Here is a 115,343-nt window from a genome sequence, read left to right on the forward strand (position 1 = left end):
GATCCAGGTGATACACCGCACAAAAACCTCCAATTTCTGTTGTTCTGTGGCGCAGTGATTCGAGGAGTTCATACCTATGGCTCACTGTTACGAGCGGTTGTGGCAACGGCGAGTAACGATCACCGTCTCGGAGCAAATGAAGCTCCACCTGCCATCATTTCGGTCTATCTCGGCACGCAGCTCGAAGAAGTGTTTGAACAGATCGCCAAAGGTGAAGTCAAAGATTCGACCCACGGCGGAATGATGGATCTAGGAGTCGATACCTTACCGATATTTGCGAAAGATCCGGGCGATCGCAATCGTACGTCTCCCTTTGCTTTTACTGGCAACCGCTTTGAATTCCGTGCGGTTGGCTCGGGTCAATCTGTTTCGGGTCCCTTGGTCGCAATGAATACGATCTTGGCAGATTCGCTGTCCTGGGTATCTGACCAACTGGAAGCTGAACTGGCAAAAGGAACCGAATTGAGTGCAGCAGTGTTCACTGTGCTCAAAGAAGTGATGGACAAACATAGTGCTGTCATCTTTGGAGGAGATGGCTACTCTGAAGAATGGCATCGCATGGCAGTGGAAGAGCGCGGACTGCCGAATCTTCGGACAACTGCCGATGCCTTGCCGGTGTTGAAAGATAAGGCGATCGAAGATCTCTTTGAGAAGGTTGGAGTGCTCACTCCTGTTGAACTTGAAAGCCGCTTTGATGTTTATGCGGAGCAATATATTCAATCGATCGAGGTTGAAGCGAAGCTCGTCGTAACCATGGCGAAAACGATCATTTACCCTGCGGCAGTCAGGTATCTAACAGATTTAGCAACTTCGATCTCAGCAATTAGCGGTATTGGCTTGACGCTTGAGAAAGACACGGCTGAAAAAGTGGCAGCTTTGATTCAATCGATGATGGATAACGTTAGTAAATTGAGCACAGCCATGAGCCAGCATGATTTTGAGAGTGTAGAGGCTCACATGCAGTACTGCTCTCAAACCATTCGTCCTTTAATGGACAAGGTGCGCGAGTATGCAGATGCCCTCGAAGGTGAAGTCGCAGATGATCTGTGGCCGATGCCGACTTATCAAGAGATGCTGTTTGTGAAATAGCTGATCGTTTTACCTAAGAAAAAGCCGCCTTCAATGAAGGCGGCTTTTTTCAACGCAATTGCACGATGGACAATGATACTCTTGGGCGACCTTAATCGACGGGGAGAATCATTCCTTCACGCGCTAACAAGCTATTGGGAAAGACCGATCTCACATCTGCTTCAATCTGATCCAACATGTCATCATCGTGATTCGGATCATGGTGGAACATCACTGCTTTTTTCACGCGTGCCGCATCTACGACTTTCAGTGCTTCTTGCCAGGTGGAATGTCCCCAACCGATTTTCGGAGCTTTGGGATCGTGATATTCCTCATCGGTATAGCAAGCGTCGTAGATCAAAATATCTGCATCACGAGCAAGATAGACCAAATCTTCATCAATGCGATCGGGATAATGTTCGGTATCGGTTGCATAAACAACAGTTTTACCGTTATAGGTGACGCGATAGCCGATCGCACTATTCGGATGATTTAACGGTCCGGTCTCAATGCGAATGCCGTCTAGGTCAATGACATCCCCCACCATCAGATCGGTGAATTTGAGATCGGACTTCATGATCTGCATCGGCACGGGAAAATTGGGGTCGTGCATTTGATCGCTGAGTCGCTTTTGCATCGTTGCGCCATTGGGAGCGATCGCACCATAGATGTGAAAGCAATTGCCAGGAATAAAGGCAGGAACGAAGAAAGGAAAGCCTTGAATATGATCCCAGTGGGAATGGGAGAAAAACATGTGGGCTTCGACGGGCATCTGCTTGAGCATCGACTTGCCAAGAACTCGCAACCCAGTCCCGCCATCAAAAATCAAGCGTTTGCCACCGACTCGCATTTCAATACAGGATGTATTGCCACCATAGCGAACGGTTTCTTTTCCGGGAACGGCGATGCTGCCTCGAACACCCCAAAAGTGAATGAAAAAATCGGAAGACTGGGTCATTGCTGGATTTGCGTTTACTTCAAGCGCTCATGAACTCGACTTCGGCAGATAAAACTATCTTTATTGTGTCGATTGCCACAAGCAGTTTGCGACAGAACCGTATGATTTGACGGTGGGAGGGTTGTCCCTACTTCTAAGCTACCCAACAGGTTTTCACGACTACCAAGTTGACATGAATTATAGACGCAGATATAAAAAAAGGCTGAGGAATTTTCCTGAGCCCTGTAATCTACGTAAATTTACGGAATCTAGATTGCAGCTTTAATGCATTTTTCAACCAGTGGCATCACTTTATCCACATCTTGCCAACCGAGAATTTCGGTGACTTTTTTCTCCAGATTTTTGTAGGTTCTAAAGAATTCTGCCACTTCGTCTAAACGATGAGAGGCAATATCATTGAGTGATTTGACGTTTGCGTACCGAGGATCTTTGTCGGGAACGCAGAGAATCTTTTCATCGCGATCGCCACCATCAATCATCTCTAACATGCCGATCGGACGGGCTGCGATCACGCATCCAGGGAAAGTGGGCTGATCCATAATCACCATGCCGTCGAGCGGATCGCCATCATCCGCGAGGGTATTGGGGACGAAGCCGTAATCGAAGGGGTACATGACCGAGGCATACAGAACGCGATCGAGGGCGAAGGCATTGAGATCTTTGTCAAATTCGTATTTGTTTTTGCTGCCTGCGGGAATTTCGATCAAGACGTTAATTAAGCCCGGTTTGGGTTGGGCGGGAATGCGTGATAAATCCACTGCGTTTCTCCAAGCTAAACAGTTTTACCATTCTGAATTGTAGGGGAGAGCGGTTCACGCCAAGAAGAGTTTGTAGGCGTGATTTTGATTTTCGTCCCAATATCGATAGTGAATCGTATCGAGAAAAGCTTGCCAGTCTTCCATTTCATGCGGTGGGACTTGAATTCCGAGTACAATTCTCCCGTAGTCGGCTCCGTGATTGCGGTAGTGAAAGAGGCTGATGTTCCAGTCTGGACGCATTGAGGTAAGAAATTTGATCAAGGCTCCTGGACGTTCGGGAAATTCAAATCGGTATAAAACCTCGTTCTCTGCCAAAGCAGAGCGACCTCCGACCATGTGCCGCAGATGCAGTTTCGCAAATTCATCATCCGTGAGATCCAGCGTCTTGAATCCATTCGATTCAAAAGTTGTGACCATTTGAGCCGCATCAGAGCGCCCTGAAACCTGCATCCCAACGAAAATGTGAGCGATTTTCTCATCAGCAATTCGGTAATTGAATTCAGTAATACTTCTTCCCCCGAGAAGATCGCAGAATTTTCTTAAACTGCCGCGCTCTTCGGGAATGGTGACGGCAAAAATGGCTTCTCGGCGTTCTCCCAGTTCTGCACGTTCGGCAACAAATCTCAGACGATCGAAGTTCATATTCGCCCCACAAGCGACCGCGACAAGAGTTTGTCCGGTCATTTGTTCGCGTTCGACATAGGCTTTCATTGCCGCGATCGCTAAAGCTCCAGCAGGCTCGAGAATCGATCGGGTGTCTTCAAAGACATCTTTAATCGCCGCACAAGTGTCATCGGTATCGACCAAAATCATGTCATCCACATACTGCTGGCACAGCCGAAACGTTTCGGCTCCCACTTCTCGCACGGCAACCCCATCCGCAAACAGTCCGACATTCGGCAATTTGATCCGATGTCCCGCCTTAAGAGATTGAGTCATCGCATCTGCATCGACTGGTTCAACTCCGATGATTTTTGTCTCTGGACGCAATCGTTTGATATAAGCTGCAATGCCTGAAATCAGCCCGCCCCCACCGATCGCGACAAAGACCGCATGAATTGGTTGCTGATACTGCCGCAGAATTTCCATGCCGATCGTGCCTTGTCCCGCGATCACATCGGGATCGTCGAAAGGATGCACAAACGTCAGTCCTTTTTCGGCTTCTAATTGACGGGCATACGCATACGCATCGTCGTAGGTGTCTCCGTGTAGAACGACTTCTCCACCGCGCGATCGCACAGCATCAATTTTCACTTGCGGTGTGGTGACAGGCATGACAATGATTGCCGTTGTGCCTAAGCGCTTTGCACCCAGAGCAACACCTTGCGCATGATTTCCCGCTGAGGCAGCAATGACACCCTGCGCTAAGATCTCTGGCGAGAGTTGCGCCATTTTGTTGTAAGCTCCGCGCAGTTTGAAAGAAAAAACAGACTGCATGTCTTCGCGTTTGAGCAAGACTCGATTGTTCAACCGAGCAGAGAGATTCGGAGCAAATTCTAACGGCGTTTCTTGTGCAACATCGTATACACGGGCATTGAGAATGCGTTCTAGGTAGTCACCGGACATAAAGATGCGGGGAGGAAAGGGGTTGAATTCTTATTTTACGGGTAGAAGTCAACGAATTTATTTGCCGTTTGAGGGCAACCGAACTTTGAAACTCGGTTTGAAATCACTCAGGGTAGAAGACTGGATCGAAATTGATGATCAGTTTGAGTCGTATTTGCAGCGAAAAGCAAAGTTACTAGAAACGAACTATTCAGAAGTATTCGCGAGTTTAGCAGGGAGCGAGGCTGCACAGCGGGAAGTTCTCGATCGCTTACTCGATCATCTCTTGCATTACTTTCCTGATTTTTATCAGCGAATCGGCGATCGCATTACAATTCGGCTTACGAATCAAACTTGGCAAATCTCTGAATTTGAAAATCCTTTAGATTTAGCCGGTCGCTTAGTTCAAGAAGACCTGTGTGTGATGCAAAAGCATGAGAATCAGTATTTTCTGAGTGCAGCATCACTTTGTTTTCCGTCCCGGTGGCGATTGAGAGACAAACTTGGACGACCTTTAGTCGAGATTCACCAACCTGTGCCGGACTATCCAGAGCAGTTAGAACATCCGGTCGATCGGTTCTTCGATCGCTTAAAGCCTGAATTTCCTGGCGTTCGATTGAATTGGAGCATTGTGGATACGCCAGAGCTATTTTTGGGATATCAAAGCGAGTCACACAATACAGGAGAGCATTTATGGATTCGGGTTGAACGGCAAACTCTGCGAAGATTTGAGCATAGTATTTTGTTTGGGATTCGCACGTATCTTTATCCGATCGAGATTTTGAAAGCGTATCCCGAATTGGCGAAGGGACTCGCTGAGAATGTGCGATCGCTGTCGCCAGAAATGCAGCTTTACAAGAACATTCAGCCAATTCGAGACAGGCTTTTAAGGGAACTTAACTTGGATTAATCATTTGCTCTGGACGCACGAATTGATCGAATTCTTCTCCCGTGAGCAATCCGAGTTCAATACAAGCTTGACGCAAAGTAGAGTTCTCCTTATAAGCTTTGTAAGCAACTTTGGCAGCGTTATCGTATCCAATCTTAGGATTCAAAGCTGTCACGAGCATCAAGGAGTTTTCCAAAAAATGATTGATGCGATCGCGATTCGGCACAATTCCCACAACCATGTGATCGGTAAACGAAGAGCACGCATCAGAAAGAATGCGAATCGAATGAATCAAATTATGAATCAACACAGGCTTGAACACATTTAGCTCAAAGTTACCTTGGCTTGCTGCAATCGCGATCGCACTATCGTTGCCCATAACTTGCACACAGACCATTGTCATTGCCTCGCATTGAGTCGGATTGACCTTACCAGGCATAATCGATGATCCAGGCTCATTCGCAGGTAACACTAATTCTCCTAATCCACAGCGAGGACCTGACCCCATCCAGCGCAGATCATTGGCGATTTTCATCAACGCACAAGCGAGCGTTTTAATCGCTCCGCTCGTAAAGACGATCGCATCATGAGCCGCTAAGGCCGCAAACTTATTCGGGGCACTGACAAAAGGAAGTCCGGTTAATTCTGCAATTTTACTTGCCGATCGCACTGCAAACTCAGGATGGGTATTGATTCCAGTTCCAACTGCAGTTCCACCAATCGCAAGCTCATACAATCCGGGTAGGGTTGCTTCGATTCTGGCGATCGCTTGATCCAACTGTGCCACATAGCCGGAGAACTCTTGACCTAAAGTTAAGGGCACAGCATCCATTAAATGAGTCCGCCCAATTTTAATGATGTCATCAAACTCATTGGACTTATTTTGCAATGCATCGCGCAACTTTTTAATCATCGGCAGCAATCGTTGATGAATTGCTTCTGCTGCTGCAATATGCATTGCAGTTGGGAATGTATCGTTTGAGGATTGAGACATATTGACGTGATCATTCGGGTGAATGGGAGTTTTACTTCCCAGCTCTCCGCCCGCTATCTCGATCGCACGATTCGAGATTACCTCATTCGCATTCATATTCGTTTGCGTTCCACTTCCGGTCTGCCAGACAGACAAGGGAAAATGATCATTGAGCTTGCCAGCAATCACTTCATCAGCGGCTTGAATCATCAATGTTGCTTTTTCCGCAGGGAGCTTGCCTAAGTCTTGATTGACGATCGCGGCAGCTTTTTTCAAAATGCCAAATGCCCGAATCAGTTCTGTCGGCATTTTGTCTTGTCCGATTGCGAAATACGTGAGCGATCGCTGAGTTTGCGCTCCCCAATAGCGATCGCACTCGACCGCGATCGCGCCCATACTATCTGTTTCTGTCCGAGTCGTTAAATCCACACTGAGTTTCTCCGCCGTAATCGTAGGACATTCCACCACCTGTCCAATTTATCATCCCAAAAACGGTTGACCGATTTACGCTAGAAGAAAGACATTTCTAGTGCTCAATCATGCCTCTCAATCCCGTCATTTTCGTTCACGGCATCACCGATACCTTTGCTCTCTTCGACCCGATGACACAGTACCTAGAGCGTTCAGGATGGCAGACTTATGGATTAGACTTGATTCCAGCCAATGGAGATAGCCACCTTGATCTCTTAGCAAAACAACTTGCAGCCTATATCGAAGCCACCATTCCCGCCGATCAACAGATTGATCTCGTTGGCTTTAGCATGGGTGGACTGGTCAGTCGCTATTACGTTCAGCGCTTGGGTGGTATTAGCCGAGTGCAGCGATTTATCACGATTTCTACACCGCACAATGGCACACTTGCAGCCTATCTTTCTCAACGTCCTGGCTGCATACAGATGCGCCCCAACAGCGATTTTTTGCGTGATTTGAATCAAGATGTGCAAATGCTCGATCGCATTAATTTCACTTCGATTTGGACACCTTTGGATGGCATTATCGTTCCAGCAAATAGCTCTGTTCTTCCCGTTGGAGAAGCGATTCAAATCAAAGTTCCGCTTCATGCGTGGATGGTGACTGATCCACGATCGATGACACTGGTTGCCGAAGCCCTGAGAAAGCCACTTGAGAAAGCCAGTTCACCATTGACAACCTATTGATTCAGCCAATGATTTAATTCTCCACTCAGCCACTCACTAAACAAAGTCGAGAGAATCTCTTCGCGAATTTCAGGAGTCAGTTGAGCGGGAATAAACTCTTCGACTAATAAAAGATGAAACCCTTGATCAGTCTGAATGGGACGCACCACTTCTCCTGGGGTCGCACCAAATGCTGCCGCTGCGATTTCTGGTTTCAAATTCCAACGATATACGGCTCCTTCATACCCACACTGATATCGCCGTTTACTATCCATATCGTAAAGGTGAGCCGCTTCATAAAAACTAATTTCTCGTTCCTCGGTTTGATAAAAAACTTCTCGAGCCACATGCTCGTAAGGAACAAGAACTTGATACAGAATTACCCGCTCAAAATTCAGGCGATTCTGGGCGAAAAAACCTTCAACTTGCTGCCCAAATAGCGTCTCTTTTAATTTTTGGGTGAGTAGTCGATCGCGGATGCCCGCTTCCCAATCTTCAACTGTAATTTGCTGCTCTGCCAGCCAAGCTAATGTATCAGTGGCACGCTCTAGCCGTAGGTCACGTCGGATGAGATCGGCCTCTGCTTGGATTTCCTCAGGCGAGACAAAAATCTCACGCTCACGAGCCGTTTGATCAATAATTTTTTGAGTGAAAATCGCCTGACACACTTCTTTGAATTGCAGGTTCTTCTTCAAGTAACCAACAATCTCATCAGGTTGAATCGAAGAGTATGACGAGGAAACCATGCCGTTTTCAATCTGAATAAACATCACTGAACCTGTAGAGTTGAAAGAATAATTGAAGGATCTATCCAGCCTTCTACAGTAGGAATTAATTTTACCGACTGATCGAGGCAGGGCGATTGTGTATTGAGACGGAATTATTCACGATCGCTTTCATGATCGTTTATACAAGAGATGAAATGAGATGATTGAGACTCAAGCAGCCCTGAAGATGTATAAAGCTGAACGATCAAATCAGGCTTTTAGCTAGTGTAAGGATTGAAAAAAATTAGATGTTGCCATTTTGGCTAATTCTGCTAACAAAGCTTTTCCATTCTCTCGATGTGGGCTATTGAGTAGAATGTGCCAAATTGGCAATTTGTTTCAACGAACACCTGCTTAGATTGTAAAAATAGCTTTATCTGTGAGATACATCCTATGCAGATCAACGATTTGAACTATTTAGAACATGTTCTAGACATCAAGACAATTTCAGGAGGAGTTATGGTCGGTGTAACGGCTGACGCATCCGCTACCGGAGATTCAAGCTTCACCCTAACTGATACCAGAACTAAAGTGAAAGAATTGGGAAATGGAGGATCTATCGGAAAAGGCAGTGGGATAGCAGTTGCGACCGGAACCGATTCGCTGGCTGGAGTTGATCTCTTTGGCTCGGGAGACAAGGTGATCGAGAAGACAAAAGTAAAATACTTTTCAAACAAAGACACGATGATTGTTAAGGGTAAAATCCTGGTCATCGATAAACCTTAGCCTCAATCTCCTGATTGACTGACAAATCTTTCTCATCTCGCATGGCTTGCACGCGATCGCATTGCTCCGCACGAGGTTGAAACCCCGTGCTCATCGAACGAAGTCTCTGAAGAGACTGTATTTTTAAGCCATTAGCTGGGTTCAGGAGTCCCTTGAGGGAGTTCGCATGGTTAGCACCGGGTTTTGAATCCGGTGCGGGACAGAAACGCAGCCAAGATGATGTTCAACGTTTTGTCAGTTACCCAGTTCAAGCTCTCAAGCTTTTTGATTTTCTTTAATTTTGATAGGGGCGAGAGTATCTCACCCCTACTTTTTTGCTACTGTTTTGCACAACTGACCTTAATTTTGACGTTGCCCTGATCTTGCAATGCAAGTCGTAGATGATTGCGAACCTCAGCTAAATCTGGTCGTAAAGTAATTGCCTGCCGATAAGATTCGATCGCGCTCTTTAAATCACCCGCTTGCCGCTGAGCATTCCCTAATTCGTAGCTGAGTGCAGCATAACGAGCTTGATCTTCAATCGATAATTTGTTCTGGGCATGAAGCACAGCAGCGATACCCAACTCGGCTTGAAGATGATTAGACTGAAGTGTCTGTACTTTTTGATAAGCCGCGATCGCGTCTTCCCATCTTTTCTGTTTTTGCAAGACAAGCCCCAGAGCAAGGTAAGCTTCTACCAGTTCTGGATTCATCGCGATCGCTTGCTGATAGCATTCAATAGCGCCGGTATCATCCCCCACCTGTTGGCACTCGTCGCCTAACTCATAATTGACTGTTGCATAATGCACCTGCTGGTCTAAAGGGAGCTTTCCCTGAGCATAAAAAGCATTTGCTAGACAAACGGCGATTTCACGCACCTCCGGCTGAAGCGCCTGCGCTCTTTGATAAGCTGAGATCGCGTCTTCCCAGCGCTCTTGTTTTTGTAGAGCACGCCCCAGAGTATAGTAAGCTTCAGCTAACTCTGGGTTCATAGTGATCGCCTGCTGGTAATATGCGATCGCAACCTTTAAGTCGCCTGCTTGTTGGCGTTTGTTGCCCAAAGTAGCATTGATGACAGCATAGTGCTCCTGTTGTTCCGGGGGTAATGTGCCCTGAGCGTAAAGTGCATTCGCCCAAATCACTTCTGCTTCAATCGAATCCGGTTTCAGTTCACGAGCCGTTTGATAACAAGCGATCGCATCGTCCCATTTGTTCTGCTGCTGTAAGGCATAGCCCAGATTGTGATAGAGAGCAAATGCAACATTAGAGGATTGAGGTTGAAGCATTAAAGCTTGCCGATACACCTTTTCTGCTTCTAGTAACTGCTCTTGAATTTGGTACAAGTTTCCTAAACTAAACCAAGCTCTGACATCGTTCGGCTGTAGCTGTAGCAAACTTCTAAAACACTCCTCGGCAGTTGGATAATCTCCCTGGTGATGCATCACCACTCCTAAGTTATACAGAGCTTCCGGATATTGAGGTTGCACCCTTAGAATCTGGCGGTATGCTTGCTCAGCCTGACTCAGTTGATTCGTCTGTTGGTAACTTGCTGCAATTTGAAGTGCTTTAGGAATCAGCCGAATATTTAGCGGCTGAATTGGATTGAGCAAGTGCTTACGCTCGATCGCAACGATCTTAATTCGCCGCTCTTTCGCGCCAAAAGAAAACTTATACGCCTCATTGCCCAGTAGAAAGTCATAGACTTGAAACCCCTTCTGAATCGCATCCCGAATCGCGTCCGCATGGAGAATGATTCCTGGAGCTAGATCTTTCACAGTATCGTCGCGTCCTCCGATCAAAAACAAAACCGTTTTATGGCTCCAATCTAAGAGATTCGCGATCGCGCCGAGTGGCTTTTCTCCCTGCCATAGCGCAGACAAAGACAAGGCTTGATGCTCAAAGCAATGCCGCAATGTATGCCCAATCTTATCCAAAATCTTCTGGCATTGATCCGCCCCTTTTCTGCTTTCCCAGTTTGATCTCCAGAGTTCCAAAAGTACCTCAAGATGATCCTCAAAATTATCTGCGTTGGCATAGGTCAAATGGAATTCAGAAGAATCCTCAATTTTTCTGAAAAAGCGTCTGATTTTGTGCCGAGTATTTGAGCTAACAACGGTCTGAAGATACTGTTCCCAGGTGCCTGGCAAATCAATATATGGAACAATGTTATTGTCGATATGATCTAAGTCACTAACGTAGCATCGTTCCTTCAATTCAAATCCGTCTGTCAGAAACTCCTTCAAAATTAGGCTAATTCTTCCCTCGATCGTCGAAATATTATCTAGCTCAAAAGTCCACCATTCTTCTTGTTGAAGAAATGCAGCAAACGCAGAGCTTACAGCTATTTCATATTCAGGCAAACAGATAAATCCAACATGGTCTGCATCAGCTACTCCTGCCATCACAAGTTCACTATGAAATGATCCATCTGGATTCTCAAGTGCTGTAAGGTATAGCGGAAAAAATGCGACATACTCTGAACCGCGACTCCTTGATTTGGCTGCTAATATAAACCACGATTCATGAAACTGATCATACCGTTTCAGTACTCCAGATAGCCAGATCCAAGATGAGAAGAATCGAGCCTGATGATCAGCATTGTATATGGATTCCCAGGTATTTCTAATCGTCTGAAACATTTCAAAATCATCAATAATGTCAATTTCTATGTCTTCCATATCTGGTTTCTCCTGAAATTGTTTATCAACAATCAATATTTCTGCCGCCGCCAAGAATTTTAGCAATCAAAAAATGTATCGATGTGCCATTCTGGCAGAATTCAATCTCATAAATGTAATGTCGAAAAAAATTACTAAAACACAAACAAAACTGCCAAAATGGCAACCTCTAAAAAACGCATCCTTTATCTTATAAATATCAACTCAAACAACAGAGTTGAAACAACTAAGAAACAAAAATTCCAAGGAGAAATCCAATGATTATTTCTGATCTCAACTACTTAGAAACCGCTCAAACAGAAGTTTTCGGTGGCTTTACTTATCCCTCTGTCTCCTTCAAAGAAACCGTAAAAATCAACAAATACATCAACTCGAAAGTCAATCTGAAAGGTAACGTCGCTACTGCTGAATCTGATGCAGAAGCTTATGGAAAAGACAGTTTGGCTCAGATTTTCACCTACACGAAAACTACGCCTTACTCGTCTTATTCGAGCGGTACTTCTATCTCTGCTTCCAACTAGAACTCAATTAATTATTGAGTGACTAGTTTAAGGTAGGGCAACCATGGAATCTCTCCGTTGTTGCCCTACCTTAATTTGTTTTGTTCTGCCTTAAGCTTTTTGCACGAATGATTAAATTGAAAAATTTAAGGGCGATATTGTCGTACCAAAATTGCTTGTGCAAATTGCATAGTATTGGAGGAAAAAGAATGACTTGTTTGATGATCACTGATCTAGACTATCGCGTAGACTCGACTGTGAAAGAGAGCATTCATGGCGGCGTCAGTGTGAGCGTCAGTACCACAACTTACAGCACGAAGAATTTTACTTATGCCAATGCGAATGCAGGTGCAAGTGGTTCAATGACCTATACTTCCACAAAAACATCCACACGGATTAATAACGTTGGCTATTTATATTCCAGCAATGCAAATGCAGATGCCTATGCGCTAGCCGCAGCGCAATACAATACCGCGATCGCGCGATCAAACAGCACCTCGATCTATGTCAGTGTGTCGAACAAATAGAAATCAAATGCAGGAAAGTTGAGGATACCGAAAGATGAGCCAGCACAAGATCTTGATTCGACGAATTATTTCAGCGGATAGGCGATCGAGAGCCGAAGCTAGAAGTGAGGTGATTCTCTCAGACCCCACAACGGTTTCCCATCAATCTGTCAGCATCAGCGTCTCTTCTACAGAAACGAGCCAAAGCGCAAGTAGTCGCTCTACAAGTTGCTCCAACAGTTCTTCAGTATCGAGCTAGTAAATTCAATCTAATCATACAGAAAACACAACACGGAACTCGTGTTGTGTTTTTACTAGGTCGTAATTAGATTTAGAATGGGAAACTGGCTGTCAAGCTCCGAGCAGAGGCGAAAGAGACAACCGGAGATGTGCCGAAGTTTAGAGCCAAGATTGTTCTAGACTTGCCATCTGCTGTCGCCATTGTTGTGCTAGAGACTGCAAGATTTGGATTACCAGGGAGAGAGAGGCTGATACCCTGAGGTGAATTTGCTAGCTTTGTGCTCCACAACTCTGTACTACCCTGTTTCAGAGAAAGCGTGTTGTCCTCACTCAGTGAAAGGGTCAGGATACCGTCATTCGCTTGTAGAGCACCAAAAATATCTGATGAGTGATCCAGAATTTCAAGATGAGACAAGTCGCAAATCAGCATATAAATACTCCTTATTTGCCAGTATTCTAGTCAGTTGTCAACAGAGAAGCCTGCCATTTTGGCACCTTATTCACGGGCAAGTCGTTGCATTGACCCAACCATTGTTCTAAGGTTGCAAATGTTCCGCCTTTAATTCGAGTTCGAGGCTCACTCACGACTTCCAAGTAATTCAAATCCTTGATCGGATTCGGTTGCTGCGGATTTGAATCAGGAGTTTGAGCTTGCTTTTGCCCTGCTTGATAGTGATCCTTCATAATCCGGTTATAGGTTCTGTAGGGAATGTAGTGGAGCGGATTATAGCCACCAAACTGCAAAATTAAAACACAAGCCCACGAATATTTTCCTGCTAAGATCGCTTCAATCACTTGGTTAAATTGCTCAGTTTCCATGACGCGATCGAGCGATGCGCTCGAATTTCTAAAGCCTTGTTGAGTCATGCTTTTCACCTTTTTTATATCCTAGTCAGATCTTAAAATCACTGGATCACGTTGTTGCTTGCCTGAAGCTTTTTCAGAGGATCAAACAATAAATCGACAATGCGCCGCTGCCGAGTCACAATCTCAGCCGTCGCAGTTTGCCCTGCCTTAAACAAAACTTTCTGTTGATCTTTCGTAATATAGGAGCGTTCTAATTCCACTTCGATTTGGTACACGCGTCCCAAGCGTTCGTCGGGTTGAGCATCGGGAGAAATTTTCGCAACATGTCCAGTAACAATGCCATAGTCCTGGTACGGATAAGCATCAAGCTTCACCTGTACAGGCATCCCTACTTTGACAAACCCTGCTTCTTGGTTTGGAAGGACTGCGGATAAGATCAGTGGCTTTTGGGCTGGAGAAATCTCTGCGATCGCTTGTCCCAGTTGGACGACTTCTCCAGGATGCCGCAGACTCAGTGCAGAAACGATACCACTCGTCGGTGCGTATAAGTAACGTTCCCGGAGTTTAGAATTTGCTGCTGCAATCAAGGTTTGTAGCTCACTAATTCTTGCTTGAATTTGAGAGAGTTTGATTTCGAGTTGGCGCACTTGCTGGTTCGACTGTTGTTGCAGTTCTGCTTGTTCTGCTTGTTTTTGTGCGATTCCTGCATTCAGGCGTTCGATATCTTCCACTGATCGCTGCAAGGTTCCTTGTTGCTCTGTGATCGTTCGTTGGCGATCGCGTAACCCTTGTTGGACTTGAAAAACTTGTTCTTGCGCGATCGCGCCTGCTTCTACTAAAGGTTGGAATCGCTTCAGCCGAGTTTCCTGAGCGATCGCATCTTCATTCAGTTGATCCAGTAATTGTTGAGTGGTCGCAATATTGGTTTTACCTTGGGAAATTTCGACCTGCTGCGCTCTCATTTCAGCGTGCATCGCATCTAAACGGCTCTCTGCCTGAAGCTGAACTTGAGCCAGTAAAGATTGAGTCTGACTCCACTCGATCTGGGCTGCGGTTCTTTCTTTCTCTAACCGTTCTACTTCATGATTGGCTTGTTCATTATCCAGTTCCATCATGACTTGTCCAGCTTTCACAGGCTTCCCTTCCTCAACTAAGATGCGAGAAACCTTGCCTGTCTCAGTCGGATTGACTTTATACACGCTACCTCTGGGAATCAGCCTGCCCTGAGCGCGAGCAACTTCATTGATCTGACCAAACCAAGCCCAAGATGCAAAACAGAGCGAAAATACCGCACCTCCTACCATCAGACGCAGGGGCAATGTAGAAGGAGGTTGATCGAGCACCGCTTCTAAAGGGGCAGACCAGTGAGAATGGGCGGAACCTGAAGGTTTGGGAAAGGAATTCTCCGTCTGTTGATCATGCTGTTGATCATTGACTGGAGAACCTTGGTTGTGAGGGGCAAGCTGAACCATAGAGTATGCCTCGTAGAGTCATAGTATTCAGATAGGACAAATCTTGTGAGAACTAACCCTAAAACGTCGATCATCTTAGTCATTAGGGTGCTGCTTTTCAAGTGTTAGTAAACACACCTTGCGGAAACTTTTCAGACCTTCTTCAGCATTGGAACTATCGATCGAGCCTCAGTTTAGAGATCGAGCTGTTGCTGAGCAAGATGGGCATAAATGCCTTTGAGTTCAATTAATTCTTCAGGAGTTCCTTGCTCTGCTAAAACTCCACGATCGAGGACCCAAATGCGATCGGCATTTCGCACCGTAGATAGACGATGAGCAATCACAAATGTGGTGCGTCCCCGGCTAATTCTGGCTAAATTCTGCTGAAAGCGTCGCTCTGATTCTGTATCGAGAGAACTCGTGGCTTCGTCTAAAATCAAAATTGCGGGTTGCCCTAAAAGCGCACGAGCGATCGCAATTCGCTGCCGCTGTCCACCCGATAGATTTGCACCGCGCTCACCAACTTTGGTGTTGTATCCCAAGGGCAAATCCTGGATAAAAGCATGAGCTTCTGCGAGCTTCGCAACCTCTACCACTTGCTCCAGCGTGTATTCAGGTCGATAAAGCTGAATATTTTCTAGAATCGTGCCTGAAAACAAGAAACATTCTTGCGGCACAACCCCTAATTGGCTCCGTAAGGACTGGGGTGAGACATGCTTAATGTCGTGCCCATCGATCCAAATTCGACCAGTGGTGGGATGATATAGCCCTTGCAGGAGCTTGATCAATGTACTTTTTCCAGACCCGCTTCGCCCCACGATCGCGATCGTTTGACCTGCTTCAACTTTTGCTGAAATGTTTTCCAGCGTGTTGCGTTCTTCGGCTTGCTCATAGCGAAACGTAACTTTCTCGAACTGTACTTCCCCTCGTATCGGAGGGAGCACTAACATCGATTGTCCAGGTGTCTCTTCCGGTTTAACGGAAAATACATCATTCAATCGTTCGACTGAAATCAAAACCTCCTGGAACTCATCCCACAGTCCAACGAGTGCCAGTACAGGTCCAATAACATTACCAATTAACATATTAAAAGCAACGAATTGCCCGATCGTTAACTGATCTTGAATCACCAAACTTGCACCGTACCAAAGTAGCGCAGTACTTCCGATCGAATTGACCAATCCGCCTGTCACTTGCAGCCCATTGGTCAGTTTTTGCGCCTTAAAGTGGATGTTGAGCATTCCAATTAGGCGGTCTTCCCAACGCCAGCGGACTTCTCGCTCTGCTGCCACCGATTTTACGGTTGCGACACCTGTCATCATTTCCACCAGCAGCGAGTTTTGCTCAGCCGTTGCGCTAAAGGCTTCCCGCGAAATTTGCCGCAGAAATGGAGTCGCAACCAGGGTCAAAATTACGATCGGTGGAATCAATGCGATGACGAAGAGAGTCAGATGCCAGTTGTAGTAGAACATCAGCCCGAGATAAACGATCGCCATCGTCGTATCTAGCCAAGTCGCAACCGCCTGCCGCGTTAGAAAAGCTTGAATTTTGCTATTTTCTTGCACCCGCGTCAGAATGTCTCCAACCTGGCGAGATTCAAAGAATTTCAGAGGCAACACTAAAGCATGACCAACAAACCCACTGATCAACGTCAAATCAAATCGATTAGAAAAATAATCTAATAGATACTGCCGTACTCCAACCAGTCCAATCCGCCAAACGCTAAACAGCAGCAACCCAAGGCTGAAAAGATGCAGCATGGGCAAGCTTTTCTGCGTGACGACCTGATCAAGAATAATCTGAGTAAAGAGCGGTGTAACTAGCCCAAACAGTTGCAGTAGCAAAGAAAGTAGAATGATCTGCCACAGCACAGACCGATATGACCACAAGACTTCCCAAAACCGTTTTAAGTTGCGCTCTGTGGTTTGAACCGTTTTGAGTTGCGGGGTCGGATCCAGCATCAAGGCATAGCCCGACCAATGCTTGAGAAAGTCTTGATGAGTGAGATTGCGTTTACCACGGGCAGGATCGGCGACCAGTACCCGCCCCCCTTTGACCCGATAAACGACCACATAGTGATCCCCTTCCCAGTGGGCAATCCAGGGATTTTTTTGCTCCGCCATCCGCCCCAAACTTGCCCGAACCGGGCGCGCCTGAAACCCAACATTCTCTGCTGCGAGTGCTAAGTTCTTGAGTGAAGCCCCAGAACGTCCCACCTTTGCTAGTTCCCGCAGTGTGTTCAGGCTCAGCCGATTTCCCCAGTACTGACCAATCATTGCAATACAGGCAACCCCACAATCTGCTGCGCTCTGCTGCTGAATCAATGGATATCGCTTCAACAGTTTGGGTTGCCAAGGAACATGCCGAGCAGGTTTAGGAAAGTTGACTGCAACCTGATTCGCTGGCGTTGAATGAGTCACATCCTGACTCAGGGCTTTTTGAGTCGTATCTCCCTGAGTCGAAGTTGAGAGTAAAAGTTGCGGTGAGCCGCGCCCCAAGGCGATCGTTTCTTGCTGGTAGCGCCCTAATGTTCCAGAAGTCGTGACTGGCGAGGAAATTGCTTTCCATTGCTCGACCGAGACTTTGTAAATCAGCAATTTTGTCTTCGCAATCCAATCTGGGGGAGTTTTCTGAATCTCTCCCCAACTTTCCCCGACGATCGCGGGTATCACCTCAGAATTTTGATCGTCAATCTCGCCTTGGTATAGCCAGAAGTAACCCGAATCAATGCCTGCTTCCACCAGTTTTGCCCCTGCCGGAACTTCAATCATCTCTAAGAAAAATAACAACTGCTGAGCCTGATGACTCGTCAGCGTTTTCTTCGAGCTAGCACCCTCTATATCCCAAGCGATAGCAGTTCTGAGAAAGATTAAACGGGCGAAGCGAGTCGCTTGCTGGACTAAAAAATTCCGCAGTTGGGGAAGCTTTTTTAACCAACTTTCGAGTTTGGTCACAGAGATACGCGCAAGCGTCACAGGACTCGCCGCGATCGCAGTATAAGGGAGTGAATTCTGGCAAAATATCGACTCTGCCCCAAAGCATTGCCCGGTCTCTAAAAGCATGACTGATAGATCTCGCTGCTGCCGCAGATCAGGGCAGATCAATCTAACTTTCCCCTGACAAATGACATAAAAGTGTGCATCTTGTTCGTCAGAAGCAGCAGGGGATTTGTCTTCTGCGTTATCGTTCAATTCATTCCCAAGCTGAAATTCGCACAGCTGAAAGTCCTGGCTCAAAGCTTGCGCGATCGTTTCATCCATCTGGGCAGCAGCGAGCAGTTTTCGGAGGGCAATTTGGATGTCGATCGCGCCTCCTAAGCGTTGAGGCTGAAGCAGTGCCTGAAGGTTCGAGGCTGAATTCATATCCTAACTTCCTGGCATTTTGAGTATTTTTCTTAAAAGCTGACTATCTCTCCAGCGAGCGTTAAAATGCTTGCTCTCAATGGTGACAATCTCTCCCCAAATTTGTCGCCAATTTGGCAGATTTTTTGAGCGATGGACTCAAGTTTGAGCGTCAGTTTGAATAAATTAATGAACTGGTATTCCCTAGAACTCTCGAAATCGTTGCAATAGAATGGAATATCCCTGCACTGATGCGAGTGTGCATGACAAATTTCCTCATAATGAATTGACATCCTTGGGGCGTTAGGATGACCTCGTACAAATCTCGATTACCAAGCCATAAAACAAAGATCAAGATTCAATGAATCTTGTTATTCTGAGTTATTCCATTATTAGAAGCGACAAACTCAGTGGTGCTGTCTATCCCATCGTCGGTATCGTAAGCCGCGTCTACAAATAATTTTGAATCTCGACATCTTTAGCCTACCTAACATTAGAAAACAACACGTTTCGATCGAATTCAAACTCGCACCAAGCGAAATACGATCAGTTCGCTCAGGCTGTATGAAGCTAATTCCGAGTAATGTAAAGTGAATCGTTGATAACTTCGGAACACAGACTTGCTTTTGCAAAGACTTGCCCAAACCGAAACCAAATAATATTTAGATATATTTAGATTTAGGATTTGAGTGCGAAGGCGTTCTGTAAAAAGCCTAAGAAACGAAATGATTGCTGTCAAGTCAATTACAAAAATTATTTTTATTAACTATATGGGCTATACAAATTACCCAAAGATTGCTACATCACGTCTAGATATCAAGCGTGGAACATATTGTGAAGGATGCACGTTATTATAATCACCAAACTGAGTGCAGCAAGAATAAGAACGAGCGAATCAACTTCTACGATGGATTAGAAATACCAATCCATTAGAACCCTAACAATTAGATAGAACGATTTCAGACTCATCTGAAATTACAAAAGAACTAACCTCATAGAAAGTAGAGCAGATCACTTTTTTTGGACTTAATTTTTAGAGGAAATTCTAATCTCTCACTTTGGTTAGAGGGACGATTTCAACTAATAGTTTAATGCATCATTTTTTACTTCATAAGCAATGCGTAAGCGCGCAATCGATCCGATTTCGGCAAGGATGATCTATGCTGGAGAACGTCAAACTGCTTCTCTGGCTATGATGATTCTTTCTCCCGAACTGCAAACTCGCTTAGCTCAACCTCTGAAGATTGGTGATTTTGAGGTGAAAAGTCGGGTGTTGCAATCGCCACTATCGGGTGTAACAGATCTCGTATTTCGGAGATTAGTGCGTCGTCATGCTCCGGATTCGATGATGTATACCGAGATGGTGAACGCAACCGGATTGCATTATGTCAAAGAGATTCCGATTCTCATGGAAGTCGATCCGAATGAGCGCCCGATTAGTATTCAACTGTTTGATTGTCGCCCTGATTTTCTAGCGGAAGCCGCACAAAAAGCAGTAGACGAGGGAGCAGACACCGTTGATATTAATATGGGTTGCCCCGTGAATAAAATTACGAAAAATGGGGGTGGATCTTCTTTACTCCGGCAGCCAGAACTTGCAGAAGAGATTGTGCGATCGGTGGTGAATGCAGTCGATGTTCCCGTCACGGTTAAAACTCGAATTGGTTGGACGGATAAAGAAATTACGATTCTGGAATTTGCGAAGCGCATGGAAGATGCAGGCGCGAAAATGATCACCGTTCATGGACGTACGCGATCGCAAGGATACAACGGTGCAGCCAAGTGGGAATGGATCGCTAAAGTCAAGGAAATTCTCTCGATTCCAGTGATTGCAAACGGCGATATTTTCTCGGTAGAAGCAGCAGTCAAATGCTTGGAATTTACCAAAGCCGACGGTGTGATGTGTTCGCGCGGGACACTGGGATATCCGTTTTTAGTCGGAGAGATTGATTATTTTCTCAAGACTGGAGAAGAGAAAGCAAAACCGACTCCGATCGAGCGTTTAGAATGTGCGCGCGATCATCTGCAAATGTTGTGGGAGTACAAAGGCGATCGCGGAGTTCGACAAGCGCGCAAGCACATGACTTGGTACTCAAAAGGATTTGCTGGAGCAGCAGAACTCCGAGGGCAGTTAAGTCTGATTGAGAATGTGAATCAGGGATTGGAATTAATCAATAAGGCGATCGATCGCTTGTCAGCAACAGGATGGCAAGAAGAATCGGAAGCCGAATTGCTGGAGATGTCGGTTAGCTGATTTCAGACTGCACAACTCCTGTTTGGTTTGCCGCAGATTTCATTGATCTGAGCATCGGTAAAGTTGCATTGAAAATTTTGTGCGCGTCTTCAGAAAAAGCTGTCTATATTCTGTTAAACATGACATCAGGCGTGACGGCAATCAAATTTGAATGCAAAAACTTTTTCTGCAACCATCGAACCTTCTGACTCTCAGTCTTGTGGCTGTTTTTTCTCTGCTTGCTGGATGTAGTCGATCGCCCAAACCGATCACACTCTCTAGCGGCACCAGCAATGGCTATTACAGCCGCCTCGCCAAGCAGATTACCACTGCCACAAACCGCACCGTCAATGTCCAGATTCAAGATCAAAAATCCGAAGGCTCGATCGAGAATCTCAATCGTCTCCTCGATCGTCAAGTCGATTTTGCGCTGGTGCAGTTGGATGTTGTGAGTGAGGCAATGCAGCAAGGAAAAGTCCAAGCGATCGCCGTGCTTGCCGATGAACCCATTCATATCATTGCCCTTAAAAATTCAAACGTGCGATCGCTGAGCGATTTAGAGAAAAAACGAGTCGGTATCGGCGCTCCAGGCAGCGGAATTTACTACACTTCTGAACTGATCAATACCGCTTTCAACTTAAACATTCAGAAAGACACGTCTGGATTTGACGAAGCGTTTCGCAAACTCAACAACCGCCAAATTGATGCTGCCATTTACGTCGGCTCAATCGGCGCGAGCGATCGTATCCGCCAACAACTCGTCGCACAACCCTCTTTGCAACTTGTTTCAATCCAACCGACATTCATTAACTATTTGATGAATCGCAATCCTGGCGCATATCAAGCCATGGGCATTCCTCAAGGTATTTACAGCGCGCGTCCCACGATTCCCGATCGCGATATTTCCACGCTCGCAACTGCCACCGTTCTCGTGACGCGCCCGGATGTCGATGAAAAAACCGTTGGACTCCTCACCTGGTCAATTCTCTACAACTCGCGCCAGTTCTCTCTCTTTTATCCTGAATTACAAACCGGAGAAGCGCGATCGCTGCTGCAAAAGAACTTGCTTTATGTACATCCGGGCGCACAAAGCGTTTACAGTCAAAACGCCGATCCTCGCGAAGCCTGGCTACGATACTTAGAATCCAATAATGACCTTCAAGCCGGGATTGTGATTCTGGTAGGAACGAGCGGGATTGGTTTGATCATGCGGCGTTGGAACCGCGAGCGCTGCAAAAAGCTCCTCACATCCACCATTACTCGTCTCAACGAACTCAATCAACTGCTGCCTCAAAATGCTCAACAAGCACTTTCGGGTGTTGAAGATCTCAGTCAAGAACATCGTCTGATGTTCATTGATGGACGGATCACCGCTGATACCTATGAGCAAGTTCAGCACAAAACCCAGACCTTCACCGAGGAATGCCGCAAAACCATTAAGCAACAGCATAAAGAATTAGTGCTCGATACCTTGCTGATTCTGGACGACTGGCAAGCTGCGCTGCAAATCGACCCAGAATCCGCGCTGCAAAAACTCACGTCCCTAAAACAGCAATACCGGAAGATGCTGATCCAGGATCAAGTCGAGATTCAGGCATACATTGAGCTGATGGAACTGACGCTCTTATCCGTAATGTCATTGGCTCGGAAAACCGAAGCACACGAGAATCGCTCTCCTGATTCTGAGATCATTTCGTCCCCATATTCTCAGTAGGCGTAATGTTTGATCCTTAACTTGTGGATATAGGAGAAACCAGGAGAATCTACTAACAGATTTCCTCACTAAATTGTGTGATAGCCATTTTGCAAAAAATCTGATTAGATATAATCAGACTTGCTTCGGAGCGTTTTCGGCAGCCTTAATTTTAATTAGGCTGTTTTTTTTATCAGATAGTGTATACAGTGAACACCTAGTTAAGATTACAACTTAGACAGGTTTGACCCTGAGTTTTCACTGTTCCGATCGCTGAAAAAATTCTAAACAAGAGTGTCCTGTGTGTGAGATTGCCCTGTGAGTTCGTCCAGGGAGCACGATCGCGCTTTGCAAAATTATCCTGGAGCAAAATCGTATCGGTTTGCGTCGAACGTTGAGCAGTGGTCGTTAAATTTTGCTACCCTACGAGACTGCGACCCAAATTCTGCGATCGAGCGAATCCCTCATGATTGAAGTCGAACACCTCAGCAAACTTTACGGTTCTACCGCTGCGATCGAAGATGTCACGTTTTCAGTCGAACCTGGCGAAATTCTCGGCTTTCTCGGTCCTAATGGAGCTGGAAAAACCACCACAATGCGAATCCTGTCGGGCTATTTACCAGCTAGTCGAGGAACGGCTAAAGTCGCAGGCTTCGAGGTGCATGAAAATCTCATGGCAGTCCGACAAAAGATTGGCTACTTGCCGGAATCTCCCCCGCTTTATCCTGAAATGACCGTCCAGGGATTCTTGAATTTCGTTGCCCAAATTAAAGGGGTGAATGCAGGCGATCGCCCAAATCGCATTCAAATCGCACTCGAAAAAACAGGACTCGTCGAGAAGCGAAAAACGATCATTCGCAAACTGTCTAAAGGCTATCGGCAACGGGTGGGCATTGCTCAAGCGATCGTGCATGATCCGCCCGTGATTATTTTGGACGAACCGACCGTTGGACTTGACCCGCGCCAAATTATCGAAGTCCGCAATCTGATCAAACAATTAGCAAGCGATCACACGGTCATTCTTTCCACGCATATCTTGCCGGAAGTGAGTATGACCTGCGATCGCGTCACCATTATCAATCGCGGTCGAGTCGTCGCAACCAATACGCCCGATCAATTAATGGCACAACTCAATCGTGGTGCAGGCTATGAACTCGAAGTCGAAGGCGATTGGAACACGATCGATCATTGCTTAAACATGATTGAAGCTGTGCAATCTGTCGAGCAGCAATCGACGGTTCATCAACGGCATCGCGTTCGCGTCTTTTCAGAGGTCGATTTGGGTCGAGAAATCGCGAACGCGCTCGTGAGCCACGGATTAGGACTCTATGAAATGCGGCGAGTACAGGCGAGTTTAGAAGATGTGTTCTTAAAGTTGACGACCGAAGAAAACCCTGTTGAAGAGTCTACCGAGGCGGAAGAATGAAGACTGTATTGTTGAATATTGTGGCGATCTATCGACGGGAGCTTCTGAGCTACTTTACTTCGCCGTTCGCTTATACGATCGCGGCTGTATTTTGGTTAATTTCTGGCTTTCTGTTTACCGCGACTTTAGATGGTGTGATTGCGAATGCAGCACAGTATGACCAAGCTACTGCATCGGGCATTAATACTGCTCCCGTCGATATTCCTTACGAATTTATTCGCTTGCTGCTCGGCGTGATTGGTTCGTTATCTCTCTTTGTATTACCCATGCTGTCTATGGGTCTATATGCCGAAGAACGAAAACGCGGCACATTAGAATTGCTAGCAACATCACCGCTGACGAATTGGTCGGTTGCGGTCGGGAAATTGCTAGGTGTAATGACCTTCTTTTTCACCATGTCGTTGCCGCTGTTGCTCTATGAAGCGATCGCACTTGCGAATATCAATCCACCGATTCAAATCAGTGTGTTACTGCTCGGTCACGCGGGGTTACTGCTTCTCGCGGGTGCAGTACTTTCGCTCGGTATGTTTATGTCGTCACTCACTGATAGCACGATCGTGGCTGCAATTCTGACCTTTGCCTTAGTACTTGCCTTGTGGATTGTGGATCTAGTGGCTCGAAATTTTGGTGGAGTTGTTGGTAGTGCGCTTGGGCATTTATCTTTACTCAAGCACTACACGAATTTAATTCAAGGCATTGTTGATACCAGTAGCTTAGTGGTCTTTGCAAGCTACATTCTGCTGGGAATTTTCCTCACTGCTCAATCGATCGATACATTCCGCTTCCAACGCTCATGAAAAGACGACTTAATTTTGTAAAATTCCTGATCCTGCCAGGATTCATGCTGATTTTGGCGGGCATCTCCGCAGGGATTGTTTCAGGCACTTGGGGATCGATTCCGCTGGGACTGATCATTGCTGGAATTGTCGTGATTGGGCTGTGGATGCTGCTGATTGGGCAATTTGACGATCCGTTAGAGCCGAGCTTTTGGCGAAGACGATCGACACAGGCGAGTACGAATGCGTTAGTGAGTACGATCGCGGTTTTAGCAATTCTCGGATTGATCAATTTTCTCGCGGTGCGATCGGTACAGCGATTTGACCTGACCGAATCAGGACTGTTCACGCTGTCGCCAGAATCTCAGCAAGTCTTGCGCGAAATGCAGCAAGGCGTAAAGCTCTGGATTTTCACAAATGATCAAAATCCTCAAGATCGAGCGTTGCTCGAAAACTATCAGCGGATCACGCCTAAATTCTCATTTGAGTATCTAGACCCCAACTCTAATCCTGGCGTGGCTCAAGCCTTTGGCATCAAGAACGCAGGCGACAACCGCGACGTATTTATCGAACTGCAATCGAGTAAACGGCGGCAGTTTCTCCAGAGTATTTCACCTGAAATCCGTCTCTCCGAAAATCGCATTACGAATGGAATCTTGCAGATTAGCAGCGATCGCCGCTCCAAAGCCTACTTTGTTCAAGGTCATGGAGAAAAATCGCTCACAGCAGGAGACAACTCGATTTCAGAATCGGTGAAAGCTTTAGAAGATAAGAATTTTATCAATGAACCTCTGAATCTTGCCCAACTGGGTTCTGTTCCCGAAGATGCTTCTATCGTGCTGGTCATTGGCTCAACTCGTCCTTTAGCAGAAGGGGAAGCCAAAGCCCTCGAAGCCTATGCGAACCGAGGCGGAAATCTCCTGATCGCAGTCGATCCAAATACGAAATCTGGACTTGATCCGTTTCTCAATTCATGGGGTGTGAAACTCGACGATCGCGTTGCGATTAATGCGCCAAACCAGCGATTGAGCAACGCAGGCCCAGCTGTAGCGATCGTCACTCAATACGGAAATCATCCGATTACTGCCCCCTTCGGCAAGGGCATTTCGTTCTATCCGGTTGCTCGCCCGATCGACATCACACCGACTCCAGGCATTCAAGCCACTCCGCTCTTACTGACTGACCCCAATAGTTGGGCAGAAAGCAATCTCAAATCACAACCTTTAAAGCTAGATGGTGGCGATCGACCTGGGCCTTTAGCGCTTGCAGTAGCACTTGAACGCACGGTTACTCCAACCGCTTCTCCAAGCCCCACTGCGACTCCATCTCCAAGTCCAGTTCCAAGCCCTACTGCGACTTCATCTCCAAGTCCAGCTCCGACCGCCTCCGCTTCTCCAAATCCAGTTGCAAGTCCGACCTCTGCACCTGCCAAACCTTCACGCATGGTTGTGTTTGGCAATTCAACCTTTATAGTGAACGGATTTTTTGCTCAGCAGTTGAATGCGGATGTTTTTCTCAATTCTGTGAATTGGTTAACTCCAGATCAACAGCAACCTCTCTCCATTCGACCCAAAGATGTAAAAAATCGCCGCATTGCTCTCACCAGTGAGCAAGCCTTACTGCTCGGATTCCTCGCTTTAGCGATCGTGCCGCTTTTCGGCTTCATCACCGCAGGCGCGCTCTGGTGGAAACGACGCTAAAAAACCTGGGGACAGAACATCCCCAGGCACAGTAACGATAAAAACTAGCCGTGAAAAATTACATCAAACCCAACTGAGCCAAAATCCCTTTTCCAGTCATCAACTCAGTTGCAAGTCCGATCGCAAGACCTAACATCGCCAAGCGACCATTCCAGTTCTCAGCAAAATCGGTAAATCCAAAAGTGCTTTTCTTCTCCATCTTTCGTGACCTCTTTCTCAAGATAGATTACTCTCCATAACGTAACATTTCTTAAACTTCTTGACAATCGATCAAACTAGATCATTGAGACAGGTAGATAGGGGGTATAGAGAAATCTGGTTGTTGAGTGCATTGCAATTCCTAACATTCATGAATCGGATTTGAGTCCATATGCTAGATTTCTACGTATGACAAGGGGAAGAAAAATTCAAACTACCGCAGAACTCGAAGTCCGGTTACTGCGCGAAGGGATCACCGAATCCGTACATCATGCTCAAGCGGTCATTTGTGACGATCGCGGTCGATTGCTCCTATGCGCGGGCAATCCTGAAACCGCCACATTTGCTCGATCCGCACTCAAACCGTTTCAAGCCATTGCTGTGACTGCATCTGGCACATTGGAGCGGTTTAACTTGACCGATCGCGATTTAGCCATTATTTGTAGCTCGCACAAAGGCTCGATCGAACAAGTTCGCCAAGCTTTTAACATTCTCTGGCGTGCCGATATCGATCCGAGCGCACTGCAATGTCCTATTCCTGCTGGCAAGAAAAGCCCCCTAGAATACAACTGCTCAGGCAAACATGCGGGAATGTTGGCAGTCTCTCAACAACTAGGCTTTCCGTTTACCGATTATTTGAACTACCATCATCCGGTGCAGCAATTGATTCTGAGTAAGCTCGCAGAATTTCTCAAAAATCCTGCCGAAGAATTCATTCCTGCCCGTGACGACTGTGGCGCACCGACTTATTTTATGCAGCTTCGCCAACTGGCTTGGCTCTATGGTCAGCTTGCTTCTGGCGGAAATCTCGACATGGAACGCATTGTCAGAGCCATGACCCATCACCCAACCTTGGTGGCGGGAGAAGGCGAGTTTGACACCGAATTAATGCGGCTGAGTGAAGGCGAACTCGTCAGCAAATCGGGTGCAGAAGGCATTCAGTGTATTGGACGAGTCGGGGAAGGCATGGGACTGGCGATTAAGGTGATGGACGGTGCAAAACGCGCCAAATACGCGATCGCCATTCACGTTTTGCGCCAAATGGGGTGGATTACCCCTGCCATTGCGGAAAATCTCTCGGAGAAGTACATCACGATCGGACAATATAAGCGGCTCGATGTCGCGGGCGAACTTTCCATGCTTTAGTTGCACTTGGAACCTTCCAAACGGCGATCGCGTTGTTAAAATCACATCATTATCTTCTCTAGAGTGCACCGATTCTCATGAGCGACACTATCCTGAATGTCCGCAACTTGCAGGTTCAATTCAAAACCGATGAAAGAATCATCAAAGCTGTTGATAGTATTTCATTTCAGGTCAGACGTGGACGCACTTTAGGAATTGTCGGCGAATCAGGCTCAGGGAAATCGGTGACTTCTCTTGCAGTGATGCAATTAATTCCCAATCCCCCTGGACGGATTACAAGCGGCGAAATTTGGTTTCAGGCGAGAGATGCCCAAGAGCCAATTGATTTACTCACGGTTCCCGAAAAACAAATCCAGAAGTATCGGGGTGAGCAGATCTCGATGATCTTCCAAGAACCGATGACTTCGCTGAATCCGGTTTACACATGCGGCTTCCAACTCGTCGAAGCTATTCAGCAGCATGAAGATATTTCTCAATCCGAAGCCCGTCGCCGTGCGGCAGCGCTGTTGCAAGAAGTCCGCGTCTTGCCGCCTGACGACGAAATGAAGCGGCGCATTTTAGAAGAGCAATCGATCGCTGAATCCGAAATCGATGCCGAATTGAATCGCCAAAAAACCTCGATGCTCGATCGCTATCCGCACGAACTTTCCGGCGGACAGTTGCAGCGGATCATGATTGCAATGGCGATCGCGTGTAACCCAACCCTGCTGATTGCAGATGAACCGACAACTGCATTGGATGTAACGGTGCAGGCAACGATTTTGGATCTGCTGCGAGAACTGCGCGATCGTCGCGGAATGGCAATGATGTTCATCACGCATGATTTAGGCTTGATTGCAGAAATCGCGGATGACGTGGCGGTGATGTACGAAGGCAAAATCGTCGAATATGGTTCGGTTCTAGAAATTTTCTCCAATCCCAAACATCCTTACACGCGCGGATTGTTGACTTGCCGCCCACAGCCTCATCGACGGTTGAGATTCCTGCCCACAGTTTCAGATTTCATGGAAGTCTCCATGTTGCCAACGGGTGAAAAATTGATTCAGGCGAAAAAACAGGATGTTCATGCAGTTCTAGCAGAAGCTCAAGAAGTCAGCGAAGCAGAACTCGATCAAAGACTGCAAGACCTCCAGAAACATGCTCCACTCGTTTCCGTACAAAATTTGCAAGTCGCCTTTCCAGTGCGTGGCGTGTTTGGACAGACCAAGCGATATCTCATGGCAGTGAATGATGTTTCATTCGATGTCTATCCTGGGGAAACCCTGGGATTAGTGGGTGAATCGGGTTGTGGCAAGTCCACCTTGGCACGAACGCTGCTGAGATTGATCGAACCAAAGCAAGGCAAGATCTTTTTTGAGGATCAAGACATTCTCAAACTGTCAAAATCCCAATTGCGTCAACTGCGTCGAGAAGCCCAAATTATTTTCCAAAATCCATTTAGCTCCCTCGATCCGCGGATGAACATTGGGGATGCGGTGATGGAGCCTTTGGTGATTTATGGTCGAGGCAACCGCAAGCAGTATCGAGAGCGAGCCGAATATCTCTTGCAGCGAGTTGGACTCGACCCAAAATGGATGCGACGCTATCCGCATGAATTCTCAGGCGGTCAGCGGCAGCGGATTTGTATTGCGCGATCGCTTGCCCTAAATCCTAAATTCATTATTTGCGATGAGTCTGTCTCTGCGCTCGATGTTTCTGTGCAGGCACAAGTGCTCAACCTATTAAAGGAATTGCAGGCAGAATTCGGCTTGACTTACATTTTCATTTCACACGACTTGAGTGTGGTCAAGTTCATGAGCGATCGCATTATCGTGATGAATCGCGGCAAGATCGAAGAAATTGGTACAGCCGATACAATCTACTCCAAGCCGCAAACGCCTTATACACGGCAATTAATTTCTGCAATTCCAGTCGGTTCAATCGATCGCATTCAACAGCGTCAACAATCTCGATCGGCATAATCCTCAATTTAAAACGAAAGCGGCAAACTGAATCATTTGCCGCTTTTGTGTTGAATGCAATTATTTGCCTAACAGTTTCACCAAGCCAATCCCACCAAAATACAAGCCCAAAACCGCTCCACCTAACAAACTCTGCGTCAATGGATCAGTTGAAGGCGTAATCACTGCACCCAAAATCGCTGAACCTAACAGCACATATTTCCATCCTGACAGCATCGTTTGAGAAGAAACAATTCCCAAAAATCCCAACAATGCCTGCACGACTGGAATTTGAAACGCCAATCCAGTACTAAACATCAAAAGCAACACAAACTCAAAATAGCGATCGATCGACCAAGCCTGCTCAACAACTTCCGCACCGTAAGAGATAAAGAAATTCAACGCTGCCGGAATCAGCAACGCATAAGCAAATGCCAATCCTGCCAGAAATAAAATACTTGACCCAAAGATCACGGGCGCTAAAAACCGTTTCTCTCGGCGTGTCAGCCCCGGCAGCACAAACGCGACAATCTGATACAAAATCATCGGTGCAGCCAGCACCAGACCGCTATATCCTGCCACCTTCATCGAAACAAAGAAATATTCTCCTGGCGCAAGCTGGAGGAATTTCACCCCAACGGCTGGCACTTCCAAGAATTGCACCAGCGGTCTGACATAGACAAAACACCCAATAATGGAAACGACGATCGCGATTAACGAATAAAAAATTCGCTGCCGCAATTCTTCTAAATGATCAAACAGCGACATCTCAACATCATCGAGAATGTCTCCATCATCTGCTAGGGTCGGTGGATCAGCAGGCGCGAGATCCTTCGCCGTATCTGAAGTGATATCGGTGGATTGAGTCGTTTCGAGTTCCGAGGGAGCAGTCATGGATTCTATCTTTCTGTCCGATGGGTTGTACTCATTGTATCGAGGAGAGGCATAGAGACAAACTGGCTTCTGTTGATATAGTTGGGAAAATGTCTCCACATCAGGGTCTAGGTTCTTCAACTCCCTTAAAAACTTGACAATGCTGCTTGCGAATCGATATCAGATCTTACGAACGTTAGGCGAAGGAGGATTTGGTCAGACCTTCTTAGCAGAAGACACCCAAATGCCCTCTAGACGGATTTGTGTGATTAAACAACTCAAGCCTGTCACGACTGAAGCAGGCGTTTATCAAGTGATTCAAGACCGATTTCAGCGAGAAGCTGCGATTTTAGAAAAACTAGGCGAAAATCATCTCCAAATTCCTAGACTCTACGCCTATTTCAATGATGCGGGGCAGTTTTATCTCGTACAAGAATGGATTGAAGGCGAAACGTTAGAACAACTCGTCGATCGCAAAGCACTGTTCACCGAAAATTCTGTCCGTAAGATCTTGCTCGATCTTTTACCTGTGCTGGAATTTATCCACGCTCAGGGCATGATTCACCGCGATATCAAACCTGAAAATATCATCCTGCGAAATTCTAATCAGGAGCCAGTGCTGATCGACTATGGAGCGGTTCGCGAAACAATGGGAACGGTGTTTAATTCGAGAGGAAATCCTACCAGTTCGATCGTGATTGGCACACCAGGCTACATGCCCTCTGAACAAGCCGCAGGTAGACCCATTCCCTCAAGTGATCTTTACAGTTTAGGATTGACTGCAATCTATCTGCTCACAGGTCGATCGCCTCAACTGTTAGAAACCGATCCGCAAACTGGAGAAATTTTATGGCAGCAGAACGCACCTCAGTTAAGCCCTGAATTTGCGGCAATTTTAACCAAAATGGTGCACTCGCATCCACGCGATCGATATGCGAGTGCGACTCAACTTCGAGCCGTCCTAGAATCTCCAACGTCTACCGTCCCTTCGACTCAGATTCATCAAGCTAGTACTGAGGTCGGCACTGTCATGCTCGCCTCGAATTCATCGAGTGTGGTGTCTGCTTCATCGACTCAACCCGATCGCTCAAAACTGATCACGGCTGGAATTGTTGGCGGTGGATTACTTGCAGCCGTTGGAACAGTGAGCTTTTTCCTTAGTCGTGATCCTCATGTTCTCACTCTGCCGCCCATTGTTCGATCTACGATTGCGAGTCCTAACCCAACCGGGAAGTCCTTCACGGAAACAAGCCCATCCCCATCGCCGGTTGAAAGTCCTCGGGTTCGCACTGCTTCTCCTGAGCCGAGTCCTATTACTTCTAACAATCCTAAACCCTCTCCAACGAACAATAATCCACCCGGGGAAGTGATTTCTGTGCCGCTTGTTCTTAAAGGAATTGCTGGAGGACAGGTAAAAGTTTATGCTCAGCCTTCTACGCGATCGAATTCCCCCCATTACGGTCTGACAGGTGATCAAGTAATTGCTACCCGACTGACAGAAAATGATACTCAAGAGCTTTGGTACTATGTGAAGTTTCCGTCAGGTGCGGAGGGCTGGATTCAAGCAGAACAAACCGATTCCATCAATGATCCATCTGAAATTTCCCAATTTCCTCGTGAGGGACGATTGCTGGGCGAAACGATTGGAAGTCGTGTGAATATCCGTTCTGCACCTTCGACTACTGCGAGTGCGCCAAGCTATGGATTAGTTGGGGATCGAGTCGTTGTCTTGGAGCAAACGCTGGGCGAGGATAATAGAACCTGGTATTTCGTTGAATTTCCAGCTTCTAAGGCAAGAGGTTGGGTGCGGGAGGATTTTGTGGGGATGTGAATCTGATAAACTGATCGTCGAAAAAGTGCATGGGTACAGATATGATTCGAGCCGTTGTTGTTGACCCAGATGTACCTGGACGCTTAGCGATCGCATTAGTTGATCCCCCTTCAGCCTTGCCGAATCAAGCAATTGTTGAAGTTGCTGCCATTTCGCTGAATCGCGGTGAAGTTCGACGATCGCTGAGTGCCGCAGCGGGTTGGCGACCCGGTTGGGACTTTGCCGGAACGATTTCAGTCGCTGCCGCTGATGGATCTGGATTTCCGGTTGGAACTCGGGTTGTAGGATTTTTGAGCGGGGGAGCTTGGGCAGAAGAAGTTGCCGTTTCAACCGATGCGATCGTAGCTTTACCAGATTCGGTTGATTTTAAAACTGCTGCGACACTCCCTGTAGCTGGATTGACCGCATTGTTAGCGTTAGAGAAAGGTGGAAATTTACTCGATCGTTCGGTTCTAATTACGGGTGCATCGGGTGGAGTCGGATATTTTGCCTGTCAACTTGCGGAAGCAGCAGGCGCGATCGTCACGGCTCAAGTGCGTCGCTCTGAGTTAGTAGAATTTGTCAAAACCGCCAAAGCGCATCAAGTGATTGTCGGCAATCGATTTGATCAGTTTGCGCCTTATGATCTTGCACTCGATTCTGTGGGCGGAGACGTATTACCAGGTGTGCTAGAAAACCTTGCACTCGATGGAACCTGCGTAACCTTCGGAGCGACAGCAGGTTCAGAAGTAACTTTCAACGTCTCCAAATTCTATGGCAAGGGTGGCTTAAATTTCTATGGCTTTATCCTATTTCATGAACTGACCAAGCAAACTGCTGCTGCTGGACTGACGCGCTTAGTTAAGCTTGTTGAGCAAGACTTACTGAAGCCTCACATCGATTTAGAAGCTTCATGGCAAGAGGTTGCTCAAGTCGCGCAGCAACTAACTGATCGGCGATTTCTAGGTAAGGCTGTTCTTCAGCTTCGGACATAGAACTCTCTCGATCGGATAATATCCCAGTGAGGAAGTCATTGTTAATTCGTCGCTCTAAAGTGTAGCTATTCTAAGCATTAGGGGCGAACCTTATGTTAACTGGACTCTTATTAATCGTGGGTTATGGCGCAATCAGTAGTGCTTTTCTAGCACGCTTATTAGAAAACAATCAATTCTAAGTGAGAGAACCATGCCTTCTTGGTTCATTGCAGGCTTATGGGGCTTACTTGGCGGTTCAGCGCTTGTTTTAGGAGCGGCAGTAGGTTATTTTGCCCGATTACCCCAACGCCTCATCGCTGCAATTATGGCGTTTGGTGCTGGAGTACTAATTTCAGCGTTGTCTTTTGAATTGATGGACGAAGCCTTTCAGCGCGGTGGATTTGATTCAACTGCGATCGGCTTTATCAGCGGAGCTACCGTTTACACCTTAGCCAATTGGTTTCTCTCGACTCAAGGTGCAAAACATCGCAAGCGGTCTGGGCAAAAGCAACCCAGTGAAGCGGATAATTCGGGCAGCGGAGCCGCGATCGCAGTCGGCGCGCTACTCGACGGTATTCCTGAATCGATCGTGATTGGTGTGAGTATGCTCGGTGGGGGTGTGGTGAGTTGGGTGACGGTAGCAGCCGTGTTTTTATCGAATGTTCCTGAAGGATTGTCCAGCGCTGCGGGCATGAAGCAAGCGGGTCGATCGCTCAAATATATTTTCGGAATTTGGAGCTTGATTGCGATCTCATCGGGCATTGCTGCATTATTTGGCTATGTTGTGTTTAGCCACGTTTCCACGGAGATTATCGCAGCGACGGATGCAATTGCAGCAGGAGCCATTCTCGCCATGATTGCAGATACGATGATTCCTGAGGCGTTTGAATACACACACGATTTCGCAGGACTAATCACAGTGTGCGGATTTCTCGCTGCATTCGTTCTAAGTAAGCTTAGCGGTTAATGCTGTGCAAGCACCTGTGAAACCAACATGGTTCACCTGCAACTTAGGAGCACAAGTTATACCCAATCAATGTTTGATCGCGACACTTGATGTCCTGGCGATTAGAAATCGCGGCTCAGCAGACAAAACCCGACTGCGCGGGTTAAAGAAATGGCTGTTAGTCCGTGCAGGCGGACTTCGTTTGTGAAGCCGCGAATTCCATTCGCAAGGCATTTGTCGTAAACATTTTTCAATTTGGTATTACACCAGTTTGAGCGCTAGTTTGAGTGATCGTTGCGAACTTCAGCGGGGATATCGAACTTCCCGTAATTGTAGTCATCCCAAACTTGAAAGAATCGCTTGCGCCGTTCTCCACCTGCTGCAACATAGGCATCTAAATCAGCCTGGAGCAGTTTTTTCATCAATGGCTGCTTTGCTAGAGCTAAGAGTTCCTTGAGTTCCGGTGCTGAAAAATTTGCTTCTAACTGAGTCACGTAGGTTGTTTCAGCAAATTTCCATCCTGCTTCTTTGGCGACGAGTGATTTGAGCCATGCCATCAGTTTTAAGTTTCTGGGCTCTGGTGAAAACATTGCCATATCAATACTGTTGCCGAGATATAGATCATATCTTTGATCAATTCCAGCTTCAGCCAGCACCGCTTTTGCAAGTTCTCGTTGAGTTTGGATTGGAGGCTCTGCGATATTCTGAGAATTTGCCGCGCAACTGATAAATAAGACACAACTCACAAAAAGAGCCGCTAGCCATCGGAAGTTGAGCTTGAGCATACTTATTCCTGAAAAGACATCATCTTCCGCCAAGATAACAGTTCAAACTCGATTTACATCTAATCCCGCATATTCCGGTCAGAAAATGAGGAATTCTATTGCGATCGCGCTCATTCCCCGATAGGATAGGGATCGCCTAATTACGGTAACACCTGTGATCAACCGTAAAAGGCAGGGAGAGCACGATGCAGTTTCGACGACTTGGAATCAAATCAATCGCCCTATTTTTGCTAGGCGTGACATTGAGTATGACGGTTGCTGCCTGTAGTGGTGGCAATGCTGGCTCGAATGTGGCACTGACACTGGTTGGCTATGCAGTTCCCAAAGCGGCGCATGATGCCATTATTCCAAGATTCATCGAACAGTGGAAAAAAGAAAAGGGTCAAGATGTGATCTTCAGCTATAGCTATGGCGCATCAGGCTCTCAAACTCGGGCTGTGATTGATGGACTCGATGCTGATATTACACATTTAGCAGTGGCAGCCGACACGGAGAGAATTGTCAAAGAGGGATTGATTCGTCAAGACTGGGCAGCGAGAGTTCCAAATCAAGGCATTGTTGCTAGAACGGTTGTCGCGATCGTGGTGCGACCTGGAAATCCTAAAAATATTCAGTCCTTTCAAGATCTGACACGCGATGATGTGAAGTGGGTAACGCCTGATCCCAAAACATCAGGAGGCGCACGTTGGAATTTTATGGCGCTGTGGAATGATGCCTTGAAACGCAGTAACAATGATGAAGCGAAAGCGAAAATCTTAGTTGCGAAGGAGTTTAAGAATGTTGCAGTCCTCGCTCGAGATGCGCGGGAAGCAACCGATGCTTTCGCAAAACAGGGACAGGGCGATGCGCTGATCAACTATGAAAATGAGGTAATCCTCGCGCAGCAGAAAGGAATTCCACTCGAATACATTGTTCCAGACGTGAATATTTCGATCGATACACCTCTAGCAGTGGTCGATAAGAATGTCGATCGCAATAAAACTCGCGACGCCGCAGAAGCGTATGCAAAGTTCTTATTTACGCCCGCAGCGCAAGCAGAGTTTGTCAAATTAGGATTTCGTCCCTTTAGCAAAGATGCTGGACAATTCCAGCCTGTCAAGGATTTAGCAACGATTCAGGACTTTGGCGGCTGGGGCAAAGTTCAGAAAAAATTCTTTGAAGACGGCGGCATTTTTGATCAAACGATTACTGCATCAAAACAGTCATAAGAGGAAATTGATGGTTACTTCTAGCTCTGAGAAAGTCCCATTTTGGAAGGTCGCATTCCGATCGATTGTTCAGGCTCCTTGGACATGGCGGATCATGATTGGCTATCTCACTGTGATGCTAATCATTCCAACAGTTGCAATGTTCTTGAAAGCATCAACCGTCGGAGTAGAGAAGTTTTGGAGTATTGCTACTAGCCCGATCGCTTTGTCAACGTATGACATCACGTTTACGACTGCTTTAATCGCAGCTTTAATTAATGGCGTGTTTGGCACATTGATTGCTTGGGTTTTAGTCCGATACGATTTTCCTTTCAAAAAGTTCATCGATGCTTCAGTCGATTTGCCGTTTGCTTTGCCAACAGCCGTTGCAGGTTTAACGTTGGCAACAGTGTATAGCGAGGAAGGATGGATTGGCTCGCTGTTGGCTCCTTTTGGCATTAAGATTGCGTTCACTCGATTGGGTGTTGGGATTGCGATGGTGTTTATTTCCCTGCCATTTGTGATTCGCACCGTGCAACCAGTCCTCGCTGAGATGGAAAAAGAAACTGAGGAAGCTGCTTGGAGTTTGGGTGCTTCTGAATGGGAGACGTTTCGACATGTGATTTTGCCGCCTCTGTTACCTGCAATCTTAACCGGGGTTGCTTTGGGATTCTCGCGTGCAGTGGGTGAATATGGTTCGACGGTGATTGTTGCCTCGAATACGCCATTCAGGGATTTGATTGCACCTGTGTTGATTTTTCAACGATTGGAACAGTATGACTATGCGGGTGCAACTGTGATCGGAATTGTGCTACTCGCAATTTCGCTGTTGATGCTGTTGGGACTCAATCTACTGCAAGCGTGGGGTAGACGTTACGATTCGGGTTCTTCGAGTAAACGAGTAGGACATTAAGGAGTGAATGAGATGAGTACGATCGTGAGTTCAACTCGTTCAAGGAAGAAAGTCGCATGGGTTCCAGCCGTTTTAATTACGATCGCGATCGCATTTCTCGCGCTGATCATTTACATTCCCGCGATCAATGTTTTCTATCAGGCTTTTAAGAATGGGGTTGCTCCATTTCTCGCGAATTTACGACAGCCGAACTTTATGGCAGCCGTGAGATTGACGATCGCATTAGCCGCTATTTCTGTACCGCTGAACATCATTTTTGGATTGTGTACAGCTTGGGCACTCGCACGAAAGCAGTTTCGAGGTCGTGCTTTATTGTTGAGCATTATTGACCTGCCGTTTGCGATTTCGCCTGTAGTTGCAGGTTTGATGTTGGTCTTGCTGTATGGACGGAATGGCTGGTTTGGACCAATGCTGAATGCTGCTGATATTAAAATTATTTTTGCGTTTCCGGGCATGGTACTGGCAACGATGTTTGTGAGCTTGCCGTTTGTAGCACGAGAAGTGATTCCAGTCTTAGATGAGATTGGCCCAGAGCAGGAAGAAGCAGCAAGTACTTTAGGTGCTAGTCACTGGCAAACGTTTTGGCGAGTCACGTTACCGAGTATTCGTTGGGGCTTGCTTTATGGGGTCATTTTGACGAATGCAAGAGCGATGGGTGAGTTCGGGGCTGTGTCAGTTGTGTCAGGAAATTTGGCAGGTAAGACGCAAAGTTTGCCACTGTTTATCGAGGAAGAGTATAAGCAGTATGCAACCGAGTCAGCTTATTCAGCAGCAGTGTTGCTCGCGTTGCTTGCAGTCGTCACGCTCATCGTGAAAGAAATTATGCAACGGAAGTCGCGAATTTCAGAGGAAGAATAAGCGATGATAGATTGATTTTGCTCGTCATCAATCTGATAGGGAGATAGGGGAAAGATATGCAATCTATAATTACGGCTCCCCACTCCTCCACAATCAAGACATTTACCTCCTAACAAATCCCTTCCAAGGCAAGATAAGCCGTCCCATATGCCGCTTCTGTCTGGACTGCCTCGCGCACAGACACACCAAGCTGTCTGTGTCGAATTGCTGTCCAAGCCGAATTTTTTGCTCCGCCTCCTGCGGTGAAAACCTGCTTTAACGGCGTTGCACCTAACGATTCAAGCAATCGATATCCCTGAGCTTCAATCCTTGCCATACTTTCGAGTAAGCCATGTAGAAACTCAACACGATCGAGCGGCTGCGGCTCTAATCTCGGCATTAATTCAGGATCATTGATTGGAAATCGATCTCCCGGTTTTAACAACGGATAGTAATCTAACGGACTTTCTTGACTAGCAGAAATACGATCGCTCAATTCAATCAATTCTTCCGTCGTGAAGAACTGCTTTAACACTGCTCCACCTGTATTTGAAGCTCCACCGACGAGCCAGCGCTTGCCAAATCGATGGCTATAGATCCCGTAACGAGTATCATCAATCCGAGTATCACTGAGGAGTTTCAGAACAAGCGTTGAGCCTAATGAAGTCACAGCTTCTCCAGAGGTACTCGCTCGACTAGCAATAAAAGCTGCAATGCTATCGGTTGTACCTGCATAAATTTGACAGTCAGCAGGAATGTTAAATGCTTGAGCGATCGAGGATTGAATCGGTGCGATCGCGCTTCCTGGCTCTTGGACGATTGGTAATAATTCTTGAAGTGGAAGCCAACTGGGATAGTTGAAGTGCTCGACATCGTATCCAAGCTTCAAACTATTGTGATAGTCACTAATTCCACATTGACCGTGCAGTTGAAATGCTAACCAGTCAGCTTGATGCAATAGATATCTCGCTTGGGAAAAATCCTCGCAGTTCTCTTGCCACCACAGCAATTTAGCCAGTGTAGACGTTGAACTCACAACCGGATGATCAGCAGGTGCGATCGCTCGAATTCTCTCTAAAACACTCACTCCACGTGCATCGTTGTACAGCAGAGGTTCGGTAATCGGGCAACCTGAACGATCGCACAGTAGTACGGTTGAAGATGTCCCATTAATTGCGATGCGATCGAGATGATTTCTCACTGCTTCGGGTAGATTTCGTAGCAATTGCCACAGTGTTTCAAGCCAAGTCTGGGCAAGATTAGAAGTATAAGAGACTGCGGCTTGAGCCTCGATTTTGCCATCGGGGCGAATCGCGATCGCGCGTGCGCCAGAAGTGCCGAAATCAATACCTAGAGATAGATGCATGGGTGACGAATCAACATTAAATTTGTGATACAAATCTATTCAAATCTATTTAGAACTACTTAAACTATTCTCATAAAAAGATTGTTCGCAATTTTGAGGAGAAAAAGTATAGATGTATACGTTTAACATTGTTGGAGTCTCTCCAATTTTGTCTTTCTTCAATCAACAACAAGACCTTCTTCAAAAAGATTTAGAAACAGGAGTTGAATACTTATCGAGCTTTGAGTGTACTTTAGAGGATGTTTTAAAAGACAATTGAGGCTGTAAAAAAGCTCTCCGGTCATAAGCTGTAAATACGTAAAAGCACAGCACCGAGAGAGCTACATGAGTAAATCGTATCCCAGTAACCTCACTCCTGCCCAATATGAATTGTTGAGCGACCTGCTACCTGATGCAAAACCAGGGGGACGACCGCGAGAAGTAGACTTATGGGACATTCTCAATGCAATTTTTTATGTTTTAGTCGAAGGAGTGCGGTGGCGAGCGTTACCTGGAGATTTTCCAGCTTGGCAAACGGTCTACACTTACTTTCGTAATTGGCGTAAGGATGGAACCTGGTTGAGCATTCACGACCGTCTCTATCGCTGCATCCGCATCGAAGTCGGGCGCTCTCCGAGCCCATCTGAAGCAATTGTCGATAGCCAAAGCGTGAAAAGTGCGGCAGGAGTGCATGCAGCAATCGGATTTGATGCAGGTAAGGTGATCAAAGGGCGCAAGCGATTCATCACGGTCGATACGCTGGGATTGATCTTACGGGTCTTTGTCACTGCTGCCAGCACCCCAGAACGCGCCGGCGGCAAAACTGTTCTCCAGCGGGTGCGACAACGCGGGAAAGCCGTGTCTCGTCTACACACGATTTGGGTGGATGGCGGCTTCGATGGCTTTCCCTTTATGCACTGGGTGGTCACCATCTGTCGTTGGATTGTCCAAGTGGTCTTACGCCCGGAACAAACCAAAGGCTTTGTCCTGCTCAAAAAGCGATGGGTGGTGGAACGAACTCTGGGCTGGCTGATGCACTGTCGTCGCTTAGTTCGGGATTATGAGTTACTTCCAGAAACTTCAGAGACTTGGATTTACTTAGCAATGATTCGGATCATGGTTAGGAGATTGGCATAAAATTTGACCGACTCCGACTTTTAAAACACCCTCTTAGATGCACTGATTTATTCTGTGGAAACGGTCAGCCCTCACCATCCGTGGAATCTAGATGAAGTGGTTGATACTGTTGTGAGCTTTTGGGTGAAAAATTCAGATGCGATTTCTCACTGGAAGGACCGACTTCAAGATGCAGGAAAAGACAGTCTTTTAGTCAGCCGTGTCGCAGATATTGATGCGCTCAAAACCGAATTTGAATTGCTATTTGAAAATTAATAGAGTAGCAATTTCGAAACAGGAGCGTGTTACTTTAATCTGCTAGAAAAGTCCATTAAACGCTTCAGAATATTCAGACAAAAACCACTTGCTGATAGCAATCGCTGATTCATGCTAGATGGAGAGGCGCGATCGCTTCTTTAATCCAGAAACAATCACGCCTCTACTTTAAGATTGACAGAACTACAGCATAGAGTCTGCGGAAGACTGAGTTGAACTGCGTGAAAAGCTTGCGTCAATAATAGAATCTCGCTGCTTTGGAATTAATCGCTTGCCAAACTTCGCATAGATGGCAGGAATGACGAGTAGCGTCAGCGCCGTAGACGTAAACAAGCCCCCCAAGACCACAATAGCTAACGGTTGCAGGATTTCGTTTCCGGCTCCGCTCGAAAGTACCAGCGGCAAGGTTCCTAATGCTGAAGTTAAAGCCGTCATCAAAATGGCATCAATCCGCTCAAGCGAGCCTTTGACGATAACATCTTTCAGCGGCATTCCTTGCGCAAATTTGTTGTTGTAGTTATCAACCAGCAACAACCCATTGCGAACTGCAACCCCAAACAATGTGATGAAGCCTACTAAAGAAGCAACAGACATCACACCACCACTTAACAGAATTGAGACAATACCACCCACAAGTGCTAAGGGAAGGTTGATCATGATAGCGATCGTGGCAGGCAGCGATCGAACTGAGAAGAACATCAGCACCGCAATCATAACGGCTGCCAAAATACTAAACACCAGTAGATTATTAGTTGCCCGCTGCTCAGACTCGAACTGTCCGCCGTACTGGATAAAGTAGCCATTCGGCAGTTTCACCTTTTGCTGAATCTGCGATTGAATGTCACCGACCACGCTCCCGAGATCGCGTTCTGCAACGTTCGCAGAAACCACAATCAAGCGAGAAACATCTTCCCGATTCACAATATTCGCGCCCATGCCGTAGTCTACTTTGGCGACAGTACCAAGCGAAATCGTTTGTCCAGTTGGAGCAACGATCGGAATCGCCCGAATCGCGTCTAGGTTGTTACGGGCGGGTTCTGTCAGCGAAACCGCAATATCAATTAACTGTTGATTTTCTGCAACTTGAGAAACCACACGACCATTGAGCGCCGTTTCAACAGTGTTCGAGATCTGCTCCATACTCAAGCCATAAGTCGCAGCGGCAGCCCGATCGTATTGAATTTGTACTTGTCGAATTGGCAACTGAGGTTCAAGCTGCAAGTCTACAACACCCTGAATCGGCTGAATCACATCGCGAACTTGTTCCCCGATCTTTCTCAGTTCAGCGAGATCAGGGCCGAAGATTTTCACCGCGATCGCACTTCTTACTCCAGAGAGCACTTCATCCATCCGGTGAGAAATAAACCCACCAATGTTAGAAGCCACACCAGGCAACTTCGTGAAAGCTTCGCGCAGTTGTTTGATGCTCGCTTCTCGGTTTTGCATTGCGCGATCGCTGAGTTCAACATCAACGTGAGCAATGTTTACCCCTGCGCCATCTGCATCACCCGGAGCACGTCCAGATCGCACCTGCACCCACTCAAACAGCGGATTATCTTTGAGCGAGTTATTCAGCGCGATGCCTGCTCGATTGGTCATGTCGAGCGAAACACCGGGAAAGAGCACCATCGAGTTCACCATTGATTTTTCTTGGAACTCTGGTAGAAAGACTCGACCCAAAGAAGGCACGATCGCAACCGCAGCAATCAGTGAAGCAAGAGCGACTCCTAAAATCACCTGCGGCGATCGTAAAGAGATATTCAGGAGTGGACGATAAAGCCGCTGTGCGAGGCGAGAAACAAAGGTGTTTTCTTGCGGCAAGGTTTGGTTGGCTAACAAAATCGCGCAGAGTGCTGGCGTGAGAGTCATTGCGACGATCAACGAAGCTGCGATCGACAACAAATAAGCCAAGCCCATCGGAGCAAAAATCCGCCCTTCTACGCCAGTCAAGCTAAAAATCGGAGCAAATACCACAATGATAATCACCGTCGAGAAAATCACGGCTAATCGCACTTCGACAAATGAATCCAGCACAACCTTAAACGGATGTTTTGGATGACCTTCAGCTTGATTATTTCTCAGTCCGCGATAGCAATTCTCCATATAGACGATCGAATCATCCACAAAGCCTCCGAGTGCAACCACTAAGCCTCCGATCGTCATCGTATTGATGCCTAGACCCATCCACTTCATCAATAGCAATCCGATCAGCAACGATAACGGAATTGCGGTTAAGGTGATCAATGCTGTTCTCCAGTTCATTAAGAACAGCAGCATAATCACCGAAACAATCACAATGCCTTCGAGCAGTGAACTCCCGACATTCCTGATCGCCACATCAATAAAGTTCGCTTGCCGAAACGTTTGCGCGGCTTGCACATCGGCGGGTAAGGTGGCTTGCAACGATTTCATCATCGTTTCAACCGATTGCGTCACCGTTGGCGTATCGATATCCGGTTGCTTGTTGACCATCAAGACGATCGCGGGCTGCCCCCTAAAACTGGCATCTCCGCGTTTGGGAGCCGCACCCGTTTTGACTTCTGCCACATCTTTGAGCAGGACAGGTTTACCGTCTTGAACTTTCACCACAGACTGCTGTAAGTCCTCGATCGATTTCACTTGTCCGATTCCGCGCACGAGTAGCTCTTGACCACCGCCAGTCAGGAAGCCTCCTGGAGCATTAGAGTTTGCGCCTTGAGCCGCTGCGGTCACTTCAGACAAGGAGATTTTGCGCGATCGTAGCTTGTCTGGATCAACCAAGACCTGCTCTTGGCGCTCGTCTCCACCATACAGCGTCACCTGAGTGACTCCTGGAACGGAGAGGATTTGGCTGCTGAGTGTCGTATCGACCAACCGCCGCAAATCCATCAGTGTCGTCTTACCCTGTCCGTTCACCGTGAAGGCATATTGTAAAATCGTGCCGAGTGGTGAAGCTAATGGCGAAATCTCCGGAGGATGAATACCTTCAGGAAGTTGGTTCGTCACTTGCTGCAAGCTTTCTGTCACCGCTTGGCGGGCTTTATAGATGTCCGCGTTTTGATCGAAGACGATCTGTACCATTGAGAGTCCCACTTTCGAGGACGATCGCACCGTGGTCACACCGGGAAGTCCATTTACCGCACTCTCGATCGGGACAGTAATTTGTGATTCGATTTCTTCTGGAGCAAGTCCAGACGCTTCGGTGTGAATATCAACTTGCGGCGGTGCAAATTCGGGAAAGACATCGAGCGGCATCTGTGTGACACTAAAAATCCCCCAGAGTGTCACCAGAATTGAGCCAATCACAATCAGCCAGCGCTGAACGATCGAGCCTTTTAAAATCTGGTCAAGTAGAGAATTCAGCATACATTACAGATCTCCCTTGTCCGAGAAAACGCTCTTTTTCTTGCGGGTTGCCAGAAATGCACCGACCCCACCGAGTAAGACCACACCACCCCCGATCGCGGCGGCTGTTTTGATCGGCATTCCGCTCGGCTGATCGGGACTTTGTGCGGTTCCTTGAGACTGTGCTTGCTCGGATTTGGATGCGATCGGGGATGCGGCAGGACTGGGAGAAGCCGCAGTCGATTGCGTTTTGCGCGATTCTGCAAACAGCGATAAGCTACCTTGTGTTACCAACTTTTCGCCAACAGATAAGCCTTCTGTCACTTCAATCTGATCGCCCTTGGTTGCGCCCGTCTTGACAGGAACAGGCTCATAAAAATTTTCGTACTGCACAAAAGCCAGCTTTTTCCCATCTGCATCCACTAAAGCAGTCGCAGGAATCATCACCCCAGTCGCACTTTTTTGCGTGATCGGAGCCACTGAAATCCCCAAGAGCGAATCCGTTTCAGCATTCACCTTCACCCGCTGAATCCCGCCTTGTGCTTGGAATTCGTCGCCGTGCCCCGCATGAGCAAACACGATCGTAGGCGCGCTGAGCGTCAAACTGATAGTAAGAATCGAACTGATGAATCGAAAGGGTTTCATGGGAAGTCCTCACGCTAACTTGAGCCGAATAAAATCTCCATCAGTCTGCCAGCAGCGAGATGAAATTCGGGTGAAATAAAGAACGTTTCGGTAAAATCAAGCTCAGAGCAATGATCTGAAGCGATGCGAATTCTACTGGTAGAAGATGAAACAGATTTGGGGCGGGCGATTAAGCAAGTTCTAGTTAGCGAGAAATATATCGTCGATTGGGTGCAAGATGGAATGCAGGCTTGGCACTATCTAGAAAACCAATGGACAGACTACACTGTTGCGATCGTCGATTGGCTCATCCCTGAAATATCGGGTATCGAACTCTGTCAGCGACTCAGAGCGCAGAACAATCCTTTACCGATCTTGATGCTGACGGCACTCGGTCAGCCAGAGAACCGAGTGGCAGGGTTAGATGCAGGAGCCGATGACTACTTAGTGAAGCCATTTGTCATGGAAGAACTTCTAGCACGATTAAGAGCGTTACAACGGCGATCGCCGAGTCTCCAACCTCAAACCCTCACAATTGGAAGCTTGACGCTCGACTATGCGAACAACACACTGTTCAGCGAACACATGCAACCGATTCCGTTGACAGTGAAAGAGTTCCAAATCCTAGCGTATTTGATGCAAAATCCCGATCGCATTCTTTCGAGTAGCAAAATCCGTCATCAGCTTTGGGATCTCGATGCTGAACCTGTCAGTAACGTTGTTGCTGCCCAAATGCGATTACTGCGGCGTAAGCTTGCGAGCTATGGATGCAATTGTCCGATCGAGACGATTCCGGGTCAAGGCTACCGATTCAACACGTCCAATCATGAATAGTCATCAGCTTTTTCGGCGCAGTCGGATTCAGTTAGCACTTTGGTATGCCGGGGTGATGGGAGTGATCTTGAGCTTGTCAGGATTCGGTCTCTATCGCTCGATCGCGCAAGCAAATTGGGCGGCAATGGAGCGAGAAGTTGAATCGATCGCGGGAACTCTGCATGACAGTTTAGAACCGATGCTACCTGCTTCAGAAACGCCCACAACCGCACTGCGGCAAATTTTGCCAGAGCTTTGTTTAGTCGGACAACCTTGTAATGCAAATCCGACTCTCATTCAGCGGCACACGATTGGAATTAGCGATCGCAGCACTTACTACATTCGACTGTTCAATCACCGAGGTAGGCTGCTTGCCTTTTCTCCGAATCCCCCAACTGAACTGCCTCAAACGCTCAATCCGACTCCGTGGCAAACGTTTCAAACCGCATCAGGAACGCGCTATCGCCAATTTACAATCATCTTGCATGGAAATCACAATCCTTCAGAACCTCATGGATCATGGGGCTATCTCCAACTTGGACGAAACTTAGAGGTGTTTGATACCGAAATTCTGCAAATGCGATGGATCTTACTGGTTGGATTTCCGATCGCGTTAGGTTTAGTCGCGGTTTCAAGCTGGTGGCTTTCCGGTTTAGCGATGCAACCGATTTATCAGTCTTACCAACAGCAGCAGCAGTTTACCGCAAATGCTGCACACGAACTGCGATCGCCCCTAGCTAGTCTCTTAGCAACCGTAGAGGCAATCTTGCGAGTCCCTCAGTCTGATCCCCAAGAGATGCAAACCATGCTGCACACGGTTGAACGGCAGGGCAGACGATTGAGCCATTTGATTGCAGACCTGCTCTTTCTGACGAGTCTTGAGCACCATTCGTCACTTAAGCCCTCGCAGCGCTGTTGCTTAAATGATCTAATTAGTGACTTAACTGAAGAATTTTTAGAGTTAGCAACCCTGGCGAAACTTGATCTTATCCATCAGGTTCCCGATCGTGATGTTTACGTTTTAGGGAATGAGTCTCAACTTTACCGTTTAGTTTCAAACCTAATTGCAAATTCGATTCAGTACACAGCCAGTAATGGAAAGATTATTATCAGCTTAATCGCTCGCGATCGCACAGCATTCATCACGGTGAAAGATACTGGAATTGGCATTGCCCCCAAGGATCAGGATCGAATCTTTGATCGCTTCTATCGAGTCGATAGAGATCGCTCTCGCAAAACAGGTGGAACAGGGCTAGGACTCGCCATTGCACAGGCGATCGCTCACCATCATCAAGCGACACTCAAGGTTGAAAGTCAAGTTGGGCAAGGGAGTATTTTTATAGTAGAGATTCCATTAGCTCATTAGGGTCAGCGATCGTAAACTCGCTTCTACTGTGCTGTTACAATCCCAATTCCTGTATCTTGCACTTGAATCACTTCAAAACTCTTTCTAGAGTGTGACGTGAGATCATAACAATATCGATTTTACTGAAAAACAGTATATCGAGGTAGTGTCATGGCAACTCAGGATAAAGTTGCAGAACTTGCACATCTTAGAGAGTTAGGAAACACTCGGGAAATGGTCTTTCCGATCGGGCTAGGTGGAATGCCAATGTCAATCCGCGATCGCTCGTCGGAATCTCAAGCGATCGCTACAATTCATCGAGCTTTAGAACTGGGTGTCACATTGATTGATACCGCCGATGCTTATTGCATCGATGAATCCGATAAGCATCACAACGAAAAACTCATTTACAAGGCATTACAGCAATATTCGGGTGACAAAAGCCAAGTCATGGTTGCAACCAAAGGTGGTTTGATGCGTCCAGACGGAGCTTGGACACAGAATGGGAATCCAGATCATCTGCGACAGACCATTCGAGAAAGTTTTGAAGCCCTCGGTGGAGATCAACCGCTCGATATTTGGCAGTATCATTCACCCGATCCAAATTATTCGATCGCTCAAGCGCTCACGCCTGCGAAAGAAGCGGTTCACCAAGGGATTGTTCGCTATGTAGGCGTATCGAACTTTAGCGTCGAACAAATCAAGCAAGCGCGCGATGTCGTTGAAATCGTCTCTGTGCAAAATCAATACAATCCTTGGCATCGCAATCCTGAATATGATGGCGTTCTGGAATATTGTGAAGCGGAAGGAATCACTTTTCTGCCTTGGAGTCCGTTAGGTGGCAGCCAGCGTGTGTCTCAGTTAAAAGAGATTCATGGAATTTCCGACTTGGCAAACGAGAAAAATATCTCGATTTATAGCTTAATTTTGGCGTGGATGTTGTCAAAATCGCCTTGTATTGTGCCGATTCCAGGTGCAAGCAAGCCTGAGAGTATTGCGGATTCTGTCAAAGCCGCAGAAGTTCGACTCGATCCCCAAGAGATCGCGATCGTTGAAGATGCGATCGCTCAGGTTTAACAAACATCTCCAAGCCGTAGTTTGACTCTGCTCACCGCTCTAAACCTGATACCAAATTGATCTTTAATTGCGCTTTCCCGCCCGTGATTGGAAATCACGGTCTAACCGTTGCGAACTCCCTAAAGGGACTAACAGAATACAGCGATCCAGTCCCTTCAGTGGACTTCGCACAGTTAGCACGGGGTTTAAAACCTCGTGCGGGAGAGCGCGATCGACAAATCAACCCGAAGTTTATAGGTGGAATTAATTTGATATGAAATCTTCGCGGCTCAATCCGCGAGGTTAACCAGCTTCAGGATCGACCTCTGATAAAGCCCGATCCTGAATTTCTCAATTTATAAGGACTTCAGCCCTTGAATCGCAACGCAACCCCGGCTCAATTCACATCATTTTAAGTTTTGTTTACAAATCTCAATACTTAATGTTACGCTTTGTAAAGAACAACGTAAAACATCCATTGAGATCAAAATTATGAGAAGCGGTTCAATCATCGACGATCAAGGCAAACTGAACAATTTTGCGATCGAGCCTCAAATGTACGTCACCGATCAGCCCCAATTCGGCTTCAACATTAATGCAGAACGCTTGAATGGTCGTCTCGCAATGATTGGATTCGTTTCCCTCTTGGCACTAGAAGTCTTCACCGGACACGGAATCATTGGATTTTTCACATCTCTCTAGAATCAGCGCTCAGTTCACACAAACGCTGAACCATTAAAAAGATGCGTATACTGCGGTTTGCCAAAAGCTTTCATCGAGCTTAGTGGAGCGATTCAACAGCACTCAAACACAGTTGAATCAGAGATAGATAAAACTCCATCCTCCAATCCGCAGTAGAGTCATCCATTGAGTGAGTTCGGGAGTGGGGAGATACGTACAGAAAATTGCACATCATTCTGGGGCGAGATAGGATAGCCTATCTAATGGAAGTAGATTTGTGCTAGTCGTCCTATGGCTGTCGATTTTTTGAGTCATCTGAATCCGTCCCAAAAACAAGCCGTTCAGCATTTTTGTGGTCCTCTGCTCGTGATTGCAGGTGCAGGCTCAGGAAAGACGCGCGCATTGACTTATCGGATTGCCAACTTGGTGCTGACTCATCGAGTTGATCCTGAAAATATTCTGGCTGTAACCTTTACGAACAAAGCAGCACGGGAGATGAAGGATCGCATCGAACGACTGTTTGCAGAACAGCGGGCACTGACTGAGCATGGGCAATCGCTGCAATCGCTTCCGGGACATGTGCAGACGAAATTGCGATCGCAAGTCTACAAATCGATCACGAAAGATCTCTGGATCGGAACCTTCCACGCACTCTGCTGCCGGATTCTACGCTTCGATATTGAGAAATTCCAAGATGAGAAAGGGCGGAAATGGACAAAATCTTTCTCGATTTTTGATGAATCCGATGCCCAGAGCTTAGTCAAAGACATCATCATCAATCAACTGAATATTGACGATAAGAAATTTGATCCACGCAGCGTTCGGTATGCAATCAGCAACGCTAAGAATAAGGGGTTAACCCCGCGAGATTACGAGCGAGAGCAATCTAACTTCAAAGGAAAAGTGATTGCAAATATCTACAGCGTTTATCAAGATAAACTCGCTGAAAACAATGCGGTTGACTTTGATGATCTGATTTGGATTCCGGTGCAACTCTTCCGTCAGAATGAACAGATTCGCGCATACTGGCACAAACGCTTTCGTCACATTCTAGTAGATGAGTATCAAGATACAAATCGCACACAGTACGAATTGCTGCAACTTCTGACAACGAATGGAGAATCTGCCCGCAGCTTTAAAGAGTGGGATTATCGATCGATCTTCGTTGTCGGCGACGCAGATCAATCGATTTACTCGTTCCGCATGGCAGATTTCACGATTCTGATGGGCTTCCAGCAAGACTTTGGCGATGGACTGCCCGATGATGATACGCGAACGATGGTGAAATTAGAAGAGAACTATCGATCGACAGAGAACATTCTCCAACTTGCAAACGACCTGATCGAGAACAACACAGAACGGATTGATAAAGTTCTCAAACCAACTCGCGGACAAGGCGAACCGACTTTCTGCTATCGCGCTCAAGATGAGATCGATGAAGCCGAATTCGTGATTCAACAAATGCGGAGATTAGAAGCGGTAAATTCTGATCTGCATTGGGGTAAGTTTGCTATTCTCTATCGCACCAACGCTCAATCCCGAGCCTTTGAAGAAATTTTGGTGCGGTGGGGTGTCCCTTACAAGATTGTCGGCGGGCTGCGATTCTACGATCGTAAAGAAATCAAAGACGTTCTAGCTTACTTGAGAGCGATCGCAAATCCATCGGATTCATTAAGTTTGCTGCGTGTGATTAATACTCCGCGTCGGGGCGTTGGCAAAACCACGATCGAAGCCCTGCAAAAAGCAGCGATCGAACTTGAGACTCCACTGTGGGAGATTCTTAGCGATGAAACCTCGATCAAAACTCTGGCAGGACGATCCTCGAAAGGCGTGATTCAATTTGTCGAAATCATTCAGCGATGGCGATCGCAGATTGACACTGTAAGCGCTTCCGAACTCGTTCAAGGAGTTTTAGAAGATTCAGGCTATGTCAGAGATTTAAAATCTCAAGGCACAGACGAAGCAGAAGATCGCTTACAGAACGTGCAGGAGTTATATAACGCCGTTCTGCAATACGAAGAAGAAAACGAAGACGACAAGAGTTTGATCGGCTTCTTAGCAAGCGCCTCTTTAGCCTCCGATTTGGATGACACCGAGGAAGAATCGACGAAAGTCTCGCTGATGACCTTGCACTCGTCGAAAGGGTTGGAATTTCCGATCGTATTTCTCGTCGGTTTAGAGCAAGGGTTATTTCCCAGTTATCGATCGCTCGATGATCCAGCCGCGATCGAAGAAGAACGTCGCCTTTGCTATGTGGGCATTACCCGTGCTCAAGAGCGGTTATTTATCTCTCATGCTCGCGAACGTCGATTGTATGGAAACCGCGAACCTGCGAGTCCTTCGCTTTTCCTGGGAGAACTCCCGCGTGAATTGATGGATAGCAATACAAAAGCTGCTATTCCTAAAAAGTTCACAGAAAAGAAACCTCAATCTAAGCCTGCACCCATTTTACAGAGCGATGTTGAATGGAGTGTGGGAGATCGCGTTATGCACAGTCAGTTTGGCATCGGCGAAGTGACAAACGTGTTTGGCAGTGGGAGCAAAGCCACATTAGCCATTCGATTTGACAATTTAACCGGGATGAAACGGAAGATCTTGCCGATTGGCGATCGCGGTTTAACTGCGATCGATTAAAGAATATCAGTCGTATTCAATCTGAGTTGAGCCACCTAGCCGACTAATCCCGCTCTCAGTGCTCGCACTGCTGCTTGAGTCCGATCGTCGGCACAGAGCTTATTGAGAATATTGCGGACATGTGTTTTGACTGTACCTACTGTGATGTAGAGCTTTTCTGCAATCACAGCATTACTACAGCCATCGACAATCAGTTGCAGCACTTCTAACTCACGCTCAGTCAGCGGATAGGCTTCAATAATTTGGTTGTATTCCGGTTCGGCAGCGGTAATCGCAACCTGCTGTAGTTCGTCTGTAATCGGGGTAGGCGGGGTCTGCGTCTGAGTTTGACGGAGCACGACTCTCGCAATTGCAGGATCAATCCAAGAATTTCCTTCATTCGTCACCCGCAATGCATCGACCAACTGATCGAGACTGACATCTTTCATGCAGTAAGAATCTGCACCTGCCGCGAATGCTGCTAAAACCGTATCTTCTTGATCTTGTAGGGTAAGAATTAAGACTCTCGTATCGGATTGCTCCTCCGAGGCAGCTTGAGCTTGGCGGAAGCGGCGCGTCAACTCGATGCCGTCGATATCCGGTAAACCAATATCGACGATCGCAACATCGGGTTTATGCTGGAGCAGCAATTTTAGCCCATCTGTGCCATTTGCAGCCTCGCCAACCACTTGAAAGCCGGGTCTTTGCTGTAAAGCCGTTTTCATACCGACTCGCGTTAGATCATGATCTTCAATCAGCGTAATGCGAATATCATTCATATACGAAGACTCCCACAATGTTTAGAAAATATCAAATTTGCATAGAAAAATAACGATTCTTTGTACAGTTGTTCAGCCGACCACTAACCGGATGTGCGGCTACTAATGTTCAACTTTAAACACTTTAAACATAGTCACAAATATAGAGTTTTGTTGTGCATCCCTGGTATATAGCTCAAGAATGATTTGTGCATCCTGCCGTCATTTCGCTGGAATGCGGCAACGATCAAGTGATTTCATTCGTATAACAAATTGTAATAATTAGGATGATAATCTCAGCTTTGTTGATTGGGAGTCCCGATCGCAGAACATCAAGATTAAGCAGAAGCAGAAGGAATAGGTGGGGTAATTCGGGTTAGGCGTGAACTCGATCTTTCAAGTGAAAATGCCTCGACGGCTTGCGGCCAAACAATGGGTCAAGCCGTGCAAATCATTTCTTTCTGCATGAGTGCCTCTGCGAATTAACTTCGGAGGGATTCATGCAGAAAGTTGAATCTCTTCTGCGTCTAAGCTTGCAATTGCTTCCAACGTTTTTGGAGATCTTCGATCGTATAAACCGCTCGGAATTTTAACCCTTGCTGCTGGTAAAACTCTGCACCCCCCTGTTGGCGATCGACGAGCGAGATCACTTCATCGACTTGATATCCGGCATCGCGCAATCGCTCAACCGCCTTCATCGCGGATTGCCCCGTTGTCACGACATCTTCTAAAACAACAACTCGGCTTCCCTCCGGTAACGTCAACCCCTCAATATATGCCTGCGTTCCATGCCCTTTCGCCTCTTTACGGACAATCAACGCGGAGATCGATTTTCCTTCATAAGCCCCGACCACACTCGTCGCCGTTACAATCGGATCAGCCCCTAACGTTAAACCCGCCACAGCAACGGTATCCGGCTCCAATAACGCTAACAACACTCGCCCGACTGCCAAAGCACCTTGGGGATGCAAGGTCACCTGCTTCCCATTGATGTAATACGAACTGCGCTGACCCGAAGACAAGAGAAAATCTCCCTCCCGATAAGCACCCAAACAGAACAGATCCAAAAGGCGATCGCGCACTTCCTCAATCTCAGCCGTTGACCAAGGAAATGTTTTTGCGTCGAACTTAGTCACATTTGTCATATGCGGGCAAACTAATGAATATTACGTGTCAAAAAGCATGGATTTGGTTAAATTTCATACATGAATGCGGTAAAAACACGCAGTTAATTGTGAAACCACCCAATCTTTTCTACCTTTTAGCCAATCATTGAGGATAAAGAACTATGGGCGTGAGGATCAAGAGCCTATTTAGCGCAATTGCGCTCAGTGCCTCTTCTAGTTTGATGGCGATCGCAGCCAGCGCGCAAGAGGCACCCGTATTTCGTCCGAACGAAACCATTCCGAATGCGATCGATCGTGCCTATTTCGGAGCACTCGGCGAATTCTCCGATCGCAATCCCCTACGGTATACCCAAACCATCATCGGAACGCCTTATGGGTATCCGGAAAATCAAATTTCTCGCGATGGGGAGCGGATTCATCGCATTTACTTAGACTTGATGAATCAGCAAAATTCAAGCGATCCGTTGATTCGGACAGCCGATTTGCCCAACCCATTTAATCTGTCGGTGCAAACGCTGCCAACTTCTGGCAATCGCGTTGTGGGAAGTGAATTTGCGATCGAACAGCCACTCGATCCACAATTTCCAGTCCAGCCGATGACCCCGCCGAATTCACTATTGCCGCAGCGATACTAGGAATTTGGAGTTTGGATTCAGTTCTTGAATTGACTGAATCCAAAATTAACTGAATCCAGGGTGCAGGAGTTGAACCCGCCTGAGGCGAATTATGAGTTCGCTGCCTAAACCGCTCGGCCAACCCTGGGAATTAGCCGTATTTTAACTCGACTTTTTCGGTTTTAACGCCTCGCTTAGAAAAATCGATCGATTCAATTTTTGCGATTGATAACGCCGCGCTTCACCTATCTCTCGCTCTGTCCAGCCTCAAAAATTCAAATTGTCCAAGAATGAGAATTGCAGCATACAATTGCTGATATAAATTTCCAGTTCCCATTGCGTTGGATCGCCCATGAAAGTTAATTCCACCGTTGCCCTAACCTTTACGTTACTTGCCCTGATGTTAGGAGCAGGAGTTTTTACCGCGACTTGGGGATACGCGATCGGACGAGAAGCACTCAAAGGCATTACCCAACCCGACTCTCGCCCCACGAATAAGGGCACTGCCAAAAATTCGAGTGGACGAGAAGAATTGGTGATCTTGAAAGAAGAAGACATCATCAAATCGGTCAAAGAAAAAATCAATGCGACGGGTCGGGCAGGTTCAGCGAGTACAAGCTCGAATACAAGCGCAGCACCTCCAGCAAAATCCGAGAAATCTGTGGCGACTGTGACAACGGCAAAGCTGCCCATTCTTACACGATCGAATGATGTTGCGATGGAAGTAACGGGGATTCGCAAACAGGGTGATTCGATGCTGCTCGACGTAGCGATGAAAAATGATGGCAGTCAACCCGTGAAATTTCTCTATAGTTTCCTGAATGTCACGGATGATAAAGGTCGCCTGATCGTTGCAGAAACAACCGGATTGCCATCGGAATTGCCTGCCAAGAGCGATCGCCTGAGTGGGACGATTAGTATTCCAACTTCGATGCTAGATGATGCTCAGAAGCTCTCAATTCAACTGAGTGATTATCCTGACCAAAAACTGCAACTGAAGATGGCAGACATTCCCATTAAATAACGCTAAACTCAACTTCTCAGCCCGAATTTTCTTACTCTGATTGCCCAATGACTGCCCCCATTCCGCTTGCTCTAGCGGTAGTGCTTCAGCCTCTAAATTTTACCGATGTCAGTTTGCGATTTCTCTCGGTGCTGCTCTTGATCGCGATTAATGCGTTCTTCGTGACGGCTGAGTTCTCGATCGTGTCAGTGCGTCGCTCTCGAATTAATCAATTGGTCGATGCAGGGGATATTCAAGCTCGCACCGTACAGTCTTTACAACAAAGTATCGATCGCTTACTGTCTACCACTCAGCTTGGCATTACGTTATCGAGTCTAGCGCTGGGCTGGATTGGTGAATCATCGATGGCGGTGATCGTGTCCATGTGGATTACGCAGCTTCCTTTGCCGCAAACCTGGATACAGCCTTTGTCACACTCGGCTTCGATTCCGATCTCGTTTTTGCTGATTGCTTATCTGCAAATTGTGCTCGGTGAACTGTGCCCAAAGTCTCTGGCGATGCGGTACTCCGAGGAAATTGCGCGGTTTTTGGGTCCGTTTAGTTTGGCGATCGCGCGATTTTTCAATCCTTTTATCTGGATTTTGAATCAATCGACTCAGTTCTTATTGCGCTTGATTGGGGTGCAGTATACCGGGCAAGGGTGGTATAACCAGGTCACTCCAGAAGAATTACAGCTGATTATTGCGACTTCCAGCGAGTCGAGCGGGTTGGAGCAGGAAGAACGCGAATTGCTCAGCAATGTGTTTGAATTTGCGGAAGTTTCGGCGGAAGAAGTGATGGTGCGGCGACCGAGCATGATTACTTTACCGATCGAGGCAACAGTGCGCGACTTGTTGGTCGAAGTTGCTGAAAGCGGACATTCGCGATTTCCCATTACGGGAGAATCGCTGGATGATATTTGTGGGTTTGTGCATTTGAAAGAGCTGGCTGAACCTTTGGTGCAAGGGACGTTAAACATGGATAGTCCCTTGAAGTCTTGGATTCAGCCAGCGCGATTTGTCCCGGAGTATACGAGTTTGGGAGAGTTACTGACGCTGATGCAGCGCGATCGACAACATATGGTTTTAGTGGTCGATGAGTTTGGCGGCACAGCGGGATTGGTCACGATTCAAGATCTCGTGACTCAAATTATTGGGGAGACAGAAGAAAGCGATGAGGAGCAGCCGATTCAAACGATCGATGAAAACACTTTTATGATTCAGGCACAGATGAATCTAGAAGAAATTAACGATCGATTAGATCTGAATCTACCTGTGATCGAGGAGTATCAGACTTTAGGCGGCTTTCTGTTTTATCAATGGCAAAAAATTCCGCAGCCTGGAGAAACGCTGCAATATGCCAATTATGAATTAACCGTGGTTTCGGTGGAGGGGCCACGCTTGCATCAGATCCGTGTCCATCGCATTGAGACCCCGGCAATGCTCGACAAAACTAAGCCGGATTGACGCGCATCAAGGGCTGTCCGTATTCCACAGGCTGTCCATTCTGCACGAGGACTTCGACGATTTCGCCGGAGACTTCGGCTTCGATTTCGTTCATCACTTTCATCGCTTCGATAATGCACACGACTTGTCCTTTCTGAATACGATTGCCGAGATCGACAAACGGAGGTTCATCGGGTGCAGGAGAGCGATAAAACGTACCGACGATCGGCGAGACGACATCGACCAACTTACGATCGTTCTTGGGTGCCACTGGCGTTTCTGCTTTCGCGGGTTCTGGGGAAAGCACAACAGGGGTAGGTGCAGTGGTAGTTGTAATCGCGGCGACAGGTGCGACTTCAACTCGCGTTCCTCGGCGCACGACTAATTCAAAATCGTCTGCTTTTAACGTTAATTCCGAAATATCAGTTTGATTTAACGTGGTTAATAATTCGCGTAGCTCAGTCAGATCAAGTGGCACAGTTCTTATACTCCTCAAAAATTAGATGGGAGATCAGAAAGATATGTAGAGGATCTTTCTGATCTCAGATCGGGGGTTCGCTATTCTTTCTCGCGACCTAAATATGTATCGTTGCGAGTGTCAATTTTGATCTTTTCACCGATGGTGATGAATAACGGAACCATGACCTGTGCGCCCGTTTCGACGATCGCGGGCTTTGTGCCACCCGTTGCGGTATCGCCTTTGACACCGGGATCAGTTTGAGTCACTTCCAGCACGACGGAGTTTGGAAGTTCAACTTCCAAAACTTGTTCGTTCCAGCGGACGACGTTCACTTCCATGCCTTCTTTGAGGTATTTGACGCGATCGCCGATTTGAGCCGCGCTGAGCCGACCTTCATCGTAAGTTTCCATGTCCATAAACACGAACTCATCACCTTCTTTGTAGGTGTGTTGCATCGTGCTTTTTTCGAGCGTTGCTTGCGGTACGGTCTCCCCGGCTCGGAATGTGCGCTCGACCACGTTGCCATTTTGGGCGTTCTTGAGCTTGGTACGAACAAATGCAGAACCCTTACCCGGCTTGACGTGTAAAAATTCCACTACACGCCAGACTGAGCCGTCTAGCTCAATACTGACACCGGGACGAAAATCGTTACTGGAAATCATGACTTTAACTTACTAATTGGGGGAGAACATTCGGCACTTCATTTTACCGTCCCCCGACCGCTTTTTATCGCGACTCGACATGGGACAATCGGAGTGGCTGACTGATCTCTAGGGTTGAAGCTGTATGTCTTTTTGTAATGATTCATGGAAACGCGCGATCGTGCGCTTGAGCCAATGTGGGGTTGCTTTGCTCTGCGTGGTAGTGATTTTGGTGGGATTTGAGCCGCCAGTATTGGCACTGCCGCAGGGGAATGCGATTAAAGATCCGAAAGCGTTGTTGCGCTATGCGTTACCGATCGAGAATCCTGAAGTGCGTCAACTTCAGGACAGTTTGGAGGATGTCGCGGCTCAGTTGCGGGCAAATCGACGCTGGGGTGCGGTGAATTCGGATTTGAGTCGTGCGAATAACATTTTGACGAAAAAAAGTGACAAATTATTGGCAAGCGTGGTGGACGATCGCAAGTCTGAAGCGGAGCAGTTGATCGAGCAACTGAAAGCTGGGGTTGCGGAGATGACCGAAATTGCTACTGCAAAAGATAAAACCAAAACGCTAGAGAAGCGAGCAGAACTATTAGATAAAATAGGCGACTTGGAAGCAGCAATGGTTTCTAAGTTCCCGTATGAAGTGCCGCAAGAGTATAGCAATTTGCCGCAGTTAAAGGGACGCGCAACGATCGCGGCGAAGACCTCGAAAGGGGATTTAACGATCGTCGTAGATGGGTTTAGTGCGCCTGTAACGGCAGGGAATTTTGTTGATTTGGTGCAGCGTGGTTTTTATAACGGGTTGCCGTTTACTCGTGCAGAAGAGTCTTATGTGTTGCAAGTCGGTGATCCACCTGGAGATGAGGTTGGATTTGTCGATCCGAAAACCAAGAAGTATCGGGCGATTCCTTTGGAAGTATTAGTCAAAGGCGATAAGGTTCCGACGTATGGCATCACGTTAGAGGATGCGGGACGCTATCTCGATCCGCCTGTGCTGCCGTTTTCTGCTTATGGTGCGATGGCTTTGGCGCGTCCTGATTTTGATGCGAATGGGGGATCGTCTCAGTTTTTCTTCTTCTTGTTTGAGCCGGAGTTAACGCCTGCGGGTGCGAATCTGCTGGATGGTCGCTATTCGATTTTCGGATTTGTGACGGAAGGCGCAGATGTTTTAAGAGAGCTGCGGGCGGGGGATAAGATTGAGTCGATGAAAGTGGTTGATGGGTTGGAGAATTTGGTGGAGCCGAAGAACGCTTAGAGCATGTTTGAGAAGTATCAATTGTTTCCTCGCTCCGTTCTATCTCGCCCCGGAATAAATTCGGGGCTAACAGTGCGAAGTCCTTTTCAAAGGACTGAAGACCTGATTCTAATTGGCTTTTAGTCCCTTTAGTAGACTTCGTTCAACTAGCCCCGACATCCAATCCGGGAGCGGGTGAATACGATAAACGATACTTTTCAAGCTGATTTGATCTTGGATGTGGTTTATCAATTGGGTTTATAAGAAAAAGCACTGCTGAGATCAAACTCTCGCAGTGCTTTTTCTTGGGTTTGATGGGTTGGACTATTGAAGCTCGGATAGGGTAGGTTTGTAACCGTTGCCGTTGGTTGAAGTGGGTGCTTCTTCGGTTTTGAGGGCAGAGATTAGCATTTGCAGAGAGTCGCTCTCTTTGACGGGGGATTCTTCGACTGAGGCAAGGATAGGCGTTTTCTTTTTGGTTGAGCGGCGGCGTTCGCTTTTGAGTGTGCCGCCTGCTTTGCCGTATTCGTTGCTATTTTTACCGTATTTGGCAGCGACTCCTGCGAGCATTCGTTCGGAACGATCGCGTAAGAGGGTTTCGGTGGCTTTGATGTCGCGGGTGAGTTCGTCGAGAGTGGAAAGGGTGGCGTTGTAGGTGTCGATTTGAGTCCGCAGTTTTTGGATCAGCTTTGAATAGTTGGAGAGGGTTAATTCGTCGCTGAGGGTTAGGTTGGGATCGATGGTGGTTAAGCCTGCGGCGCGCTGTTCGGCTTGGACGAGAATTTGTGAGCCTCGTTTTTGTCTTGCCATGAGTTACTCCTCAAGAAATTTAATGTTTTCTGCACTCCACTGTTTGTCGCTTTTGAGGAGGCTGAGTAGAAATGTCTAAGGCAAGTGGGGAGTAGCCGACCGCGAGAGAAAATTTAGTTGTTTTGCTCTATGCGATCGCGTTCTGAATTGTTTTATTGGGCTGTTACTTAGAAGGCGTATTAAGGCTAAGTCAGGGGGAAACGAAAGAGCCGAATGCGAAGGAACCACTATGCTGCTCAAATTCAGCTAGCACGCACACTTGCGCTAATTTCGTTCACAATCTCTTGGAAAGTTACGGATTCCAAAACAGAGAGAAGGTTCACCGCTTTTGCTAATAAATAGGGTCTGTCTTCATACTCATCCTTGCTCGGTAGCACAATCTGAATGGGCTTACCTTGGTCGTCAACTCCCTTTTCAAAGACAAGCAATCGGGGATTGGGATGACTGATTGCAGTCCAATGATGTTGCTGGAGATACTCCGCTACTTCAGCTACGTGAAGCTCTTGGATGTGAGGGTCATTGGACAGAACTTCAGGGGTCATCACCATTCTCCTGTTTTGACGTTCTCCATTAAGGTTAGCAAAGATTCTGGAGTCAGCCGCTGCGATCGCGGAATGCGAACTCTTACCCGTCGATTTTGACGTACAACAACTTCATCAAAACTCCCATCTACCCCATAGTCATATTCCCGAATTGCTAAGTTAAGTCCAGCACGTCCAGCAATTGCACGGATATAGGCGCGGCTTATTGCCTCAGCAATGTGTTGGTCAGTTAACACGGTCGATCAAGGTCAATGAAATGGGAAGCTGCATCGTAGCACAAGATTCATAGAAAACGCCTTCTTCAGTGGGTTTCAACCCAGTTCGCAGCGTTAGCCCTGGAATTCCATTCCGGGGCGGGACGCAAACAAGAGCGATGATCTCTCAATGAATTTCACCTCCCTACTTACTTGCTTAGTAAGATTGTGCACTCTGCATGATCGATTAGATTCTGAGCAATCGATCATGATTTGACGGGATCTCGATCTAACTCAATACGATCGGCAGAGTTCAGTTGTGTTTCGCCCGTCAAAACACTTAGCACCCAATTCATTAATTAAATACGAAGGCTTTATAGTCTAAAAAGCTGAGAAATCAGAAATTATCAGGGGCAAAATGCGTGACGTTTTCATCTCCTACTCCCGGAAGGATAAGTCATTTGTAGAACAGTTACATCAGGCACTCGAAGCGCAGAATCGGGATGCGTGGGTCGATTGGGAAGATATTCCCCTCAGTGCAGAATGGTGGCATGAAATTCAGCGTGGCATCGAAAGTGCAAATACATTTGTGTTTGTGATCAGCCGCGATTCGATCGAGTCGAAGGTTTGTCGAGACGAAATTGAGCACGCCGTTCAGCATAATAAGCGACTGGTTCCAATCGTGCGCCGAGATGATTTTGAGATGGCAAAGGTACATCCCAACCTCTCGATGCATAATTGGCTGTTTTTTCGCGAAACAGATGAGTTTGAGTCAGGAATGCGGGTTTTGTTGAAGGCGATCGATACCGATTTGGAGTATGTCAGAGCACACACTCGGATTTTGGAAAAAGCGATCGAGTGGCAAGAACAAAAGCGGAATGAGAGTTTTGGGCTGAAGGGCGATGATTTGCGATCGGCGGAGGCATGGCTGAGTCAGGGGGAAACGAAAGAGCCGAAGCCGACTGAGTTACAGCAGAACTATATTCGGGCAAGTCGATCGACGGAGGATGCGAACGAAGAAGCGCGGCAGATTTTGGTACGAGCGGAACAACAAGCAAAAGAGCAGTTGGCGAAGGCAGAAAGTGATCTCGCCGTTGTGACACGGAAGGCGAATCGGCGGAATTTGATCAGTGTGTTGGGAATTGGGGCGGCGGTAGCAGTGAGCGCGATCGCAGTTCCTAGTTCGTTCCGTGCAGAGAGCGCTCGCAAGACTGCCGAAACGGAAGTTCAGAAAGCCAAAGAGCAGAAGGATAGTTTGCAGATCCAGAGTGATCAACTAACGGCTCGATTGAATCAAACACAAAAGAAGGAAAAGGAAGCACAACAAAAAGCACAATTGGCACAGAAACAATATCAGCAGGCACAACAGAAGGAGAAGGAAGCGAGATCGCAAGCGGAACAAGCCGCCCAACAAGCTCAAGCCGCGCAACAACGATTTGCCAGCGCCCAGCAGCAGGCAGCAGCAGCTCAGGTAAGCCTAAACCAAGTCAACCAGGAAAAAGTCCAAGCGGAAGCCGCAAAACAACAAGCCGAAGCCAAGAGTCAGCAGGCCCAGCAACAGGCAGAACAAGCACGGCAACAGGCGGAGCAGGCAAAGGTCGCGCAAGCTGAGGCACACAACGCGCAGCAAATTGCGATCGCAGGCACCGAACTAGAGCGCAAAGGCGTTGTCATGCTGCGACTGCCATTTGAGCAATATCGCAATGTCGAAACCCTGATCGCCGCAATGAGGCTAGGACGAAATACCCAAGCCCTGCTGAAACATGGGAATCCGCCCAAGAGCATCAATAACTACCCTGCCGTTAGCCCCTTGCTAGTATTACGAATAGCAGTCAATTCCGTAATGCAACAGGCAGAATTCCAGGGAGACGCTGCACAGTTTAGTCCCGATGGTCAGCATATCGCTACGGTAGATGGCATGACGGTTCGGCTGTATGACTTAACGGGGAAGCAACTCGGACAATACCAAGGCAGTTTTATTCCCATCCCCGAACTATCAGACCGTGCGATGCCCCCCATCTTCAGTGGCGATAGTAAACAACTCCTCGATGGGTCACCGTTGAGTCCCACGAGCCGGCTGTTTGACATCGCCGGACATCTCCAGGCAGAACTTCAGGGCAGGGAACCCAGCTTCAGTCCCGATGGCAAATTCATCCTCACCACCACCGACAATACAACAAGATTGTATGACCACAGGGGAAACTTCCTTGCCCAATTTCGGGGAAAAGATGTGCGCTTCAGCCGCGATCATCAGCAAATTCTGACGGTTGATAACAACCTGGTGCGACGGTATGACCTGAGCGGGAAACAACTCGAACAATTCCAGGGAACCGATCCCAGCATCAGTCCTGATAGCAACTATGTGGCAACGATTGGGACTGATGCCCCTAGTATATGGCTGTACAAGTTGACAGGGACTCCCCCGCTTCAACTCAAAGGATTTGAATCCCTGTATATGCTCCAACCCAATTTCAGTCCGAATGGTCAGCACCTTGTTGCTGGGACTGGTAGTCAGAGCCAGCTTTATGACTTGACAAATCAGCAACTCACCTTTCTCCAGGGCGGCGATCCCCAATTCAGTCCTGATGGTAAACATGTTGTCACAACAGAGTACAACCAACCGATCCGACTGTACGACTTAACAGGTCAACAACTCGCCCAATTCCAGGGTAAATTCCCCCGCTTCAGCGCCAATAGCCAGATAATTCTTGCCGAGGGAGATCTCCCAACGTTGTATGACTTGAAGGGGCAACCAATCGCTCAATTGAAGAGCGGCAACACCCAATTCAGTCCTGATGGTAACCATATCGTTGTTGAGACTAGTAGTATCAGTTGGCTCTATGACTTGACGGGTAAGCTCTTGGCCCAATTCCAGGGCGGGTCGCTCCGGCTCAGTACGGATGGCAAGAAAGTGCTAACTGGAGTGAAAAATCGAAGTCGGCTGTTTACTTTAACAAGCAAGCCATTGCTGACCCCGCTCGCTCCGCGAGCCGAGCCACAGGAGTTACCATCTGCACTCAAGGATAATCAATTCACAGTGGGTAGGGTGGGATCAGATGAACTGACACATACAACGACGATCATGCAGGATGCCTCAGGTAAGCAACTCGCCCAATTCCAGGGTAGTATTCTCCATTTCAGCCACGACGGTCGGTTCGTCTTATCTGGAGAGAATCAAATGGTTTGGCTATATGACTCGATGGGCAAACAGATTGCCCAATTCCAGGGAAGTTCTGCGCAGTTCAATGCAGATGGTCAGCAGATGGTGATTGGCAATGACCAGACAAGTCGGCTGTACGACCTGACGGGCAAACAACTGCTCGAAGTTCCAGGACGCAATCCCCGATTCAGTGTGGATCAGAGATCGCTCCTCACCACCTTCCCCGACGAAAATATGTCGCGTCTCTATGATTTGAAAGGCAATTTGCTGGCGGAGTATCTGGGAGCTACAGTTTCAGACAAACCGCTTGGATTTACCCAGGATGGCAAACAACTGCTGACCCAGATGAGCGACGGCAAACAGGTGGTGTGGGATATAGATCACGGACTCGACGATCTCCTCCAGAGAGGCTGTGAGCAGTTAAAGAACTTTAGGCAGCGCGAAGATGTACGGAAGGTTTGTCCAGGAGAATAGGAAAAGTTGATTACTTACTATAGCCCCGCCTTTGTTGGACTGAAAGTAGCGAGTCTGCTGTCTACCTGTCGAGTATCTCGGAAAATAGGCTCTTATACCAAATCTCCAAAATATGACTACAGATGATATAACTCAGATGTAGCATTCCGTCAGCGACGATGGCAGGCGTTTACAAGCTAGAGATTCAAGAAAGCGCTGAAGAACTGAAACAACTACTCAGGGCACAAACCACGGCGACAGGTAAAGAACGGCTCCAGGTGCTGTATCTGTTGCAAACGAAGCAAGCGAAGACCGTACAAGCAGCGGCTGAATTGATTGGGCGCAATCGTGTGACGGTTCAAGGCTGGTTGCAGCACTATCGGAGTGGCGGCATTGCGGCGCTGTTGATGAGCAGAAAGCAAACCGGGCGACCGCGCAACCTACCGCAATGGGCAGAACAAGCGCTCTTCAAGCGGTTACAAGAGCCAGAGGGATTTGAGAGCTATCAAGCCATCTGCGACTGGCTAGAGACCACGCTGGGTCTGAGTGTTCCCTACAAGACCGTGCATAAACTGGTCTATCAACGACTAGGAGGATTGCCTAAAGTTCCTCGCCCCCAGAGCATCAAGCAATCCAAAGAGCAGCTAGAGGCATATAAAAAAACTTAGGCGCAAACTTGGCAATGTTGGTGTGGTTCAGCCTCAATGTCCTCGGTATCAAACGCCGAGTGCGCTTCTTCTGCCAAGATGAAACGCGCTTTGGACTCAAAACGGTGAGTGGGCGAAAGATCACTGCCAAAGGAGTCAAACCAATCGGCAAGGTGCAATGGCAGTTCAAGGCAACCTATCTCTATGGCATCGTCGAACCGCAAACCGGAGCCTCCTTTTTCTATGAGTTCTCCCATCTCAATACTGATTGCTTCCAAATCTTTCTTAACTTGGTCGCTGCACAATTCCCAGAAGACTGGCTGATTGTGCAACTCGATAATGGCGCGTTTCATAAAGCCAAACGCCTGCAAGTGCCTGACAACATTGTGTTGCTGTTTCAACCGCCGCATTGTCCTGAGTTAAACCCGATTGAGCAGGTTTGGCAATATCTCAAGCGGCGGTTTCGCTGGCATCTGCCCAAGACTTTAGAGGAGTTGCGACAGTGGATGACTCAGAAAATTCAGGCATTGTCTCCGGAGACGATCGCATCAATCACAGGGCGAGCATCCATTCTAGAGGCACTATCTGTAGCCGGAATTTAGAGATTTGGTATTACGCCGCCAAATATCGCTAAGCTCAAGCTATCTATGAAAGCTTAAAGTTTGATCCAGAGATGCGAGCAAAAGAGAAAGCTCTATAGCAGAATGGATCTCTCAACTAAAACCCTAATCACCCAATAGGATGAAAAAGCCCGATAGACTCATCCGTGATCACTGCCGAGATTCATAAGCCGCGATCGTCCTCCAGCCCCATCTACATCAACACACTCTCACCTCACCTATGCAAACCTACGATTGGATCGTCATCGGCGCAGGCATCACAGGCGCATCCCTCAGCTACGAACTCACCCAACAAGGCTACTCCGTCCTTTTACTCGATGTCGATCGCAATCCCCCCTCTGCAACCCGCTTTAGCTATGGCGGCATCGCTTACTGGTCAGGCACAACCGACCTCACTCGTCAACTCTGCACCGAAGCAAAAGCCATTCATCAAAATCTCTCTGCCGAACTCGATGCCGACACCGAATTTCGCGAGATCGATCTGCTGTTAACGATCGCCCCCGAATCCAACCCCGAAACCCTGACTGCCGCCTATGCCAACTTTGCAACACCTCCGCAATTTCTCACGATCGAATCCGCCTGTGAGCTAGAACCCTTACTCGACCCAAACGGCATCGCTGGAGCCTTAACCGTCAAACACGGACACATCAATGCTGAAAAAACAGCACAGGCATACATTCAAGCCATGCAGCGATCGACCGGAACCTATACGATCGCAACCGTCACCCAACTCCTCAAAACCAGCGTTCTCACCACCGAAGGCGAATTTTTTGCAGCCAATATCGTCCTCTGCATGGGAGGCTTAACGCGCCAATTCTTGAAAAACTCAGGCATCTCGATCGCTCAGTACTTCACCCACGCCGAAATTATCGAAATCCCTTCTAGTTCCGTGCAGCTTAGTACGTTGGTCATGCCAGCAGAAGCCGAGCGATTCACCCTAGAAGCAAATGCCAGCCGTGATGATGCAATCTGGGATCAACCCGGACACGAACCAACCCCTGCCATTCTCGATGCTGGAGCCGTTCAGTTCCGAGATAGTCGCATTTTAATTGGACAAGTCAGCCGAACTTTAACTGATCCTAATGCCGCGATCAATGCTCGCCAAAGTGAAGCCGATCTCCGAAAAAAAATTAGCCGCGTCTTACCCAAAGTCAGCGAACTAGCCGGAACCTGGCAACATTGCCTCGTCGCATTCAGCGGCGATCGCTTACCCCTAGTCGGCAAAATCCCAGGACATGAAACCTTGCACGTCTTCTCAGGATTTGGCAACCCTTTAGCGATCGTTCCTCCTTTAGCCCGAAGATTTGCTATTCAGTCAAAAGGAACCCCAGACGCATTGTTGCAACAAGTCTCGCTAGAACGATTCACCAAAAACGGATAGGGAGATAGAAGCCTTACAGTTTAATAAAGTCCCTAAGCTCCGATTCTGCCTCGCCCGTGATTGAAAATCCGGGCTAATAAAATGAAGTCCACTAAAGGGACTAAAACAGCCAGTATGAGAGCCTTTCAGTCCCTTCAGTGGACTTTTCTCTGTTAGCCCGGATTTTCAATCACGGGCGGAATCGCAACGCAGCGAAACAATCGCCCCACTCCCAACCCACAAAATTCATGCAATTGCTAACTAATTTCCCCCCACTCCCTACAAAATCTTCCGCACAAACTCATAAACTTCATTCAAAACTAACGGCGAAATCTCATGCCCGATATCAAATTCCCGATACTCGATCGCAATCCCCAATCCCTCTAAATTCTTCTTCGCAAGCTGCGCCGCCGCCAGAGGAACCACCATATCTTGCCGACCATGCACCATCAAAATCGGCGGAACCGTCGCCCCAGGATGCAGCGTGGAATGTTGATACCCACTCAAAATCATCAACCCCGCTAACGGCAAAGACAATCCCACATCCAACGTCATCGCCCCACCTTGAGAAAAGCCCCCTAAAATCGTGCGCGATAAAGGAATTCCGGTTGTTGCCTCTAAAGAATTGAGCCAATCCCTTAACTGCTGGCGACTGCTGATTAAATCTGATCGCTGACCAAAATCACTCGAAAAATTTGACTCGCTCAAGTCGTACCACATCCGACCTTCAGGACTATAAGGAAACGGAAACGGCGCATCAGGCAGAATAAACTGCACCTGATCCAATTTCAGCAAAGAACAGAGAAACGCCACATCCTGAGCATTTGCACCCCAGCCATGCAATATGACGATCGCAGCAGTTGCAGTGCCAGACTTGGCGGGAATTGTCATCGTATTCAGCATAAAATTCCTATCTCATCCAGTCGATTGTATGCTTAGAGATCTCTTTTTACTTGGGAACTAAATCGATGGCACGTTTGGCACTATTAAGCGTCTCCAACAAAACAGGATTAGTCGAATTTGCAAAACAATTAGTCGAAGAATTTGGCTTCGATATTATCAGCAGCGGTGGAACGGCTCAAGCCTTGAAAGCAGCAGGCTTACCCGTGACGAAAGTCTCCGACTACACCGGATCGCCCGAAATTTTAGGCGGACGCGTCAAAACCCTACATCCTCGAATTCACGGCGGAATTTTAGCAAGACGCGATTTGCCAGAGCATGTGGCAGATTTGGAAGCTCAGAACATTCGCCCGATCGATTTAGTCGTCGTCAATCTCTACCCATTTGAACAAACGATCGCAAAACCCGATGTCACATTAGAAGACGCGATCGAACAAATTGACATCGGCGGGCCTGCAATGGTTCGAGCTTCTGCAAAAAACTTCGCCAACCTGACTATCCTCTGCAATCCCAACCAGTACGATACTTACTTAGAAGAACTCCGCAAAAACGGAGAAGCCTCGATCGCATTCCGGCAAGCCTGCTCACTTCAAGCTTTCAAACACACAGCCAGCTATGACGCAGCGATCTCAGCCTATCTCGAACAGCAACTCGAACAGAAATCGGAAGCCTTTACCCTCACCGGAACCCAAATCCAAGAACTACGTTATGGGGAAAATCCGCATCAACCCGCTTCCTGGTATCAAACTGGAGCAACCCCGACAGGTTGGGCAGCCGCAACAAAATTGCAGGGTAAAGAACTCAGCTACAACAACTTGGTTGATTTAGAAGCAGCCCGATCGATCATTGCAGAATTTGCCAATGATGATCCAGCAGCAACGATCATTAAACATAACAACCCTTGTGGATCAGCGATGGGATCATCGATCGCTGAAGCCTACGAAAAAGCATTTAATGCAGATTCGACTTCTGCATTCGGTGGAATTGTTGCCCTGAATCGAGCGATCGACGCTGCAACCGCAACTGCTCTCACCAAGACCTTTTTAGAATGCGTAGTTGCACCTGGAATTGATTCCGAAGCTCAAACCATTCTGCAAGCAAAGCAAAATCTTCGAGTTCTGATCCTTCCAGATTTGACTGATGGCGCTAAGAACAATGTCAAACAGATTGCAGGCGGATTCTTAGTTCAAGCCGCGGATGACATTGTGGCTGATCCGAATGCTTGGCAATTTGTCACTGAGAAACAGCCCACCCCTGAAGAACTTGCAGAACTCTTATTTGCCTGGAAGATCTGTAAGCATGTGAAATCGAATGCAATTGTTGTGAGCAACGATCGCACAACTTTAGGAGTCGGGGCTGGACAAATGAATCGAGTCGGCTCTGCCAAAATCGCCCTCGAACAAGCAGGCGAGAAAGCCCAAGGCGCAATTCTCGCATCGGACGGATTTTTTCCATTTGATGACTCCGTGAAAACGGCAGCAGCAGCGGGAATTAAAGCGATCGTTCAACCTGGTGGAAGTATGCGCGATGCAGACTCGATCAAAGCTGCCAACGAACTCGGAATTGTTATGGTTCTTACAGGAATTCGGCACTTCTTACATTAGATTGTGTTAAGTTCTATTACATTCCTCACAAGAACACGTTCCTATGCCTGCCGATATCTTTCAAACCCTTAAGGTTTACAGTCAGTTTGTCCATCCTGTTTTGATGTGGGTTTTGCTAGCGCTGACCAGTTACGCAATGTATACCGGGCTGCAATGGCGACGCACTCGATCGGCTCAAGGTGATTTGAAGAAAGAGCTCGTCAAGCAAAGATTCAACATCAAGCATCACCAAATCGGTGCGATCGTACTCACGTTGATGGTGGTTGGTTCAGTCGGGGCAATGGGTGCGACTTATATCAATAGCGGTAAACTTTTTGTCAATCCGCACTTGATAACAGGATTAGGAATGACCTGTCTGATTGCAATGTCAGCTTCGCTTACACCATTCATGCAGAAAGGACAAGAATGGGCGCGACTCAGCCACATCGTTATCAACGTAGTGATTACTGGACTGTTTGGCTGGCAGGCTGTCACAGGCGTGGGAATCGTGCAGAACATTATTAACCGGATGTAGTTCTTTGTGTTTCCCAGAATGGGAGATTGAGCAGCCTAAACTCGCCTACATCCAAATTCATACCGCTTTTAGAGGCAGTGAGAAAATCGCTGCCTCTAGTTTTTGGCAGTCCACCTGCGGCTCTGGCGCCTCAAATCATTTTGATCCCCAATTTTGCAACTTGATCCCCGATCTAAAAATCTGCTCCCCATTTAACAAAACTTAGTCTCAATTTTGCCGTACAATTTTGGCAACGATCCCGCCCACTTACCCCAGCGTCTTTATGAGTATTGGATATGTTGCCCTCGTTCTGCACGCTCACTTGCCCTTCGTCCGTCATCCGGAGAGTGACTTTGTATTAGAAGAGGAATGGCTGTATGAAGCAATTACTGAAACCTATATTCCCTTAATTCAAGTTTTTGAAGGCTTAAAACGCGACGGCGTAGACTTCAAAATCACCATGAGCATGACCCCGCCGCTCTGCTCGATGTTGGCAGATCCACTGCTCCAAGAACGCTATGACGAGCACTTGTCCAAGCTCGAAGAATTAGCAGAACTGGAAGTCGAGCGTCACGCTCATTCTGGGCACATGAAATATCTGGCGGAATACAACGCCAAAGAATTCAACGGGGTTCGCAATACTTGGGAGAAGTACGATCGTAATTTAATCAACGCCTTCAAACAGTTTCTCGACTCCAACAACCTTGAAATCATCACCTGCGGCGCAACCCACGGATATCTGCCGCTGATGAAAATGTATCCGCAAGCCGTCTGGGCACAGATCCAGGTCGCTTGTGAACATTACGAAAAAACCTTTGGTCGTCCTGCGAAAGGCATTTGGCTCCCTGAATGTGCCTATTACGAAGGGGTCGAGCGGATGCTCGCCGATGCAGGTCTGCGCTATTTCCTCACGGATGGACATGGAATTCTCTATGCCCGTCCTCGTCCGCGTTATGGCAGCTACGCACCGATTTTCACAGAGCCAGGAGTCGCAGCATTTGGACGTGATCACGAATCCTCGCAGCAAGTTTGGTCTTCAGAAGTCGGCTATCCGGGCGCGGTTGAATATCGAGAGTTCTATCGCGATTTAGGTTGGGATGCGGACTATGAATACATCAAACCGTACGTTATGCCCAACGGTCAGCGTAAAAATGTCGGCATCAAGTACCACAAAATTACCGGAAAAGGCTTAGGTCTGGGCGATAAGCAGCTTTACGATCCTTACTGGGCACGTGAGAAAACCACAGAACATGCCGCGAATTTTGTCTACAACCGCGAACGCCAAGTCGAGCATTTATTTGGCATCATGCACCGTCCGCCGATCATTGTCTCGCCCTATGATGCAGAGCTTTTCGGGCACTGGTGGTATGAAGGTCCGATGTTCATCGATTACCTCTTCCGCAAATCGTGGTTCGATCAAAGTACCTTTGAGATGACTCACCTCGCTGACTATTTGAGAACGCATCCGACTCAGCAAGTGTGTCGCCCGTCTCAATCGAGTTGGGGATACAAGGGCTTCCACGAATACTGGTTAAATGAGACGAATGCTTGGATCTATCCGCATTTGCACAAAGCCGCAGAACGCATGATCGAACTTGCAAAACGTGAGCCTGCGGATGAACTAGAGTGGAAAGCGCTGAATCAAGCTGCCCGCGAATTGTTGCTTGCACAGTCTTCGGACTGGGCGTTTATTATGCGAACGGGCACAATGGTTCCTTATGCTGTCAGAAGAACACGATCGCATTTAATGCGCTTCAACAAGCTCTATGAAGATATCAACCATGGCAAGGTTGATTCAGGTTGGGTTGAGAAAGTAGAAGCGATCGACAATATCTTCCCCGATATTAACTATCGCGTTTATCGCCCGCTCTAACCTGTGGAAGCGCAGCTTAGGCTCTAGGCTGCGCTTCTCCATAAGTAAATTCAAGCCAATGCCAACGACTAAAAGTTATCATGCGTTCTTAGTTAGTTCGCTGCAAGATCCAGAAGCCGCCGCAGCATATCTGGATTCTGTTCTAGAAGATGGCGATCCGCAGCATATTCGCCTAGCCCTGAAGAACGTTGCTGAGGCACGTGCGAGTTTGACTGAGCTATCAAATGCTGTCAAATGGCGAGAATGCTATGAATTATTAGAACAAGGAGAGATGCCGAATCTCCTACTGCTTGTTGATCTTTTGAATGAGTTGAATCTGCGTTTGTCGATCGCTCAAAAAACTTGAACGATCGCTCAAAAACTGATTGTCCATACACTCAAAATTCTCTAAGCTAAATTGCTTCCGTCTCAAGAACCCGAGCTATTTTGATGTGCGATCGACTTCACCTTAGAGATAGTATTCCGATCCATGCAAGTTCTCCATTTCAACCAAACGGATGTAGCAGGAGGTGCAGCACTGGCAGGCTATCGACTGCATCAAGGACTATTAGATCAAAAGATTGATTCTCGATTCCTCGTTGCTCGTAAGGTCACTCAAAGCGATCGCGTTACTCAACTTCCTGCTCCTACTCGGACAGAGAGACGAATTCAAAGCATGACTGATCCATTGGGATTTGCTCAGATTCATTTACTTTCGACGTTCAATCTTAAAAAACATCCGAGCTATCAAAGTGCTGATTTGCTCAATTTTCATAACTTACATGATGGCTACTTTAACTATTTAGCGATCGCACATCTTACCCAACCCAAGCCTGCGGTTCTCACTCTGCATGATATGTGGTCGATGACCGGGCATTGTTCATTTAGCTATGACTGTGATCGCTGGAAAATCGGCTGTGGCAACTGTCCCGATCTCACCATTTTTCCACCGATGCGGCGCGATAGTAGCCATTGGGAATGGAAGCTGAAAAAATGGGCGTATCACAAAGCTCGATTAACGATCGTTGCTCCGAGTCTTTGGCTGGCAACCGTTGCCAGAGAAAGCCCACTATTTAGACGATTTGCCGTGCATCATATTCCTTACGGAATAGATGTGGATGTCTATAAACCGCTTGATCCAGAGTACTGTCGATCGCGATTAAACCTGCCAAACGGCAAAAGAGTTTTACTCTTTGTCGCGACTCACCTTCAGGAACGCCGCAAAGGAGGTGATTTAGTTTTAGCCGCATTGCAACAGTTACCAGACGCGATTAAATCTCAACTCGTACTTGTCACATTCGGCAGTGGCGACACCGAGCAGACTGGAATTCAAACTGTCTCACTTGGCTATATCCAAGATGACGCAGAAAAAGCGATCGTATATTCCGCCGCAGATCTGCTCGTATTTCCGACCCGCGCCGATAACTTACCGCTCGTTCTCCAAGAAAGTCTTGCCTGTGGTACGCCGATGATTTCTTGCCGTGTCGGAGGGGTGCCTGATTTAGTTCGCCCCAACGTCACAGGCTACTTGGCAAACTCAGAAGACGTTCAGGATCTCAAAACTGGAATTTTAGTCCTGCTCGAAAACGACCGATTGCGTCAACAGATGCGCGAGAATTGCCGAACGATCGCAGTGTCAGAATATCGGCTAGAACTTCAAGCACAGCGCTATATTGAGCTATATCAAACCCTAGTCAATTCTATCGATCGGTAGACTCTAAGCCACAGTGCTCTATCTTATGATAGATTTGCGATTCTCGTCTCCGCGATTCATGACCCAGCCTCGCCAGTCTTTGAGTGAATTTCAGCAATTTCCAAACTCATCAGCAGATTCTCGGTACTACAAGCAGTATCTAGAAACGGTCTGCAACAATGCAACCCTAGCGCTGTTTGTGATGGATGAACATCAGCAGTGCGTTTATATGAATCCTGCGGCTGAAAAGCTCACTGGATATGCGCTGCATGAGCTTCAGGGGCGGGCTTTACATGATGCGATTCACCATACTCGCCCGGATGGTAGCCCTTACCCATTATGTGAATGCCCGATCGATCAAGTCTTTCCGCAAAACAACCAAGAGCAAGGCGAAGAAGTCTTTGTTCATCGGGATGGACATTTTTATCCGGTTGCTTATACAGCCAGTCCCATTCGAGAAGCCGGTCAAACGATCGGAACCGTGATCGAAGTTCGAGACATTACCCAAGAGAAAATTAATGCAAAAATGCAGCAGGAAGTCGCTGAGCGAGAACGCCTCCTGCGCGAAGCAGCAGAAGCCGAAAAAACACGAGCTGAAACAGTTTTGCAAAGCATCACCGATGCGTTTATTGTGCTCGATCGAGAATGGAACTATGTTTATGTCAATGCTGCGGCAACTCGATTGTTTCTCAAGTCTGAAGCGGAATTAGTGGGTCATTGCATTTGGGAGGTCTTTCCCGAAGCGATTCACACCCCGATTTATACCGAATATTGTCGGAGTCTGGCTGAGCAAAAAACGATCGAGTTTGAATGCTTCTACTCCACCTGGAATCGTTGGTTTCTGAATCGGGTTTCCCCTTCAGCCACGGGCATATCTGTGTTTGTGTCGGATATTACCGAGCGCAAACAAACGCAGCAAGCCCTACTTGAAAGCGAAGTCCGATTTCGCAGCTTGTTTGAGTGCAATATCATTCCGATCGGCATCTGGACAAAAGACGGGGGCTTAACCGATGGGAATGATGCACTGCTGGATCTCATTGGCTATACCCGCGCCGAACTTGAAGCCGGACTCCTGACTTGGAAATCGCTGACCCCACCTGAATGGGAAAAGCGAGATGCCGAAGCCGTTGAAGAAATTATGACGCGAGGTTATTGCACAGCATTTGAGAAAGAATACATTCACAAAAATGGGCATCGGGTTCCAATTTTGCTAGGGGGCGGCAAATTTGATCAAGCGTCTCAAAGTGGGTTTTTCTTTGCGATCGATCTGTCTCAACTCAAGCAAACCGAAGCCGAATTAAGAGAAGCAGACTCGCTTCTGTCTTCAGCGCTCGCTGCCGGATCGATTTATACCTGGCGCTGGCGAATGCAGGAAAATGTCATCTCAGTGGACGCTGCATTGGCGCAGTTATTGGGGGTTAACCCTGAAACTGCAATGCGAGGATTACCGCTCGAAATTTTCTTAAATGCCATACACCCAGACGATCACGAGTCGGTTGCAACCGCGATTCAGACTGCGATCGAGACCCGAGAAGACTATCTCACAGAATATCGAGTGCGCTCAGCCGATGGGTCAGAGCGTTGGGTCACAGCACGAGGACGGGTCGAATATGACGCAGACGGAACGCCCATTTCGTTTCCAGGCGCGCTCTCTGACATTACCGAACGCAAACAAATCGAAGCGACATTACAAGAGACGGAAGAGCGATTACGACTGGCGATCGAGTCGGCAGAACTCGGTACTTGGGATTTTAATCTCGTGACCGGACGGATCATTTGGAATGACGGCTGTAAGGCAATGTTCGCAACAACCGGCGAGGACGAAATTACCTTCGACACGGTGCAAGCTGGAATGCATCCCGATGATCGCGATCGCGTCAATCAATTTGTCCAAGCCGTACTTGATCGACAAAGCTCAGGCGATGAGGTGATCGAGTACCGAGTCATTGGGTTCTCGGATGGGATCGAGCGGTGGGTTGCTTGTCGCGGTAAAGTTTTTACGGATTCCGTCGGCAATCCGATCCGGTGGGTTGGCACATTGCTCAATGTCACCGAAGTCAAACGCCGTGAAGCGGAACGACAAGAACTGCTCGATCGAGAAAAGCTGCTGCGCGAACAAGCCGAACAAGCGAATCGGATCAAAGATGAATTTCTCGCGGTTCTCTCGCACGAGTTGAGAACGCCCCTCAATCCGATCCTCGGCTGGGTGAAAATGCTCAAAGGCGGGAAATGTCCCCCAGAACGAGTGCCCCAAGCGCTCGACACGATCGAGCGCAACGCAGTGTTGCAAGCTCAATTGATCGAAGATTTGCTGGATGTCTCTCGGATTTTGCAAGGAAAGGTTGTCCTCAACGGCGATTGGATCAATCTCGCCGAAACGGTGACAGCCGCAGTCGAAACGGTTCGCTTAGCCGCAGAATCGAAGGCGATCGAGCTTTTGCTCACGGTTGATCCACTGCTTGGCTCAGTTCGGGGGGATGCCAACCGATTGCAGCAGGTCTTTTGGAACTTGCTATCGAATGCTGTGAAATTTACGCCGGTTTCAGGACGCGTTGAAGTCACGCTCTCGCAGGCTGAGACGGAAGCTCAGATTCAGATTCGCGATTCGGGCAAAGGCATTCGGGCTGAAGTGTTACCGTATATTTTCGAGCGCTTCCGTCAAGCCGATTCTTCGACAACTCGGCAGTTTGGGGGGTTAGGGTTGGGACTTGCGATCGCACGTCATCTCGTCGAACTGCATGGGGGAACGATCTCTGCGGAAAGTTTAGGAGAAAATCAAGGTGCAACCTTCACCGTCAGATTGCCGATTGCCATGATTCAAACTCAACTTGATCAACCTGAGCGCGGATCTGAAGTATCCCAGGATCTTCTAGGGGTGAAGATTTTAGCGATCGATGACGAGCCAGATAATCTGGATTTCTTAGTCTTTGTGCTCGAAGCCGCAGGCGCAATTGTACAAGGGGTTCAATGTGCAAAACTTGCGCTAGAAAAGTTGTCTGAATTCTCGCCAGATTTAGTCATCAGCGATATTGCTATGCCGGATCTCGATGGGTATGAGTTGATCCAGCGAGTTCGGCAGCAGAGTGATGTGCCTGCGATCGCGTTAACGGCTTATGCAGGAGAAACTAATCAGCATCAAATCTTAGCCGCCGGATTTCAGCGTCACTTAGCTAAACCCATTGAACCGAGTCAGGTGATTCATGAGATCATCACTCTGCTCAAATAGATTCGCGCTGATATGCTTAAACTCCGAGCGGTTTAAGACTCGGAGTTTTTACTTGGTTATCTATCTTAATGCGGTATTCGCAAAGCCTAGAGTTAGGAGAAAGCCCAAAATATGCCCGAAACTCATACAAGCGAGAAAACCAGCAACACTAATGTTATTGAATAAAGATTTAGAAAATGGCAGCGGCATCTTTGCACCCGTATGAGGGTGTTTGATAGTCCGCGAACCGATTAATAGAACGAGCAAACAAGCACCGACAATAAACGGCGTACCTTGCCAGTTCCACAGTTCACCAGAAGGAGGCAATTCAAACATAGACAGTAACTCCATAGATGGGATGCACCTATGATGAGTGCGCTCTCCCAAGCGAACCTCTTTCTGAATGCGGGGTCTGAGTTCTGCACAAAGACGGATAATTTTAAGGCAATGATTCAATCGACTCGATATGCAAGCTTGGAATCTAGGGCGATCGACTTTTAATTGGGGACAGAAAACCTACATCATGGGGATTTTGAACGTCACGCCCGATAGTTTTAGTGATGGCGGACAGTTCAACACGTTGGAAAGCGCGATCGCTCAAGCCGATCACATGATTCAAAACGGTGCAGATATTCTCGATATCGGTGGACAGTCTACTCGCCCGAATGCCGAAGAAATTTCACTTCAAGCCGAACTCGATCGCGTCATTCCGATCATCGAGGCAATTCGGCAGAATTTTGAAATCCCGATTTCAGTCGATACGACTCGTGCTGTCGTCGCGAAACATGCGATCGCGGCAGGAGCCGACTTGATCAATGATATTTCTGGAGCCGTGTTCGATTCAGAAATGCTCTCAACTGTCGGCAAATTAGGCGTTCCGATCGTTTTGATGCATATGCGAGGAACTCCCAAAACCATGCAATCGCTGACCGAGTATCAAGATCTGATGCCAGAGATTTATGAATTCCTGAACACGCGAATTGAAAGCGCGATCGCCCATGGCATCACCCAGATCATCATTGATCCAGGCATTGGATTTGCCAAGCAGTTCGATCAAAACTTAGACATCATCCGCAATCTCAAAGCGTTGCAATCCTTGAATTGCCCGATTCTCTTCGGCGCATCGCGAAAAAGCTTCATTGGTCATATTCTTGACCAACCTGATCCTCAGAAACGAGTGTGGGGAACTGCCGCCGCTTGTGTCAGCGCGATCGCCAATGGAGCCGATATGGTTCGCATTCACGATGTCGCCGAACTCAGAGATGCCTGCCGCGTTGCAGATGCCATCTGGCGCTAAAGAGTCGCTAAAAAAGGGAGGCAATTGCCTCCCTCCAAATTCCAAATCTCGTCTTCACACCATTAAGTATCAATATCCCCATCAATATTCCCGCGATTGCGCGCGTCAATTACGCCAGTATTTCCCATTAAATCTGTCACTGCTTCATTGAGTGCTCGGGGGTCAAGGAAGACAATCTTGGAATTCTCACTTTTACTAATTTCGCGATTTGCATCGACGTAATCCTTCGCAACTAGGTAGCGCAACACATCCGCATTCTGTCCTTCCAAGGCTGCTGAAAGTTGCTGAATCGACTTCACCGTTCCTTCCGTTCGAGTCAGTTCTGCCTGCTTCTCACTTCGCGCTGCCCGCTCTTTCTCAAGTGAATCTCGCAGCGCCTGAGAAATCATAAACTCTTGCACCTCCACGCGAATCACCTTTACGCCCCAGTTAGCCGTGGACTTATCGAGTTGACGTAACAAAGCCTGATTAATCTTGCTCGCCGATGAGAAAGACTCCTCTAAAGTCAATTGCCCCACTTCATTTCTCAACGTCGAAATCACAATCTGTTTCAGCGACTCTTCGAGATCTTCGACAGCGTAATAAGCCTTTCTCAAATCGAGAATCTGCCAAGACACGATCGCATCGACTTCGATCGGCACATTATCTTTCGTAAAAGCCCGTTGCGGTTCAATATCTAACAACTGCTCCCGAATCGTCTCGACTAACACCGTATCCAACAACGGGATCACGAAATTGAGTCCTGGATTGAGGATGCGCTTATATTGCCCGAGACGTTGCACGATCGCTTGATCGCCTTGTTCAACGATGCGGATAGAACCTATGATGTAACCCAAAACAATAAGACACAATGCACCAGTAATCTCAATCATATGTTGTGCTCCCGCCGAGCCAAATTATCGATGACTTTTTCAAAATAGAGGTTGCAAGTTTAGTCTAATCTCTCTACCTGAAAATGTTGCAGATTCGGGGCTGAAATTCAAGACCTTTGGCAGGTTTAACAGATATTATTGTGCCTGTTGGTCGTTGCGTTTGCTAGCCACGAACTGATTTACCAATCCCTTTGAGGATTCCCCGACCAATTAGCCCAATCCCACGTCCAATCACTTCGGTTAAAACATAGACAATTCCACTGCCTAAAAATGCAATTACACTCCTCAATCGGGGCGAAATCGCATCTCGCGTTTCTAGGGCGAGAGTGACTGCAAGTTGTAGACCAGAAAGCTCTGCTAATTCTTCAGTTCTAGGCGAATAAATCACGATTCGATTAATTCCATACTCTTCTAAGACAAACAGCCGATATCGACTTTCAAAAATGGCTTTTGGCTCAGAAAATAATCGTTCTGATCGCACTCGCCAGGATAAATCATTTCTAAATCGCTCGATTTCACGAGTGGATAAAAGTCGGCGATCGTAGAAGCCTTGTTTAATTGCTTCTAAGGTAGCAAACCGATTCAATAAAGGCTGAATCGTCGCATTTGCAAGCTGAATGATCAGATTTTCTAGAAGATCAAGGGCGCGATCGCGCGCTTCGATCGTGCCGATTTCATGTTGCATTTGATCGACAATCAGCGGCGTTTCAAACAATAAATGCTCAAAAATCTCCTGAACCAAGGGAATTTTATCCAGAATTTCAGTTTGAACCGTATTGCCTTCTTCAAGTAAAGTCGCAACAATTTCAAAGTCGCGATTCTTCACTCGAATTGTGGAATAACGCCCGAAGAATTGCATCACAACGGCTTGCCACAAATCGCGCAAAATATGCGATTGCTTTGCCGCAAATTGGTCGGGCAAAAGTTGCGAAAATCTCAATTCGTCCAGCAAATCTTCAAATTGCCGCAGAATGATAAAAAATAATTCCCGTTTCTTTTCTAATTTGAGAATGTCAATTTCTAGGGGTGTATCGGTTAAATTTTCTAAATTTGATTGAAGTTTTGCTGCAATGCGATCGCACAATTCCCCCTGCCATGCCTTCGGGCGCGGCATTTCTAGAACAGTTTCGATCTCCTGTGCAGACACGGTGAGCGATGACTCGACCGGCACAATCGTGCGTGGGATCGGTGCAATCTCCTCAGCCGGAAGTGTTTTCTGAATTAACCACTGTGCCGCTTTTAACTCTCGTCTTCGTCCAGCTAAAAAAGCGCGATCGAGGTTAGACAGGGAGGTCGATTTGAGCTGAGCGTTAATCTCATTCAAGGCAGCTTCAATCTGCCCTAACCCTGACAATCGCCAATTTTGCCGAATCACTTTCAAAATACTGACTGACTGCGACCGTGAACTGACAAGTCGAATCTGATCTAAGACCTGCGATCGCCAATAATTTTGCCCCGTTGTGATCTGTCGAACGGCAGCAACAAATTCAGAAATTGAGCTTCCCTTGGGACAATACCCTTCAATGCCTGCCTGAAACGCCGCGAGTAGCTCCCGTTCGGCTAACGGCTCAATCACTAAAACAGGCAAATCCGGATACTGGGCTTTCACCTGTTGAGCAAATTCGCCCCCAATTCCAATTAAAACGGCATCTAATTCGTCTCGTGCCAGTTCCGTCAGGTTGCGCCATGCCGTTGGAATGGTTTCTGCTTCTGCAACGACTCGAAATTCTGCAAACCGACTCAAACAGTTGAGCAACCCCGATCGAAACACCGGATCTTGCTCCACAAGCATTAGTCGCGCTATTCCACTTAAACTACTCATCCATTTGCCAGCGCATTTCTATCGATTAAACATCCTAAAAACTTCAAATACAAGATTTGCAATATAGAATTAGGCGAATGGTTGGGTGAAATATGTTGAATAGGTTCGCATCCCAACAAACTCCCACTCCCAAAGCGCAAGAACACCTAGGTCAGGAATGCCTAACCAGCAGTCAAAGTTCTTTAAAGACTCTGACTGCTCGCTTCATATAAAGCTCTTTTTAAGAGAGAACTCTAATCTACCGCAGTTTTAGGGCGGAGTCGGTTCTGAAGCAGGTGGGGTCGGGTCAGGTATCGGCGACTCAAACCCTGAACTCTGCTCTGGATCTTCATCACTGGGAACAGATTGAGACTCTTCCTCTCGTTGTCGCCAAATCGCTGCCCGTTCTGCTGCCCATTGCACGATCGCACCTCGTGCCTCACCAAATAAGGGGCGACCCGATCCAATTCCTGAAGCCACATCGATCGCGCGTGTCAGATACCCCTGGCTTGCCAAGCGACTTGCTTGAGCCAGAATTGATCGATCTTCTGCAATCTGAATCTGATAAACCCACTCGCCAATCAACCCTTGTGCTTCCGCGTATAGTGCCCGTCCCGGTCGAATACTACCTGCAACCTCGATGGCGCGCCCAAGCTGTCCAGCACTCGCGATCGCTCTTGCATTGTTCAAGATCGGACGATCTTCGATGATTTGAATTTGATTGCTCCAATTGGCGATATCAGTTTGTGCCTCAATCCGCAAACTCCGCTTCGGCTTCACCAACGTTGCCATTGCCACGGCAGATTTCAAATTGCCAAGATTCCCCGATTTTGCCACTTGTTTTGCGCGGTCGAGCAAAGGACGATCCTGCATGGATTCCAACTCTTTTTGCCACTGTGCGACCAGGGTTTGAGCATGGAGCCGTCCGGGACGTTTCGGCGAAATGGTACTCGCTTGAGCGATCGCAAAATGCAGCATGGGAATCTGTTGTAAGTTTGCAACCGAACTCGCCAGATTCAACTGCGTCAGGTCTTGTACTTTTTGCTCCAACCTGGGAATCAAAGTTTTAGCGCGATTGGCAAACGGACTTTGAGCGTCAATCTGTTTGACCATCTGAGTTGCCATGATCAGCGGCACAATTCGCTCTAATCCAGGCGCTCTATAGTTATCAACCGTTTCGATTTCTCTGGCGCGGACTAATCGAATCAAATCCTGGTTTGCAGTCGTCAACTGAACGCTAGTCGGAATCGAATTGACCAGCGCGACAGCAGCGGGAATATTTTGCTGATCAAACTGCGCGATCGCTAATCCAATGATCGTATTCCGCCAGCGCAGAACTTCCTGATTCGCCTGCAAAGTCCAAATAAAAGTGTTGCGATCGATCCCATCCGTCATCGCGATCGCTTGTCCTAATTGAGCAGGCGGATTCGCTTTCGCAAAATTCCGCGCATCTTGCAGGAATTTCCAGGCTTTTTTCTCTTGATTCGATCGTTCTCGAACTTCGCCTAAGCGCTCTTGCCAACCGGGATCATTGACCAGTGCCAACTGCGCCATTTGTTGTGAGGCGCTCTCCCAAGCTTGTTTCTTCAGGGCTTCCAGGATCTTGGCGTAAATGGCTTCGCCGCGACGATATTCTGCTTGCCAACGATCGATCGCGGCTTGAGCATCTTTATAAACAGGACTGCTTTGAGGAATCTGACTGGCAAGATTCACCGCCCCTTTGATGTCTCGCTGAGCAACGCGATCGCGAGCCAAAATCAACACCGCATTCGACCAATCTTGCAGCAGCGGTCGAGATTGCCCATACAAAGGATGTTCTGTCGTCCAACCCTTGACCAAATTGATCGACGCAAGAATCTGATCCGCATTTCCAGTCTGAGCGGCTTGCTGAGCGCAAAATAGCTGCTCCGCTTCTAGAGATTGCGCTGTGACTTGCTGACAGTCCACCGCAGGCGGAGCGCTCGATAGCCAATGAAGCGCGATCGCACCAGTCCCACCAAACACCCCAAAAATCCCTAACCAGATCAGTTGCCATCTCCAAGCTTTCGCAAACTTGCCCAAGCGACGTGCAGTGACCTGAGTTGCGGAGGACGCAGTGCTAGCGGCGCGATGTCCTAACTTGGCAACCCGATGCTGAACCGGACGAGACGACTTCTCGGTTTCCGGCTCAGGCAACGCTTCGGCATCAAGATCATCTTCGAGCAAGACTGGAGAATGGTCACTGTAAGGCTGGTGCTGGTAATTCTCGATCGGGGCAGGTGGATGCTCAATGTCAGCTTTCGGCTTCTGGAATGCCCGAAGCCATTGGGTTGGGAGTTTTCTAGCCATTTATCGCTGCGAAACCGTATATCAAGCGGAAGTTCAGAGTCTCGGCTATTTTACAAGCGATTTTGCCGATGGAACCCTCGACATTAAATGCTTTTACGTGATCCGCAGGGGGATCACGGTTTCCGGGAATAATCTCGCAAAACAGTACTCACAAAACATCAAGTTTTGTAAGCATTGATGCGGATACTTTGAGAAAGCCGAGTTTTGCTTCATTGAAACACGAATCTCTCGATCTGCACTCCGAAAGACGCAACAGGTTACGTATAAAAGATCGCTCTATTGCGATACAGCTTAATTCGCTCGATAACCATAGAAATCGATGTGATATTCCGTGATTCTCACACCCGTCTGCGCTTCGACTTGTTGAATAATTTCTTCTGGAAGCTGGATGTGAACGTCGAGAATTTGCTGAGTGTCAATACAGTTCACATGACTGTGAGCATCGCTAATATTTCCGTAGAGTCTGCCATCAGAGCGCTCAATACATTCGATGATGCCTTGCTCAGAGAGAGCTTCTAGGTTCTGATACACCGAGGTATGCCCAATGTCTTTGCCTTGCCGATTTAAACGATCGTAAATCTCGCGTGCTGACAAATGTTCTTGGTCGTGCCACAGCAATTCCAGAATGAAGCGGCGCTGGCGGCTCAGACGCATTCCCAAGACTTGACAGCGTTCGATCGCGTCATCTAGGCAACGAATCGGTTTGAGGTCTGACGAGGTTTCAGTGTTCATCGGTGAGCAATACGGATTTGAAGTGGGTTGTTTATCGATCGATTGAAAATTTTGAAACAGTGTAGAGTCAAATTATTTTGTAACTCTTAAAGTAAGAGTCTACCAATTGCGTGATGATCAATTATCTGTCCTATTTCTATCACATGCTAAAGCGAAATCGCTACAACTTTGCTTTTTATGATTCCTTTCATGAAGAGAGTTCGTTACACTGAAATATCTCAATTCTTGCGGATTTTTTGTGGCTTACTCTTCTAATCCTCCAAAACGAGCGAGACTCGTCTCTGCTAGCTGGGCGATCGTGCAACTACCGGGACTTGCTGCTGACGATGCAACTCGATTAATGGATCATGAAATTCGGACGACGCTAGAGTTACTCAAGCTCGGTCAAACTCAAGACAAAAGAAATCTGCTGGCAACCCATCTTCAAGTGCCAATTCGTCAATTAAATAAGTGGGTTGCGCTGGCTGATCTGGCTCGAATTCCCAGTGTAGGATGCGAATATTCAGGCTTACTGCTGCATGCCGGGATCGCCTCTCCCGCTCAATTGGCTCAAACCTCGATCGCAGCGCTACACCGCCAACTACTCCGTCTCCATGTTTCTACGATGCAGCGCCGTGATCTCTGCCCCAGCGCCGACTCCATTGGACTATGGATTCATCAAGCCAAACACCTTTGTGCAAATCGAGAGACTTAGCAGGAAGTGGGCACTCTTATTGAAGTGGAATCGCGGATATAACCTTAATCCGGATACCAAAACATCCCTTTGATTCCTTCTGGATCTTGCATGAAGCCCAAATTTCGGTAGAAATTGACAACATGGGGATCAGCGAACAAAGTGATATTACTGATATCCTCACTGCGAAGCTTCTTAATCATGAACTTCATCAGAGCCTTACCCAGCCCCTTGCCCTGGAAGTCCGGATGCACGACCACATCCCAAATCGTCGCGTTAAACGCATGGTCAGAAGTGGCGCGCGCAAATCCGACCAACCGTCGTTGGACTCCTCGCTGCTCCCACATCGAAGCCACCAAAAAACTATGCTGAATTGCCTTTTTTACTTTCCTCAGCGGACGGCGCGACCAGCCGACTGCATCGCACAATTCCTCAAGCTCATACAAATCGATCTCTCGCTCTGTTGAGAAGAAAATCCGAGGAGTGGCGCGATCGCTCGCTCCCTCACCGGAGCCGGGGACAACATAGCTCTCCGTCGAAGTCGGTTTCTCGATCGAAGCATCCGTACTACTAAATAAGCTTTTCCAAAAACCCATGCAAGCGTGGTGATAACAGTGAAGCAGTAATAGTTAGTATATCTCTCGGATTTAGGTTGCATTCTGCCGATTTTATGGAAATATTGGCAATTCGTATCTTGGGGTTGCGCTTTCCAATATCGTCTCCATTCTAAATTCCACCCCAAATTTCTATCCGCGTGTCGTCTAAGGTCAGTCTCCACCACTATGGCTCTGGGTCTAAAATCGTCCACACTAGAACTGTTAAAGCGTTTCAACCGAGCGTTTCCGCAGTTTTATGAGCAATTTGTCAGCAGCGAAATCCAACTGCAAAATCTACGACTGGCTTATCAACTTTATAAGTCGAAGCAGGCGGTGATTGAACTGAAATCTGAGGGCACAAAAAGCGCGCTCCATTTTGCCTACCGAAATCAGTCGTTCTTGCTCAGCGATATTTTTGGGGTTTTAGCAGCATATGGATTGACGATTCACAGCCTCAGCCTGTACGGGCAGATTTATCCCCCGATGCTGGTGTTTATCAAACTGATCGTGTCTCGCAGTGGAAAAGCTCTCACCGACAAAACCTCTGAAAACGTCTGTCGGGCAATTCGAGAAGCGCTCGCGGGGCGGTTTGAAGTCGAAGAAATGCTGGCGGTTGAGTTCAATCTAGATGCAGGTCTAGAACAGGTAGAGACAGAGTTCTATGTCGATCCAGTTTTCCATTTGCCTGCTTTGCTGATCGAAGCCGACAACCAGCCGGGACTCTTCTACAAGGTGATGTATGCGATTTGGCAAGAAGATTTGCTGGTTGTCAATGCCAATTTGCTAGTCTGGCGGGGACGAACGCGGCTGATTTTATATCTGTTAGGACCAAACGAAAGCTTGATTCCAGAATATCTGGGTCAGAAGATTGCCGAAGGCGTGAAGCAGCGACTTTTAGGGCGACGCTTTTAATTTCTGGGAATCCGCCCCGCTATCATGGATGATAGCCATTTTTTAGCGTGCTCTATGTCATCAATCACCCTTCCAGCTTTACGGGTTTTGATTGTAGAAGATGACCCTATGATGCAATTGGGGTTGGAGCAGTCCTTAGAGGACTATCCAGAATTAACAATCGTCGATCAAGCCAATGATGGCTATTTGGGAGTTGAAGCGGCGCTCAAACATCGCCCCGATCTGGTTGTTATGGACATTGGCTTGCCTCGATTGGATGGCATTGCTGCAACACAGCAGATCAAAGCTGCACTCCCGAATGTTCGGATCGTCATGCTGACTTCGCATACGTCTGAGAACGAAATTATTGCAGCGCTATCAAGTGGAGCGGATGCTTACTGTATTAAGGGCGCAGATGTGACGCGTTTAATTGCTGCGATCGCAGCAGCTTGTGAGGGCGCGACTTATCTTGATCCCCAAATTGCCCGTCGCGTGATCGAACATCTCAAACCCCCCGCAGCGGACAATACGATCGGGCAATTATCCCAACGTGAACATCAAGTCCTCAAATTAATGGTTGATGGCTTGAGCAATCCAGAAATTGCCGCAAAGCTTTATCTCAGTCCCAACACCGTGAAGACTCATGTACGAGGCATCATGAATAAACTCGCAGTAGACGATCGAGTTCAAGCTGCGGTTGTTGCTTTGAGAACAGGATTAGTCTGAAAATTTTAGCTTTAGAGAAAATAAAATTTCTTCGATTGTTTCGGGTATGAAGCTTAAACCGAATTGCGCAAATTGTTGAAGCTATTCTTTAAAGTTTGTTCCCGATCTGTGGCGCATTTGCCAAAAATTCATCATTTTTCTCGGTAGAAAGACCGCTGATGAGCAGGCGCGATTCTGGAATTTCTGAAATGTCGATCCGAAGTCCCAAAACGGCAGAAGATAAGCTTAGCTCGACCATAAACATCCTGAATCGACCGTAAGGATCATGAAAAAGATTCACCAGAATTGCAATAATTCTTCAAATAGCATCAAATCCCTAACCCAACATCGATTACAGTACAAACTAATTTACTTCAAGACCCACAAATTAACGATCCAAGTTTAGAATCAAGATGTACAATTTGTAGTCAGTTAAGCCAGTTAAAGAAATTACTGCTTAAGAAGACGATTTGAGATGCGCAGCTTGATCTACGGATAGACAAGTTCAGAAAGGCACATTGCTTTCCTGCTTCTTAACCACTGATTTCTCATTTTGGCTCGTTCAAAGCAACGGTGCTGCGATGATAACCCCCAACTTCGCGAATCATTAACTTGATCCTGCGATGTGGGTACTCCGCGAATTGTAGAGTTTCCCAAACTCGCCTACATATCTCGGCAATTCGCGTTAATTTAATATTTCACGCAGGAGGATTAATCCTTTGGGAGGACGGCAAACCCTATCGCGTGATTGTTAATGTAGGGTTATGACCCTACTCATTGTGATTTCGATTGATTGAATTGATTTAGTCGATCGCTTTCTCAAACAAGTCGTTTCTCACATGCCTGGAATCAGACAGATGAAATTTGAGGATATCTATCAATTTTTCAAAGATCCGCCCCCTTTCTATCTCAATAAAGAACTGGCGGTCTGTTATGTGTTAGCGGTTCTCTTACGCGGAGACTCCTACGGAACCGAGCTAATCCAATTGCTCGAAACCGAATATCCGCTGTACCGCTTATCGGATACGGTTCTCTATAGTGCCCTAAAGTTTCTTGAAGACGAAGAAATGGTCACCGGCTACTGGAAAAAAGTCGAAGGTCGGGGTCGTCCTCGCCGCATGTATCAGATTAAGTCTGAGGCAATGCAGCAGGCGCAAGATCTGGCTCGGCTTTGGCGAGAGTATGCCGTTAAACGCGAAAATGCACGAGAAAATTCGGGCGTGCCCGCAGTCAGTGGGGCTGAGAAATAACAGTGGAGATCTGAGAATGATCCCCATTGTTGTCTAAACTTGTGGTGTAACTGGGATTTTGTCTTCTTGCGCCATGAATCAGCCTATAATTGCCTCGACGTTTCTCCTCACGGTTCTATTAATGATTGGGCTGTTTTTCTTCATTCGCGCCTCAGTCAAAGATAGAACCCAGGAGGTGCGATTGCTCTCTGAGCAGCCTGAAGATTCTCTGATGGCGCAACTGCGCCAATATTTTGGACAGCGCTCTTACCGAGTAGCTGCGATCGATGCCGATTTAAATCAGGTGACGTTTGAAGGAGTTGTCCGTCCAAGCGTTTTCCTGGCGGTATTTTTGTCGCTGCTTGCTTCGGTGGGAGCGCTGTGTTTTGCGTTAGTCCTGACGATGGTGCTACCCGATGGGTCGAATTTCTGGTGGGGCTTGTTGCTCGTGTCGCCTCTAGCTGGTGTTTTTTATTGGAAAGGGGCAGAGCGAGTGGAGCAGGTTTCGCTGAAATTGGAAGGGGGCACAGATGCGCGCAGTGTGATTACTGTCAGAGCACATCGTGATGAATTGGCAGAATTGCAGCGATCGTTGGAACTGCAAGCGGAATAGAAAATTTTTAGACGGGAATTTCTAGACAAAAGCTCTCCTCGTTGCGTTGAGGAGAGCTTTGATGAAGTGAATGCTGGGTAACTGAGTTTAGCTTGCCCAACTAGGTCAGTAGCGACTGGCACTACCACCAAATCTGCATTCAGGGCAAGCAAAATTTGGAAAACTCGAACTTGATCCGGATCGAGATCTGAACGCTTAGCGGCTCCGTGAAGGAACAGCAACCGCATCGATTTCATCCTCAGATGTTCTCAGACTTGGGAATAAGAAGTGATTTTCTTCGACGTATTGTGCGCCAAACAAACCTTTCTCTGCCCAAAAATAGCGATCTGTAGTATGCTCGTTTCTCTTAACCAGTAACAGCGCAGGCGGCAGAATGCCTTCAGCGTGGATAAACTTGCGGGCAGCGGTAACGGGCTTATCTTCGCCACACTCAATGCTAAACTGAGGAACGCTTTCTAAGATCCGTCTTCCTTCCTGCCGACGACGACTTTTCCGCTTACGTCTCCTTGCCAAACCCCGTACCTCCTTAAGTTCCAAACTGCCTAAAAGTTGTAATGATCGTTACAAAATCCGTCGAAAATATATCAGCTTCAGCCCTGGATTTCAACTTCTCTTAACGCATCTACATAATTTCTTAAGGTTGTTTTCCGAGTTCTTTTGCTATGTAACGACTAAAATGAGCGCTTACGTCAGCAAAAGTTGCGGAAAGTCGGGCAAAAGTTAAGAAAAACTGGTGCGAAAGAGTTGGGGATCAGGACTATCTATTAAATTAATAAGAAAAATTACTCAACGTCAATCCTATTTCTTAGATTCATCCGGCAGAAAAGTCGATGCTAATGCCTACAAGTTCCGAATTCATTGAGTTGTGTCGATCACAAATTGCATTGCTGACTCAGGCGTTAGGCGCTTCACTAAGCGTAATCTATCTAACGGAAGAATTAGTTGAAAGTTCTCAAGCCCGTTTGATCCCAGTTGCAGCGTATCCGGATAATTCTGTGGCATTGGAGCGATCGAACCGTTTGGCTCTTCCTTCCTCGGACATTCCAGAACTGGATCTAGTGACAACAGGACTGGTTCAACCCCGGCAACTCGTCTTGCCGTTGATTCATGAAGAATTAGTCTTTGGGTTGTTAGTGACAGAGCGCGAAGATCGACCTTGGACAACTTGGGAGCGATCGCAAGTTGAACGAGTTGCGAGTACGTTAGCCCTCGCTTGTGTGATGGATCAACGGGCGCAGTGGTTGGATCAGGCTCAGCGACAACATCGCTCGATGCAAACGCAGCAGCATGACGTTTTAGATAATTTGCTACATCAGTTGAAAAGTCCCGTCACAGCATTGCGAACGTTTGGCAAATTGTTAGTGAAGCGGTTACAGCCGGAAGATCCGAATCGCAATATTGCAGGCAGTATCTTGCGGGAGAGCGATCGCGTGCAGGAACTCTTACAGCAATTTGACCAAGCGATCGATTTAAATCCCGTGGATGCTTTATCAGAAAATCCAATCCGCCCGATCCCCTTGCTTCCGGCTGGAGTGCTGACGGCATCAAGTTTAGAATTAGCGCCTTGTTCGATTCACGAGATTTTGCTGCCCTTAGTGGAAACGGCTCGTGCGATCGCGCAAGATCGCAATCTTCTCCTGCGAACAGAAATACCACAATTTCTGCCCCTTGTTTCCGCCAATTCTGGGGCTTTAAGAGAGGTATTGAGTAATCTTATCGATAATGCATTGAAATATACGCCTAGCGGCGGAGAAGTGCATATTAGGGCATATTCTCATTACGATCGCATCTGTATTTGGGTCAGTGATACCGGATTGGGAATTCCACCGGAAGATTTAGAGCACTTGTTTGAGCGGCATTATCGGGGAGTGCAGGCAAAGGGAGATATTCCAGGCACGGGGTTGGGGTTAGCGATCGCGCGTCGATTGGTGGAACAGATGAATGGCTCGATTCAGGGGTTCAGCCCATTGAAAAAAGAGGGCTGGATTCCTCAAGGCATCCAGCCCCCTAAACAGGGGACAAGTTTTTTAGTGATACTTCAGACTCATCGCGAGCGTGAGTCTTGAGATCTAAGTTTTGGGTCTTCTGAAACTCAGAAGATTGAGACCGATGGCAGTCCTGAGCTGTGAAGTGGGGAGGAGGAATCGTTCTTTGAGTGGCTCCCCACTCCCGATCTTTTTGAGTATTCACAGCTCAAGATCGCCCTAGATCTTGGTCAGCAGAGTCGCTACGCAATTATGAGCGAGGCAAGATCAATTCGCTGGTGAGACGGAGATTGAGATCTGCGTTGGGGCGAATTGAAATCAGGTCAATGCGATCGCCGCCAAAGATCAGGCCAGCTAATGCACCGACTCCTGTGCCGATAAGAACTTCACCTGCTCTGACGTTGCGATCGCCTGTAACAGCTGCGATACCCGCAGCAGCAGCGCTACCTAATGCAGCATCTTTGAGGATTGTGCCTGTGTTTGCGCCACGGCGGATCGATTCAGTTGTGGTGATCGGATCAGAAGTCGCTGCGATCGCAACCTTCTGACCATTGGTCAACGTCAGTTCAGACGCAGTAAACTGTGCTGCACCTTGAGACACGGTTAATTGACCAGAGACTTGGCTACCTGATGGGATCAAGACCGTACCATCAGCAGTGACAATGTTTTGAGCAACTGTAAGCGTGATCGGAGTGGGTTGCGGTTCATTTTGTGCCAGCAAGATCCGTTCAGCATTTGCATAGCGCAGAGGAATGGCAGTTCCGGCAGGAATGTTGATCGCTTGCGGTTGAGGTGCAACTTGACCAACGATGTAAGGAGATTGAATCGCAGCTAATTGTCCAGTACTAACAAGGGCTTGGTAGATAAACGCAGCAACATCTGCACGCGTTGCAGTTTGGTTCGGGTTGAGGAAACGAACATCCGGGTAGTTAACGACGATGCGGCGTTCAGTTGCAGCCGCGATACTGTTGCGCGCAAAACCAGGAATGCTGGAAGCATCAGAATAAGCTTGGTCAAGCAAGCTGTCAGCCGGTTGAGTGCTGGCATATCGCAAACCGTTCGCGAGGGATACTAGGACTTGAGCGCGAGGAATGTTGTCATTGGGTCGGAAAGTGCCACCGGGGAAGCCTGCTAAGAAGCCAGTTGCATACGCAGTTTGAATGGCTTGAAGACCCCAATAATTGCTAGGAACATCTGCGAAATTGATCGGAGTATTCACTCGCTGAGCATTGGGAAATGCTTTGAGAAGCAAGGCTGCAAATTGAGCGCGAGTGACCGGATCATTCGGTCGGAAAGTGCCATCAGGAAATCCAGCAATAATGTTACGAGAAGCGAGTTCTTGAATGAAAGGAGAAGCCCAGTTATCAGACGCGACATCAGAGAAGGCAGCTTGTGCTGAAGCAGGTGCGGTCATTACCATTGGAGCCGCTGCGCCTGCGATTGTGCCGAGTGCTAAAGTTAGAGCCAAACCAGATTTTACAGAGCTATACATAGGTAGCGGTTCCCCAAGCGAGAGAGTGTTTTTTCTTGTTAACTAAGTAGATGTTTGATTGAGTTGAAAAGTTCCTGCATCTTGCGGTAGAAATAATCAATTTGATCTCTATTTCTTTAGTAGGAGATGCGGTTTCTTCGCTCAGTTATCTACTCTTTATATTCACCTATGACCGCTCGATTCCTTAAGAAGTTTCTAAACTTAGGACACTTTCCAAAGTGGTTGAAGAAACTCGATGTTTTGCAGTTTCTTCGTTTCATTTTCCGATACGATCGAGCATGTTTTCAAAAGGAGAAATCGGTGTCTGAATTGCCTCGCTATGAGTCGAAATCTGTCCGGGAAGCGGGGAAGCAGTTTTATGTGAATTCTCAAGGCTTGCGGATTCCCAGTGTGACGACGATTTTGAATGCAACGAAGTCCCGTGAGGATCGCGATCGATTATTCAGTTGGCAGCAACGGATTGGAGTAGAACAGGCGGCAGAAATTACCAAATCAGCGAGTCGGCGCGGTACGGGAACGCATCGCTATATTCAAAAATTTCTGCAAGGTCAGGAGGTGGAGTGTCCTGAGTCGATTCGCCCGTATTGGGAAAGTGTGGAGCCGATTGTCCAAGCGGTAGAAGCAGTGCGGCTGGTCGAAGGTGTCGTGATTCATGATCAACTGGGTTACGCAGGTGTCGTCGATTGCGTTGCCAGCTATGAGGGTGTGCCTTGTATTTGTGAATGGAAGACCAGCGATCGACCCAAAAAAACAGTCGATCGCTTGTTTGACTACCCGCTGCAGATTGTGGCGTATTGTGGCGCAGTGAACCAGCTTTACCGCGACTATGACCTGAATATTCGCCATGCTTTGCTCGTCGTTGCGATTCCAGAGATGCCTGCGGAGGTGTTTTGGTTCGAGCCAAGTGCGATCGAAGAGTATTGGCAGCAGTGGGAAGCGCGGGTTCATCAGTATTGGAGACGACAGGGCTATTTTCGTTGAAAAGATCCTCGATCGCAGCGAACTACTGAAGGGCGATCAGTTAAAGTCAAGATGAATTTTAACGATTGTATAGAGAATTCGTTTCTGAAATTGCCAACTCTGAGAGCAAGCGTTTCAGGAGCAGAGCCGATGAATCGGTTGGAAAAAGCCTGTCTGACTGGGTTGGTGAGTTTGCCATTGGGCATTGGTACGATCGCATTCGGATTTCTTAATACTCCGGTTTCCATCTCATGTGATTCTCTCTCTGAAAACACAGAGATTTCGACTCGGCTGCATTGTGCTCAACAACGCGCTCAGCGCCAAACTCCCGAAAGTCTAGCTGCCGCGATCGAGCTTTTAGACAATGTTGCAACTGACGATCCGTATTACGAGCAAAGTCAACGCTTGATCGAACGCTGGTCACTGGAATTGATCACTCAGGCAGAATCTGAATTTCAAGCCGGAAACTTGGATAAAGCAATTTCAATGCTGAGAGTGCTGCCGCAAGATCCAAAAATCAAAGCTTGGAAATCTGTTTGGGAAAAGGGCGAATCTCTGATGAGAACTGCCCAATCTCAGGTTGAAAAACGCGAATGGCAACAGGCTTTTCAAACTGCAAGGCAATTACGGCAATTAGACAATGAGTATTGGGCGAACCAGCAGTACGATTCGCTGAGCCAGCAGATTCAGCGCGATCGCGAACTGCGCGATGAAACATTTAAAAATCCAGTTGAACCTAAGAAGCCCCTCAAAGAAATAGAGCAGAATTTGCCAGAATTGCCGAAGATTGCGCGATCGCAACGTCCAATCTGGACACCGAAAGAGGATGCGCCCATCGTTCGCCACTCTGGAAATGAAGAGACTCAACCTGCATCTCCAATCGAGCCAGAAGTTCCTCCAGTTCAGCCTGCTCCTCAAGTCGAAATCGAACCCGAACCCCCGCTCGAAACTTTAGATCCGATCGAACCCGTCGAACCCGTGATTCCAGTGCGCGACGTGTCAACTGATCGGACTTAATTCTGCCTGAATTCGCTCCGGTGGAAAGGCTCCGAATTCGGTCACGATCGCCGTAATTAATTCGGCTGGAGTCACATCAAACGCTGGATTGTAATACTCGACTCCAGGGGGACAGAGCATTGTTTCGCCGACTTGATACACCTCAGACGCATCGCGTTCCTCGATCGGAATGTCTTTTCCGCTGGCAATATTGAAATCGATCGTTGAAACGGGAGCCGCTACAAAGAACGGAATATTGTGTGCTTTCGCAATCAGTGCGACGCTGTAAGTTCCGATTTTGTTCGCTGCATCTCCATTTGCGGCAATGCGATCGGCTCCCACAACTACTGCATCAATCATGCCTCGCTGCATACAGTGAGCCGCCATGCTATCGGTAATCACTGTGACTGGAATTCCTTCTTGAGCACACTCCCAAGCTGTGAGTCTTGCACCTTGCAAGCGGGGGCGAGTTTCATCGGCATAAAGTCGTTCCAAACGACCTGCGTTCCAAGTCGATCGCACAACGCCCAATGCTGTTCCATATCCCGCCGTTGCCAGAGCACCCGCATTGCAATGGGTTAGAAGTCTCAACTTTCCGGGGGGCAATGCTGCGAGTCCGTGATCGCCAATCGATCGACAAGTTTCTAAATCCGCCTGTTGAATTCGTTGTGCTGCATCGAGTAAAGCTTGCTTCAGATGATCGAGCGATCCGATCGTGTGCCGTGCTGTTTTCAGCATTTGCTCGATCGCCCAAAATAGATTTACTGCTGTTGGACGAGTCGATCGCAATTGTTCTGCAACTCGCTCTAATTTTGCTAAAAATTGGTCTCGATTTGTCGCTTCAATTTCTCTTGCACCCAGATACATACCATAAGCGGCAGCAACGCCGATCGCGGGTGCACCCCGAACAATCATCGTTTTAATCGCATGTGCCATGTCATCGCAGCGGCTAATTTCAACCAAGGTGTACTCGCTCGGCAAACGATTCTGGTCGATCAGCAACACGCGATCGTGATTCCAAACAACGGGATAAACCTGATTCGGCAGCATAGATTCGCTTTACTCTGAAGTATTGATTATCTTACGGCGATTTGGGGTTGATGCTGATGCTATCAGTTCAGGAAGCAGAAAAGCTTATTTTTGATGCGGTTCAAGTGATTCAGGATGTGGAGGTCGTGAAATTAGAGGACGGTGGCGATAGCTTTGCTGTACGGATACGCGATCGCATTCTGGCAGCGTCGATCAGCAGTCAGCTCGACTTTCCCCACTGGGACAACTCCGCAATGGATGGCTATGCTGTGCGATTCGAGGATGTGAAAACGCCTGTAACGCTCGACATCATTGAAGAAATTCCGGCAGGCTCTCCCCCTCAAAAAACGATTCAATCGGGACAAGCTGCAAGAATTCTCACTGGATCGATGCTTCCTCAAGGCGCAGATACGATCGTTATGCAAGAAAATACAACTCGACAAGGCGATCGAGTTTCGATTTTGACGCCACCCCGCGATCGCGGGGCTTTCGTTCGCTATCAAGGAACATATTGCAAAGCGGGAGATCCATTACTGTCGCCTGGACTGGTTCTCAAAGCACCTGAAATCGCGATTCTTGCTGCGGCTCAATGTCTTGAGGTTCCGGTATTTCGCCGTCCCCGCGTGGCAATTCTTTCGACGGGGAGCGAATTAGTTTTGCCGAATCAACCGCTGCAACCTGGGCAAATTGTTGACTCGAATCAATACGGATTAGAAGCGCTGGTGGCTGAACTGGGCGCGCAAGTGATTTCGCTTGGGATTGTTCAAGACGATCCCAAAGTCTTAGAAGATGCGATCGCACAGGCAGTCGAGTCAGCTGATGTCGTGATCTCTTCAGGCGGGGTTTCCGTTGGAGATTACGATTATGTCGATCGCATTTTAGAAAAATTGGGTGCAACAATTCAGGTCAGAGCGATCGCAATCAAGCCGGGTAAACCGCTGACTTTTGCAACATTTCCGAATGCGGCTCTCTACTTTGGACTTCCGGGTAATCCGGCTTCCGCATTCGTCACGTTTTGGCGATTTGCAAAACCTGCAATTCAAAAATTATCAGGATTGGCGCAGGGATGGGAGCCGAAATTTCTCACGGCAACGACAACTCATGATTTGAAATCCGATGGTAAGCGAGAACTGTATTTGTGGGGATCTGTATCGATCGAACAAGGTGGATTTCAATTCACACCTGCTGGAGGCAGCCGATTATCCGGGAATCTGATTCATTTAGCAGGAACGAATGCGCTAGGTGTGATGGCAATTGGGGAAACTGCGATCAATGCTGGCGAAGCGGTCAAATTTCTTTTGATTTGAACATCTGATTTGATTACCAAACAGCAAAGAAGCCGGAGTTTTACTAAAACCCCGACTTCTGACTCTGCAAAATATGGAATTATTGCGGTTTTCTTCTAGAACGTAGAAACTCAGGAATATCTAAACCACCACTTCCAGGCTTTTGGGGTTCAGCCGCAGGCTGTACAGGATTCGGGCTGACCGCAGGCGCACTAATCGATCGCGGTTTTGCGGGAGCTGCTGCCCCTTTACCCACAGCTTGAGGCTGTGCTTCTTGCGTAAATCCGGTGGCAATCACGGTAATTCTCACTTCGCCTTGTAAGCGATCGTCGATCACCGCTCCAAAAATAATGTTCGCATTCGGATCAACTGCCTCATAAATAATGTCGGCTGCGGCACTCACTTCATGCAAGGTCAAGTCAGAACCGCCTGTAATGTTGAAGACGACTCCTCTTGCACCATCGATCGACGCTTCTAACAGCGGTGAAGAAATCGCCGCCACTGCTGCTTCTCTCGCTCTCGATTTGCCAGATCCGATCCCGATGCCCATCAAAGCTGATCCTGCATCTGCCATCACGGCGCGCACATCTGCAAAGTCAACGTTGACCAAGCCAGGGATCGTAATGATGTCGGAAATGCCTTGAACCCCTTGCCGCAAAATATCATCCGCAGTTCGGAATGCTTCTTGTACAGGCGTTTGCTCGGAAATTACTGTCAATAGCTTGTCGTTTGGAATGATAATCAGCGTATCGACTCGGCTTGCAAGCGCTGAAACCCCGTCTTCTGCTTGCCCGGTTCGGCGACGACCTTCAAACGTAAACGGACGAGTCACGACTCCAACGGTCAAAGCTCCTAATTCTTTTGCAACTTCAGCCACGATCGGCGCTGCCCCTGTGCCTGTACCGCCGCCCATGCCTGCAGTGATAAAGACGAGATCCGCATTTTCTAGTGCTGCTGCAATCTCATCACGGGATTCTTCGGCTGCTTTTTGACCGATCGCAGGATTACCCCCTGCACCTAAGCCACGGGTCAACTTTTGACCCACTTGCAACCGTTTCAAGGCGGTTGATTGAGCAAGAGCTTGAGCATCGGTATTAATTGACCAGAATTCAACGCCCGAGACATTGCTGGCAATCATTCGATTGACCGCGTTACTGCCACCGCCACCAACGCCAATTACCTTAATCTTTGCAACACTTCCTGGCACGATATCCCCACTCCTTCCATCTTCAGGAACCGCCTTTAAACCGGCATTATTTTGGGCATGGTACAGACCCGAATTAAAAGGATTCGAGCTATCTGGACTCGAAAAATTATTCGGCTGACCTTCCACATTCGAGCTTACGTAGCCTTGCTCTTGCGGGTGATTCAGCGTCATTGGGTTGGAATTCGACTCATTATGATTAAGCGTCATTGGGATTACAAGCGGTGGAGATGAACAGAGAGAAGTCTAAAAAACGACTGAACTCGATTAGCACATTAGCTTAGCAGGACTCGCGGCAACTGGAATGGAAATTTTTCCACACTTTTTGCTCTATGGAGTACTTAATTTTACCGGAGTTTTCGTCGCATTCATTTGCACAGTGGGAGAATTCGGGTTTCTTAGGTCGATCGACAGAATTTGACCCGAACTGACGCGGTTGGGCAGTCGCCGCATCTGATCCAATACTTTTAACTGCGTCGGAAATTTAGAGCCATAGACACCAAACTGTACCGCACCCAGTTCTGTTTTGAGAATTAAATTTGTCGGATCTTCCCAGTTTGCTTCAAGCACTTTTACAGGACTCTGGCGCAGAGTGCGATAAAACTCTGCCCAGTCTGATCGATATTGCTCTGGATCACCCACGATTTTCAGAGGTGGAAGTTGCAGATTGGGATTTAAGGCTTTGTAATTGTCTTGCGAAATCCATATGCCTGTTTCGTCTAACAATCCAGGCTGAGCGGTTTTGGAGATCGTTTGGGCGATCGGAATGCGCTCTTGCACTCGGACGGTCAAACTTGGTGGCATCAATTGTCGATCGACAGTCGCTTCAGCGATGGGAGCTTTTTCTTTTAAAGCATCTGAAATCGCTTGTGGCTGAACCTTTAAGAGCGATTGCGGGTAGGCGATCGGTAGCAGATTACGAATTGTCTGCTCAGAGATAAATCGATTGCCTTTGATTGTAACCTGCTCTGGTTTGCGAATCACCCATTCTGGTAAAGTTGCAACCCAAACTGCGCCAATGGCAAGCGATGCGATCGCAATATTGCGCCAACTGGTTTGAAAAAATCGAGTCCGACGTTGACGACGCAAGGTTTTGCGACGCTGGGAAAGTTCGATGCGAGACACGGGGGCGATGCTTGTCATGGAGTGCGTGAGGCAACAAGAGCGGACTGAAACTGAATGAAGCCATTCTGACAGGACTGGGGATGGAACTCAAGGTTTAAATGGTCAAACCTGGTGTCCTTTCCGGTCTTGGGTTTCAGAGGTTTACTTTAATCGATTTCCTTGAAAGTGCAAGGTTTTTTAGTGAAGAGAGTGGGGAGTGGGGAGTAGGGAGTGGGGACTGGGTTAGCTTGGGGTTTCTTGTAGTAGGGTGGCGACTCTTTCTCCGAAATCTGGATCGACGTTGGCGAGGCTTAAAAGTTGCAAATACTCTTGACGGGTTAGTCCGGCTTTTTCAATGATGGCGATCGCGTCGGCTTCGATGTCTTGCTGGATTCTGACGGATTCTGAATCGGTTTCTGCGGCTTGTAGTTCTCCTTCTCGGCGCTCAATTAAGGCAACGACTTGTAGACACGCTTGCACGAACTGATTTAACTTCTCGGATGGGATCGTATCTGCATTGATCCCCGGACTGGCAACTGCATCGGATACGATCGAGATTTCCGCAGGATCTGGGTCTGCCCAAAGTGCGCTAGGGTTAGCTAGAACGCAGAAACATACGACTGCGATCGCTAACATCACTCTAATTATTCGGATCATTTTTGAGATGTCAGATTTGAAAGACGAACTAAAAGACGCGATCGATGAAGCTCAATGGGAATGGTTGATCCCGCACGCCGATCGCGGTGCTGTCATTATTGTCTCGAAATCGCTCGATTTGGTAGAAGTCGGCTACGCGATCGCCAATGATCAAGCGAGTTCTGTCAATCAATGGATTCAAGATAGCTTGCTCTACAAGCCGTCGATCGAGCAAAAAATCGTTTGGGATAGCGATCAAACGAAACGATTCAAAGCCCTTATTCTTCAGCCTTATGTTCTGGTTCAGGAACTAGCTGCTTAATCTCTGTAGGAAGTTCAAACTTCGGCATCGAAAACCCTGCTCCGGTTTTTCCAGTTGCAACCCATAACACGGCTCGCCCCCCGTCTCGAACTGCTTTACTCATCGGTTCTTCTGTCTGAGTAGACGGGATCGAGATGGGCTGAATATTGATCCCACGGCTGCCTAACACGATTTCTCCAATCACCTGTGCTCGTCGCATATGGTAATCGGATGTAATCAGATAGACACTGCGAACATTTTGTTGGCGTAGACGATCGACGACCGACGTGAAGTTTGTAACCGTATCGACCGCTTGATAATCTAAATTTAAACGCTCTAAATCAACTCCCGCTTTGCGAAAAACGCGTTCCGCATAATCGCGAGGCGCACCAGATGAAATCCAAACTGGTAAATCGGGATGCGATTTCGCAAATTGGGCACTAAAAAGCTCTCGATCCTCTGAGCCACCTAGCACCAGAATTGCGTCGGGCTTCTCAAAGTGTAATCTCAGCGATCGCACTCCCATCCACAGAAAAAAAGGTGTAAGCAGGAGCAACAAAGGAAACGAGCGCTTTCGTCTTCGAGCGGACTGATGAAATTGATTCGGCGAAACGGCTCTCAAGCGCACGATGCCACCCCTACGGATTGAAAAAACTCAAGCTTAACCTATCAGAGAGTTTGGCTTTTCTCAAGCGATTACTGACCGCGCGGACGTTCTTGAGCAGCTTGTTCGGACTGAGCTTGAGCGATCGCGGCTTGAATCCGAGGCAACGCAAAGAATTTCTGCGTATCTGCTAATAACTTTTCACCCCAAAGATTATCCTTGAGAAATTTCATCTCGCCGTATCTTGCATCGGTTTTCAGCGCGGCTTCAGCTAGGGTCGTTGCTTCGGTTTGATTGCCTTTGCGGAAAAGCGCAACTGCGATCGCTAATTGCGGCTCGGTGGTCGTTTTGGGATCTAGCGCGACCGATTGCCGCCACAGCTTGATTGCCTCGTCGATTTTGCCTTCTTCGTACCGAATCAAACCAATATTGTTGATCGCTGGCCAAAACTGCTTCTCTTGTGCGATCGCTTTTTCGTAACTCGCGATCGCCTCTCGATTTTTCTTCAACATCAGATAGGCATTGCCCATATCGAAGTAAGCCCCTGGCACATTCGGCTTAAGTTTCAGCCCTGCCTGAATATGCTTGATCGACTCTTCGTATTGCTGCTTCTGAAAATATGCAGTTCCCAACGCAAATGGGATCGCGGCATTGCGGGGATCGAGCGCTGCCGCCTGATTCAAGGCGGGGATCGCTTGCTCTGCTTGGTTTGTCTCTAAATACAATCCACCCAAAACCGCCCAAGCTTCGGGTCGCTTCGGAGCCAATTGAACTGCTAATCTCGCTCGTGCTAGCGCCAGTTGATTCTGATTGAACTGCGCCAACTGCGACGCTTCCTGAACTAAGCCAAGACCTTGCTGTTCAAGTTTTTCAAAATCAACTTGAGGAGCATGGGGGATCAGAGCTTGAGCGAAAGCGGGTTGGGCTGTCCACAACCCTAAGATCAAGCAGGCTGAGAAGAGAGAGACACGTTTGGGCACAACAAAGCCTTTGAAAAACGACGAGAGATGAAACTTTCCGTTAGCTTAATCGATCTTACTGAGTTTGGGACGCTGGAATCGAGAAAGAAGTTCGTTTTCAAGGGGCTAGCGCTCAGGGAATATCGGCGCGATTATTAAATTTGAACTCTACATCTTGAACTTTTCCGAAAGTAAGGGTAAATTACACGCTACATCTAGCGTCACTAAATTCTCCATCGTTTGAGGAATCCTTTCATGGTTCAATCGATTACCCTTCCTAAAATGAATGATTCAATTTCTACGGTTCCTGAGATTGATCCGCTCAACGATGGCAAAAGCCGGATTGCGCTCTTGTCACATATGGGCAGCGATCTCGATGTGGTCAATGATGCGAGAGCGAGTTTTGACAAACTCTCAACCGAACTCGATGAAAAAGATATCAAACTGATTCGCTACTTGATTCAGCATCATCACACGTCTCCTTTCCGAGGCGTTGTGTTCAAATTCAAAGTCAAAGCCCCGCTGTTTGTTGCGCGCCAATGGTGGAAGCATGTGATTGCGAGCAGCCATAACGATGAGCAAGTCGGCTGGAATGAAAAGAGTTTTCGCTATGTCGCGATCGAGGATTCTGAAGATTTCTACATTCCGCAATCGTTTCGCCAACAGTCAAAGAGCAACCGCCAAGCGACCTTTGGCGAAATTCCTGAAGATAATAACGAAAAGGCGTTGGCAATCTATCAGGCACAATGCGAAGCCAGCTACAAAGCTTACAAAGACCTGCTTGAGTTAGGAGTCGGACGAGAACAGGCAAGAGGTGTATTGGTTCCAAGCGTTTATACGTCTTGGGTTTGGACAGCTTCTTTGCAAACTGTCTTGCACTTTATTGGATTACGCAAAGGCGAAGGTGCACAGCAAGAAATCCATGCTTACGCCAGCGCGATCGAGCAGTTAATCCAGCCGATCGTTCCGCAAACGATCGCAGCTTGGGAGGAATTAAATCGATCGTTTTAACGGGTTTTTGGGATTGAAAAAGAACTTCTAAGCTGGAATTTCTAGCTTGAAGTTCTTTTTTCTTTGAGAAATCGACGGAAATCGCTTCGATCGCGCAGTAAGATTTTATGGACTCTTTTTAAAATCACTCAGATCAAAGAGGGACGTGCAGGAAGGCGGAACATGAACATCATCGAATTATTTCAGAAAGGCGGCGTGACGATGCTCCCGCTGTTTGTTCTTTCAATCTTGTCCCTAGGAGCCATTATTGAGCGATCGTGGTTTTGGTTTAACGTCCTCAATAAAGAGAAAGAAGTTGCGGGAAGAATTCTCGAAACCTCCCGGCGAGATTGGGAATCTGCAGTTGAAATTGCACGTCAATCTTATGATCAACCGATCGGACGGTTCTTATATGCCCCGATGCGGCTGAAAAATCCAGATCCTGAACTCTTCCGTCTCGCCCTAGAATCCTCTGCGGATGAAGAAATCGCCTCTATGCGTCGTGGCGACAAAATTTTAGAAGCCGTGATCGCGCTTTCTCCGTTGCTGGGTCTACTTGGGACAGTTATCGGTCTAATTTTGTCACTGCGATCGATCCGGATTGGTGATATTGGAACCGCTTCAACGGCTGGCGTAACAACTGGGATTGGTGAAGCGCTCATCAGTACTGCAACCGGGCTAGTTGTCGCAATTTTTAGCCTTGCGTTCTATCGCATTTTTCAGGGTCTTATTTTCAACCAAGCAAAGATTTTCCGCCGGACAGGCAACGATTTAGAATTGCTGTACCGTCAGAAATGGCAGATTACTCACGATCAAGCTTTGCCTCCCAACGATTTATAGACCCTTCTTGTCAGCGTTATGAAAATCAATCTTGACTCTCCCGCCGATGAAGCTCAGATCCAGATCATTCCGCTGATCGACGTGATCTTTTGTATTTTGACGTTCTTTATTCTTGCTGCATTGCAATTAACTCGTCAGCAAGGCATCGGATTAGAACTTCCGAAAGCTGAGACGAGCAGTGTTTTGATGAGTGAAATGTTGATCATTGGCATCGATTCTAATGGTCAAACCTATCTGTCAAATCAAGGGCAGAGACAACTCATCGATCGCACTCAACTCTTTCAACTCGTGCAGTCTTATCACCAACAACAGCCCGAAGGTCTACTGGTTCTCGAAGCCTCTCAAACGGCTTTTTATAACGATGTGATTCAAGTCTTAGATGTGATGCGCTCAGTCGCTGCTGATCGTGTTGCCCTCTCCACTGCACCTAACAATCAGCCTGGACAACAGCCGCAACCGGGTCAATCTCCTTTCCCGGGTTCTTCTCCCCAACTGACCCCTGCTCCCCAACTGATTCCAAATCCAACAGATTCTCTTCCTACCTCTCCCGGTACAAATCCAACGCTGACTCCTGGAGCACCTGTACAACCTGCACCCGGAAATACGATTCCTCAGCCGACCGTTCCCGGAAGTTCCTTATCCCCAAATAGTACTGCTCCTCAAACTGCTCCAGGGACTGTCGCGCCTCAAACGCCCTAATCAATCCTGAGTGAGAATCTTGGCTTGTGCTTCAGCACTGCGCTAAAATCAGCTTCTCGTCATTCTGGCTTAGATATGTCTGATACGCTCAACGCCGAACAGCATCGCCTCAAGATGCAGCGCCGCAAGGAAGTTCAAGACCAGCGCATAGCAGATCGCACGCGTGAAAAAGGACTGATTATCGTCAACACAGGCAACGGCAAAGGTAAAACAACAGCGGCTTTGGGCATGGTTTTACGATCGCTGGGGCATGGCTATAAAGTCGCGATCATACAATTCATCAAAGGAGCCTGGGAACCTGCTGAAAAAGCAGCCTTTGCACCTTGGGGCGATCAAATCGAATTTCACGCAATGGGAGAAGGGTTTACTTGGGAAACTCAAGATCGCGATCGTGATATTCTCCACGCGACAGCCGCTTGGGAAAAAGCACGTTCATTTATCCAAAACCCTGAGTTTCGCTTAGTTCTACTTGATGAAGTGAATATCGCTCTCAAGCTTGGCTATCTAGAAGTTGAAACAGTCCTCGCAGGATTAGATCAAAAGCCAGAAGATTCCCATGTCATTTTGACCGGACGAGGTGCTCCAAATGCGTTGCTCGATCGAGCGGATCTCGTCACTGAAATGACTCTCGTAAAACATCCCTTCCGAGAACAAGGGATTAAAGCACAGCCCGGCATCGAATTCTAAATTGCAATTTACTGCACTTAGACTCGCACCGCAGATTGGTTGAAAGACTGCGATGCGATTTTTTATGAAAATCCGTCAGTATTTATTCTGTAGCTATTCCGGTTCTATATGTATAAATTCTTCTAAGCAATTGTTTTGCTCTGTTGAGTTCGGCTGAGTTGATCGCGTCCATATCAAAAGCTTCTGCCTTTCCCAAACCAGGGAACACTATAGCAGAAGTCAGTAACAATTCAGCCTAAAACCAACCCACTATGTCTTCTCCACAACTGATTCAAAATCCTCTGATTCCTTCGGCACTGGACGGTTCTCTCAGCCCTGGCAACAGAACAGATACCTTTCAGATTGATCTACGTTCTTTTAGCAGCAGTTCGGCTCGCCTCTCCCTAACCAACCTGTCTGATGATGTCAATCTCAAAGTGCTCCGAAACAGCACGGTTCTTGCATCTTCTGAAAACACTGGTAAGCTGTCCGAATCGATTCTGCTGGGTTCCCAGCAAAATCTCCTTGCGCCTGATCTTTATACGATCGAAGTCACCTTGGCTGAAGGAACGAGCAACGCGACCTACACCCTGAATGTTCTTGCCAAAGCTGAAGCAGACCTCAGTAACATCTGGTGGCGCAATTCTGCTGCTGCCCAAGCCGCAATTTGGCGTATGAACGGCATCAATATTGCTGGCACAGAGCTTTACAGTCAGCTTCCAGCAGAATGGGAAATCCAAGGCGTTGAAGACTTGGATGGAGATGGAGAAGATGATTTGCTTTGGCGCAACATGAAATCTGGTGATGTTGCGTACTGGTTGTTTAAGGATGGGCAACGCGTTTCGACGGGAATCTCTTTTGGTGCGCCGATTCCCCTAGATTGGAAAATTGTTGCTGTAAAAGATCTAGATGGTGACCTTAATGCGGATTTAGTTTGGCATAATCCTCAAGCTGGACTGATTGGGCTATGGACGCTCAAAGCTGGGGCATTAATCAGCTCGAGTACGATTAATGTGGGTGCAAGTTGGCAGCCTCTTGCACCTGCTTATCTGGATGCGGACACCAAAGCTGACTTTGTTCTGCGCAATTCAGTGGGAGGGCAGATTGCGTTCTGGAAGCTGAATGGAACTGTGATTGAAGAAGGCACGATCGTCAACACAGGCCCGACTTGGATTCCTCAGTTCTATGGGGATTTCAACGGAGATCTGCAGGACGATATTCTACTGCGCGACACGAACAGTGGCGCGATCGCGTTCTGGCAAATGGATGGTGTCACCATCAAAAATTCTTGGCTGACCGGTGCGATCAGCCAGGAATGGCAAATTGAATCGATTGGCAATTTTGATGGAACTGCCAACGGAGGTAATGCAGATCTGCTCTGGCGCAATCGGAGAACCGGCGAAATGGGCATCTGGTTGTTTAACTCACAAGGGACTGGGTTTACCAAGCAAGCAGGAATTACCTTAAATAGTGCTGCCTACAACAAAGGTGCAGACTGGACGATCGCAGGCGTGGGCGATTTTAACAACGATGGCAAAGCAGACATTCTTTATCGCAATGAGCAGCAAGGACTCGTCGAAGTGCTGCTGATGGATGGAACCACTATCACTGACATCCAATCCTATAGTGGAATTGGTGTGGGTTGGAAAGTGCGCGGAATTATGGAGCGCAATGTCTCCTCGGAACCATTCGACATTAGCGATCGCACTTCAGTCGGTGGATTTGCCAGTGCGCTTGCTTTTGATATGGGAACGCTTGAAGGGCGCGGCACATACAAAAATGATGTGCGATCGGGCTTTGATGACTACTTCAAATTCACAACCCCTGTGAAATCGAATATTCGATTGGAGTTGTTCAACAGTCCGTCCGTACAGTTTGCACTCTTCCCGATTCTGTCAGACGGCTCCTTAGGATCTGCACTGACCTATAGCCAGGACATGGCGCTTGAGCTTGGTTCCTATGCGGTTCGCGTGTTCACGACCACAGGTACACCAACCAATTACGAATTGAGAGTGTTTGGGCAGCCCGAGTCTACTGATATTGCGACCGCAGGCTTGACGACAACGGTGACCACAGTCAATCTCAATCCGTCTGGACAAAACCAAACGCCGAACGTGATTACCGCAACGTTCAAGGTGAAGAACAATAGCTCAACGGCAATCAGCGACATTGAAGTGGGCTTTGTCATCTCGCGTGATGGTGTGATTGATCTGGATACGGGCACAACGGATACTCGTCTGGAATTTTTGGGTTCAACGGCTCCAGATAAGACAATTCTCAAGATCGCAACTCCGTTAGACCCAGGCGAAGAACGAGAATTTCAGGATATTCAACTGCTGCTGCCGAATACTGACGCTTCTTTCTGGTTTGTGGATGGTGAATATACGATCGGTTTAGTTGTCGATCCAAACAATCGTCTGACCGAGGATGATGAAACCAATAACTTTAATGGTGCTTTGGGAACCGATCGAGTGACACTTGAGATTCTTGACACAGACACAATTGCTATCGTCGGTTCACAAATGACTCTGATCTCAAATCCATCGACCTTCGCACCCGATGGAATTGTGACAGTGGAATTCACGCTCCAAAATCAGGGCAACCGATCATCCCCCAACGGTGTCGGTATCCCAATCCAGTTTCTCTTGTCAACTGATACTGTAATTACTCAACAGGGTGCAGAGGGTGGCGATCGCACTGCAATGGTGGTGGAGGATTCAGATCTGTTCTCCTCCTACATAGTGAGCCGTCCTCTCGATCCGAATAATCCGGTTCCGGTGCCTGCTTTGGGTGGCAAGAATGGTGCAGGTGGAGTCTCGAATACCTTCACCTTTATGGTTGACCTGAAACTGCCGTCCGCAGACTGGAGTGGATGGACTGATGGATCGACGACCTTCTACCTTGCGTCTTGGATTGATCCGCTGAACAACAGCGTTCCATTAGACGATCCTCTCGACAACAAACTCAATCCTGAAACGGCGGAAGACACCCTAGGTAAGAACTACCTCAAGTTCACGCTCTCCTAGTCTGCGCAAGAACTGAGTTAAGACAGGAATGCTGCAAAGGCATTCCTGTTTTTTTATTCTTCTTGGGCGATCGCTGGGGTCGTACACTGCATCGAAATATCGTTTGTTTTGGGGAACGACTCTAAGAGTTGAGCAAATAACTTAGTGTCAAAGCTGCGCGGGTCGAGACGTTGGCGCGATCGATCCACCAATCGATGCGTCGTAATCCGGTTATTCGGAACCCCTGTTTTTGCAACTAGCCATGCCAATGATTGATACTGAGCACGCGTATATCCGCTATGGCGTGATCCATTTCCCCGACCATCAGGTGGTGTGACTAACGAAATGTGATAGGCGAAGTTATTGACTGAAGGGGGAAATACCGGATTTGTTTTAACCGCTTCATCGCCTTTTGTACCGTTGAAAATCGAGTTGCCAGCCCCAAAAGCGCGTCGCTCAGGCGGAACTAAATAGACAACATTGCCATTTTCCCGAATCAGGGCGTGATAGCTGACTTGGTCATCATCTCTCGGATGCGGGGTTTGAAAATAATTAATCGCAGAACTGCCTGAACCCACTGTTTCGTGCAGAACCACGATCGGTTCATTGTCTACAGGGCGACCGAATAAATCTTGGGTGAATCGTCGTCCAAAGTTAGAAGGATGGGCGAGTGCAACTTCTTCTCTGGGACGATAAGTAGAATCAGCGTCTGGAGACTCTTGTCGGAAACGAGTCAAAGGGACTGTGCCTCGAATGGCAGGCAGATTTCTCAGTTTATTTTTGTTCGGGTTTGGTTTAACTGCGCAAGCACTGGATAAGAGGTCAGTTGTATCGGCAATGGGTTGACGCTGTGCGATCAATTGTAATGGCGAATTCCGGATTTGAATGCCGTCTAGCCAGGATGCTTGACCGGCTTGCATCGCAATTAAGAAACCGGATAGTCCAATAATCGCGATCGCAAATGCTTGAAAGAACCTCTTCATGCCTAAAAAATTACTGTATGTAAGAAATACTGCGTGCTGTTGAACAAGATAGAGTTTTTCTGAATTTAGTTCCAGAGAAAAGTCTATTGTGGTAAGCGCAATTTAATATACCTTGCCGTCTTGCACTTGCGGAGAAAAATTAGCGACCTTCGAGTTGGGCGACTTTTGCTTCGAGTGCTTCGATGCGATCGCGCGATTCAATCACCAAGGTGGCAAGCCGATCAAATTGAGCATCTGTAAACTTCGTTGGGCGTTGCGGGGGCAGGGCGTTTCTCGGAGCAGGCACTGAAACTCCTGGACTCGCACGAAGGGCAGAGAGTTGGCTTAATTGCGAGCGAATGCCCGCTAATTCTGATTCAACTCGGGCAAGTCGTGATTCGACGAGTCCAACTTGTGCCTGAGCGGGGAAAAAAGTTTGAAGGGTAAGCAGCATTAGCGCAATGCTGCTAAGGATTACGAGCAGCCTTTTCATTCTGAATCAATGCTCAATCTTTAACTTGATTAAACGTGGATCAGCAAGAGCCTGTCATCACGCTTGTGGTAGAACGCGATTGCAGCAAGGCTTGAAATCTCAAATCTTTCTGCAGTCTCGCAAAGACGCGATCGTTGGCGGCAATTTCTCGATAACCCGGAGCGAGCGCTATCGCCCGTCTTAAGTGCTCTAGTGCCCATTCTGAATTGTTTTGCATCGCATAGCAGCACGCTTCGTGGTAAAAAGCTTCTGCATCATCGGGTTCAATGCCGAGCGCTTTGTCATAGCTGGCGATGGCTTCTTCGTATCGTCCAGCACTTTGTAGGGCTGAGCCAAGTGAGATCCAGCCTTGAGAATCGTAAGGCTCGATCATCAGGGCGCGAATGTAACTGCCGATCGCTTCATCATGCCGGTGAATGCTATCGAGAATCGTGCCGCGATATTGCCACACCTTAGGATGATTCAGATGCAGCATCAAAGCATGGTCGAGGCTCTGGATCGCTTCTTCGGGTTGCTTGAGTTCCCAGAAAATCAAAGCGCGGAGCACCCAGAGTTTGAAGTTTTGCGGATCGATCGATAACGCCTGCTCGATAAAGCTGAGTGCGGTTGTCAATTGTCCCAATTTGCGCAGCACGATCGCTTGATTGAATAAAGCTGACATTTCACCCGGCTGAATCTGAAGGGCTGCGTCAAAGCTCGATCGAGCTTGCTTGAATTCGCCCATTGAGCCAAGAATCATGCCCCGCATACACCAAGGCTGGAAACGGTCTGGTGTCAACGAGATCGCTGTATTGATGCTGGTGAGCGCTTGAGGGTAAAGATCGAGTTTCCACAATCCATAGGCGCGGAAATTCCATAACTGCACATCGTTCGGCTCGAATTTGATGGCTTGATCGACGCGGTTGATTGCATCTTCGTAATTGCCCAATTTGCCGAGAATCTGCGCCTGGTAGCCCCATGCCTTGTAGTAATCGGGCTGGAGATTGACCGTTTTCTCTAAGCTGCGGAGTGCTTCTGCATACCGACCTAAATACGCTAAGGCTTTGCCTTTTTGATACCAGGACTTGAGGTGGGTCGGATCAAGCTCAATCGCTCGATCATAATAAGCAATCGCTCGATCGTAGTGCTTCAGTTTTGCCAGTGCTCGTCCGCAGTTGTACCAGACTTTCGGATCAGCTGGATTGAGTTGCAGGGCAGTCTCGTAATTCGTAATGGCAGCTTCGTAGCGCTTCAATTTGCCCAGAATATAGCCGCGATAGTGTAGAGTATCAGGATCGTTTGAATTCGCCTGATCCAGGCAGGCGATCGCGGCTTCGTGCCAGCCGTTTTGGCTCAGCGCGATCGCACGTCCCAACCAACCTTGAGACGGATTGAATGTTGTATCACAGCTAATACTTGTCATAGCACCTCCAGATTTCACTGCATTCCCGGTTCAGTGAGTTCGTTGTCGTTTGATTACGTTGAAGGTGATGCAACCCAATTGTGGGGAGATTCAACCGAACCCTGCAAGATTCAGACAAACCTAAGCGTGATCGCTGATTTGTTGCTCGAATTCTCGACGAGGTGACACGTAATGTATCACCTACTTCCGTAATTTCGCTTAGATATCCGGGTAGCGTCAATTAAGTTCACAGAGTTTTCATGCAGGCGAGGGGAACACGAATTCCTGACTAACGATTGATTTGGATCATTGAAGGGTTTCATCATGTCTCCCAATGACTCTTGATTGCTAGTCTTAATATTGTGTTACATAATGGGTAAAGGAAGAAATAAAAAGTGCTTATGTTTGGCGGATTTACTGGCTTTAAGCCCCCTTCCAATCAAACCGATTTTGGAGAGCAGATGCTCAATTCAGTGCTGAGTCAGTCCATTCGTCATCTATTTACAGAGAGCGAGAATGTGGATGTCTCGCTCAAATGTTTTCCATCGAGTAAGTTGCTGCAAGGGAGCATTGACAGCTTCAAAATGAGCGGTCGCGGGCTTTTGATCCGTCGCGAATTTTGGGTCGAGGAGATGTGGTTTGAAACAGATGCAGTTTCGATCGATTTTGGCTCGGTATTGTCTGGGAAAATTCGGTTGAAGCAGGCAGCGCAGGCTGTGGCGAAGGTAATATTGACTGAAGCTGGAATCAACAAAGCATTTCAATCCGAATTGGTGAAACCCCGGATGGAAAATATTACAGAGTCTTCTCTGATGGATTTATCGGGTGGGGAACCTGTTGCTTTTTCTGATGTTGAGCTGAAATTATTGCCGGAGAATCAGATTCGGATTTTAGCAAAGGCGAGTTTGCCGAATGGTATTGTGCCAATTTCTTTGACAGCGACGATTGGAATCGAACGTCGTCGTCGCATTTTGTTTCAAAATCCGCAATTTTCGGCAGAGGGAATTCCTGAAGCCCAGCGTGGAGTTTCAGAGTTATTGACGAATGCGTTTGCTCAGATTTTGAACAATATGGTGGATCTCGATCGATTTAATTTGGATGGGGTAACGATGCGGTTGAATCGACTCGATACAGAGGGCGATAAGCTGATTTTTAGTGGATATGCGGAAGTGACGCATTTTCCACGGCAGGGGTAAGTTTTTCGAGTAGGCGATTGATTCATTTCGCCTCAAGCCTGACGGGTTAAATTTGTATGTAAACGCGAACTGCAATAAAGGCGGATGATCCTCGGATCATCCGCCTTTAATCGGTGTATCTATTTTTCCTAACTGCTGACGTTCGCGGTGGGGATAGATTGGCGGTATTCTTCAACAATCTTGCGGAATTGGTCGCCTTCGATCGTTTCTTGCTCTAACAAGACATCGACTAAGCGATCGACTAAAGGACGATTTTCACTCACTAAGCGCCGCGCTTCCGCATAGCAGAACTTCGCGATTTCACGGACTTTGGTATCAATTTGGCTTGCCAATTCTTCGGAGTATTCTGATCGAGGCATCAAATTCCGTCCTAAGAACACCTCATCGCCCATGCTTTCAAAGGCAACTGAACCGAGATCAGACATTCCGAAAATTGTCACCATTTGGCGGGCAATTTGTGTGACTTTGCCGATATCGCTTGCGGCTCCCGTATCGATCGCATCTTCGCCATATACTTCTGCTTCAACGGCGCGACCGCCTAAGATTACCTTAATGCGATCAAGCATCCAGGCACGCGTATAAAGCCCACTATCGATCGTTTCTTCGTTTGGAATAGTCTGAGAGAACCCTTCAATTCCGCCTGCGCGTGGAATGATCGTGACTTTGTTCAAGGGGTCAGCATTCTCTAAAATCGTGGTCAGCAGGGCATGACCGATTTCGTGATATGCCGTCATGCGCTTGCGGTTCGAGTCGAGTAAGGGATTTTTGGACAGCCCAATCGACACTCGGTCAATCGCGTCGTCAATCTCTAGCATCGTCACCGCGTCTTTGCGCCGACGTGCCGTGAGAATCGCAGCCTCATTCAACAGGTTCGCCAATTCTGCGCCGGAGAATCCAGGCGTTTGCCGAGCAATTTTTTCGAGATCCACTTCGTCGGCTAATTTCTTATTGCGGGCGTGAACTTCAAGAATTTTCAGGCGACCTTTACGATCAGGTAAATCGACGCTAATTTGTCGATCGAATCGTCCCGGACGAAGTAATGCAGAATCCAAAACATCTGGACGGTTTGTTGCCGCAATAATAATGATACCTGCGTTGCCTTCAAACCCGTCCATTTCAGTCAGCAACTGATTCAAGGTTTGCTCGCGCTCATCATTGCCGCCGCCAATTCCAGCTCCGCGTTGTCGTCCAACTGCATCAATTTCATCGATAAAGACGATGCAAGGAGCATTCTCTTTTGCTTTTTTGAACAGGTCACGAACCCGGGAAGCGCCGACACCGACAAACATTTCGACGAATTCTGAACCCGAGATCGAGAAGAATGGCACTCCGGCTTCTCCTGCGATCGCTTTTGCCAGTAAGGTTTTGCCAGTTCCAGGTGATCCCACTAGGAGAACGCCTTTGGGAATTCGTGCGCCTACTGCGGTAAAGCGTTCTGGCTTCTTCAGAAATGTCACGACTTCTTGAAGTTCTTCTTTGGCTTCTTCAATGCCCGCCACATCATCGAACATCACACCAGTTTTGGCTTCCATCTGGAACCTGGCACGAGACTTACCAAAATTCATGGCTTGTCCGGGACCGCCGGGTGAGTTGCTTGATCGTCGTAAAATTAGCAGCAACCCAGCAATGAGCAGCATAAATAGCAGCAGGTTCGCAATCAAACCCACCAAAATACTATTGTCTGTGGTGGGTTTCGATTCAAACGTAACTTTGTTTTTGCGGAGGCGATCGATCAATTCTGGATTTCGTTCGAGCAGTTGCACTTCGATATCGGGTTCACTCTGCTTTTTGCCTTGGAGCCGAACTCTTGCAACATGCTGCGTTTCGTCGATTTCGACTCGCTCTACTTCTCCGGCATCAATTTTTTTCAGCAATCCAGTGTAGCTGAGAGATTCGCGGGCTTGAGCCATTGCGGGGACACTCATCAGGACACTTTGCAGGAGCATCCAGCCAACGATCGCGGATTTAGCCGCTTTCGATTTGGCTTTTGTCAGACGGAGTGAGAGCGCGAATTGACGAGAACCTTTGATCATGGGATTGCCTTATGCCTGGTGGAACGCGAAAGGGGCAGATCGCCCGTAAAGGGACGGTAACAATAATCTGTCCCTAGTCTAGCCTTCTCAATAGAGTTTGGACACTTGCGCGGCTCGAGTTTCTGAAGGACGGGTTTCGGGTGTATATTTGACAATTTTTAGGCAGTTGCGCTGACCTTGGCGATTGTAGCTGACTTCATCGGCGAGTCGGCGTAATAAAAACCAGCCGTATCCTCCTTCTTGAAGAGTTCCAGGCTGGGGTTCACGGATATTATTGGGATCAAAAGGTTGTCCCCAGTCCCAGATTTCAATCTCCATGCGATCGTCATGCAGCGCAACCTGAATATCAATTTGGGTTTCGTTGGATAAACCGGAATGAGCGTGCCGAACGGCGTTGGTAAAGCCTTCTGCAAGAGCGAGATTGAGACGGTGAAGCTGATTTTCCCGTCGTGGAAAGTGAGGATCGTGTTGAAACCAGAATCTCTCGAACCATTTCTGGACGTGGTTCAACACTGTAAGGTTACTACTAACCGACAGATGATCTTGCTGAAACATGCTCCGATTCGTCCACTCGATCGCGCGTCTGGGTGTGTAATGTTCAGTTCCTAACTTTAACTATGATACGTGTCTTTTCTCTGTCAATTCGTTGGATTTTCTACGAATGAGCCAGTGAGATTGCACACTTTTTGATACATAGAACAGGCGATGTCTATAGAGCTTTATCAACAAATCTTATTGAATTCAAGTGATTCGCGCTGCAATTGTAGCAGTTCTTTGATCCCCTTCTCGGCAAGGTTAACAATCTGATCCAATTGTTGTCGGGTGAAACTGCCTTGCTCTGCGGTTCCTTGAATTTCGATGATTTCCAGCGCATCATTCATCACCACATTACAATCCACATCTGCGCTTACGTCCTCCGGATAGTTGAGGTCAAGTAAGGCTTCGCCTTCGAGTAAGCCGACGGAAACGGCTGCGACTTGATGGCGAATGGGAGACTGGTCGAGTTCTCCGCATTGGATTAATGTGGCAATTGCGTCATGCAGTGCGACAAATGCGCCTGTAATAGAAGCAGTGCGAGTTCCAGCATCGGCTTGCAGGACATCGGCATCGATCGTCAGGGTGCGTTCTCCTAAGGCTTGCATGTCGAGAACCGAGCGCAAGCTGCGTCCGATCAGGCGTTGAATTTCTTGGGTGCGACCAGAGAGTTTGAGAAATTCGCGATCTTGGCGATCGGGGGTGGCTCCAGGTAACATGCGATATTCTGCGGTGAGCCAGCCTTGTCCTTTGCCTTCGAGGAAGCGGGGGACTTTGGGTTTGATGCTGACGGTGCAGAGAACTTGGGTGTCGCCACAGTGGGTGAGAACGGAGCCTGCCGAAAATTTGGTGAATCGGCGATCGAATCGGGTGGGACGGAGTTGATCGGGTTGCCGACCATCTGGACGCTGCCAGGACATGAAAATTCCTCAAATCTGTGATTTAGCATACCGTCTGGGGCGGGATTTGTTGGATTTCCCGGATTGTTTTCAGATTTGGAATTGCTAGGTGTCAAATTTCAACGCAACATCTAATACCACAGACTTTATAGAAAAAAACGGGCAATATCGCAGTGAAACTCAGGTAGGAGAGGGGATGTGAGTTGATCACCAACAACTAATGTGGCAACCAAAGTGAGTTGGGCATTGTTGCGGCGATAGATTTCTAAGCGTTGAGAGATGCGATCGACAATCCAATATTCCAGAACGCCTTGAGTGGAATAGAGCTTGAGTTTGGCAGAGCGATCGCGATCTTCATTCACTCTCCCAGAAGATAAGACTTCGACAACTAACTCTGGTGCGCCTTGGTAATGTCCAGCATCGTCAACGATTTGCGCATATCGTTGCTGACTTGTCCAGGTGACATCTGGAGAAACATTGTCGGAATCTGAAAAGATCAGCCCTGGCATGATTGAAGCTTGTCCAAGCCCAGTTTCAACTGACCATTGATCGAGAACAGCAAAAATGCGTCCGGTTACTTGCTGGTGTTTATGGTGAGGAGATCTCGTCACAAACAATTCTCCATCAATGATTTCATAGCGAATCCACTCGTTGTCAGGCAAAGCTTCAATATCGCGAATTGTCCAACGCAAATTGTTTGTCGTCTGACTCATGAGTGAATTCCTCAAGGGCTGATCTCAATCCTAAACTAATGAGGAAACATGCGCTCTGAAGCCTGCTTTTTCTAAAGCATCGACGGTTGCAGCTTCGTCTTGGACGCGGAATTGGGAGCCGAAACGGACGATTTGATTTTTTACAGGTGTACCTACGATCGCAATCACTGGAATTTTGGCTTTGTCTCGATCGCCTTGCTGCTGCAAAACAGTCTTTAAGCGATGACGTTCCATTGCATCGTCTGCAACTTTTGCATCGAGTTCGACCATCACCATGCGAACATCTTGAATCGGCTCTGCATCGTCAACAATGAATTGATATTGATCTTCGTCGCGCTTGTCGATTTTGCCCCAAACCATTAAGCGTGCATCGGGTTCGATCAAGCTACCAATTCGCTCAAAAGCTTTCGGGAAGACAACCGCTTCCGATCGACCTGTGAGGTCTTCGATTTGAATTACTGCCATTGCATCACCTTTTTTGGTAGTGACTCGTTTGACAGCCGTGATCATAATGATGGCGCTGACCGTTGAACCTTCTCGACAGGTTTGAATGTTGCCGAGACTGATTGGGGCGAGGACTTTTGCTGCGTCTTGCAATTGTTTGAGCGGATGATCGGAGATGTAGAAGCCGAGGACTTCTTTTTCGAGTCGGAGCTTTTCTTGAGAGGGGTAGTCTTCAACTGTTGGAGCTTTTGGAGCCGTTTCAAAGCTGCCTTGCTGAGTGGTTGCACCTAAGAGATCGAAGAGGCTGCCTTGTCCGCTGGCGCGATCGCGTGCTCTCGACTGTGCCCAATCCATCACGAGTTCCAGATCGCTTGCGAGTTGATGGCGATTGGGATTGATTGAATCGAGTGCGCCGCAGTGGATTA

105 protein-coding genes and 1 tRNA gene (2 of these 106 cut by a window edge) are annotated in these 115,343 nt (G+C 47.6%); 58 read left to right on the forward strand and 48 right to left on the reverse strand.

Annotated elements, in window-relative coordinates; all coding sequences use genetic code 11:
* Window positions 1-1,089, forward strand: partial view of a glutamine synthetase III gene (locus tag ACMUEV_RS18390; RefSeq protein ID WP_190652193.1) — the 3' portion only. Its footprint begins 1,083 nt before the window's first position; the window shows 1,089 of its 2,172 coding nt (coding positions 1,084-2,172); its start codon lies off the left edge, out of view; its stop codon occupies window positions 1,087-1,089.
* Window positions 1,090-1,180: 91 nt separating this feature from the next.
* On the opposite strand, the gene ACMUEV_RS18395 is transcribed toward ACMUEV_RS18390, so the two are convergent.
* The 3 genes from ACMUEV_RS18395 to ilvA form a co-directional block, all read right to left on the reverse strand.
* Complete coding sequence (locus ACMUEV_RS18395) at window positions 1,181-2,026, reverse strand: MBL fold metallo-hydrolase (protein ID WP_017287621.1); 846 nt, start codon at window positions 2,024-2,026, stop codon at window positions 1,181-1,183.
* A gap of 248 nt (window positions 2,027-2,274) precedes the next feature.
* The gene (locus tag ACMUEV_RS18400; protein WP_017287620.1) at window positions 2,275-2,784 is read right to left on the reverse strand and encodes an inorganic diphosphatase; all 510 of its coding nucleotides are present in this window, start codon (window positions 2,782-2,784) and stop codon (window positions 2,275-2,277) included.
* A 54-nt stretch (window positions 2,785-2,838) separates the two neighbouring features.
* Window positions 2,839-4,350 (reverse strand): threonine ammonia-lyase, biosynthetic, encoded by a 1,512-nt coding sequence (ilvA, locus tag ACMUEV_RS18405; RefSeq protein ID WP_190652192.1) that lies wholly within the window; start codon window positions 4,348-4,350, stop codon window positions 2,839-2,841.
* Window positions 4,351-4,372: 22 nt separating this feature from the next.
* On the opposite strand from ilvA, the gene ACMUEV_RS18410 reads away from it, so the two are divergent.
* Window positions 4,373-5,239 carry a heme-dependent oxidative N-demethylase family protein gene (locus ACMUEV_RS18410; protein WP_242044570.1) on the forward strand — a complete coding sequence of 289 codons (867 nt, stop codon included), beginning with the start codon at window positions 4,373-4,375 and terminating at the stop codon, window positions 5,237-5,239.
* On the opposite strand, the gene fumC is transcribed toward ACMUEV_RS18410, so the two are convergent.
* The gene (fumC, locus tag ACMUEV_RS18415) at window positions 5,226-6,656 is read right to left on the reverse strand and encodes a class II fumarate hydratase (protein WP_347277617.1); all 1,431 of its coding nucleotides are present in this window, start codon (window positions 6,654-6,656) and stop codon (window positions 5,226-5,228) included. The genes ACMUEV_RS18410 and fumC overlap by 14 nt on opposite strands.
* Before the next feature lie 74 nt (window positions 6,657-6,730).
* On the opposite strand from fumC, the gene ACMUEV_RS18420 reads away from it, so the two are divergent.
* Window positions 6,731-7,348, forward strand: a complete 618-nt coding sequence (locus tag ACMUEV_RS18420) for an esterase/lipase family protein (RefSeq protein ID WP_190652189.1) — start codon at window positions 6,731-6,733, stop codon at window positions 7,346-7,348.
* On the opposite strand, the gene ACMUEV_RS18425 is transcribed toward ACMUEV_RS18420, so the two are convergent.
* Window positions 7,342-8,097, reverse strand: a complete 756-nt coding sequence (locus ACMUEV_RS18425) for a peptidylprolyl isomerase (protein WP_017287615.1) — start codon at window positions 8,095-8,097, stop codon at window positions 7,342-7,344. The two genes, ACMUEV_RS18420 and ACMUEV_RS18425, sit on opposite strands and share 7 nt — an antisense overlap.
* A 390-nt stretch (window positions 8,098-8,487) precedes the next feature.
* Between ACMUEV_RS18425 and ACMUEV_RS18430 the strand changes: the two genes are divergently transcribed.
* A complete protein-coding gene (locus ACMUEV_RS18430; protein ID WP_190652188.1) occupies window positions 8,488-8,820 on the forward strand; it encodes a hypothetical protein in 333 nt (110 codons plus the stop codon).
* Window positions 8,821-9,137: 317 nt separating this feature from the next.
* Here the strand turns inward: ACMUEV_RS18430 and ACMUEV_RS18435 are convergent, their stop codons facing one another.
* On the reverse strand, window positions 9,138-11,477 hold the full coding sequence (locus ACMUEV_RS18435) for a GNAT family N-acetyltransferase (protein WP_190652187.1): 2,340 nt from the start codon (window positions 11,475-11,477) through the stop codon (window positions 9,138-9,140).
* Window positions 11,478-11,734: 257 nt separating this feature from the next.
* Between ACMUEV_RS18435 and ACMUEV_RS18440 the strand changes: the two genes are divergently transcribed.
* A complete protein-coding gene (locus ACMUEV_RS18440) occupies window positions 11,735-11,998 on the forward strand; it encodes a hypothetical protein (RefSeq protein WP_017287612.1) in 264 nt (87 codons plus the stop codon).
* Window positions 11,999-12,186: 188 nt separating this feature from the next.
* A complete protein-coding gene (locus tag ACMUEV_RS18445) occupies window positions 12,187-12,504 on the forward strand; it encodes a hypothetical protein (RefSeq protein ID WP_017287611.1) in 318 nt (105 codons plus the stop codon).
* Window positions 12,505-12,814: 310 nt separating this feature from the next.
* On the opposite strand, the gene ACMUEV_RS18450 is transcribed toward ACMUEV_RS18445, so the two are convergent.
* The 4 genes from ACMUEV_RS18450 to ACMUEV_RS18465 form a co-directional block, all read right to left on the reverse strand.
* Window positions 12,815-13,153 (reverse strand): hypothetical protein, encoded by a 339-nt coding sequence (locus ACMUEV_RS18450; protein ID WP_190652186.1) that lies wholly within the window; start codon window positions 13,151-13,153, stop codon window positions 12,815-12,817.
* Between the two features lie 26 nt (window positions 13,154-13,179).
* Entirely contained in the window at window positions 13,180-13,590 is a 411-nt protein-coding gene (locus ACMUEV_RS18455; protein WP_017287609.1) for a HetP family heterocyst commitment protein, read from the reverse strand.
* Between the two features lie 38 nt (window positions 13,591-13,628).
* Window positions 13,629-15,002, reverse strand: a complete 1,374-nt coding sequence (locus ACMUEV_RS18460; protein WP_190652185.1) for an HlyD family efflux transporter periplasmic adaptor subunit — start codon at window positions 15,000-15,002, stop codon at window positions 13,629-13,631.
* A 173-nt stretch (window positions 15,003-15,175) separates the two neighbouring features.
* A complete protein-coding gene (locus tag ACMUEV_RS18465; protein ID WP_190652184.1) occupies window positions 15,176-18,343 on the reverse strand; it encodes an ABC transporter transmembrane domain-containing protein in 3,168 nt (1,055 codons plus the stop codon).
* Window positions 18,344-19,439: 1,096 nt separating this feature from the next.
* On the opposite strand from ACMUEV_RS18465, the gene dusB reads away from it, so the two are divergent.
* The 5 genes from dusB (at window position 19,440) to ACMUEV_RS18490 (ending at window position 26,150) form a co-directional block, all read left to right on the forward strand.
* Window positions 19,440-20,576, forward strand: a complete 1,137-nt coding sequence (gene dusB, locus ACMUEV_RS18470; RefSeq protein WP_415354618.1) for a tRNA dihydrouridine synthase DusB — start codon at window positions 19,440-19,442, stop codon at window positions 20,574-20,576.
* Between the two features lie 151 nt (window positions 20,577-20,727).
* A complete protein-coding gene (locus tag ACMUEV_RS18475) occupies window positions 20,728-22,269 on the forward strand; it encodes a TAXI family TRAP transporter solute-binding subunit (protein WP_017287605.1) in 1,542 nt (513 codons plus the stop codon).
* A 445-nt stretch (window positions 22,270-22,714) separates the two neighbouring features.
* Window positions 22,715-23,674 (forward strand): ABC transporter ATP-binding protein, encoded by a 960-nt coding sequence (locus ACMUEV_RS18480; protein WP_190652182.1) that lies wholly within the window; start codon window positions 22,715-22,717, stop codon window positions 23,672-23,674.
* Entirely contained in the window at window positions 23,671-24,471 is an 801-nt protein-coding gene (locus tag ACMUEV_RS18485) for an ABC transporter permease (RefSeq protein ID WP_190652181.1), read from the forward strand. The genes ACMUEV_RS18480 and ACMUEV_RS18485 overlap by 4 nt, the downstream gene beginning before the upstream one ends.
* A complete protein-coding gene (locus tag ACMUEV_RS18490; RefSeq protein ID WP_190652180.1) occupies window positions 24,468-26,150 on the forward strand; it encodes a GldG family protein in 1,683 nt (560 codons plus the stop codon). Before ACMUEV_RS18485 ends, ACMUEV_RS18490 begins: the two co-directional genes overlap by 4 nt.
* A 58-nt stretch (window positions 26,151-26,208) precedes the next feature.
* Here the strand turns inward: ACMUEV_RS18490 and ACMUEV_RS18495 are convergent, their stop codons facing one another.
* Window positions 26,209-26,349, reverse strand: a complete 141-nt coding sequence (locus ACMUEV_RS18495) for a high light inducible protein (RefSeq protein ID WP_017287601.1) — start codon at window positions 26,347-26,349, stop codon at window positions 26,209-26,211.
* A gap of 188 nt (window positions 26,350-26,537) precedes the next feature.
* On the opposite strand from ACMUEV_RS18495, the gene ACMUEV_RS18500 reads away from it, so the two are divergent.
* Entirely contained in the window at window positions 26,538-27,494 is a 957-nt protein-coding gene (locus ACMUEV_RS18500; protein WP_017287600.1) for an asparaginase, read from the forward strand.
* A gap of 77 nt (window positions 27,495-27,571) precedes the next feature.
* On the forward strand, window positions 27,572-29,455 hold the full coding sequence (locus ACMUEV_RS18505) for an ABC transporter ATP-binding protein (RefSeq protein WP_190652179.1): 1,884 nt from the start codon (window positions 27,572-27,574) through the stop codon (window positions 29,453-29,455).
* A gap of 60 nt (window positions 29,456-29,515) precedes the next feature.
* On the opposite strand, the gene tatC is transcribed toward ACMUEV_RS18505, so the two are convergent.
* On the reverse strand, window positions 29,516-30,328 hold the full coding sequence (tatC, locus tag ACMUEV_RS18510; RefSeq protein WP_190652178.1) for a twin-arginine translocase subunit TatC: 813 nt from the start codon (window positions 30,326-30,328) through the stop codon (window positions 29,516-29,518).
* Between the two features lie 139 nt (window positions 30,329-30,467).
* Between tatC and ACMUEV_RS18515 the strand changes: the two genes are divergently transcribed.
* The 4 genes from ACMUEV_RS18515 (at window position 30,468) to ACMUEV_RS18530 (ending at window position 34,245) form a co-directional block, all read left to right on the forward strand.
* Window positions 30,468-32,138, forward strand: coding sequence for a protein kinase domain-containing protein (locus ACMUEV_RS18515; protein WP_190652177.1), 1,671 nt, complete (start codon window positions 30,468-30,470; stop codon window positions 32,136-32,138).
* Between the two features lie 29 nt (window positions 32,139-32,167).
* Entirely contained in the window at window positions 32,168-33,112 is a 945-nt protein-coding gene (locus ACMUEV_RS18520) for a zinc-binding dehydrogenase (RefSeq protein ID WP_190652176.1), read from the forward strand.
* A gap of 190 nt (window positions 33,113-33,302) precedes the next feature.
* A complete protein-coding gene (locus ACMUEV_RS18525) occupies window positions 33,303-34,058 on the forward strand; it encodes a ZIP family metal transporter (RefSeq protein ID WP_190652175.1) in 756 nt (251 codons plus the stop codon).
* Window positions 34,059-34,074: 16 nt separating this feature from the next.
* Entirely contained in the window at window positions 34,075-34,245 is a 171-nt protein-coding gene (locus tag ACMUEV_RS18530) for a hypothetical protein (protein ID WP_190652174.1), read from the forward strand.
* A gap of 70 nt (window positions 34,246-34,315) precedes the next feature.
* Here ACMUEV_RS18530 and ACMUEV_RS18535 read toward each other — a convergent pair whose 3' ends face one another.
* Complete coding sequence (locus ACMUEV_RS18535) at window positions 34,316-34,822, reverse strand: hypothetical protein (protein WP_017287594.1); 507 nt, start codon at window positions 34,820-34,822, stop codon at window positions 34,316-34,318.
* Window positions 34,823-35,007: 185 nt separating this feature from the next.
* Between ACMUEV_RS18535 and ACMUEV_RS18540 the strand changes: the two genes are divergently transcribed.
* From ACMUEV_RS18540 to cysW, 3 genes are read left to right on the forward strand one after another with little or no spacing between them, the layout of a single operon-like run.
* Window positions 35,008-36,030, forward strand: coding sequence for a sulfate ABC transporter substrate-binding protein (locus tag ACMUEV_RS18540; protein WP_190652173.1), 1,023 nt, complete (start codon window positions 35,008-35,010; stop codon window positions 36,028-36,030).
* A 10-nt stretch (window positions 36,031-36,040) separates the two neighbouring features.
* On the forward strand, window positions 36,041-36,922 hold the full coding sequence (cysT, locus tag ACMUEV_RS18545; RefSeq protein WP_017287592.1) for a sulfate ABC transporter permease subunit CysT: 882 nt from the start codon (window positions 36,041-36,043) through the stop codon (window positions 36,920-36,922).
* Between the two features lie 12 nt (window positions 36,923-36,934).
* Complete coding sequence (gene cysW / locus ACMUEV_RS18550) at window positions 36,935-37,780, forward strand: sulfate ABC transporter permease subunit CysW (protein WP_017287591.1); 846 nt, start codon at window positions 36,935-36,937, stop codon at window positions 37,778-37,780.
* Between the two features lie 109 nt (window positions 37,781-37,889).
* Here the strand turns inward: cysW and ACMUEV_RS18555 are convergent, their stop codons facing one another.
* Window positions 37,890-39,125: an FGGY-family carbohydrate kinase gene (locus ACMUEV_RS18555; RefSeq protein WP_190652172.1), complete on the reverse strand. Its 1,236-nt coding sequence runs from the start codon at window positions 39,123-39,125 to the stop codon at window positions 37,890-37,892.
* Between the two features lie 324 nt (window positions 39,126-39,449).
* Here ACMUEV_RS18555 and ACMUEV_RS18560 point away from each other — a divergent pair, with 324 nt between their 5' ends.
* Complete coding sequence (locus ACMUEV_RS18560) at window positions 39,450-40,241, forward strand: IS5 family transposase (protein WP_415354614.1); 792 nt, start codon at window positions 39,450-39,452, stop codon at window positions 40,239-40,241.
* Window positions 40,242-40,295: 54 nt separating this feature from the next.
* The gene (locus ACMUEV_RS18565) at window positions 40,296-40,496 is read left to right on the forward strand and encodes a hypothetical protein (protein ID WP_242044896.1); all 201 of its coding nucleotides are present in this window, start codon (window positions 40,296-40,298) and stop codon (window positions 40,494-40,496) included.
* Window positions 40,497-40,679: 183 nt separating this feature from the next.
* Here ACMUEV_RS18565 and ACMUEV_RS18570 read toward each other — a convergent pair whose 3' ends face one another.
* Both ACMUEV_RS18570 and ACMUEV_RS18575 read right to left on the reverse strand, forming a co-directional pair.
* Window positions 40,680-43,841: an efflux RND transporter permease subunit gene (locus ACMUEV_RS18570; RefSeq protein ID WP_190653650.1), complete on the reverse strand. Its 3,162-nt coding sequence runs from the start codon at window positions 43,839-43,841 to the stop codon at window positions 40,680-40,682.
* A 3-nt stretch (window positions 43,842-43,844) separates the two neighbouring features.
* A complete protein-coding gene (locus ACMUEV_RS18575) occupies window positions 43,845-44,465 on the reverse strand; it encodes a cobalt transporter (protein WP_190653649.1) in 621 nt (206 codons plus the stop codon).
* Window positions 44,466-44,588: 123 nt separating this feature from the next.
* Between ACMUEV_RS18575 and rppA the strand changes: the two genes are divergently transcribed.
* From rppA to pcrA, 5 genes are all read left to right on the forward strand, one after another.
* Window positions 44,589-45,278, forward strand: coding sequence for a two-component system response regulator RppA (gene rppA, locus ACMUEV_RS18580; protein WP_190653648.1), 690 nt, complete (start codon window positions 44,589-44,591; stop codon window positions 45,276-45,278).
* Entirely contained in the window at window positions 45,271-46,623 is a 1,353-nt protein-coding gene (gene rppB, locus ACMUEV_RS18585) for a two-component system sensor histidine kinase RppB (RefSeq protein WP_190653647.1), read from the forward strand. The genes rppA and rppB overlap by 8 nt, the downstream gene beginning before the upstream one ends.
* Before the next feature lie 150 nt (window positions 46,624-46,773).
* Window positions 46,774-47,679 (forward strand): aldo/keto reductase, encoded by a 906-nt coding sequence (locus ACMUEV_RS18590; RefSeq protein ID WP_190653646.1) that lies wholly within the window; start codon window positions 46,774-46,776, stop codon window positions 47,677-47,679.
* Window positions 47,680-48,150: 471 nt separating this feature from the next.
* On the forward strand, window positions 48,151-48,360 hold the full coding sequence (locus ACMUEV_RS18595; protein WP_017287585.1) for a chlorophyll a/b-binding protein: 210 nt from the start codon (window positions 48,151-48,153) through the stop codon (window positions 48,358-48,360).
* 270 nt (window positions 48,361-48,630) lie between these two features.
* Window positions 48,631-50,973, forward strand: a complete 2,343-nt coding sequence (pcrA, locus tag ACMUEV_RS18600; RefSeq protein WP_190653645.1) for a DNA helicase PcrA — start codon at window positions 48,631-48,633, stop codon at window positions 50,971-50,973.
* 35 nt (window positions 50,974-51,008) lie between these two features.
* Here the strand turns inward: pcrA and ACMUEV_RS18605 are convergent, their stop codons facing one another.
* Both ACMUEV_RS18605 and pyrE read right to left on the reverse strand, forming a co-directional pair.
* Window positions 51,009-51,731: a response regulator gene (locus tag ACMUEV_RS18605; RefSeq protein ID WP_190653644.1), complete on the reverse strand. Its 723-nt coding sequence runs from the start codon at window positions 51,729-51,731 to the stop codon at window positions 51,009-51,011.
* A gap of 506 nt (window positions 51,732-52,237) precedes the next feature.
* Window positions 52,238-52,855 (reverse strand): orotate phosphoribosyltransferase, encoded by a 618-nt coding sequence (gene pyrE / locus ACMUEV_RS18610; RefSeq protein ID WP_026148551.1) that lies wholly within the window; start codon window positions 52,853-52,855, stop codon window positions 52,238-52,240.
* Between the two features lie 143 nt (window positions 52,856-52,998).
* Between pyrE and ACMUEV_RS18615 the strand changes: the two genes are divergently transcribed.
* Window positions 52,999-53,472, forward strand: a complete 474-nt coding sequence (locus ACMUEV_RS18615) for a hypothetical protein (RefSeq protein WP_051077789.1) — start codon at window positions 52,999-53,001, stop codon at window positions 53,470-53,472.
* A 54-nt stretch (window positions 53,473-53,526) separates the two neighbouring features.
* On the opposite strand, the gene ACMUEV_RS18620 is transcribed toward ACMUEV_RS18615, so the two are convergent.
* Window positions 53,527-53,599: transfer RNA gene (locus tag ACMUEV_RS18620), tRNA-Ile, on the reverse strand.
* Window positions 53,600-53,803: 204 nt separating this feature from the next.
* Here ACMUEV_RS18620 and ACMUEV_RS18625 point away from each other — a divergent pair.
* Together ACMUEV_RS18625 and ACMUEV_RS18630 are read left to right on the forward strand one after the other, a co-directional pair.
* Window positions 53,804-54,475 carry a hypothetical protein gene (locus tag ACMUEV_RS18625; protein WP_017287580.1) on the forward strand — a complete coding sequence of 224 codons (672 nt, stop codon included), beginning with the start codon at window positions 53,804-53,806 and terminating at the stop codon, window positions 54,473-54,475.
* A 47-nt stretch (window positions 54,476-54,522) separates the two neighbouring features.
* The gene (locus ACMUEV_RS18630) at window positions 54,523-55,920 is read left to right on the forward strand and encodes a hemolysin family protein (protein ID WP_017287579.1); all 1,398 of its coding nucleotides are present in this window, start codon (window positions 54,523-54,525) and stop codon (window positions 55,918-55,920) included.
* Here ACMUEV_RS18630 and accB read toward each other — a convergent pair.
* Complete coding sequence (gene accB / locus ACMUEV_RS18635) at window positions 55,907-56,377, reverse strand: acetyl-CoA carboxylase biotin carboxyl carrier protein (RefSeq protein WP_190653643.1); 471 nt, start codon at window positions 56,375-56,377, stop codon at window positions 55,907-55,909. The genes ACMUEV_RS18630 and accB overlap by 14 nt on opposite strands.
* Before the next feature lie 80 nt (window positions 56,378-56,457).
* On the reverse strand, window positions 56,458-57,021 hold the full coding sequence (gene efp, locus ACMUEV_RS18640) for an elongation factor P (protein ID WP_086371030.1): 564 nt from the start codon (window positions 57,019-57,021) through the stop codon (window positions 56,458-56,460).
* Window positions 57,022-57,145: 124 nt separating this feature from the next.
* On the opposite strand from efp, the gene ACMUEV_RS18645 reads away from it, so the two are divergent.
* A complete protein-coding gene (locus tag ACMUEV_RS18645; protein WP_190653642.1) occupies window positions 57,146-58,258 on the forward strand; it encodes a peptidylprolyl isomerase in 1,113 nt (370 codons plus the stop codon).
* Between the two features lie 303 nt (window positions 58,259-58,561).
* Here the strand turns inward: ACMUEV_RS18645 and ACMUEV_RS18650 are convergent, their stop codons facing one another.
* From ACMUEV_RS18650 to ACMUEV_RS18660, 3 genes are all read right to left on the reverse strand, one after another.
* The gene (locus ACMUEV_RS18650) at window positions 58,562-59,047 is read right to left on the reverse strand and encodes a hypothetical protein (RefSeq protein ID WP_190653641.1); all 486 of its coding nucleotides are present in this window, start codon (window positions 59,045-59,047) and stop codon (window positions 58,562-58,564) included.
* Between the two features lie 242 nt (window positions 59,048-59,289).
* On the reverse strand, window positions 59,290-59,589 hold the full coding sequence (locus ACMUEV_RS18655) for a hypothetical protein (RefSeq protein WP_190653640.1): 300 nt from the start codon (window positions 59,587-59,589) through the stop codon (window positions 59,290-59,292).
* On the reverse strand, window positions 59,589-59,825 hold the full coding sequence (locus tag ACMUEV_RS18660) for a hypothetical protein (protein WP_190653639.1): 237 nt from the start codon (window positions 59,823-59,825) through the stop codon (window positions 59,589-59,591). The genes ACMUEV_RS18655 and ACMUEV_RS18660 overlap by 1 nt, the downstream gene beginning before the upstream one ends.
* A gap of 376 nt (window positions 59,826-60,201) precedes the next feature.
* Here ACMUEV_RS18660 and ACMUEV_RS18665 point away from each other — a divergent pair, with 376 nt between their 5' ends.
* The 4 genes from ACMUEV_RS18665 (at window position 60,202) to ACMUEV_RS18680 (ending at window position 66,044) form a co-directional block, all read left to right on the forward strand.
* Complete coding sequence (locus tag ACMUEV_RS18665; RefSeq protein ID WP_190653638.1) at window positions 60,202-63,417, forward strand: TIR domain-containing protein; 3,216 nt, start codon at window positions 60,202-60,204, stop codon at window positions 63,415-63,417.
* Between the two features lie 158 nt (window positions 63,418-63,575).
* Window positions 63,576-64,064, forward strand: a complete 489-nt coding sequence (locus ACMUEV_RS18670) for a helix-turn-helix domain-containing protein (protein ID WP_316425929.1) — start codon at window positions 63,576-63,578, stop codon at window positions 64,062-64,064.
* Window positions 64,065-64,078: 14 nt separating this feature from the next.
* Window positions 64,079-64,645 carry an IS630 family transposase gene (locus ACMUEV_RS18675; RefSeq protein ID WP_415354619.1) on the forward strand — a complete coding sequence of 189 codons (567 nt, stop codon included), beginning with the start codon at window positions 64,079-64,081 and terminating at the stop codon, window positions 64,643-64,645.
* 238 nt (window positions 64,646-64,883) lie between these two features.
* Window positions 64,884-66,044, forward strand: a complete 1,161-nt coding sequence (locus ACMUEV_RS18680) for an NAD(P)/FAD-dependent oxidoreductase (protein ID WP_190648233.1) — start codon at window positions 64,884-64,886, stop codon at window positions 66,042-66,044.
* Window positions 66,045-66,302: 258 nt separating this feature from the next.
* On the opposite strand, the gene ACMUEV_RS18685 is transcribed toward ACMUEV_RS18680, so the two are convergent.
* Window positions 66,303-66,926: an alpha/beta hydrolase gene (locus ACMUEV_RS18685; RefSeq protein ID WP_190648235.1), complete on the reverse strand. Its 624-nt coding sequence runs from the start codon at window positions 66,924-66,926 to the stop codon at window positions 66,303-66,305.
* Between the two features lie 65 nt (window positions 66,927-66,991).
* Here ACMUEV_RS18685 and purH point away from each other — a divergent pair, with 65 nt between their 5' ends.
* The 6 genes from purH to ACMUEV_RS18715 all read left to right on the forward strand — a co-directional run bounded on the left by purH (window position 66,992) and on the right by ACMUEV_RS18715 (window position 75,791).
* Complete coding sequence (gene purH, locus ACMUEV_RS18690; protein WP_190648238.1) at window positions 66,992-68,527, forward strand: bifunctional phosphoribosylaminoimidazolecarboxamide formyltransferase/IMP cyclohydrolase; 1,536 nt, start codon at window positions 66,992-66,994, stop codon at window positions 68,525-68,527.
* Between the two features lie 43 nt (window positions 68,528-68,570).
* On the forward strand, window positions 68,571-69,041 hold the full coding sequence (locus ACMUEV_RS18695; protein ID WP_190648241.1) for a DUF4079 domain-containing protein: 471 nt from the start codon (window positions 68,571-68,573) through the stop codon (window positions 69,039-69,041).
* Between the two features lie 262 nt (window positions 69,042-69,303).
* Complete coding sequence (locus tag ACMUEV_RS18700; protein WP_190648244.1) at window positions 69,304-70,893, forward strand: glycoside hydrolase family 57 protein; 1,590 nt, start codon at window positions 69,304-69,306, stop codon at window positions 70,891-70,893.
* Between the two features lie 58 nt (window positions 70,894-70,951).
* Window positions 70,952-71,239 carry a DNA-binding protein gene (locus ACMUEV_RS18705; RefSeq protein WP_190648247.1) on the forward strand — a complete coding sequence of 96 codons (288 nt, stop codon included), beginning with the start codon at window positions 70,952-70,954 and terminating at the stop codon, window positions 71,237-71,239.
* A gap of 123 nt (window positions 71,240-71,362) precedes the next feature.
* Window positions 71,363-72,586, forward strand: a complete 1,224-nt coding sequence (locus tag ACMUEV_RS18710) for a glycosyltransferase family 4 protein (RefSeq protein WP_190648248.1) — start codon at window positions 71,363-71,365, stop codon at window positions 72,584-72,586.
* A gap of 58 nt (window positions 72,587-72,644) precedes the next feature.
* A complete protein-coding gene (locus ACMUEV_RS18715) occupies window positions 72,645-75,791 on the forward strand; it encodes a PAS domain S-box protein (RefSeq protein ID WP_190648251.1) in 3,147 nt (1,048 codons plus the stop codon).
* Window positions 75,792-75,851: 60 nt separating this feature from the next.
* Here the strand turns inward: ACMUEV_RS18715 and ACMUEV_RS18720 are convergent, their stop codons facing one another.
* A complete protein-coding gene (locus ACMUEV_RS18720) occupies window positions 75,852-76,106 on the reverse strand; it encodes a hypothetical protein (protein ID WP_017287563.1) in 255 nt (84 codons plus the stop codon).
* A gap of 130 nt (window positions 76,107-76,236) precedes the next feature.
* Between ACMUEV_RS18720 and folP the strand changes: the two genes are divergently transcribed.
* Window positions 76,237-77,067, forward strand: a complete 831-nt coding sequence (folP, locus tag ACMUEV_RS18725) for a dihydropteroate synthase (protein WP_190648255.1) — start codon at window positions 76,237-76,239, stop codon at window positions 77,065-77,067.
* 62 nt (window positions 77,068-77,129) lie between these two features.
* On the opposite strand, the gene ACMUEV_RS18730 is transcribed toward folP, so the two are convergent.
* From ACMUEV_RS18730 to ACMUEV_RS18745, 4 genes are all read right to left on the reverse strand, one after another.
* Window positions 77,130-77,939 (reverse strand): SPFH domain-containing protein, encoded by an 810-nt coding sequence (locus ACMUEV_RS18730; RefSeq protein WP_190648257.1) that lies wholly within the window; start codon window positions 77,937-77,939, stop codon window positions 77,130-77,132.
* Between the two features lie 163 nt (window positions 77,940-78,102).
* Window positions 78,103-79,731 carry a DUF3685 domain-containing protein gene (locus ACMUEV_RS18735; RefSeq protein WP_199329276.1) on the reverse strand — a complete coding sequence of 543 codons (1,629 nt, stop codon included), beginning with the start codon at window positions 79,729-79,731 and terminating at the stop codon, window positions 78,103-78,105.
* Between the two features lie 279 nt (window positions 79,732-80,010).
* On the reverse strand, window positions 80,011-82,068 hold the full coding sequence (locus ACMUEV_RS18740; RefSeq protein WP_190648261.1) for a hypothetical protein: 2,058 nt from the start codon (window positions 82,066-82,068) through the stop codon (window positions 80,011-80,013).
* Between the two features lie 291 nt (window positions 82,069-82,359).
* The gene (locus tag ACMUEV_RS18745) at window positions 82,360-82,800 is read right to left on the reverse strand and encodes a Fur family transcriptional regulator (protein ID WP_017287558.1); all 441 of its coding nucleotides are present in this window, start codon (window positions 82,798-82,800) and stop codon (window positions 82,360-82,362) included.
* Between the two features lie 238 nt (window positions 82,801-83,038).
* Here ACMUEV_RS18745 and ACMUEV_RS18750 point away from each other — a divergent pair, with 238 nt between their 5' ends.
* Window positions 83,039-83,494 (forward strand): DUF4332 domain-containing protein, encoded by a 456-nt coding sequence (locus tag ACMUEV_RS18750; RefSeq protein WP_017287557.1) that lies wholly within the window; start codon window positions 83,039-83,041, stop codon window positions 83,492-83,494.
* Window positions 83,495-83,538: 44 nt separating this feature from the next.
* Here the strand turns inward: ACMUEV_RS18750 and ACMUEV_RS18755 are convergent, their stop codons facing one another.
* Window positions 83,539-84,069, reverse strand: a complete 531-nt coding sequence (locus ACMUEV_RS18755; RefSeq protein ID WP_017287556.1) for a GNAT family N-acetyltransferase — start codon at window positions 84,067-84,069, stop codon at window positions 83,539-83,541.
* 186 nt (window positions 84,070-84,255) lie between these two features.
* Between ACMUEV_RS18755 and ACMUEV_RS18760 the strand changes: the two genes are divergently transcribed.
* Both ACMUEV_RS18760 and ACMUEV_RS18765 read left to right on the forward strand, forming a co-directional pair.
* A complete protein-coding gene (locus tag ACMUEV_RS18760; RefSeq protein ID WP_017287555.1) occupies window positions 84,256-84,981 on the forward strand; it encodes a hypothetical protein in 726 nt (241 codons plus the stop codon).
* A gap of 54 nt (window positions 84,982-85,035) precedes the next feature.
* Window positions 85,036-85,686 (forward strand): response regulator, encoded by a 651-nt coding sequence (locus ACMUEV_RS18765; RefSeq protein ID WP_017287554.1) that lies wholly within the window; start codon window positions 85,036-85,038, stop codon window positions 85,684-85,686.
* 88 nt (window positions 85,687-85,774) lie between these two features.
* On the opposite strand, the gene ACMUEV_RS18770 is transcribed toward ACMUEV_RS18765, so the two are convergent.
* Window positions 85,775-85,924: a hypothetical protein gene (locus tag ACMUEV_RS18770; protein ID WP_154660826.1), complete on the reverse strand. Its 150-nt coding sequence runs from the start codon at window positions 85,922-85,924 to the stop codon at window positions 85,775-85,777.
* Window positions 85,925-86,522: 598 nt separating this feature from the next.
* Here ACMUEV_RS18770 and ACMUEV_RS18775 point away from each other — a divergent pair.
* Together ACMUEV_RS18775 and ACMUEV_RS18780 are read left to right on the forward strand one after the other, a co-directional pair.
* Complete coding sequence (locus ACMUEV_RS18775; protein ID WP_036045667.1) at window positions 86,523-86,915, forward strand: PadR family transcriptional regulator; 393 nt, start codon at window positions 86,523-86,525, stop codon at window positions 86,913-86,915.
* Window positions 86,916-86,988: 73 nt separating this feature from the next.
* Window positions 86,989-87,507 carry a cofactor assembly of complex C subunit B gene (locus ACMUEV_RS18780; protein WP_190648264.1) on the forward strand — a complete coding sequence of 173 codons (519 nt, stop codon included), beginning with the start codon at window positions 86,989-86,991 and terminating at the stop codon, window positions 87,505-87,507.
* Window positions 87,508-87,702: 195 nt separating this feature from the next.
* On the opposite strand, the gene ACMUEV_RS18785 is transcribed toward ACMUEV_RS18780, so the two are convergent.
* Window positions 87,703-88,020, reverse strand: a complete 318-nt coding sequence (locus tag ACMUEV_RS18785) for a DUF3155 domain-containing protein (protein WP_036044536.1) — start codon at window positions 88,018-88,020, stop codon at window positions 87,703-87,705.
* Between the two features lie 317 nt (window positions 88,021-88,337).
* Between ACMUEV_RS18785 and ACMUEV_RS18790 the strand changes: the two genes are divergently transcribed.
* Window positions 88,338-89,573 (forward strand): GAF domain-containing sensor histidine kinase, encoded by a 1,236-nt coding sequence (locus ACMUEV_RS18790; protein ID WP_026148548.1) that lies wholly within the window; start codon window positions 88,338-88,340, stop codon window positions 89,571-89,573.
* A 169-nt stretch (window positions 89,574-89,742) separates the two neighbouring features.
* Here the strand turns inward: ACMUEV_RS18790 and ACMUEV_RS18795 are convergent, their stop codons facing one another.
* Window positions 89,743-90,984: an S-layer homology domain-containing protein gene (locus tag ACMUEV_RS18795; protein ID WP_017287548.1), complete on the reverse strand. Its 1,242-nt coding sequence runs from the start codon at window positions 90,982-90,984 to the stop codon at window positions 89,743-89,745.
* A 300-nt stretch (window positions 90,985-91,284) separates the two neighbouring features.
* On the opposite strand from ACMUEV_RS18795, the gene ACMUEV_RS18800 reads away from it, so the two are divergent.
* Both ACMUEV_RS18800 and ACMUEV_RS18805 read left to right on the forward strand, forming a co-directional pair.
* On the forward strand, window positions 91,285-91,965 hold the full coding sequence (locus ACMUEV_RS18800; RefSeq protein WP_026148547.1) for an exonuclease: 681 nt from the start codon (window positions 91,285-91,287) through the stop codon (window positions 91,963-91,965).
* A gap of 129 nt (window positions 91,966-92,094) precedes the next feature.
* Window positions 92,095-92,961 (forward strand): hypothetical protein, encoded by an 867-nt coding sequence (locus ACMUEV_RS18805; RefSeq protein ID WP_190648267.1) that lies wholly within the window; start codon window positions 92,095-92,097, stop codon window positions 92,959-92,961.
* On the opposite strand, the gene mtnA is transcribed toward ACMUEV_RS18805, so the two are convergent.
* Window positions 92,944-93,990 carry an S-methyl-5-thioribose-1-phosphate isomerase gene (mtnA, locus tag ACMUEV_RS18810; protein ID WP_017287545.1) on the reverse strand — a complete coding sequence of 349 codons (1,047 nt, stop codon included), beginning with the start codon at window positions 93,988-93,990 and terminating at the stop codon, window positions 92,944-92,946. The genes ACMUEV_RS18805 and mtnA overlap by 18 nt on opposite strands.
* 56 nt (window positions 93,991-94,046) lie before the next feature.
* Between mtnA and glp the strand changes: the two genes are divergently transcribed.
* On the forward strand, window positions 94,047-95,276 hold the full coding sequence (gene glp, locus ACMUEV_RS18815) for a gephyrin-like molybdotransferase Glp (RefSeq protein WP_190648269.1): 1,230 nt from the start codon (window positions 94,047-94,049) through the stop codon (window positions 95,274-95,276).
* A gap of 79 nt (window positions 95,277-95,355) precedes the next feature.
* On the opposite strand, the gene ftsZ is transcribed toward glp, so the two are convergent.
* The 3 genes from ftsZ to ACMUEV_RS18830 all read right to left on the reverse strand — a co-directional run bounded on the left by ftsZ (window position 95,356) and on the right by ACMUEV_RS18830 (window position 98,220).
* A complete protein-coding gene (gene ftsZ / locus ACMUEV_RS18820; RefSeq protein WP_017287543.1) occupies window positions 95,356-96,633 on the reverse strand; it encodes a cell division protein FtsZ in 1,278 nt (425 codons plus the stop codon).
* Between the two features lie 156 nt (window positions 96,634-96,789).
* Window positions 96,790-97,602 carry a cell division protein FtsQ/DivIB gene (locus ACMUEV_RS18825; protein WP_190648272.1) on the reverse strand — a complete coding sequence of 271 codons (813 nt, stop codon included), beginning with the start codon at window positions 97,600-97,602 and terminating at the stop codon, window positions 96,790-96,792.
* Window positions 97,603-97,806: 204 nt separating this feature from the next.
* On the reverse strand, window positions 97,807-98,220 hold the full coding sequence (locus ACMUEV_RS18830; RefSeq protein WP_242044256.1) for a DUF4168 domain-containing protein: 414 nt from the start codon (window positions 98,218-98,220) through the stop codon (window positions 97,807-97,809).
* A gap of 7 nt (window positions 98,221-98,227) precedes the next feature.
* Here ACMUEV_RS18830 and ACMUEV_RS18835 point away from each other — a divergent pair, with 7 nt between their 5' ends.
* Window positions 98,228-98,521: a DUF2288 domain-containing protein gene (locus tag ACMUEV_RS18835; protein ID WP_190648274.1), complete on the forward strand. Its 294-nt coding sequence runs from the start codon at window positions 98,228-98,230 to the stop codon at window positions 98,519-98,521.
* Here ACMUEV_RS18835 and ACMUEV_RS18840 read toward each other — a convergent pair.
* Both ACMUEV_RS18840 and ACMUEV_RS18845 read right to left on the reverse strand, forming a co-directional pair.
* Window positions 98,478-99,059 carry a YdcF family protein gene (locus tag ACMUEV_RS18840; RefSeq protein ID WP_239741311.1) on the reverse strand — a complete coding sequence of 194 codons (582 nt, stop codon included), beginning with the start codon at window positions 99,057-99,059 and terminating at the stop codon, window positions 98,478-98,480. The genes ACMUEV_RS18835 and ACMUEV_RS18840 overlap by 44 nt on opposite strands.
* 137 nt (window positions 99,060-99,196) lie before the next feature.
* Window positions 99,197-100,084 carry a tetratricopeptide repeat protein gene (locus ACMUEV_RS18845; protein ID WP_017287538.1) on the reverse strand — a complete coding sequence of 296 codons (888 nt, stop codon included), beginning with the start codon at window positions 100,082-100,084 and terminating at the stop codon, window positions 99,197-99,199.
* 234 nt (window positions 100,085-100,318) lie between these two features.
* Here ACMUEV_RS18845 and thyX point away from each other — a divergent pair, with 234 nt between their 5' ends.
* The 5 genes from thyX (at window position 100,319) to ACMUEV_RS18870 (ending at window position 106,284) form a co-directional block, all read left to right on the forward strand.
* A complete protein-coding gene (thyX, locus tag ACMUEV_RS18850; protein ID WP_190648278.1) occupies window positions 100,319-101,074 on the forward strand; it encodes an FAD-dependent thymidylate synthase in 756 nt (251 codons plus the stop codon).
* Between the two features lie 162 nt (window positions 101,075-101,236).
* Window positions 101,237-101,893, forward strand: coding sequence for a MotA/TolQ/ExbB proton channel family protein (locus ACMUEV_RS18855; protein ID WP_017287536.1), 657 nt, complete (start codon window positions 101,237-101,239; stop codon window positions 101,891-101,893).
* Between the two features lie 18 nt (window positions 101,894-101,911).
* Entirely contained in the window at window positions 101,912-102,592 is a 681-nt protein-coding gene (locus ACMUEV_RS18860; RefSeq protein ID WP_017287535.1) for an ExbD/TolR family protein, read from the forward strand.
* A gap of 75 nt (window positions 102,593-102,667) precedes the next feature.
* Window positions 102,668-103,279 (forward strand): cob(I)yrinic acid a,c-diamide adenosyltransferase, encoded by a 612-nt coding sequence (gene cobO, locus ACMUEV_RS18865; protein ID WP_017287534.1) that lies wholly within the window; start codon window positions 102,668-102,670, stop codon window positions 103,277-103,279.
* 251 nt (window positions 103,280-103,530) lie between these two features.
* Entirely contained in the window at window positions 103,531-106,284 is a 2,754-nt protein-coding gene (locus ACMUEV_RS18870; protein WP_190648281.1) for a CARDB domain-containing protein, read from the forward strand.
* Between the two features lie 53 nt (window positions 106,285-106,337).
* Here the strand turns inward: ACMUEV_RS18870 and ACMUEV_RS18875 are convergent, their stop codons facing one another.
* The 3 genes from ACMUEV_RS18875 to ACMUEV_RS18885 all read right to left on the reverse strand — a co-directional run bounded on the left by ACMUEV_RS18875 (window position 106,338) and on the right by ACMUEV_RS18885 (window position 109,120).
* Complete coding sequence (locus ACMUEV_RS18875) at window positions 106,338-107,246, reverse strand: peptidoglycan recognition family protein (RefSeq protein WP_190648284.1); 909 nt, start codon at window positions 107,244-107,246, stop codon at window positions 106,338-106,340.
* Between the two features lie 139 nt (window positions 107,247-107,385).
* Window positions 107,386-107,679, reverse strand: a complete 294-nt coding sequence (locus tag ACMUEV_RS18880; RefSeq protein WP_017287531.1) for a hypothetical protein — start codon at window positions 107,677-107,679, stop codon at window positions 107,386-107,388.
* Between the two features lie 79 nt (window positions 107,680-107,758).
* On the reverse strand, window positions 107,759-109,120 hold the full coding sequence (locus tag ACMUEV_RS18885; protein WP_190648286.1) for a tetratricopeptide repeat protein: 1,362 nt from the start codon (window positions 109,118-109,120) through the stop codon (window positions 107,759-107,761).
* A gap of 380 nt (window positions 109,121-109,500) precedes the next feature.
* On the opposite strand from ACMUEV_RS18885, the gene ACMUEV_RS18890 reads away from it, so the two are divergent.
* The gene (locus tag ACMUEV_RS18890; RefSeq protein WP_017287529.1) at window positions 109,501-110,295 is read left to right on the forward strand and encodes a DUF2993 domain-containing protein; all 795 of its coding nucleotides are present in this window, start codon (window positions 109,501-109,503) and stop codon (window positions 110,293-110,295) included.
* Window positions 110,296-110,423: 128 nt separating this feature from the next.
* On the opposite strand, the gene ftsH is transcribed toward ACMUEV_RS18890, so the two are convergent.
* The 5 genes from ftsH to ACMUEV_RS18915 all read right to left on the reverse strand — a co-directional run.
* A complete protein-coding gene (gene ftsH, locus ACMUEV_RS18895; protein ID WP_190648288.1) occupies window positions 110,424-112,328 on the reverse strand; it encodes an ATP-dependent zinc metalloprotease FtsH in 1,905 nt (634 codons plus the stop codon).
* 87 nt (window positions 112,329-112,415) lie between these two features.
* Window positions 112,416-112,883 (reverse strand): ATP-binding protein, encoded by a 468-nt coding sequence (locus ACMUEV_RS18900; RefSeq protein ID WP_017287527.1) that lies wholly within the window; start codon window positions 112,881-112,883, stop codon window positions 112,416-112,418.
* A gap of 167 nt (window positions 112,884-113,050) precedes the next feature.
* Window positions 113,051-113,782, reverse strand: coding sequence for a ribonuclease PH (gene rph, locus ACMUEV_RS18905; RefSeq protein ID WP_190648290.1), 732 nt, complete (start codon window positions 113,780-113,782; stop codon window positions 113,051-113,053).
* Window positions 113,783-113,907: 125 nt separating this feature from the next.
* Entirely contained in the window at window positions 113,908-114,474 is a 567-nt protein-coding gene (locus ACMUEV_RS18910) for a Uma2 family endonuclease (RefSeq protein ID WP_190648291.1), read from the reverse strand.
* Between the two features lie 30 nt (window positions 114,475-114,504).
* Window positions 114,505-115,343, reverse strand: the final stretch of a protein-coding gene (locus ACMUEV_RS18915; RefSeq protein WP_190648293.1) for a DNA polymerase III subunit alpha. It continues 2,677 nt past the right edge of the window; the window shows 839 of its 3,516 coding nt (coding positions 2,678-3,516); its start codon lies beyond the right edge, outside the window; its stop codon occupies window positions 114,505-114,507.

This window comes from Leptolyngbya sp. FACHB-1624, from assembly GCF_047649235.1.
GTDB lineage: Bacteria > Cyanobacteriota > Cyanobacteriia > Leptolyngbyales > Leptolyngbyaceae > Leptolyngbya > Leptolyngbya boryana.

Excerpts from the sequence above, each read along its gene's own strand:
- ACMUEV_RS18395 (WP_017287621.1), bottom strand. The coding sequence starts at position 2,026 with ATGACCCAGTCTTCCGATTTTTTCATTCACTTTTGGGGTGTTCGAGGC.
- ilvA (WP_190652192.1), bottom strand. The coding sequence starts at position 4,350 with ATGTCCGGTGACTACCTAGAACGCATTCTCAATGCCCGTGTATACGAT.
- ACMUEV_RS18420 (WP_190652189.1), top strand. The coding sequence starts at position 6,731 with ATGCCTCTCAATCCCGTCATTTTCGTTCACGGCATCACCGATACCTTT.
- ACMUEV_RS18425 (WP_017287615.1), bottom strand. The coding sequence starts at position 8,097 with ATGTTTATTCAGATTGAAAACGGCATGGTTTCCTCGTCATACTCTTCG.
- ACMUEV_RS18430 (WP_190652188.1), top strand. The coding sequence starts at position 8,488 with ATGCAGATCAACGATTTGAACTATTTAGAACATGTTCTAGACATCAAG.
- ACMUEV_RS18435 (WP_190652187.1), bottom strand. The coding sequence starts at position 11,477 with ATGGAAGACATAGAAATTGACATTATTGATGATTTTGAAATGTTTCAG.
- ACMUEV_RS18440 (WP_017287612.1), top strand. The coding sequence starts at position 11,735 with ATGATTATTTCTGATCTCAACTACTTAGAAACCGCTCAAACAGAAGTT.
- ACMUEV_RS18445 (WP_017287611.1), top strand. The coding sequence starts at position 12,187 with ATGACTTGTTTGATGATCACTGATCTAGACTATCGCGTAGACTCGACT.
- ACMUEV_RS18450 (WP_190652186.1), bottom strand. The coding sequence starts at position 13,153 with ATGCTGATTTGCGACTTGTCTCATCTTGAAATTCTGGATCACTCATCA.
- ACMUEV_RS18455 (WP_017287609.1), bottom strand. The coding sequence starts at position 13,590 with ATGACTCAACAAGGCTTTAGAAATTCGAGCGCATCGCTCGATCGCGTC.
- ACMUEV_RS18460 (WP_190652185.1), bottom strand. The coding sequence starts at position 15,002 with ATGGTTCAGCTTGCCCCTCACAACCAAGGTTCTCCAGTCAATGATCAA.
- ACMUEV_RS18465 (WP_190652184.1), bottom strand. The coding sequence starts at position 18,343 with ATGAATTCAGCCTCGAACCTTCAGGCACTGCTTCAGCCTCAACGCTTA.
- dusB (WP_415354618.1), top strand. The coding sequence starts at position 19,440 with ATGCGTAAGCGCGCAATCGATCCGATTTCGGCAAGGATGATCTATGCT.
- ACMUEV_RS18475 (WP_017287605.1), top strand. The coding sequence starts at position 20,728 with ATGCAAAAACTTTTTCTGCAACCATCGAACCTTCTGACTCTCAGTCTT.
- ACMUEV_RS18480 (WP_190652182.1), top strand. The coding sequence starts at position 22,715 with ATGATTGAAGTCGAACACCTCAGCAAACTTTACGGTTCTACCGCTGCG.
- ACMUEV_RS18485 (WP_190652181.1), top strand. The coding sequence starts at position 23,671 with ATGAAGACTGTATTGTTGAATATTGTGGCGATCTATCGACGGGAGCTT.
- ACMUEV_RS18490 (WP_190652180.1), top strand. The coding sequence starts at position 24,468 with ATGAAAAGACGACTTAATTTTGTAAAATTCCTGATCCTGCCAGGATTC.
- ACMUEV_RS18495 (WP_017287601.1), bottom strand. The coding sequence starts at position 26,349 with ATGGAGAAGAAAAGCACTTTTGGATTTACCGATTTTGCTGAGAACTGG.
- ACMUEV_RS18500 (WP_017287600.1), top strand. The coding sequence starts at position 26,538 with ATGACAAGGGGAAGAAAAATTCAAACTACCGCAGAACTCGAAGTCCGG.
- ACMUEV_RS18505 (WP_190652179.1), top strand. The coding sequence starts at position 27,572 with ATGAGCGACACTATCCTGAATGTCCGCAACTTGCAGGTTCAATTCAAA.
- tatC (WP_190652178.1), bottom strand. The coding sequence starts at position 30,328 with ATGACTGCTCCCTCGGAACTCGAAACGACTCAATCCACCGATATCACT.
- ACMUEV_RS18515 (WP_190652177.1), top strand. The coding sequence starts at position 30,468 with ATGCTGCTTGCGAATCGATATCAGATCTTACGAACGTTAGGCGAAGGA.
- ACMUEV_RS18520 (WP_190652176.1), top strand. The coding sequence starts at position 32,168 with ATGGGTACAGATATGATTCGAGCCGTTGTTGTTGACCCAGATGTACCT.
- ACMUEV_RS18525 (WP_190652175.1), top strand. The coding sequence starts at position 33,303 with ATGCCTTCTTGGTTCATTGCAGGCTTATGGGGCTTACTTGGCGGTTCA.
- ACMUEV_RS18535 (WP_017287594.1), bottom strand. The coding sequence starts at position 34,822 with ATGCTCAAGCTCAACTTCCGATGGCTAGCGGCTCTTTTTGTGAGTTGT.
- ACMUEV_RS18540 (WP_190652173.1), top strand. The coding sequence starts at position 35,008 with ATGCAGTTTCGACGACTTGGAATCAAATCAATCGCCCTATTTTTGCTA.
- cysT (WP_017287592.1), top strand. The coding sequence starts at position 36,041 with ATGGTTACTTCTAGCTCTGAGAAAGTCCCATTTTGGAAGGTCGCATTC.
- cysW (WP_017287591.1), top strand. The coding sequence starts at position 36,935 with ATGAGTACGATCGTGAGTTCAACTCGTTCAAGGAAGAAAGTCGCATGG.
- ACMUEV_RS18555 (WP_190652172.1), bottom strand. The coding sequence starts at position 39,125 with ATGCATCTATCTCTAGGTATTGATTTCGGCACTTCTGGCGCACGCGCG.
- ACMUEV_RS18560 (WP_415354614.1), top strand. The coding sequence starts at position 39,450 with ATGAGTAAATCGTATCCCAGTAACCTCACTCCTGCCCAATATGAATTG.
- ACMUEV_RS18570 (WP_190653650.1), bottom strand. The coding sequence starts at position 43,841 with ATGCTGAATTCTCTACTTGACCAGATTTTAAAAGGCTCGATCGTTCAG.
- ACMUEV_RS18575 (WP_190653649.1), bottom strand. The coding sequence starts at position 44,465 with ATGAAACCCTTTCGATTCATCAGTTCGATTCTTACTATCAGTTTGACG.
- rppA (WP_190653648.1), top strand. The coding sequence starts at position 44,589 with ATGCGAATTCTACTGGTAGAAGATGAAACAGATTTGGGGCGGGCGATT.
- rppB (WP_190653647.1), top strand. The coding sequence starts at position 45,271 with ATGAATAGTCATCAGCTTTTTCGGCGCAGTCGGATTCAGTTAGCACTT.
- ACMUEV_RS18590 (WP_190653646.1), top strand. The coding sequence starts at position 46,774 with ATGGCAACTCAGGATAAAGTTGCAGAACTTGCACATCTTAGAGAGTTA.
- ACMUEV_RS18595 (WP_017287585.1), top strand. The coding sequence starts at position 48,151 with ATGAGAAGCGGTTCAATCATCGACGATCAAGGCAAACTGAACAATTTT.
- pcrA (WP_190653645.1), top strand. The coding sequence starts at position 48,631 with ATGGCTGTCGATTTTTTGAGTCATCTGAATCCGTCCCAAAAACAAGCC.
- ACMUEV_RS18605 (WP_190653644.1), bottom strand. The coding sequence starts at position 51,731 with ATGAATGATATTCGCATTACGCTGATTGAAGATCATGATCTAACGCGA.
- pyrE (WP_026148551.1), bottom strand. The coding sequence starts at position 52,855 with ATGACAAATGTGACTAAGTTCGACGCAAAAACATTTCCTTGGTCAACG.
- ACMUEV_RS18615 (WP_051077789.1), top strand. The coding sequence starts at position 52,999 with ATGGGCGTGAGGATCAAGAGCCTATTTAGCGCAATTGCGCTCAGTGCC.
- ACMUEV_RS18625 (WP_017287580.1), top strand. The coding sequence starts at position 53,804 with ATGAAAGTTAATTCCACCGTTGCCCTAACCTTTACGTTACTTGCCCTG.
- ACMUEV_RS18630 (WP_017287579.1), top strand. The coding sequence starts at position 54,523 with ATGACTGCCCCCATTCCGCTTGCTCTAGCGGTAGTGCTTCAGCCTCTA.
- efp (WP_086371030.1), bottom strand. The coding sequence starts at position 57,021 with ATGATTTCCAGTAACGATTTTCGTCCCGGTGTCAGTATTGAGCTAGAC.
- ACMUEV_RS18645 (WP_190653642.1), top strand. The coding sequence starts at position 57,146 with ATGTCTTTTTGTAATGATTCATGGAAACGCGCGATCGTGCGCTTGAGC.
- ACMUEV_RS18650 (WP_190653641.1), bottom strand. The coding sequence starts at position 59,047 with ATGGCAAGACAAAAACGAGGCTCACAAATTCTCGTCCAAGCCGAACAG.
- ACMUEV_RS18655 (WP_190653640.1), bottom strand. The coding sequence starts at position 59,589 with ATGACCCCTGAAGTTCTGTCCAATGACCCTCACATCCAAGAGCTTCAC.
- ACMUEV_RS18665 (WP_190653638.1), top strand. The coding sequence starts at position 60,202 with ATGCGTGACGTTTTCATCTCCTACTCCCGGAAGGATAAGTCATTTGTA.
- ACMUEV_RS18670 (WP_316425929.1), top strand. The coding sequence starts at position 63,576 with ATGGCAGGCGTTTACAAGCTAGAGATTCAAGAAAGCGCTGAAGAACTG.
- ACMUEV_RS18675 (WP_415354619.1), top strand. The coding sequence starts at position 64,079 with ATGTTGGTGTGGTTCAGCCTCAATGTCCTCGGTATCAAACGCCGAGTG.
- ACMUEV_RS18680 (WP_190648233.1), top strand. The coding sequence starts at position 64,884 with ATGCAAACCTACGATTGGATCGTCATCGGCGCAGGCATCACAGGCGCA.
- ACMUEV_RS18685 (WP_190648235.1), bottom strand. The coding sequence starts at position 66,926 with ATGCTGAATACGATGACAATTCCCGCCAAGTCTGGCACTGCAACTGCT.
- purH (WP_190648238.1), top strand. The coding sequence starts at position 66,992 with ATGGCACGTTTGGCACTATTAAGCGTCTCCAACAAAACAGGATTAGTC.
- ACMUEV_RS18695 (WP_190648241.1), top strand. The coding sequence starts at position 68,571 with ATGCCTGCCGATATCTTTCAAACCCTTAAGGTTTACAGTCAGTTTGTC.
- ACMUEV_RS18700 (WP_190648244.1), top strand. The coding sequence starts at position 69,304 with ATGAGTATTGGATATGTTGCCCTCGTTCTGCACGCTCACTTGCCCTTC.
- ACMUEV_RS18705 (WP_190648247.1), top strand. The coding sequence starts at position 70,952 with ATGCCAACGACTAAAAGTTATCATGCGTTCTTAGTTAGTTCGCTGCAA.
- ACMUEV_RS18710 (WP_190648248.1), top strand. The coding sequence starts at position 71,363 with ATGCAAGTTCTCCATTTCAACCAAACGGATGTAGCAGGAGGTGCAGCA.
- ACMUEV_RS18715 (WP_190648251.1), top strand. The coding sequence starts at position 72,645 with ATGACCCAGCCTCGCCAGTCTTTGAGTGAATTTCAGCAATTTCCAAAC.
- ACMUEV_RS18720 (WP_017287563.1), bottom strand. The coding sequence starts at position 76,106 with ATGTTTGAATTGCCTCCTTCTGGTGAACTGTGGAACTGGCAAGGTACG.
- folP (WP_190648255.1), top strand. The coding sequence starts at position 76,237 with ATGCAAGCTTGGAATCTAGGGCGATCGACTTTTAATTGGGGACAGAAA.
- ACMUEV_RS18730 (WP_190648257.1), bottom strand. The coding sequence starts at position 77,939 with ATGATTGAGATTACTGGTGCATTGTGTCTTATTGTTTTGGGTTACATC.
- ACMUEV_RS18735 (WP_199329276.1), bottom strand. The coding sequence starts at position 79,731 with ATGCTTGTGGAGCAAGATCCGGTGTTTCGATCGGGGTTGCTCAACTGT.
- ACMUEV_RS18740 (WP_190648261.1), bottom strand. The coding sequence starts at position 82,068 with ATGGCTAGAAAACTCCCAACCCAATGGCTTCGGGCATTCCAGAAGCCG.
- ACMUEV_RS18745 (WP_017287558.1), bottom strand. The coding sequence starts at position 82,800 with ATGAACACTGAAACCTCGTCAGACCTCAAACCGATTCGTTGCCTAGAT.
- ACMUEV_RS18755 (WP_017287556.1), bottom strand. The coding sequence starts at position 84,069 with ATGGGTTTTTGGAAAAGCTTATTTAGTAGTACGGATGCTTCGATCGAG.
- ACMUEV_RS18760 (WP_017287555.1), top strand. The coding sequence starts at position 84,256 with ATGGCTCTGGGTCTAAAATCGTCCACACTAGAACTGTTAAAGCGTTTC.
- ACMUEV_RS18765 (WP_017287554.1), top strand. The coding sequence starts at position 85,036 with ATGTCATCAATCACCCTTCCAGCTTTACGGGTTTTGATTGTAGAAGAT.
- ACMUEV_RS18770 (WP_154660826.1), bottom strand. The coding sequence starts at position 85,924 with ATGGTCGAGCTAAGCTTATCTTCTGCCGTTTTGGGACTTCGGATCGAC.
- ACMUEV_RS18775 (WP_036045667.1), top strand. The coding sequence starts at position 86,523 with ATGAAATTTGAGGATATCTATCAATTTTTCAAAGATCCGCCCCCTTTC.
- ACMUEV_RS18780 (WP_190648264.1), top strand. The coding sequence starts at position 86,989 with ATGAATCAGCCTATAATTGCCTCGACGTTTCTCCTCACGGTTCTATTA.
- ACMUEV_RS18790 (WP_026148548.1), top strand. The coding sequence starts at position 88,338 with ATGCTAATGCCTACAAGTTCCGAATTCATTGAGTTGTGTCGATCACAA.
- ACMUEV_RS18795 (WP_017287548.1), bottom strand. The coding sequence starts at position 90,984 with ATGTATAGCTCTGTAAAATCTGGTTTGGCTCTAACTTTAGCACTCGGC.
- ACMUEV_RS18805 (WP_190648267.1), top strand. The coding sequence starts at position 92,095 with ATGAATCGGTTGGAAAAAGCCTGTCTGACTGGGTTGGTGAGTTTGCCA.
- mtnA (WP_017287545.1), bottom strand. The coding sequence starts at position 93,990 with ATGCTGCCGAATCAGGTTTATCCCGTTGTTTGGAATCACGATCGCGTG.
- glp (WP_190648269.1), top strand. The coding sequence starts at position 94,047 with ATGCTATCAGTTCAGGAAGCAGAAAAGCTTATTTTTGATGCGGTTCAA.
- ftsZ (WP_017287543.1), bottom strand. The coding sequence starts at position 96,633 with ATGACGCTGAATCACCCGCAAGAGCAAGGCTACGTAAGCTCGAATGTG.
- ACMUEV_RS18825 (WP_190648272.1), bottom strand. The coding sequence starts at position 97,602 with ATGACAAGCATCGCCCCCGTGTCTCGCATCGAACTTTCCCAGCGTCGC.
- ACMUEV_RS18830 (WP_242044256.1), bottom strand. The coding sequence starts at position 98,220 with ATGATCCGAATAATTAGAGTGATGTTAGCGATCGCAGTCGTATGTTTC.
- ACMUEV_RS18835 (WP_190648274.1), top strand. The coding sequence starts at position 98,228 with ATGTCAGATTTGAAAGACGAACTAAAAGACGCGATCGATGAAGCTCAA.
- thyX (WP_190648278.1), top strand. The coding sequence starts at position 100,319 with ATGGTTCAATCGATTACCCTTCCTAAAATGAATGATTCAATTTCTACG.
- ACMUEV_RS18855 (WP_017287536.1), top strand. The coding sequence starts at position 101,237 with ATGAACATCATCGAATTATTTCAGAAAGGCGGCGTGACGATGCTCCCG.
- ACMUEV_RS18860 (WP_017287535.1), top strand. The coding sequence starts at position 101,912 with ATGAAAATCAATCTTGACTCTCCCGCCGATGAAGCTCAGATCCAGATC.
- cobO (WP_017287534.1), top strand. The coding sequence starts at position 102,668 with ATGTCTGATACGCTCAACGCCGAACAGCATCGCCTCAAGATGCAGCGC.
- ACMUEV_RS18870 (WP_190648281.1), top strand. The coding sequence starts at position 103,531 with ATGTCTTCTCCACAACTGATTCAAAATCCTCTGATTCCTTCGGCACTG.
- ACMUEV_RS18875 (WP_190648284.1), bottom strand. The coding sequence starts at position 107,246 with ATGAAGAGGTTCTTTCAAGCATTTGCGATCGCGATTATTGGACTATCC.
- ACMUEV_RS18880 (WP_017287531.1), bottom strand. The coding sequence starts at position 107,679 with ATGCTGCTTACCCTTCAAACTTTTTTCCCCGCTCAGGCACAAGTTGGA.
- ACMUEV_RS18885 (WP_190648286.1), bottom strand. The coding sequence starts at position 109,120 with ATGACAAGTATTAGCTGTGATACAACATTCAATCCGTCTCAAGGTTGG.
- ACMUEV_RS18890 (WP_017287529.1), top strand. The coding sequence starts at position 109,501 with ATGTTTGGCGGATTTACTGGCTTTAAGCCCCCTTCCAATCAAACCGAT.
- ftsH (WP_190648288.1), bottom strand. The coding sequence starts at position 112,328 with ATGATCAAAGGTTCTCGTCAATTCGCGCTCTCACTCCGTCTGACAAAA.
- ACMUEV_RS18900 (WP_017287527.1), bottom strand. The coding sequence starts at position 112,883 with ATGTTTCAGCAAGATCATCTGTCGGTTAGTAGTAACCTTACAGTGTTG.
- rph (WP_190648290.1), bottom strand. The coding sequence starts at position 113,782 with ATGTCCTGGCAGCGTCCAGATGGTCGGCAACCCGATCAACTCCGTCCC.
- ACMUEV_RS18910 (WP_190648291.1), bottom strand. The coding sequence starts at position 114,474 with ATGAGTCAGACGACAAACAATTTGCGTTGGACAATTCGCGATATTGAA.